Source organism: Achromobacter sp. AONIH1 (assembly GCF_002902905.1).
GTDB lineage: Bacteria > Pseudomonadota > Gammaproteobacteria > Burkholderiales > Burkholderiaceae_B > Achromobacter.
The window spans coordinates 4,402,184-4,515,214 of the sequence record NZ_CP026124.1 but is presented as its reverse complement, the minus strand read 5'-3'; the positions used below and the strand labels follow the sequence as shown (position 1 = coordinate 4,515,214).

Annotated in this window: 104 protein-coding genes (2 of these 104 only partly in view); 62 read left to right on the top strand and 42 right to left on the bottom strand. The window is 68.5% G+C overall.

The features are described from left to right. Positions 1-100, bottom strand: partial view of a sn-glycerol-3-phosphate ABC transporter substrate-binding protein UgpB gene (gene ugpB / locus C2U31_RS20670; RefSeq protein ID WP_103274493.1) — the beginning only. 1,214 nt of this gene lie to the left of the window's left edge; the window shows 100 of its 1,314 coding nt (coding positions 1-100); the start codon lies at positions 98-100; its stop codon lies beyond the left edge, outside the window. 193 nt (positions 101-293) lie between these two features. Between ugpB and proC the strand changes: the two genes are divergently transcribed. From proC to C2U31_RS20635, 7 genes are all read left to right on the top strand, one after another. After that, on the top strand, positions 294-1,127 hold the full coding sequence (proC, locus tag C2U31_RS20665; RefSeq protein ID WP_103274492.1) for a pyrroline-5-carboxylate reductase: 834 nt from the start codon (positions 294-296) through the stop codon (positions 1,125-1,127). Then, a complete protein-coding gene (locus C2U31_RS20660; protein WP_103274491.1) occupies positions 1,124-1,678 on the top strand; it encodes a queuosine precursor transporter in 555 nt (184 codons plus the stop codon). Before proC ends, C2U31_RS20660 begins: the two co-directional genes overlap by 4 nt. Positions 1,679-2,180: 502 nt before the next feature. After that, on the top strand, positions 2,181-3,296 hold the full coding sequence (locus C2U31_RS20655; RefSeq protein ID WP_103274490.1) for a branched-chain amino acid ABC transporter substrate-binding protein: 1,116 nt from the start codon (positions 2,181-2,183) through the stop codon (positions 3,294-3,296). A gap of 192 nt (positions 3,297-3,488) precedes the next feature. After that, positions 3,489-4,415: a high-affinity branched-chain amino acid ABC transporter permease LivH gene (gene livH, locus C2U31_RS20650; protein ID WP_103274489.1), complete on the top strand. Its 927-nt coding sequence runs from the start codon at positions 3,489-3,491 to the stop codon at positions 4,413-4,415. After that, a complete protein-coding gene (locus C2U31_RS20645; protein ID WP_199770862.1) occupies positions 4,415-5,650 on the top strand; it encodes a high-affinity branched-chain amino acid ABC transporter permease LivM in 1,236 nt (411 codons plus the stop codon). The genes livH and C2U31_RS20645 overlap by 1 nt, the downstream gene beginning before the upstream one ends. Continuing rightward, the gene (gene livG, locus C2U31_RS20640) at positions 5,647-6,414 is read left to right on the top strand and encodes a high-affinity branched-chain amino acid ABC transporter ATP-binding protein LivG (protein ID WP_103274487.1); all 768 of its coding nucleotides are present in this window, start codon (positions 5,647-5,649) and stop codon (positions 6,412-6,414) included. Before C2U31_RS20645 ends, livG begins: the two co-directional genes overlap by 4 nt. Next, a complete protein-coding gene (locus C2U31_RS20635; RefSeq protein WP_103274486.1) occupies positions 6,415-7,116 on the top strand; it encodes an ABC transporter ATP-binding protein in 702 nt (233 codons plus the stop codon). 80 nt (positions 7,117-7,196) lie between these two features. Here C2U31_RS20635 and C2U31_RS20630 read toward each other — a convergent pair whose 3' ends face one another. Both C2U31_RS20630 and C2U31_RS20625 read right to left on the bottom strand, forming a co-directional pair. Next, entirely contained in the window at positions 7,197-7,886 is a 690-nt protein-coding gene (locus C2U31_RS20630; RefSeq protein WP_369869792.1) for an aspartate/glutamate racemase family protein, read from the bottom strand. 273 nt (positions 7,887-8,159) lie between these two features. Further along, the gene (locus C2U31_RS20625; RefSeq protein WP_103274484.1) at positions 8,160-8,774 is read right to left on the bottom strand and encodes a glutathione S-transferase family protein; all 615 of its coding nucleotides are present in this window, start codon (positions 8,772-8,774) and stop codon (positions 8,160-8,162) included. Between the two features lie 187 nt (positions 8,775-8,961). Between C2U31_RS20625 and C2U31_RS20620 the strand changes: the two genes are divergently transcribed. Next, positions 8,962-10,131: a PQQ-dependent sugar dehydrogenase gene (locus C2U31_RS20620; protein ID WP_103274483.1), complete on the top strand. Its 1,170-nt coding sequence runs from the start codon at positions 8,962-8,964 to the stop codon at positions 10,129-10,131. 4 nt (positions 10,132-10,135) lie between these two features. Next, on the top strand, positions 10,136-10,774 hold the full coding sequence (locus C2U31_RS20615; RefSeq protein WP_103274482.1) for a glutathione S-transferase family protein: 639 nt from the start codon (positions 10,136-10,138) through the stop codon (positions 10,772-10,774). A gap of 6 nt (positions 10,775-10,780) precedes the next feature. Here C2U31_RS20615 and C2U31_RS20610 read toward each other — a convergent pair whose 3' ends face one another. From C2U31_RS20610 to rocF, 4 genes are all read right to left on the bottom strand, one after another. After that, entirely contained in the window at positions 10,781-11,683 is a 903-nt protein-coding gene (locus tag C2U31_RS20610; RefSeq protein ID WP_103274481.1) for a DMT family transporter, read from the bottom strand. A 99-nt stretch (positions 11,684-11,782) separates the two neighbouring features. Further along, complete coding sequence (locus tag C2U31_RS20605; RefSeq protein ID WP_103274480.1) at positions 11,783-12,160, bottom strand: DUF423 domain-containing protein; 378 nt, start codon at positions 12,158-12,160, stop codon at positions 11,783-11,785. Between the two features lie 148 nt (positions 12,161-12,308). Then, entirely contained in the window at positions 12,309-13,370 is a 1,062-nt protein-coding gene (locus C2U31_RS20600; RefSeq protein WP_103274479.1) for an alcohol dehydrogenase, read from the bottom strand. Between the two features lie 49 nt (positions 13,371-13,419). Continuing rightward, a complete protein-coding gene (rocF, locus tag C2U31_RS20595) occupies positions 13,420-14,373 on the bottom strand; it encodes an arginase (RefSeq protein WP_103274478.1) in 954 nt (317 codons plus the stop codon). A 221-nt stretch (positions 14,374-14,594) separates the two neighbouring features. On the opposite strand from rocF, the gene C2U31_RS20590 reads away from it, so the two are divergent. Continuing rightward, entirely contained in the window at positions 14,595-15,428 is an 834-nt protein-coding gene (locus tag C2U31_RS20590) for a MetQ/NlpA family ABC transporter substrate-binding protein (RefSeq protein WP_103276484.1), read from the top strand. Between the two features lie 88 nt (positions 15,429-15,516). Here C2U31_RS20590 and C2U31_RS20585 read toward each other — a convergent pair whose 3' ends face one another. After that, positions 15,517-16,353, bottom strand: coding sequence for a universal stress protein (locus C2U31_RS20585; RefSeq protein ID WP_103274477.1), 837 nt, complete (start codon positions 16,351-16,353; stop codon positions 15,517-15,519). A 106-nt stretch (positions 16,354-16,459) separates the two neighbouring features. Beyond that, positions 16,460-18,574, bottom strand: a complete 2,115-nt coding sequence (locus C2U31_RS20580) for an FUSC family protein (protein ID WP_103274476.1) — start codon at positions 18,572-18,574, stop codon at positions 16,460-16,462. Between the two features lie 322 nt (positions 18,575-18,896). Here C2U31_RS20580 and C2U31_RS20575 point away from each other — a divergent pair, with 322 nt between their 5' ends. After that, positions 18,897-19,817, top strand: a complete 921-nt coding sequence (locus C2U31_RS20575; RefSeq protein WP_103274475.1) for an EAL domain-containing protein — start codon at positions 18,897-18,899, stop codon at positions 19,815-19,817. A gap of 46 nt (positions 19,818-19,863) precedes the next feature. On the opposite strand, the gene C2U31_RS20570 is transcribed toward C2U31_RS20575, so the two are convergent. From C2U31_RS20570 to C2U31_RS30625, 3 genes are all read right to left on the bottom strand, one after another. Further along, positions 19,864-20,577 (bottom strand): MgtC/SapB family protein, encoded by a 714-nt coding sequence (locus C2U31_RS20570; RefSeq protein WP_103274474.1) that lies wholly within the window; start codon positions 20,575-20,577, stop codon positions 19,864-19,866. A gap of 236 nt (positions 20,578-20,813) precedes the next feature. Then, the gene (locus tag C2U31_RS20565; RefSeq protein WP_233772439.1) at positions 20,814-21,167 is read right to left on the bottom strand and encodes a hypothetical protein; all 354 of its coding nucleotides are present in this window, start codon (positions 21,165-21,167) and stop codon (positions 20,814-20,816) included. 293 nt (positions 21,168-21,460) lie between these two features. After that, positions 21,461-21,616, bottom strand: coding sequence for a hypothetical protein (locus tag C2U31_RS30625; RefSeq protein ID WP_158658431.1), 156 nt, complete (start codon positions 21,614-21,616; stop codon positions 21,461-21,463). Between the two features lie 248 nt (positions 21,617-21,864). Between C2U31_RS30625 and C2U31_RS20560 the strand changes: the two genes are divergently transcribed. Beyond that, complete coding sequence (locus C2U31_RS20560) at positions 21,865-23,427, top strand: TerC family protein (protein WP_103274473.1); 1,563 nt, start codon at positions 21,865-21,867, stop codon at positions 23,425-23,427. Between the two features lie 7 nt (positions 23,428-23,434). On the opposite strand, the gene C2U31_RS20555 is transcribed toward C2U31_RS20560, so the two are convergent. Continuing rightward, a complete protein-coding gene (locus C2U31_RS20555; RefSeq protein ID WP_103274472.1) occupies positions 23,435-24,730 on the bottom strand; it encodes an ATP-binding protein in 1,296 nt (431 codons plus the stop codon). A gap of 320 nt (positions 24,731-25,050) precedes the next feature. Here C2U31_RS20555 and chrA point away from each other — a divergent pair, with 320 nt between their 5' ends. Further along, positions 25,051-26,316, top strand: a complete 1,266-nt coding sequence (gene chrA, locus C2U31_RS20550) for a chromate efflux transporter (protein ID WP_103274471.1) — start codon at positions 25,051-25,053, stop codon at positions 26,314-26,316. 15 nt (positions 26,317-26,331) lie between these two features. Here chrA and C2U31_RS20545 read toward each other — a convergent pair whose 3' ends face one another. Together C2U31_RS20545 and C2U31_RS20540 are read right to left on the bottom strand one after the other, a co-directional pair. Beyond that, positions 26,332-27,141: an enoyl-CoA hydratase gene (locus tag C2U31_RS20545; protein ID WP_103274470.1), complete on the bottom strand. Its 810-nt coding sequence runs from the start codon at positions 27,139-27,141 to the stop codon at positions 26,332-26,334. A 44-nt stretch (positions 27,142-27,185) separates the two neighbouring features. Further along, positions 27,186-28,388 carry a multidrug effflux MFS transporter gene (locus tag C2U31_RS20540; protein WP_233772438.1) on the bottom strand — a complete coding sequence of 401 codons (1,203 nt, stop codon included), beginning with the start codon at positions 28,386-28,388 and terminating at the stop codon, positions 27,186-27,188. A 132-nt stretch (positions 28,389-28,520) separates the two neighbouring features. Between C2U31_RS20540 and C2U31_RS20535 the strand changes: the two genes are divergently transcribed. After that, positions 28,521-28,829: a SelT/SelW/SelH family protein gene (locus C2U31_RS20535; protein WP_199770861.1), complete on the top strand. Its 309-nt coding sequence runs from the start codon at positions 28,521-28,523 to the stop codon at positions 28,827-28,829. A gap of 8 nt (positions 28,830-28,837) precedes the next feature. Here the strand turns inward: C2U31_RS20535 and C2U31_RS20530 are convergent, their stop codons facing one another. Then, a complete protein-coding gene (locus C2U31_RS20530; RefSeq protein WP_103274469.1) occupies positions 28,838-29,992 on the bottom strand; it encodes an MFS transporter in 1,155 nt (384 codons plus the stop codon). A 114-nt stretch (positions 29,993-30,106) separates the two neighbouring features. Between C2U31_RS20530 and C2U31_RS20525 the strand changes: the two genes are divergently transcribed. From C2U31_RS20525 to C2U31_RS30620, 21 genes are all read left to right on the top strand, one after another. Continuing rightward, complete coding sequence (locus C2U31_RS20525) at positions 30,107-30,595, top strand: MarR family winged helix-turn-helix transcriptional regulator (protein WP_103274468.1); 489 nt, start codon at positions 30,107-30,109, stop codon at positions 30,593-30,595. Positions 30,596-30,809: 214 nt separating this feature from the next. Further along, entirely contained in the window at positions 30,810-31,271 is a 462-nt protein-coding gene (gene gspG, locus C2U31_RS20520) for a type II secretion system major pseudopilin GspG (RefSeq protein WP_103274467.1), read from the top strand. Between the two features lie 22 nt (positions 31,272-31,293). Next, positions 31,294-32,211 (top strand): type II secretion system minor pseudopilin GspK, encoded by a 918-nt coding sequence (gene gspK / locus C2U31_RS20515; protein ID WP_103274466.1) that lies wholly within the window; start codon positions 31,294-31,296, stop codon positions 32,209-32,211. Beyond that, on the top strand, positions 32,211-33,500 hold the full coding sequence (gene gspL / locus C2U31_RS20510; RefSeq protein ID WP_103274465.1) for a type II secretion system protein GspL: 1,290 nt from the start codon (positions 32,211-32,213) through the stop codon (positions 33,498-33,500). The genes gspK and gspL overlap by 1 nt, the downstream gene beginning before the upstream one ends. After that, positions 33,497-34,129, top strand: a complete 633-nt coding sequence (gspM, locus tag C2U31_RS20505) for a type II secretion system protein GspM (RefSeq protein ID WP_103274464.1) — start codon at positions 33,497-33,499, stop codon at positions 34,127-34,129. The genes gspL and gspM overlap by 4 nt, the downstream gene beginning before the upstream one ends. A 4-nt stretch (positions 34,130-34,133) precedes the next feature. Next, positions 34,134-36,968 (top strand): type II secretion system secretin GspD, encoded by a 2,835-nt coding sequence (gspD, locus tag C2U31_RS20500; protein WP_233772436.1) that lies wholly within the window; start codon positions 34,134-34,136, stop codon positions 36,966-36,968. Continuing rightward, positions 36,965-38,416 carry a type II secretion system ATPase GspE gene (gspE, locus tag C2U31_RS20495; protein ID WP_103274463.1) on the top strand — a complete coding sequence of 484 codons (1,452 nt, stop codon included), beginning with the start codon at positions 36,965-36,967 and terminating at the stop codon, positions 38,414-38,416. Before gspD ends, gspE begins: the two co-directional genes overlap by 4 nt. A gap of 10 nt (positions 38,417-38,426) precedes the next feature. After that, positions 38,427-39,632 carry a type II secretion system inner membrane protein GspF gene (gene gspF, locus C2U31_RS20490; protein ID WP_103274462.1) on the top strand — a complete coding sequence of 402 codons (1,206 nt, stop codon included), beginning with the start codon at positions 38,427-38,429 and terminating at the stop codon, positions 39,630-39,632. 189 nt (positions 39,633-39,821) lie between these two features. Then, the gene (locus C2U31_RS20485; RefSeq protein WP_103274461.1) at positions 39,822-41,036 is read left to right on the top strand and encodes a substrate-binding domain-containing protein; all 1,215 of its coding nucleotides are present in this window, start codon (positions 39,822-39,824) and stop codon (positions 41,034-41,036) included. Between the two features lie 301 nt (positions 41,037-41,337). Then, positions 41,338-53,670, top strand: a complete 12,333-nt coding sequence (locus tag C2U31_RS20480; protein WP_103274460.1) for a filamentous haemagglutinin family protein — start codon at positions 41,338-41,340, stop codon at positions 53,668-53,670. Between the two features lie 188 nt (positions 53,671-53,858). Continuing rightward, the gene (locus C2U31_RS20475; protein WP_233772435.1) at positions 53,859-54,566 is read left to right on the top strand and encodes a TonB C-terminal domain-containing protein; all 708 of its coding nucleotides are present in this window, start codon (positions 53,859-53,861) and stop codon (positions 54,564-54,566) included. Between the two features lie 17 nt (positions 54,567-54,583). Further along, positions 54,584-55,099, top strand: coding sequence for an RNA polymerase sigma factor (locus C2U31_RS20470; RefSeq protein ID WP_103274459.1), 516 nt, complete (start codon positions 54,584-54,586; stop codon positions 55,097-55,099). 111 nt (positions 55,100-55,210) lie between these two features. Further along, positions 55,211-56,197 (top strand): FecR family protein, encoded by a 987-nt coding sequence (locus tag C2U31_RS20465; RefSeq protein ID WP_103274458.1) that lies wholly within the window; start codon positions 55,211-55,213, stop codon positions 56,195-56,197. A gap of 152 nt (positions 56,198-56,349) precedes the next feature. Beyond that, on the top strand, positions 56,350-56,937 hold the full coding sequence (locus C2U31_RS20460) for a transposase (RefSeq protein ID WP_158658430.1): 588 nt from the start codon (positions 56,350-56,352) through the stop codon (positions 56,935-56,937). Between the two features lie 88 nt (positions 56,938-57,025). Further along, positions 57,026-57,652, top strand: coding sequence for a transposase (locus tag C2U31_RS20455; RefSeq protein ID WP_158658429.1), 627 nt, complete (start codon positions 57,026-57,028; stop codon positions 57,650-57,652). 40 nt (positions 57,653-57,692) lie between these two features. Beyond that, the gene (locus C2U31_RS20450; protein WP_103274455.1) at positions 57,693-58,271 is read left to right on the top strand and encodes an RNA polymerase sigma factor; all 579 of its coding nucleotides are present in this window, start codon (positions 57,693-57,695) and stop codon (positions 58,269-58,271) included. Positions 58,272-58,413: 142 nt separating this feature from the next. Continuing rightward, the gene (locus tag C2U31_RS20445) at positions 58,414-58,905 is read left to right on the top strand and encodes a GspH/FimT family pseudopilin (protein WP_103274454.1); all 492 of its coding nucleotides are present in this window, start codon (positions 58,414-58,416) and stop codon (positions 58,903-58,905) included. Beyond that, positions 58,892-59,278 carry a type II secretion system minor pseudopilin GspI gene (gspI, locus tag C2U31_RS20440; RefSeq protein ID WP_103274453.1) on the top strand — a complete coding sequence of 129 codons (387 nt, stop codon included), beginning with the start codon at positions 58,892-58,894 and terminating at the stop codon, positions 59,276-59,278. Before C2U31_RS20445 ends, gspI begins: the two co-directional genes overlap by 14 nt. 4 nt (positions 59,279-59,282) lie before the next feature. Beyond that, positions 59,283-59,870, top strand: a complete 588-nt coding sequence (locus C2U31_RS20435; RefSeq protein WP_103274452.1) for a type II secretion system protein J — start codon at positions 59,283-59,285, stop codon at positions 59,868-59,870. A 70-nt stretch (positions 59,871-59,940) separates the two neighbouring features. Continuing rightward, a complete protein-coding gene (locus C2U31_RS20430; RefSeq protein WP_158658428.1) occupies positions 59,941-60,384 on the top strand; it encodes a type II secretion system protein N in 444 nt (147 codons plus the stop codon). Between the two features lie 232 nt (positions 60,385-60,616). Continuing rightward, on the top strand, positions 60,617-60,766 hold the full coding sequence (locus C2U31_RS30620; RefSeq protein WP_158658427.1) for a hypothetical protein: 150 nt from the start codon (positions 60,617-60,619) through the stop codon (positions 60,764-60,766). A gap of 78 nt (positions 60,767-60,844) precedes the next feature. Here the strand turns inward: C2U31_RS30620 and C2U31_RS20425 are convergent, their stop codons facing one another. From C2U31_RS20425 to C2U31_RS20415, 3 genes are all read right to left on the bottom strand, one after another. Further along, the gene (locus C2U31_RS20425; protein WP_103274450.1) at positions 60,845-62,611 is read right to left on the bottom strand and encodes a diguanylate cyclase; all 1,767 of its coding nucleotides are present in this window, start codon (positions 62,609-62,611) and stop codon (positions 60,845-60,847) included. A 192-nt stretch (positions 62,612-62,803) separates the two neighbouring features. Continuing rightward, complete coding sequence (locus tag C2U31_RS20420) at positions 62,804-64,375, bottom strand: diguanylate cyclase (RefSeq protein ID WP_369869681.1); 1,572 nt, start codon at positions 64,373-64,375, stop codon at positions 62,804-62,806. A 108-nt stretch (positions 64,376-64,483) separates the two neighbouring features. Next, on the bottom strand, positions 64,484-65,602 hold the full coding sequence (locus tag C2U31_RS20415) for a site-specific integrase (protein WP_103274449.1): 1,119 nt from the start codon (positions 65,600-65,602) through the stop codon (positions 64,484-64,486). Between the two features lie 187 nt (positions 65,603-65,789). On the opposite strand from C2U31_RS20415, the gene C2U31_RS20410 reads away from it, so the two are divergent. From C2U31_RS20410 to C2U31_RS20395, 4 genes are all read left to right on the top strand, one after another. Further along, positions 65,790-66,839 carry a DNA-binding protein gene (locus tag C2U31_RS20410; protein WP_103274448.1) on the top strand — a complete coding sequence of 350 codons (1,050 nt, stop codon included), beginning with the start codon at positions 65,790-65,792 and terminating at the stop codon, positions 66,837-66,839. A gap of 246 nt (positions 66,840-67,085) precedes the next feature. Continuing rightward, entirely contained in the window at positions 67,086-68,039 is a 954-nt protein-coding gene (locus tag C2U31_RS20405) for a LysR family transcriptional regulator (RefSeq protein WP_158658426.1), read from the top strand. A 252-nt stretch (positions 68,040-68,291) separates the two neighbouring features. After that, positions 68,292-69,494, top strand: coding sequence for a M20 aminoacylase family protein (locus C2U31_RS20400; RefSeq protein WP_103274446.1), 1,203 nt, complete (start codon positions 68,292-68,294; stop codon positions 69,492-69,494). 59 nt (positions 69,495-69,553) lie between these two features. Continuing rightward, on the top strand, positions 69,554-70,882 hold the full coding sequence (locus C2U31_RS20395; protein WP_103274445.1) for an MFS transporter: 1,329 nt from the start codon (positions 69,554-69,556) through the stop codon (positions 70,880-70,882). 97 nt (positions 70,883-70,979) lie between these two features. Here the strand turns inward: C2U31_RS20395 and soxR are convergent, their stop codons facing one another. Further along, positions 70,980-71,441, bottom strand: a complete 462-nt coding sequence (soxR, locus tag C2U31_RS20390; protein WP_103274444.1) for a redox-sensitive transcriptional activator SoxR — start codon at positions 71,439-71,441, stop codon at positions 70,980-70,982. Positions 71,442-71,762: 321 nt separating this feature from the next. On the opposite strand from soxR, the gene C2U31_RS20385 reads away from it, so the two are divergent. The 3 genes from C2U31_RS20385 to C2U31_RS20375 all read left to right on the top strand — a co-directional run bounded on the left by C2U31_RS20385 (position 71,763) and on the right by C2U31_RS20375 (position 75,171). Next, positions 71,763-72,509: an RNA pseudouridine synthase gene (locus tag C2U31_RS20385; protein ID WP_369869680.1), complete on the top strand. Its 747-nt coding sequence runs from the start codon at positions 71,763-71,765 to the stop codon at positions 72,507-72,509. A 214-nt stretch (positions 72,510-72,723) separates the two neighbouring features. Then, on the top strand, positions 72,724-73,659 hold the full coding sequence (locus C2U31_RS20380) for an LD-carboxypeptidase (protein WP_103276477.1): 936 nt from the start codon (positions 72,724-72,726) through the stop codon (positions 73,657-73,659). Positions 73,660-73,719: 60 nt separating this feature from the next. Then, a complete protein-coding gene (locus C2U31_RS20375) occupies positions 73,720-75,171 on the top strand; it encodes a YdgA family protein (RefSeq protein WP_103274443.1) in 1,452 nt (483 codons plus the stop codon). A gap of 70 nt (positions 75,172-75,241) precedes the next feature. On the opposite strand, the gene C2U31_RS20370 is transcribed toward C2U31_RS20375, so the two are convergent. The 6 genes from C2U31_RS20370 to C2U31_RS20345 all read right to left on the bottom strand — a co-directional run bounded on the left by C2U31_RS20370 (position 75,242) and on the right by C2U31_RS20345 (position 80,417). Beyond that, positions 75,242-75,640: a GFA family protein gene (locus C2U31_RS20370; RefSeq protein ID WP_103274442.1), complete on the bottom strand. Its 399-nt coding sequence runs from the start codon at positions 75,638-75,640 to the stop codon at positions 75,242-75,244. Positions 75,641-75,652: 12 nt separating this feature from the next. Next, positions 75,653-76,099: a hypothetical protein gene (locus tag C2U31_RS20365; RefSeq protein ID WP_103274441.1), complete on the bottom strand. Its 447-nt coding sequence runs from the start codon at positions 76,097-76,099 to the stop codon at positions 75,653-75,655. A 118-nt stretch (positions 76,100-76,217) separates the two neighbouring features. Then, positions 76,218-77,126: a GntR family transcriptional regulator gene (locus tag C2U31_RS20360; protein ID WP_103274440.1), complete on the bottom strand. Its 909-nt coding sequence runs from the start codon at positions 77,124-77,126 to the stop codon at positions 76,218-76,220. A 5-nt stretch (positions 77,127-77,131) separates the two neighbouring features. After that, positions 77,132-78,184, bottom strand: coding sequence for a 4-hydroxythreonine-4-phosphate dehydrogenase PdxA (gene pdxA, locus C2U31_RS20355; RefSeq protein ID WP_103274439.1), 1,053 nt, complete (start codon positions 78,182-78,184; stop codon positions 77,132-77,134). After that, positions 78,181-79,383 (bottom strand): four-carbon acid sugar kinase family protein, encoded by a 1,203-nt coding sequence (locus C2U31_RS20350; RefSeq protein WP_103274438.1) that lies wholly within the window; start codon positions 79,381-79,383, stop codon positions 78,181-78,183. Before C2U31_RS20350 ends, pdxA begins: the two co-directional genes overlap by 4 nt. Next, entirely contained in the window at positions 79,380-80,417 is a 1,038-nt protein-coding gene (locus tag C2U31_RS20345; RefSeq protein ID WP_103274437.1) for a 2-keto-3-deoxygluconate permease, read from the bottom strand. The genes C2U31_RS20350 and C2U31_RS20345 overlap by 4 nt, the downstream gene beginning before the upstream one ends. A 326-nt stretch (positions 80,418-80,743) precedes the next feature. Here C2U31_RS20345 and C2U31_RS20340 point away from each other — a divergent pair, with 326 nt between their 5' ends. The 3 genes from C2U31_RS20340 (at position 80,744) to C2U31_RS20330 (ending at position 82,840) form a co-directional block, all read left to right on the top strand. Beyond that, on the top strand, positions 80,744-81,184 hold the full coding sequence (locus tag C2U31_RS20340) for a GNAT family N-acetyltransferase (protein WP_103276476.1): 441 nt from the start codon (positions 80,744-80,746) through the stop codon (positions 81,182-81,184). Next, positions 81,181-81,801, top strand: a complete 621-nt coding sequence (locus tag C2U31_RS20335; protein ID WP_103274436.1) for an FMN-dependent NADH-azoreductase — start codon at positions 81,181-81,183, stop codon at positions 81,799-81,801. Before C2U31_RS20340 ends, C2U31_RS20335 begins: the two co-directional genes overlap by 4 nt. 106 nt (positions 81,802-81,907) lie before the next feature. Continuing rightward, a complete protein-coding gene (locus tag C2U31_RS20330) occupies positions 81,908-82,840 on the top strand; it encodes a 2-hydroxyacid dehydrogenase (RefSeq protein WP_103274435.1) in 933 nt (310 codons plus the stop codon). Between the two features lie 140 nt (positions 82,841-82,980). On the opposite strand, the gene C2U31_RS20325 is transcribed toward C2U31_RS20330, so the two are convergent. The 7 genes from C2U31_RS20325 to C2U31_RS20295 all read right to left on the bottom strand — a co-directional run bounded on the left by C2U31_RS20325 (position 82,981) and on the right by C2U31_RS20295 (position 88,355). Then, positions 82,981-83,619: a bifunctional 2-polyprenyl-6-hydroxyphenol methylase/3-demethylubiquinol 3-O-methyltransferase UbiG gene (locus tag C2U31_RS20325; protein ID WP_103274434.1), complete on the bottom strand. Its 639-nt coding sequence runs from the start codon at positions 83,617-83,619 to the stop codon at positions 82,981-82,983. A 133-nt stretch (positions 83,620-83,752) separates the two neighbouring features. Further along, positions 83,753-84,598: a DMT family transporter gene (locus C2U31_RS20320; RefSeq protein ID WP_103274433.1), complete on the bottom strand. Its 846-nt coding sequence runs from the start codon at positions 84,596-84,598 to the stop codon at positions 83,753-83,755. Between the two features lie 7 nt (positions 84,599-84,605). Beyond that, positions 84,606-85,484, bottom strand: coding sequence for an alpha/beta fold hydrolase (locus tag C2U31_RS20315; protein ID WP_158658425.1), 879 nt, complete (start codon positions 85,482-85,484; stop codon positions 84,606-84,608). Then, a complete protein-coding gene (locus tag C2U31_RS20310; RefSeq protein WP_103274431.1) occupies positions 85,468-86,289 on the bottom strand; it encodes an enoyl-CoA hydratase-related protein in 822 nt (273 codons plus the stop codon). Before C2U31_RS20310 ends, C2U31_RS20315 begins: the two co-directional genes overlap by 17 nt. A gap of 21 nt (positions 86,290-86,310) precedes the next feature. Further along, positions 86,311-87,201, bottom strand: coding sequence for a hypothetical protein (locus tag C2U31_RS20305; RefSeq protein ID WP_103274430.1), 891 nt, complete (start codon positions 87,199-87,201; stop codon positions 86,311-86,313). Continuing rightward, entirely contained in the window at positions 87,194-87,472 is a 279-nt protein-coding gene (locus C2U31_RS20300) for an acyl carrier protein (protein WP_103274429.1), read from the bottom strand. The genes C2U31_RS20305 and C2U31_RS20300 overlap by 8 nt, the downstream gene beginning before the upstream one ends. Position 87,473: 1 nt before the next feature. Beyond that, entirely contained in the window at positions 87,474-88,355 is an 882-nt protein-coding gene (locus C2U31_RS20295) for a diiron oxygenase (protein ID WP_158658424.1), read from the bottom strand. Positions 88,356-88,730: 375 nt separating this feature from the next. On the opposite strand from C2U31_RS20295, the gene C2U31_RS20290 reads away from it, so the two are divergent. The 6 genes from C2U31_RS20290 to C2U31_RS20270 all read left to right on the top strand — a co-directional run bounded on the left by C2U31_RS20290 (position 88,731) and on the right by C2U31_RS20270 (position 94,066). Then, the gene (locus C2U31_RS20290; protein WP_103274427.1) at positions 88,731-89,642 is read left to right on the top strand and encodes a LysR family transcriptional regulator; all 912 of its coding nucleotides are present in this window, start codon (positions 88,731-88,733) and stop codon (positions 89,640-89,642) included. Positions 89,643-89,912: 270 nt separating this feature from the next. Then, positions 89,913-90,107, top strand: a complete 195-nt coding sequence (locus tag C2U31_RS30615) for a hypothetical protein (RefSeq protein ID WP_158658423.1) — start codon at positions 89,913-89,915, stop codon at positions 90,105-90,107. A gap of 188 nt (positions 90,108-90,295) precedes the next feature. Beyond that, positions 90,296-91,264 (top strand): TauD/TfdA family dioxygenase, encoded by a 969-nt coding sequence (locus tag C2U31_RS20285; RefSeq protein ID WP_158658422.1) that lies wholly within the window; start codon positions 90,296-90,298, stop codon positions 91,262-91,264. Between the two features lie 101 nt (positions 91,265-91,365). Further along, on the top strand, positions 91,366-92,685 hold the full coding sequence (locus C2U31_RS20280; RefSeq protein ID WP_233772434.1) for an MFS transporter: 1,320 nt from the start codon (positions 91,366-91,368) through the stop codon (positions 92,683-92,685). A gap of 159 nt (positions 92,686-92,844) precedes the next feature. Continuing rightward, positions 92,845-93,561 carry an SDR family oxidoreductase gene (locus tag C2U31_RS20275; protein WP_103276475.1) on the top strand — a complete coding sequence of 239 codons (717 nt, stop codon included), beginning with the start codon at positions 92,845-92,847 and terminating at the stop codon, positions 93,559-93,561. Positions 93,562-93,631: 70 nt separating this feature from the next. Next, positions 93,632-94,066, top strand: a complete 435-nt coding sequence (locus tag C2U31_RS20270) for a hypothetical protein (RefSeq protein WP_103274424.1) — start codon at positions 93,632-93,634, stop codon at positions 94,064-94,066. 76 nt (positions 94,067-94,142) lie between these two features. On the opposite strand, the gene C2U31_RS20265 is transcribed toward C2U31_RS20270, so the two are convergent. Continuing rightward, positions 94,143-95,471 carry a PLP-dependent aminotransferase family protein gene (locus tag C2U31_RS20265; RefSeq protein ID WP_158658421.1) on the bottom strand — a complete coding sequence of 443 codons (1,329 nt, stop codon included), beginning with the start codon at positions 95,469-95,471 and terminating at the stop codon, positions 94,143-94,145. Positions 95,472-95,524: 53 nt separating this feature from the next. Between C2U31_RS20265 and C2U31_RS20260 the strand changes: the two genes are divergently transcribed. Next, positions 95,525-96,292, top strand: a complete 768-nt coding sequence (locus tag C2U31_RS20260) for a sulfite exporter TauE/SafE family protein (RefSeq protein ID WP_103274422.1) — start codon at positions 95,525-95,527, stop codon at positions 96,290-96,292. Positions 96,293-96,331: 39 nt separating this feature from the next. Here the strand turns inward: C2U31_RS20260 and C2U31_RS20255 are convergent, their stop codons facing one another. Next, positions 96,332-97,192: a LysR substrate-binding domain-containing protein gene (locus C2U31_RS20255; RefSeq protein ID WP_103274421.1), complete on the bottom strand. Its 861-nt coding sequence runs from the start codon at positions 97,190-97,192 to the stop codon at positions 96,332-96,334. Positions 97,193-97,378: 186 nt separating this feature from the next. Between C2U31_RS20255 and eno the strand changes: the two genes are divergently transcribed. From eno to copD, 4 genes are all read left to right on the top strand, one after another. Further along, positions 97,379-98,677, top strand: coding sequence for a phosphopyruvate hydratase (gene eno, locus C2U31_RS20250; RefSeq protein ID WP_103274420.1), 1,299 nt, complete (start codon positions 97,379-97,381; stop codon positions 98,675-98,677). Between the two features lie 27 nt (positions 98,678-98,704). Beyond that, positions 98,705-99,106, top strand: a complete 402-nt coding sequence (locus C2U31_RS20245; protein WP_103274419.1) for a DUF2946 family protein — start codon at positions 98,705-98,707, stop codon at positions 99,104-99,106. Positions 99,107-99,322: 216 nt separating this feature from the next. Then, positions 99,323-99,685: a copper homeostasis periplasmic binding protein CopC gene (gene copC / locus C2U31_RS20240; RefSeq protein ID WP_103274418.1), complete on the top strand. Its 363-nt coding sequence runs from the start codon at positions 99,323-99,325 to the stop codon at positions 99,683-99,685. 41 nt (positions 99,686-99,726) lie between these two features. After that, the gene (gene copD / locus C2U31_RS20235; RefSeq protein WP_158658420.1) at positions 99,727-100,608 is read left to right on the top strand and encodes a copper homeostasis membrane protein CopD; all 882 of its coding nucleotides are present in this window, start codon (positions 99,727-99,729) and stop codon (positions 100,606-100,608) included. Between the two features lie 51 nt (positions 100,609-100,659). Here the strand turns inward: copD and C2U31_RS20230 are convergent, their stop codons facing one another. Beyond that, a complete protein-coding gene (locus C2U31_RS20230; protein WP_304558972.1) occupies positions 100,660-100,854 on the bottom strand; it encodes a hypothetical protein in 195 nt (64 codons plus the stop codon). A gap of 414 nt (positions 100,855-101,268) precedes the next feature. Here C2U31_RS20230 and C2U31_RS20225 point away from each other — a divergent pair, with 414 nt between their 5' ends. From C2U31_RS20225 to C2U31_RS20215, 3 genes are all read left to right on the top strand, one after another. After that, complete coding sequence (locus tag C2U31_RS20225) at positions 101,269-101,586, top strand: Hsp20/alpha crystallin family protein (RefSeq protein WP_233772433.1); 318 nt, start codon at positions 101,269-101,271, stop codon at positions 101,584-101,586. Between the two features lie 79 nt (positions 101,587-101,665). After that, positions 101,666-102,313 carry a BON domain-containing protein gene (locus C2U31_RS20220; RefSeq protein WP_103274416.1) on the top strand — a complete coding sequence of 216 codons (648 nt, stop codon included), beginning with the start codon at positions 101,666-101,668 and terminating at the stop codon, positions 102,311-102,313. Between the two features lie 49 nt (positions 102,314-102,362). Further along, on the top strand, positions 102,363-103,346 hold the full coding sequence (locus C2U31_RS20215) for a zinc-dependent alcohol dehydrogenase family protein (protein ID WP_103274415.1): 984 nt from the start codon (positions 102,363-102,365) through the stop codon (positions 103,344-103,346). Position 103,347: 1 nt separating this feature from the next. Here C2U31_RS20215 and C2U31_RS30610 read toward each other — a convergent pair whose 3' ends face one another. After that, positions 103,348-103,530 carry a hypothetical protein gene (locus C2U31_RS30610; protein WP_158658419.1) on the bottom strand — a complete coding sequence of 61 codons (183 nt, stop codon included), beginning with the start codon at positions 103,528-103,530 and terminating at the stop codon, positions 103,348-103,350. A 195-nt stretch (positions 103,531-103,725) separates the two neighbouring features. On the opposite strand from C2U31_RS30610, the gene C2U31_RS20210 reads away from it, so the two are divergent. Next, complete coding sequence (locus C2U31_RS20210; RefSeq protein WP_158658418.1) at positions 103,726-104,661, top strand: CHAD domain-containing protein; 936 nt, start codon at positions 103,726-103,728, stop codon at positions 104,659-104,661. A 13-nt stretch (positions 104,662-104,674) separates the two neighbouring features. On the opposite strand, the gene C2U31_RS20205 is transcribed toward C2U31_RS20210, so the two are convergent. Continuing rightward, positions 104,675-106,474 (bottom strand): adenosylcobalamin-dependent ribonucleoside-diphosphate reductase, encoded by a 1,800-nt coding sequence (locus tag C2U31_RS20205; protein WP_103274413.1) that lies wholly within the window; start codon positions 106,472-106,474, stop codon positions 104,675-104,677. 184 nt (positions 106,475-106,658) lie between these two features. Here C2U31_RS20205 and C2U31_RS20200 point away from each other — a divergent pair, with 184 nt between their 5' ends. Continuing rightward, a complete protein-coding gene (locus C2U31_RS20200; protein WP_103274412.1) occupies positions 106,659-107,294 on the top strand; it encodes a hypothetical protein in 636 nt (211 codons plus the stop codon). On the opposite strand, the gene C2U31_RS20195 is transcribed toward C2U31_RS20200, so the two are convergent. From C2U31_RS20195 to C2U31_RS20185, 3 genes are read right to left on the bottom strand one after another with little or no spacing between them, the layout of a single operon-like run. Continuing rightward, a complete protein-coding gene (locus C2U31_RS20195) occupies positions 107,291-108,595 on the bottom strand; it encodes an NRAMP family divalent metal transporter (RefSeq protein WP_233772431.1) in 1,305 nt (434 codons plus the stop codon). The genes C2U31_RS20200 and C2U31_RS20195 overlap by 4 nt on opposite strands. Next, complete coding sequence (locus C2U31_RS20190; protein ID WP_103274410.1) at positions 108,558-110,942, bottom strand: phosphoketolase; 2,385 nt, start codon at positions 110,940-110,942, stop codon at positions 108,558-108,560. The genes C2U31_RS20195 and C2U31_RS20190 overlap by 38 nt, the downstream gene beginning before the upstream one ends. A 42-nt stretch (positions 110,943-110,984) precedes the next feature. Continuing rightward, entirely contained in the window at positions 110,985-111,410 is a 426-nt protein-coding gene (locus tag C2U31_RS20185) for a universal stress protein (protein WP_103274409.1), read from the bottom strand. Between the two features lie 258 nt (positions 111,411-111,668). Between C2U31_RS20185 and C2U31_RS20180 the strand changes: the two genes are divergently transcribed. Continuing rightward, positions 111,669-112,505, top strand: a complete 837-nt coding sequence (locus tag C2U31_RS20180) for a universal stress protein (RefSeq protein WP_103274408.1) — start codon at positions 111,669-111,671, stop codon at positions 112,503-112,505. Positions 112,506-112,634: 129 nt separating this feature from the next. Here C2U31_RS20180 and C2U31_RS20175 read toward each other — a convergent pair whose 3' ends face one another. Beyond that, positions 112,635-113,031, bottom strand: the end of a protein-coding gene (locus C2U31_RS20175) for a nickel/cobalt efflux transporter (protein ID WP_103274407.1). Its footprint extends 749 nt past the window's final position; only the last 397 of its 1,146 coding nucleotides appear in the window; the start codon falls outside the window, past its right edge; the stop codon is at positions 112,635-112,637.

Below are 113,031 nucleotides of genomic sequence, written 5' to 3'. Positions count from 1 at the left end.
TCGAGTGCCAGAACTGGATCTCGGTGGCGGCATGGGCCGAGGCGCCGGCGAACGCGGCCATGACGGCGGCGAAGGTTAGGGCAATACGGTGGGATCGCATGGTGTGGTTTCCTCCAGTTGGGCGTGTCGCGGCCGATTTTCCGGCCGCGGAAAACACGTCACCTTATGAATTGTTTGTGACAAAAGCGTGACTTTCACATCACTCCAAACGGCTGTCAAATTGCGCGTTTTGGGCGCGAACGAACATTCTTCATTTTTTTCCCAGGGACATGACGGTTTACAATCCTCCCATTATGAAAAACGAACTTTCGATTGCGTTCATCGGCGGCGGCAATATGGCCGCCGCCCTGGCTTCCGGGCTGGCTGGCAAAGTATGCCCCGCCGGCAACATCCATGTCATTGACATAAACGAGGAGGCGCACGCCTCGTGGCGGGCGCGCGGCATGACCACCGCCACCGCCGCCGACGAGGCCCTGGCGCGGTGCCGCGTCTGGGTGTTCGCGGTCAAGCCACAGAACATGAAAGACGTTGTGGCGTCCACGCGTCAGTGGCTGCGTCCGGACACGCTTGTGGTAAGCGTGGCGGCCGGCATCCGCGCCGATACCCTGGCCGGCTGGCTGGGCACGCCGGAGCAGCCGTTCCGCCGCCTGGTGCGCTGCATGCCGAACACGCCGGCCCTGGTGGGCGCGGGCATGACCGGCCTGGCCGCCCTGGATGGCGTCGGTCAGGAAGACCGCGAACTCGCGGCCAGCCTGTTGGCCAGCGTGGGCGACGTCGTCTGGGTGGCCGACGACGCGGCGCTGGATGGCGTGACCGCGCTGTCGGGCAGCGGCCCGGCTTATGTGTTCCTGTTCCTGGAAGCGCTGATCGCCGGCGGCCAGAAGGTCGGCCTGACGGCCGAGCAGGCGCGCCAGCTTGCCTTGGGCACGCTGGCCGGGGCCACCAAACTCGCGGCCGAGTCGTCCGAGCCGCCGTCCGTCCTGCGCGAGCGTGTCACGTCCAAGGGCGGCACAACGGCCGCCGCGCTGGCGTCCTTCGGCGCGGCGGGCTTCGCCGGCATCGTCGAGGACGCGCTGGCGGCCGCCGCGCGCCGTTCGCGCGAGCTGGCGGAGGAATTCGGCAAATGAGCGCGCAGGCGAGCCGCTACGAAGCCATGCGCGCGCCGCAGTTCGCGGTGGCGGTACTGTGCATGCTGCTGGTGGTGGTCGGTTCCAACATCCTGGTGCAGGTGCCGCTGAACGACTGGCTGACCTGGGGCGGGCTGTCCTATCCGGTGGCGTTCCTGGTCACCGACGTGCTGAACCGCCGTTTCGGTCCATCGGCGGCGCGGCGCGTGGCCTGGTTCGGTTTCGCCGCCGCGCTGGTCGTCTCGTTCTGGGTGGCCTCGCCGCGCATCGCGCTGGCCTCGGGTCTGGCCTATATCTGCGCGCAACTGGTCGACATCCAGGTCTTCGACCGTCTGCGCGACCAGCGCTGGTGGCGCGCGCCGTTGATTTCAGGCGTGTTGGGCGCGGTGCTGGATACGGCCGTGTTCTTCAGCGTGGCCTTCGCCGCCACGGGCACGCCCTGGCTGACCTGGATGGCGGGCGATCTGGCGATCAAGCTGGCGGTCAACATCAGCATGCTGGCGCCGTTCCGCGCGCTGATGTGGAACCTGGCCAAGCCGGCCAACGCCTGAAGCCGGGCGGGGCAGGGAAGAGGCGGCCTGCGGGCCGCCTTTTGTCATTCGGGGCCGCGCGCGCCTTGGCGTATGGCATCGCGCGGACATTATTGAAACCGATCGATATATTCCGGGCGCGAACGCGCAGGATTAACACGCTAATTATTATCCGTAAGTCTTGCGTAAGGACTGTATTTAAATGCGAATACGCGGGCTCAGATAATGATTTTTCGCAAAGCGCAGATGCTGAAACGGCGCTGACGCGCAAGGGGATAAACAAGGCCGGATCGCGATTTTCCCTGCGATTTCACGGGCTTGTAGCCTCGATGCGGCACGATTAAAGATTTCTCCGCAAATATTGGGGATTACACGCAGTGACAGTGCGGCGGCTTGCTTCCAGAATACCGCCCACATCGTGTTTTCGCCCAAGAAGCCGGCAACGCGCGGCACGAATCACGGGGCACCCTCCCGCGAATTCGGACCGGTCCGAGCCGCTCAAAACCTCGCTGGAGAACTACGCATGAAGTTTCTGCATCGCCTTACCCCGGTAGCCGTCGCGCTTGGGGCGCTTGCCCTGGCAGGTTCCGTGCATGCCGCCGACACCATCAAGATCGGCATCCCCCAGCCGATGACCGGCCCCAACACCCAGTACGGCGACCAGATCCAGGCTGGCGCGCTGACCGCCATCGAAACGATCAACGCCAAGGGCGGCGTCAAGGGCAAGAAGCTCGAACCCATCCTCATCGACGACGGCTGCGAACCGAAGCAGGCCGTGCCGGCCGCCAACCGCGTGGTCAACTCCGGTGCCAAGTTCGCCGTGGCGCATGCGTGCTCGGGCGTGACCGTGGCCGCCGTGAACGTCTACGAACAGGAAGGCATCGTCGGCATCACTCCGGGCGCCACCTCGCCGCTGGTGACCGACACCATCAAGCCGCACTATTTCTTCCGCACGATCGGCCGCGACGACCAGCAAGGTCCGTATGCCGCCCGCTACATCGCCAAGACCCTCAAGCCGCAGAAGGTTGCCGTGCTGCATGACAAGCAGACCTACGGCTCGGGCGTGGCCACCCAGGTCAAGGACACGCTGACCAAGGAAGGCGTGAACGTCGCGCTGTTCGAAGGCATCAACGTCGGCGACAGCGACTATTCGGCCATCATCACCAAGCTCAAGTCGGCCGGCGTGGACCTGGTCTACTTCGGCGGCTACCACCCCGAGCTGGGCCTGCTGCTGCGCCAGTCGCGCGAACAGGGCCTGAAGGTCCAGTTCATGGGTCCGGAAGGCACCGCCAACCAGGACCTGGTGGCGATCGCCGGCCCGGCCATCGAAGGCCTGCTGGTCACGCTGCCCGCCGACTTCACCAAGCTGCCGGGCAACGAAAGCATCGTCAAGGCCTTCAAGGACGCCAAGCGCGATCCGGACGGCGCCTTCCAGATGCCGGCCTATGCCGCCGTCCAGATCCTGGCCGACAGCATCACCGCGGTGGGCGAAGATCCCGCCAAGGTGGCCGACTACATGCACAAGACCACCTTCAACACCGGCATCGGCAAGGTCGAGTACGACGCCAAGGGTGATTTGAAGAACTTCGAGTTCGCCGTCTACAAGTGGGACAAGAACGGAAAGAAGACCCAGCTGTAAACTCGCGATCCCGCCGGCGTGGTGCCGGCGTGTAGGGCCTGTCCTTGCCGTCATGCCGTAATCCGCGTAGCGAAGCGCCAAAAGCGCTGTGCGGCCGGCAGGCGCCGATGGCAGGCCCTTATAAAATACGCCCAGGTTTCCGGCTCCGGGTCTCACTACCGGAGCCGGAACTATTTGGAGCACAGAGAAATAATGTCTGACCTCATACCCCAACTTACCCAGCAATTCTTCAACGGATTGTCTCTGGGCGCGATCTACGCGTTGATCGCCATCGGCTACACAATGGTCTACGGCATCATCGGTATGATCAATTTCGCCCACGGCGAAATCTATATGATCGGCGCCTATGTCGGCCTGGTCACCTTGACCTCCATCGGCACCAACAGCGGCTTGCCCGTGCCTTTCATCATCGCCGCCATGCTGCTCGTGGCCATCGTGGTCACCGGCATCTACGGCTTTTCCGTCGAACGCGTGGCTTACCGGCCGGTGCGCAACAGCCCCAGGCTGGTCGCGCTGATCTCGGCCATCGGCATGTCGATCTTCCTGCAGAACTGGGTCGCGCTGGGCCAGGGCGCCCGCGACATGGCCGTGCCGTCGCTGGTTTCCGGCGCGGTGCAGTTCCACATGGGATCCGACTTCGATGTCACGGTGCCGTATTCGCGCATCATGATCATCGTGGTGACCGTGGTGCTGATGGTGGGCCTGACGCTGTTCATCAAGTACTCACGCATGGGCCGTGCCTCGCGCGCCTGCTCGCAGGACATGCACATGGCCAACCTGCTCGGCATCGACACCAACCGGGTGATCTCCTTCACGTTCGTGATGGGCGCGATCCTGGCGGCGGTGGGCGGCGTACTGATCGCCATCACCATCGGCAAGCTCAATCCCTTCATCGGCTTCCTCGCCGGCATCAAGGCCTTCACGGCGGCGGTGCTGGGCGGCATCGGCAGCATCCCCGGCGCCATGCTGGGCGGCGTGTTGCTGGGCCTGGCCGAGACCTTCGCGGCAGCCTACATCTCGTCGCAGTACAAGGACATCGTGGCGTTCTCGCTGCTGGTCCTGATCCTGCTGTTCCGTCCCACCGGGCTGTTGGGCAAACCTGAGGTGGAAAAAGTCTGATGTCGAACAACAATCTGAAAAACGCCACGATGGCGGCGGTGCTGACCGCCGTCATCGTCACCCCCGTCTTTGGCCTGCAGCTGATCCGCCAGGGCGCGCGCACCACGATGGAGTCCAACTGGTCGCTGGTGGCGCTTGCCGCCGCGGTCGTGTTCGTGTTCCAGCTGTTGCGCCCCTGGCTGGCCAAGCCGTTCCAGAAACTGAAGACGGGCCTGCCGACCCTGCCGTCGTCGCCGGCCAAGAGCAACAAGCTGCTGGTGCTGCTGATCCTGGCGGCCGCCGTGATCTGGCCGTTCTTTGCCGGCCGCAGCTCGGTCGACATCGCCACGCTGGTGCTGATCTACGTGATGCTGGGCCTGGGCCTGAACATCGTGGTGGGTTTCGCCGGGCTGCTGGACCTGGGTTTCGTCGGCTTCTATGCCGTCGGCGCCTATACCTACGCCTTGCTGTACCACTGGGGCGGCTGGAGCTTCTGGGAAGCGCTGCCGTTCTCGGGCGCGATGGCCGCGCTGTTCGGCTTCATCCTGGGCTTTCCGGTGCTGCGCCTGCGCGGCGACTACCTGGCCATCGTGACGCTGGGCTTCGGCGAGATGATCCGCCTGCTGCTGATCAACCTGAACACGCTGACCGGCGGTCCGGACGGCATCTCGGGCATTCCGAAGCCGTCGGTGTTCGGCCTGGAAATGACGCGTCGCGCCAGCACCGAGGGCGGCACCACGTTCCACGACTTCTTCGGCCTGACGTTCCAGAATCAGCACATGGTGATCTATCTGTACATGATGGCCCTGCTGCTGGCGCTGGTTACGCTGTTCGTGTCCACGCGCCTGATCCGCATGCCGGTCGGCCGCGCCTGGGAAGCCCTGCGCGAGGATGAGATCGCCTGCCGTTCGCTGGGCCTGAACCCCACCCGCATCAAGCTGTCCGCGTTCACGCTGGGCGCGACCTTCGCCGGCTTTGGCGGCGCGTTCTTCGCGGCCCGCCAGGGCATGGTGAATCCGGAGTCCTTCACCTTCATCGAATCGGCGCTGATCCTGGCCATCGTGGTGCTGGGCGGCATGGGTTCGCAGGTGGGCGTGATCCTGGCGGCGGTGTTGCTGACCGTGCTGCCCGAGCTGGCGCGCGAGTTCGCCGAGTACCGCATGCTGATGTTCGGCCTGGTGATGGTGTTGATGATGATGTGGCGTCCGCAGGGGTTGTTGCCCATGAAGCGTCCCCACGTGGAGCTGTCCAAATGAGCGAGGCGTTGCTTAAAGTATCCGGACTGACCATGCGGTTCGGCGGTCTGCTGGCCGTCGACAGCGTGGCCTTCGAAGTCAAATCCGACGAGGTATTCGCCATCATCGGCCCGAACGGGGCCGGCAAGACCACGGTGTTCAACTGCGTGGGCGGTTTTTACGCGCCCACCGCGGGCGAGATCCTGATGGACGGCAAGGCCATCACCGGCCTGCCCAGCCACAAGGTCGCGCGCCACGGGCTGGTGCGCACGTTCCAGAACGTGCGCCTGTTCAAGCAGCTGACCGTGTTGGAAAACCTGCTGGTCGCCCAGCACACCCAGGTCGAGGCGCGCCTGCTGCCGGGCCTGCTCAAGCTCAAGTCCTATCGCCAGTCGGAAGCCGATGCGCTGGCGCGCGCGGCGCAATGGCTGGACTTCATGGGCCTGCGCGAGTTCGCCAACCGCGAGGCCGGCAACCTGGCCTACGGCCACCAACGCCGCCTGGAGATCGCGCGCTGCATGATCACCAAGCCGCGCCTGCTCATGCTGGACGAGCCGGCCGCCGGCCTGAACCCGCAGGAAAAGCGCGATCTGCAATCGCTCATCGACCAGCTGCGCCGCGAGTTCGGCGTGGCGGTGCTGCTCATCGAGCACGACATGAGCCTGATCATGGGCATCTCCGACCGCATCCTGGTCATGGAGCACGGCAAGCCCATCACTACCGGCACCCCCGAGCAGGTGCGCAACGACGAGCGCGTCATCAAGGCGTACCTGGGGGAGGAATAAATGCTGAAGCTGGAAAACATACACACCTACTACGGCGCCATCCAGGCGCTGAATGGCGTGTCGGTGGATGTCAACAAGGGCGAGATCGTCACCCTGATCGGCGCCAACGGCGCCGGCAAGACCACGCTGCTCATGACCGTCTGCGGCAATCCCAGGGCCAAGGAAGGCAAGATCACGTTCGAGGGCGAGGACATCACCCACAAGGACACGCACCACATCATGCGCAACGGCATCGCCATTTCTCCGGAAGGGCGGCGCGTGTTCAAGGACCTGACGGTCGCCGAGAACCTGATGATGGGCGGCTTCTTCGCCAAGCGCGACGAAATCCACGAGGGCATCGACCACGTCTACGGCCTGTTCCCCCGGCTGAAGGAGCGCGCCAGCCAGCGCGCCGGCCTGATGTCCGGCGGCGAGCAGCAGATGCTGGCCATCGGCCGCGCGCTGATGACCCGTCCGCGCCTGCTGCTACTGGATGAGCCCACGCTGGGCCTGGCGCCGCTGGTGATCGCGCAGATCTTCGACATCATCCGCGAGATCCGCGAGCAGGGCGTGACGGTGTTCCTGGTCGAGCAGAACGCCAACAAGGCGCTGCAGGTGGCCGACCGTGGCTATGTGCTGGAGAACGGCCGCGTGGTGCTGCAGGACACGGGCGCCAATCTGCTGGTCAATGACGAGGTCCGCAAAGCCTACTTGGGCGGCTGACCAATTTCCCCCGCGAAGGGAGTGGGCGCACCGCGAGGTGCGCTTTTTTTTATCCGGGATGCGGGGGAAGGGAGGGCGGCTCAGGCCGCGATGCGGGCGTGCGGCGCGTCGGCCAGGTAGCGGTCGATGGCGGCGCGCGCCAGCGCATCGATCGAATCGGTGAGCGTGATGCCCAGGCCGGGACGCAGCGCGTGCGGCACGGCCAGCGGCAGCTCGGTGCAGCCCAGGACCACGGCGTCGGCGCCGCGCGCCTTCAGGCGCGCGATGCACTCGGCCGCCGGCGAGTAGGCCTGTTCGAGCTGATTGCCTTTCACGGCGCGGATCGAGCCCATGCAATAGCGCTCGACCTCGTCCTCGTCGGGCACCAGGCATTCATAGCCCTGTGCCTCGAGATGGCGCTGGTACAGGCCCAGCTTGAGCGTGGCCGCGGTGCCCATCAGCCCGATGCGGCCCTTGGGCAGGCCGAGCCGGCGCAGGTCGTCGATGACCGCCTCGATGATGTGCAGCACCGGCAGCCGGGTGGCGGCCGTGATCTGGTCATACCAGAGGTGCGCGGTATTGCACGGGATGGCGATCAACTGCGCGCCCGCGCGTTCCAGGAAGCGCACGCCTTCGACCATGTAGGGCAGGGGATTCTCGCCGCCGGCCATGTAGGCGCTGGAGCGGTCGGGGATGCGGGGATCGTTGCGCAGCAGTGTGGGAATGTGCTGCTGGTCGACATCGGCGGGCGTGAGCGCCGCCAGGCGCAAGGCGAAAGCGGCGCCGGCCATGGGGCCCATGCCGCCCAATACACCCAGGTAACAACCCTGGGAAAAGCTATTCACTTTAAGACTCCGAAGCGGTGCCGCGCCGGGCTCGGAAAGCGGCCCGGCCTCTGGCATGCCGCGATGTTCCGCGAACCGGCAGGGCAAGGGCATCGCTGCCCGCACCTGACCGCTCGCTGAACGAGGGCGCCGCATGCCGCGGCGCCCAGGCGGCGCCAAGCCGCCATCATACGCCTGCCCGGCGCGGGCCCGCTGGCGGGCCTGCGTCGCGCGGCGGGCTTACTCCAGGCCTTCGGCCTTGCGAGCGGCCTTCACGCCGCTGTTTTCCTGCATGCGCTTGAAGAACGCGGCCAGATTGTCCAGGCCGGTCAGGTCGACCTGCTTGCCATGCGCCCAGGTCAGCACCACGTAGAGATAGGCATCGGCCACGCTGGGGTCGGCGCCCACCAGGTAGGACTTGCCGGCCAGCTGGGCATCGAGCTGCGCGAACAGCTTGGAGAGCAGCTTGGACGCGTTGGCGGCCAGTTCCTTCTGCGCGCCTTCCTCGGACAGGAAGCGCATCGGCGCGAAGACCAGCGAGAAGGTCTTGTGCAGGTCGGAGTTGATGAAGCCCAGCCAGCGGCGTACTTCGGCGCGGGAGCGCGCGCTGCCGTCGCCCATCAGCTTGCTTTGCGGGGCCTGTTCGGCCAGGTATTCGAGGATGGCGACGTTCTGCGTCAGGGTCCAGTCGCCGTCGGCCAGCGCGGGGACCGCGCCCAGCGGATTGATCTTCAGGAATTCCGGACCCTTGAGCTCGTCGCGGCTGAGCTTGTGCGTTTCATAGGGCTTGCCCAGCCATTCCAGCACGATGTGGGAAGCGAGCGAGCATGCGCCAGGCATGTAGTACAGTTTCATTTGAAGGCGTCTCCTGTGGGGCAGGGCGGGAGGCGACCCGTCCTTGCCGCATATGGTACGCCACTCATGTGGCGACGATGCGTGATAGCCCCACGATATATACCGCCGCGTCCGCCGCCTCGCGCCGGGATCGTCCGACGGACGCCGCGCCATTCGCCATGCGCCCATGCCGTAGCCGGAGATGACCATGCCGCCTCGTGCCGCCGCAACGCTGTCCGTCTTCCTTTCCGGCGCCGTGCTTGCGGCCTGCGCCTGGTCCGCAACCGCGCGCGCCGAGCCGGTGTCGGCCGGCACCGGGATCCCGCCCGCCGCGCCGACCCAGGTCACGCCCGTGGCGGGCGGCCTGGAACATCCCTGGGCCATGGCCTTTCTGCCCGATGGCGGCATCCTCATCACCGAACGCCCCGGCAATCTGCGGCTGCTGCGCATTCCCGGCGGCCTGTCCGCGCCCTTAAAAGGCGTACCCAAGGTGGCCGCGCAGGGGCAGGGCGGCCTGCTCGACGTGGCCTTGTCGCCGGATTTCGCCAAGGACCGCCTGGTCTACCTGTCCTATGCCGAGGCCGGCGACGGCCGCGCCGGTACAGCCGTGGGGCGCGGCCGTCTGGCCGATGACGGGGCCCGCCTGGAGGATTTCCGCGTCCTGTTCCGGCAGGAGCCCAAGCTGTCCGAGGGGCTGCATTTCGGTTCCCGCCTGGTGCTGGACGGCAAAGGGCATCTTTACATCGCGCTGGGCGAGAACAACCAGCGCTCCACCGCGCAAGACCTGGGCAAGCTGCAGGGCAAGGTGGTGCGCATCCGGGCCGACGGCTCGGTGCCGCCGGACAATCCCTTCGTGGGCAAGGCCGGCGCGCGCCCCGAGATCTGGTCCTATGGCCACCGCAATCCGCAGGGCATGGCGTTGAACCCCTGGTCCGGCGAGCTGTGGGAAAGCGAGCATGGGCCGCGCGGCGGCGACGAGGTCAATCTGATCAAGCCGGGGCTGAACTACGGCTGGCCCCTGGCGACCTACGGCATCGACTATTCCGGCCAGCCCATCCCCGAGGCGCGCGGCCAGACGCTGCCGGGCATGGAGTCGCCGCTGTATTGGTGGCCGAAGTCGCCCGCCATCAGCGGCATGGCGTTCTACGACGCGCCCAGGTTTCCGGCCTGGCGTCATTCGCTCTTCATCGGCGCGCTGGCCGAGCGTAATCTGATCCGGCTGACGCTGGACGGCGACAAGGTGGTGGCGCAGGAACGCCTGCTGGGCGAGCGCGGCAAGCGGATCCGGGACGTGCGGGTCGGACCGGACGGCCATGTGTATGTATTGACGGACGAATCGCCGGGCGAGCTGCTGCGCATCGCGCCGGCGGGGGGATGAAGCCATGAAGACCTACGAACTGATCGGATCGGCCGGCTGCGGTTCCGCCATCGTCGAGATGGCGCTGGCGCTGGCCAATGTGCCGTACACGCTGGAAGACGTGCCTTACCTGAAGCCGGGGCCGCAGCGCGACCGCCTGCTGCGCCTGAATCCGCTAGGCCAGGTGCCGACGCTGGTGACGCCGGACGGTGAGGTCATGACAGAAAGCGCGGCCATGATCCTGCATCTGCACGACGTGGCGCCGCAGGCCGGCCTGGCGCCGTTGCCCGACCAGCCCGAGCGCGCGCGCTTCCTGAACCTGCTGATCCGGTTGGTCGCGGCCATCTATCCTACCTTCACCTATGGCGACAATCCGCCGCAATGGACCACGGAAGGCGCGCCCGCCGACCTGCTGCGCGAGCGCGTGCACACGCGCCGCGCCGAACTGTGGCAGGAGCTGGAGCGGCAGGCCGGCGCGCCGCACATGCTGGGCGAGCGGTTTTCGGCGCTGGACCTGTACGTGGCCGTGATGACGCGCTGGCGTCCGGGGCCGGCCTGGTTTGAATCGGTCTGCCCGGCCTTGACGGCGGTGGCGCGCGAGGCGGGACGCAATCCGGCCGTGGCTCGCGCGCTGCGTCGCAACTTCCCTCCGCCCACCGAATAGCGCGCCTCAGCGCTTGCCGCGGCGCGGCTTCGAGCGAGCCTCGCGCAAGGCGATGTAGATGCCGCTGCCGGCGATGAAGGCGGCGCCCAGATAGGCCAGCGCGTCGGGCGCCTCGCGCCAGAACACCCAGCCCAGCACGGTGGCCCAGATCAGGCCGGTGTAGTCGAACGGCGCCACCACGGAGGCCGGGGCGATGCGGAACGCCTGCGTGATCAGCGTCAGCCCCAGCGTGCTGAACAGCGCCACGCCCGCGAAATAGGGCAGGTCGCCGATGGCCGGCGCCTGCCAGACCCAGGGCAGGGTGAGGATGCTGCACAGGAACTGGCCGGCCACGATGTAGAAGGTGGTGGTGAGCATGCCTTCGCTGGGGCTGATGCCGCGCGCCGTGGTCATCATGACCGCGTACAGCATCGCAGTGGTCAGCGGCAGCAGCGTGGCGGCCTGGAATGCATCGGTGCCGGGCCGCACGATGATCAGCACGCCTGCGAAGCCCGCCAGCACCGCCAGCCAGCGGCGGCTGTCGACGCGCTCTTTCAGCACGAACACCGACAACGCCGTCACGAACAGCGGCGCGGCGAAGGCGATCGCCGTCGCCTCGGCCAATGGCAAGGAATTCAGGCCGAGGTAGAAACAACAGGCCGACACCACGTTGATCGCGCCGCGCGCCAGGTGCAGGCGCAGATGCCCGGTGCGCAAGACGCGGCGGCCGCCCAGCCATAGCGCCAGCGCCGTGACCACCGGCAGGGCGATCAGCGCCCGCAGGAACAGGATTTGCAGCGGGTGATAGCTGGCGCCCAGCCACTTGGCGTTGGCATCGCTGAGCGTAAGGAAGAAGATGCCGGCCATCACACAGGCGATGCCGGCGGCGGCGGAAGAGGGACGGGCGGTAGGCAGGGTGGCGGAGGACATGGGCGGGAGCAGCGGATCACGGCGATTCCTGGCGCCGTACGAAGGGAGGGCTTGGATGCAGGGCGCCAGCGCAAGGGCCGGCGCGAGCTGGCCGGGCGTTCAGCCCTGGCTGCGGTAGGCGGCCAGCGCAACCATGGCCCAGGAGGCCAGGAAGGCGACGCCGCCCAGCGGCGTGACCGCGCCCAGCCAGTGCGTGCCGGTCAGCGCGAGCAGATACAGGCTGCCGGAAAAAAGCACGATGCCGGCGAACATCACCAGACCGGCGGCCGACAACAGGGGCGAGCCATAGCGCGCGCCGAGCAGGGCGACCGCCAAAATGCCCAGCGCATGGATCAGATGGTACAGCACGCCCGTCTGCCAGACGGCGAGCAGCTCGGGGCTGACGATGCGCTTGAGCCCGTGCGCGCCGAAGGCGCCCGCGCCCACGGCCACCATGAGGTTCAATGCCGCGAGTATCGTGAGCTGCCGGTCTGTCATTGCTGGTCCTGGGTTCGAAGAGTCGTTTGGGCGGAGCCGCCGGTGCCTATGATATGGCATTCGGCGCCGGCGCTCTGCGCGCCGGCGATCGATCCGGCTTGCACCCCGCCGCCACGTCCGTTCGCCTGGCCGCGGCAGGCGCTGGCGCTCAAGCCGTCGTGAGCACCGCGCGGCCCACCACCTTGCCGGCCCGCAGCGAGGCCAGCACGCTGTCGGCCTGGTCCAACGCGTAGCGGTGCACCGGCATGGGCGGGACCTTGCCTGCGCGCACCAGTTCCATCAGCTCCTTCAATTCGGCCAGGTTGCCGACGTAGCTACCGATGATGGACAGCGCCTTCATGGGAATCAGCGCGATCGGCCACGTCGAGCCGCCGCCGAACAGGCCCACGATGATGAGCTTGCCGCCCTTGGTCAGGAAGTCGAAGGCCAGCGAAGTGGTGGCAGGCGCGCCCACCAGGTCGATGGCGGCCTGCGCCGGCTTGCCGCCGGCTGCCTTGATGATCTGCTGCGCCGCGTCCGGCGCCGCGCCGTCGACGGCCGCCAGCGCGCCTGCCTCCAGCGCCGCCTGGCGCTTGGCGGGGTCGATGTCCACCACGATGGCGCCGGCGCCGCCGAGCGCCTTGATGAGCGTCAGGCACATCAGTCCCAGGCCGCCCGCGCCGAAGATCACCACGGGATGCTGGCGGTAGGTCTGCTCGCCGATCTTCTTCAGCGCGGCATAGGTGGTCAGGCCGGAGCAGGCGTAGGGCGCGATCTGCGCCGGGTCCAGGTCGCCGATGTCGATCAGGTAGCGGGAGTGCGGCACGAGCACGTGGTCGGCGTAGCCGCCGGCGCGGTGCACGCCCAGGCAGGCCGGGGCCATGCAGTGGTTCTCCTGGCCCGCCTGGCACGACGGGCAGTTGCCGCAGCCGATCCAGGGATAGACCAGGTAGTTGCCGCCGGGCCGCAGGCCGGTCGCGTCGGGGCCGGCCGACACCATCGCGCCGACGGTTTCGTGGCCCATGGTGAGCGGCAGCGTAACGCCGCGTTCCTTGAGCGACAGCGTGCGCCCCTGACCCAGGTCGTAGCCGCCTTCCCAGAGATGGATGTCGCTGTGGCAGACGCCGGCGGCACGGACCTTGAGCAGCACCTGCGCGCCTTGCGGCACGGGCGTGGGCTGGTCCATTTCCTGCAGCGGGGCGCGGAAATCGACCACGCAATAGCACTTCATGGCATGTCTCCTTTATGGCTTGCTTGTTGTCGACCGGAAGAGGGGAGCGTCAGGCGTCGCGCCGCATCAGCGTGGACTTGCCGAACAGGCTTTCGATCAGGTCCACCGCCAGTTCGGCGGTCTTGTTGCGCACGTCGAAAGCGGGATTCAGTTCGACCACGTCGAGCGAACGCATCAGCCCGGTGTCGGCGATCATCTCCATGCAGAGCTGGGCCTCGCGGTAGGTCGGTCCGCCAGGCACGGTGGTGCCCACGCCGGGCGCGATCTCGGGGTCCAGGAAATCCACATCGAAGCTGACATGCAGGTGCGTGTCCTGGTCCAGGCCCGCGAGCGCGGCCTGCATGGTGGCGCGCATGCCCATTTCGTCCAGGTAGCGCATGTCGAACACTTCCAGCCCGGCCTCGTGCACCAGCCGCTTTTCGCCAGGATCCACGCTGCGTATGCCGATCTGGCGCACCCAGGCGGCCTCGATGTCGGGATGATGGCCGGACAGGCCGGTGATCTCCGCCGGACCGTAGCCGCACAGGCAGGCTACCGGCATGCCATGGATATTGCCGGTGGGGGTAAGCGCATGGGTGTTGAAATCAGCGTGCGCGTCCAGCCACAGCACCCGCAGTTTCTTGCCGGTGTCGCGGCAATGGCGCGCCACCGCGCTGATCGAGCCGATGCCCAGGCAGTGGTCGCCGCCCAGCAGGATGGGCAGCTTGCCCTGGCGCAATTCGGCATGCACCGCGTCGTGGACCGCGCGGTTCCAGGCGGCCACTTCCGCCAGATGGCGGTAGCCGTCGACGGGAGGCTGCCAGGGATTGGCCGGGCCATACAGATTGCCGCGGTCCTCGACCTCGAAGCCCTGGGCCTCGATGACCGGACCCAGGCCGGCGACGCGCAGGGCTTCCGGTCCCATGGAGGCGCCGCGCGCGCCGGCGCCGATGTCGGTGGGCGCGCCGATCAGCGCGATGCCGCGCGGCAGGGAAGGGGTGGTCGGCTTGGCGGTTTTCTGCACGGGGCGGACTCCGGAAAGGAAAGACAGAATCAGGCGGCGGATGGAGCCGCCGCCGGCCCAGCGCCGGCCTGGCCGGCTTGGTGGACACATCTTAGCGCCGTCGCGCCCGCGCCCGCATTGCCATGGCGTGACAGAGGGCATTGCCATGGCGCGGCGGGCGTTTGGGGCACAATGGACCGAAAGCCGGCAGCGCTGGCGTCCATTTTTTCATATTCATGCCCATGATCCGCTTGTTCCCGCCCCTTCTTTCCTTCCTGCGGCCCCGTCTTGCGGCCGCGCTGGCGCTGGCCGCCATGGCTTGCGCGCTTCCTGCCGCTGCCCAGCAGAAGCCGCTGCGCATCGGCGTGGTTCCGGCCCTGGCCAACGAGGCGACCGAGAAAGCCATCGCGCTGGCCGCCCGGCAAGGGCTGGAGGTCAAGCTGGTGGAGTTCAATGACTGGGTGCTGCCCAATATCGCGGTGGCCGATGGCTCGGTGGATGCCAATTTCTTCCAGCACGAGCCGTTCCTGCAGGTGTTCAATGCGCGCCGAGGCGTGAAGCTGGTGCCGATCGCCTATGGCTATTCGACCATCATCGGTCTGTATTCCAAGAAGCTGAAGCGGGGCGAGCCGCTGCCCGAGGGCGCCACCGTCGCGGTGCCGAACGATCCGGTCAACACCGGCCGCGCCTTGCTGCTGCTGCAGTCCATGGGATTGATCGGCCTGAAGCCCGGCGTGGGCAACATGGCGGCGGTGGAAGACGTGACGCTCAATCCCAAGCGCCTGAAATTCGTGCCTGTCGAAGGCGCGCAATCGGCCCGCACCTTCGATGACGTGACGGCTTCGGTCACGTATCCCTCCTTCGCCAGGCAGGCCGGCCTGAGCGAGCAGGACTGCCTGGGTTTCGACAATAACAGCCCCGATTCCGTTCGCCGCTACGCGATCCGCTGGGTCACCACGCCCGAGCGCGCCAACGATCCGAGGCTGCTGAAATTCATCGCCATCTATCAGGAATCTCCCGAGGTCAAGGCCACGTTGCGGCGGCTGTATGGCGACCTGATCGTCTTTCCCTGGTAGCGCGGCGCGGCGGAGCATCCGAGCCCAAACCCACTCGCCGACAGCAAGAAAGCCCCTGCCTGGGCAGGGGCTCGGGCACGGCAGGCGCTCAGTGCGAGAACATGATCGGCACGGTCATGGTCTTCAGGATCGAGGCGGTCGCGCCGCCCATGGCCCATTCCCTGAGCTTGCTGTGACCGTAGGCGCCCATGACGATCAGGTCGGCGCTGTAGTCGGCCGCCGCGTTGAGGATGGTGCTGCCGACGCCCACGCCCTTGATGTCGCGGCGCACGTGCTCGGGCCGAGGCATGCCCTGGGCCTCGCAGTAGCTGGCCAGGTCGTCGAAGCTGGCCGATCCGACGCCCCGCGTGGCCGCGCCTTCGTCCATCGTCAACACGACCAGGTGGTCCGCCATGCGCAGCACCGGCGCGGCATCCGCCAGCGCGCGGGCCGATTCACGGCTGCCGTCCCAGCAATACAGCACGCGCTCGCCGATCACCGGGAAATGGCCGCTGGAGGGCACGACCAGGACCGGCCGGCCAGCGGTCAGCAGGGTCTGCTCGACGAATTCGTTCTCGTGGGCAGCCTCGACATCGTCGCGGTTCAGCTGGCTGACGATGATCAGGTCGCTGACGCGTCCGTGCAGCGCCACGCTGGCGCTGGGCGAGGTGTCGTCGCTGCGGACCTGAGCGGGGATGTCCGCCTGCGAGGCCGCCGCCAGGAACGCATTCTGGACGCTATCGCGGCCTTGTGCCTGCAAGTCCTTCATGACATTCAGCGCCCGGGACATCAGCACGGATTCGCCGTAGTAGTACTGCGGCGGAGCGGAGGTGGCGTAGATGCCGACCAGTTCCGCCTGGTGGCGTTTGGCCAGGCCGATGGCTGCCTGGGTGCGGCGCTTGCAGTCGAAACCCTGGTCCAGATGGACGGAAATGCGGCGGTACATAGAGCCTCCTGAGTGAACTTGCGTTGGCGCTATCGTTGCGCGTTCGCGCCGACCGGCGCTTGATGCACGTCAAGCCGGCCTCAGTTTGCCCCGTCCGGCGCAAGCTCTAGGCCTGTTGGAGCTTGTCGCGCAGCTGCTGGACCTGCCGCGCCTGGCGGGCGATGCGTTCCAGAGGGGGCGGCAGACCGGGTTGCGCCAGACCCACCGCCGACGGCACCGGCATGACCCGGCCGCCGGGTTCCGGTTCGCCGTCGCGCGGGTGCAGCGCCCGCGCCAGGGTTTCGCCGTAGTCGCGCAGCGCGGATGCCGCTTCGCTGTCGGCAGGCAGCCCGGGCTGGATTTCCAGCACGGTGCCGGCGGCGGTCACCCGGCGCATGGCATTGAGCAGGGCTTCCGCCGTGTCGACCTTGCTGTCGCGGTGCAAGGGGTTCTGCTGCAGCCGTTCCAGTGACGCCTGGGCATTGTCGGCCGCCAGGCAGGCCTGCCGGCGCAGCTCGACGATGCGCCGCGGCGACTCCGCCGCCTCGCCGCTCTTTTCCCGAACGAGCGCCAGCACATAGTCGGCATGTCGCTGCAGCGCGCGCGCCAGCGCACCGGCCAGCTCGCGGGGCGCCTTCTCGGGCCACAGCAGAAAGCCGATCAGCAGCGCCAGCACGGCGCCCAGCACGCTGTTGAAGGCGCGCAGCGCGGCCAGTTCCGGTTCGTGCAGGTCCGGCTGCTGGATATGGCTGACCAGCACGAACTGCGAGGTCAGGAAGAACGTGAACAGGGCGTAGTTCACCGTGCGCGCGGCGAACGTGCCGAGCGCGATCGGCAGCACGGCCAGCGCGACGGAAAGCGGCGTGCTCAGCAGCAGGCCCAGCAAAGAGGCGCCGATCGCGCCCGCGACGCTGCCCAGCACGCGTTCCACGGTGCGCTGCCAGGTGGCGGCGAAATAGGGTTGCAGGATGAAGACCAGGGTCAGCGACATCCAGTAGCCGTGGTTGACGGCGAAGCTGCGCGACAGGGCGACGGCCAGCGTGGCGCCGATGCCCACGCGCAAGGCATGGCGCAGGGCGTCAGACTCCAGTCGCAGGTTCTGGCGCAGCGTGTTCCAGGCTTGCCGCGCCGGCGCGGCGGCCGAGCTGGATGCCGCGCCGGCCGGCAGCTCGGCGGCGTCGAACAGGGCCTGCCGGACGGACTGGGCGGACTGTTGCAGCCGGTCCAGCACCGGAATGACGCTGGCCAGCTCGGGCGCGTGCGCGAGCGCGGGGCCGCGAAGTTCGCGCAGATCGGCGCCGTAGCGTTCCAGCCGTTCGCGCAGGCGATCCGCCTGGCGCGCGTCGGCGGCATCGGAGGTGCCAGCGATGGCATTGCATACGCTGGCGTAGCGGTGCAAGGCGTGGCACAGGTGGGCGCCGGCATTGCGTCCCAGCCAGCGCGGCGCGTTCGATTCGAGCAGGTCGGCGGCGGCGACCATGGCGATGAAACTGTCCTCGGCCCGGTCGAGCAGGTAATACAGCTGCTGCGCGCGGGTGCGGCGCGAGGGACGCGCGCCTTGCACTTCGCCGATGCGGCTGCGGGCCGCCTCCAGCGCGGCCCGCAGGGCAGCCCGCTGCGAGCGGGACACGGCGCTCCATGCCGGCGCGCCAGTCTCGGGGCGCAAGCCGGAATACATGCCGGCCAGCGCGTCGGCAAAATCGGCCAGTCCCCGGTAGCAATGGGCCACGGCCAGCGTGGCGTCCTTCCAGGGGCGGCGGCGCCACACCAGCGCCGTCATCAGAATCGCCCAGGATGCGCCCGCGACGAAGAACAGCGCGTAGCGCAGGCTCTCGACGACTGTGGGCGCGGGCAGCTCGGCCGCCACCACGAAGCCGGCCGACAGCAGCGTGCCGATGATGGCGGCCGCCGGTCCCAGCACGCGCAGCAGGCCGCCCAGGGTGCAGCACAGGAAGGTCAGCGGCAGCAGCAGCCACAGATGGGGCGCGCTCACGCTGGCCAGCAGGCAATACACACCGCCGGCCAGTCCAAGCGCCAGCATGGCGCCCGCGCGTTGTCGCAACGGACCGCCGGGATCGCCGAAGCAGGCCCAGAATGCCGCGATGGCGCTCCAGCCCAGCCGGGGTTCATCGAGCAGCACGGCCAGGATCACCGGCGCCGCGCTGGTGGCGGCGGCCTGCAGGGCGTCCAGCCAGAGGATGCGGCGCACGGCGGCGCGCCAGGGAGCGGGGGAGGAAGTCAAGCTGCTGCTTCGTTCAGGAAAGGGGCCCGGCGGGCGCGAGGCGCTCACCCTACCATGCCGGGAAGGCCGCCAATGCGTCTTCTGTGGCAGGTCATCGCCAATTTCGCGGCAACCTGCAGGTATGGTTACACATCTGTGACATTCGCGCCGCGCGGGCGCAAAATAATCTGGAGAAATCGGCGGAAATCGCCTAAAAAAACGTAAGCGTTACCACGCCGAATCGCCGGCCTGCGCAGTTCTGTGTCGGCGTTCATGTCCAGTGCGTCTCGGACCGCGCCCGGACAGCGCGGCCCAGAATCCGGGACGCTTCAGGAGCGCAGACATGACGCTGAATCAACAGGCAGCCTCCGGTCAGGTTGCGGATGACGTTGAAATTGCGGCCATGGTCGCCGGCAAGGACGGGCTCAGGGTATTGTTGCAGCCTCAGGTGGACCTGCTTACTGGCCGCATCGTATCGGCCGAGGCCCTGGCGCGTTGGCAGCACCCCCGCCTGGGCACGGTCATGCCCGCTGATTTCATTCCCTCGATCAACCGGCAGGGACTGGACAGGAAACTGTTCGAGCGCGTCAGCGTGCGCGTGATCGAGATGCTGCAGACCATGCGGCGCGCGGGGGTGGCCGTTCCCATTGCGATCAACGCGCCGGCCAGCACGCTGTCCGACGCCGGGGCGGTCGAAGCGCTGCTGCTGCGCATCCGCGCCGCCGAGCTGCCCGCCTCGCTGTTGCGGGTGGAGCTGACCGAGGATCAGCCCATCCGCGAGCTGGACGTGTTGCGGGCTTCGTTGCTGAAACTGGAAGAAGCCGGCTGCGAGGTCAGCCTGGATGATTTCGGCACCGGCCATGCCTCGCTCAAGCTGCTGTCGGCCATTCCGCTGTCCGAAGTGAAGATAGACCAGTATTTCGTCACCCGCATGCGGCGCAGCGCCGTGGCGTTCGAAGTGTTGCGCACGGCGGCCGAGCTGGCCACGCGGATGGGCTGGCGCGTCGTGGCCGAAGGCGTGGAGAACGTCGAGGATATCCCCGCGCTGCGCGCGGCGGGCTGCCGCTACGGGCAGGGCTACGCGCTGGGCCGGCCCATGTTGCTGGACGAGCTGATGATCCGGCTGCGCACGCAGTACGACGGAGGCGAACCGCTGGCCGCGTCGGCCGCCTATGCCTCGTCGTGGATCCAGGCCTATGGTGGCGGGGCGGCGAAGTCCGAGGCGGACCGCGTGCAGGCGAGCCAGCCTGTCGCCACGCAATAGCGGGCGCCGTCCTGCGCTCCCGGTCAGGAGCGGAACGGCTTCGGCGTCAAACCGTCCGCGCCGCCCAGAACGCCGTGCGCACCGCCGGCGCGCTCGCGATCCGCGCGGCGACACGGTCCAGGTCTTCCTCGTCGACCGCAGCTTCGCTCAGGGCGGCCTCGATCTCGACCTCGTTCTCGCCAAACTGGTCGATCTTCAGTTCCGACAGCGGCAGCTGCTCGGCCTCCAGCACGTCTTCCAGGACGGTCATGGCTGCCTGGCGCTCGTCCACGTGCGCGATCACGTGGATGACGGTGGTGACTTCAGTGGTCTGCGCGTCGACCGGCTGGCGGTTGATATGGCTGACCAGGGGCCGCAGCAAGGTGTTCGCGGCCAGCACGAAGGCCGTGGCGGCCACCGCTTCGAGCAGCAGCGACGCGCCCGCGCAGGCGCCGATGGCGGCCGAGCCCCACAGCGTGGCTGCAGTGTTCAGCCCGCGGATGCTGCCGCCTTCGCGCATGATGGCGCCCGCGCCCAGGAAGCCCACGCCCGACACCACGTAGGAAATCACGCGCGCGCCGCCGTCGGCGCCGCCGACGCGAAAGGCCATGTCGACGAAGATGGCCGCGCCCACCGCCACCAGCGCGTTGGTGCGCAGGCCCGCGGTACGCTGGCGGAACTGGCGCTCGAAGCCGACGATGGAGCCCAGCACGAAGGCGCTGAGCAGGCTGACCAGCGTATTGGCCAGCGTCAGCAATTGGATGTTCTCGAAGTTTTTCATCTTGTTCTCTTGCAGCGTATTGTGAACAGGGCGCGACCCGCCCCTTGCGATGGCCGCGCCCAGACTTGCCGAGCCCTTCAGACGGGCTGCCAGCTCGATACCAGGGCCAGTACCAGCGCCACCAGCCAGATCAGCGCCAGGGCCAGCACCCGGGCGAGCAGCAGGTACTTGTACGGGTCTTTCATGACAGTCTCCTTTCCGTGTCCGCGATTCAGAAAACTACGGAATGGCGTTGCTCAGGCGGGCAGTACCGCGATGGCGGCGCCGGCGTCGTTTTCCCAATGCACGCGGCGCACGTCCGGGCTCTGGCCCAGCCGCAGCGCGACGGCGTTGAGCACGCCACGCAACTGCGGCGGGCAGAGCAGGGTGACGGTGGTGCTGGCGAGCTGATCCGATTCTTCGCGCGAGATGCGCACGTTCAGCACGCGCAGGTCCAGCGCCTGCAGCTCGTAGTACAGCTGCTTGCGCAGCGCGTTCAGCGTGGCGCTGACGCTGACGATGGTGAAGCGATAGGTGGGCGCTGCCGGGCGCACGGCGGCGGGAGCCGCGTCGGCGCGGACGGGGAGCGTGAAAAAGGGCTTGAAGCGCATGGTCGTCTCCTTGCGAGGGGAGGACGATGAGGAAGGTCCACATGCGCGCGCCAATCCGCCAGCGTGGCAAGGCGCATGGCGCCCGGCCGTGAAAAGGCTGGCGGATAGGGGGGAGGCGGTAAGGCCGGGTCCTGGCTGGACGCAGGACCCGTCAGAAGATTCTGCGGATCGGTTGCGTCAAGCGGCGCGAGCAGTCGTGCTATGACTACATCCGTCGTTGTCCACAGTGATCTCAATGGGGTTTGAAGAGCGCCCAGTATAGCCAGGGCCTAGGGTAAACACCAAGACATTATTCATGCCGCCTGCAAAATCATGCCGCACGTCAATCGCGGCGAATGACGGTTCTTGGATTTCAGGTAGTATTCAGTTTCCAGTAAGAATGAGAGCCCGGCGTGACGGGCGGACGCGAGGCCTTTGCAGGACGCCGCGCCGCCTTTTTCGCCAAGCATGAACGACGACCCTCCTCCTAGCAGGGCGCCTCGCTGTCCGGGGCGCCCGAGACCTTCCTCCGACACGGCCCGGCCGGCGCGCCTCGCGCGTCCTGTCAGAACGGCCACGCAGCAGCCTTCCTTCCTCGTCCATCCGGTCCGGGCCGGGCCCCGCGCCCGTCTTGTGCGCGCCCCCGCGTCCGCGCTACGGTTTTCGCCATGCCTTTTCCGGGCCCCTCGCGCCCGCCTGAACCCTATCTGGACCACTGATGATCTTTGACTGGATGTCCGACCCGACCGCCTGGCTTGGCCTGGCGACGCTGGTCATTCTTGAAATCGTGCTGGGCATCGACAACCTGGTGTTCATCGCCATCCTGGCCGACAAGCTGCCGCCGCATCAGCGCAACCGCGCGCGCATGATCGGCCTGACGCTGGCCATGGTCATGCGCCTGGGCCTGCTCGCCAGCATCGCCTGGGTGGTGACGCTGACCCAGCCTCTGTTCACCGTGCTGGGCGCCGAGATCTCAGGTCGCGATCTGATCCTGATACTGGGCGGCCTGTTCCTGCTGTTCAAGGGCACCATGGAACTGCACGAGCGCGTGGAAGGCGGCGTCGGCCACGACGCCGGGCAGAAGACGCAGCATGCCGTGTTCTGGCAGGTGATCCTGCAGATCGTGGTGCTGGACGCCGTATTCTCGCTGGACTCGGTGATCACGGCCGTGGGCATGGTGCAGGACTTGAGCATCATGATGATCGCCGTGGTCGTCGCCATGGCGGTGATGATGCTGGCCAGCCGCCCGCTGATGGGTTTCGTGGCGCGCCATCCCACCGTGGTGATCCTGTGCCTGGGCCTGCTGCTGATGATCGGCTTCAGCCTCGTGGCCGAAGGCCTGGGCTTCCATGTGCCCAAGGGCTATCTGTATGCCGCCATCGGCTTCTCGATCCTGATCGAGCTGTTCAACCAGTTGGCGCGCCGCAATCGCGCCCGAGGGGCGCATGCGCTGAGCCGTCGCCAGCGCACCGCGCAGGCGGTGCTGCGCCTGCTGCGCGCGGGCCGCGCCGGCCAGCCGACGCAGCAGGCCGACGAAGTGGCCGCGCTGGTCGATGGCGCCGGCGACGAGCCGGCCTTCGCGCCCGAGGAAAGCTCGATGATCGAACGCGTGCTGGCGGCCGGCGCGCGCGACGTGCGCTCGATCATGGTGCCGCGTGGCCGCATGGTGTGGCTGGATGTGGCCGACTCGCCGCAGACGGTGGTGCGCAAGTTCGCGTCGGGCCATTCGCGCCTGCCGCTGTGCGCTGGCGACGCGGCCAACGTGCTGGGCGTGCTGCACTTCAAGGACGTGCTGCCGCTGTTGTCCAATCCCGGCCCCATCGATCTGGTGGAACTGGCGCGCGAGCCGCTGTACGTACTGGAGACCACGCCGGTGCTGAAGGTGCTGGACGAGCTGCGCGCCTCGCGCGACCACATGCTGATCGTGGTGGACGAGCATGGCGACTGCGAAGGGCTGGTCACGCCGATGGATGTGTTGACGGCGGTGGGCGGCGAATTGCCCGAGCACCGCGAAGACCCGCGCGAGGCGGTGCCGCTGTCCGACGGCTCCTGGCTGCTCGAGGGCGGCCTGGCGGCCGACGAGGCGGCCCGGCTGCTGGATATGGATGCAGCCTTGGAGAATGCGCCGGACGCAACGCTGGCGGGTTGCCTGCTGCGCGTCGTCGGCCGCATCCCGGACGCCGGTGAAACGATCGCATGGGGCGGATGGACCTTCGAGGTGACGCGCCGCGACGGGCTGCGCATCGATCAGTTGCTGGCGCGCCGCGACACCCCGCAGTAAGGCGTCTTCAGGCCGGCCAGCGCAGCACGAAGCGGGCGCCGCCCAGGGGACTGTCCCGCACCTCGATGGTGCCGCCGTGATTGGCGGCCACCCGTTGCACGATGGCCAGCCCCAGGCCGGCGCCGCCGGTGCCTCGGTCGCGGCTTTCGTCCAGGCGGATGAACGGTTCGAACACCCGCTCGCGGTCGGCTTGCGGGATGCCGCCGCCGTCGTCGTCGACGGTCAGCTCGAATTCCTCGGCGGCGTTGCGCGTCAGCCCGATTTCCACCCGGGAGTTGGCGTAGCGCACGGCGTTCTGCACCAGGTTCAGCAACGCGCGGCTCATGTAGCGCGGGTGCAGCCGTACATGCGCCGGACAGCCGGGCCGCATGGCGCACTGCACGGAGCGGGCCCTGGCCTGATGGGCGACCTGGGCCAGGGCTTCGCCCATCCAGTCGGCGGTGTCCACGGTTTCCAGCTTCACGGTGTCTTCAGCGGGACGCTCCAGCCGGGCGTAAACCAGCAGTTCGGCCACCATCGCCTCCAGTTCGGCGATATCCGCGCGCATGTCGTGCAGGACGGCGCTGCGCTTGGGATCGATGCCGCCCTCGCTCAGCATGTCGACCTCGAACGAGAGCCGCGCCAGCGGCGTGCGCAGCTCGTGCGAGACGGCGTTGGTCAGGCTGCGCTGGTTGTCGACCAGCGCGGCGATGCGCTCGGCCATATGGTTGAAGCTCTCGCCGATGTGGCGGATGCCGGAGATGCGCGACAGGCGCACCCGGACATCCAGGTCGCCTTGCGCCATGCGCAGCGTGGCGTTGCGCACCACGTCCAGGTCGCGATGGATGGGCATGGCCCAGAACAGCAGCAGCACGCCGGCCAGGATCAGCACCAGCACGGTCCAGGCCGTCCAGGTCACCATCTTCTCGAGCGAGCGCTGTGAGGGCAAGGTCACTTCCAGCCACTGCGCCGGCTCGCCGGGCATGCGCGAAAGAAAGGTGTTGTAGTCGTCCCGCATGACGATGCCGTACTTGTCCACCATGTCCCGCTCGGCGCGGGTCAGGGCGGCCTGCGCCGGCGTCTTGATCTGCAGGCCCAGGCCATAGTGGGGCTTGATGTGGTCGCGCAGGTAGGCCTCGCGTTCGGCCGGCGGTTGCGGATCCAGTTCGGTGCGCAGGGCGTGCATCTGGCCGCGCAGCGTCTCGTAGACGAGATCGGCGGTGATCGGTTCCAGCAGGTAGCTGAAGCTGCGGCTGACGAACTGCGTCGCCAGGATATAGCCGATGGTTGCGACGATGAGGATGCGCAGCGCCAGCTTGAGCATGGATGCCCTGGCGGCCGCCTGCCTCGGGGCTTGGGCGGTGGTCTGTCGGGCGAGCCGGGATGCGCCGTGGGTGCTCATGATGCTGTTGTCTTGTGCCGGGGCGGGCATGGCGGACATGCCGCCACGGGCCAACGGGCGATCCTAGCCGCCGGCTTGATCACAGATCTGCGGTTTTTGTTCGTAATTTGTGAAGATTCATGCACCTGGACTAGGGCGGGATGGCGGAACTCTCGATTGAATCGGAGCCTCGCCCCGGGCTATAAGCTAAATACCGGGGCGGACAGCTGTGGTTCCGCCCGGTCAGATGAAACACACCCACCATGCCGCAACCGCCGTCGCACGACGAACACGTCGCCAGCCAGTCCGCCGTCCATGAACAGACGGCGGTGGGGCGAGGTTCCTGTATCGAGGTATTCCTGGTGTTCCTGCGGCTGGGCCTGACTTCCTTCGGCGGCCCGGTGGCGCATCTGGGCTACTTCCGCACCGAATTCGTCGACCGCCGCCGCTGGCTGGACGACTACACCTATTCGGATCTGGTCGCGCTGTGCCAGTTCCTGCCGGGACCGGCCAGCAGCCAGGTGGGCATGGCGATCGGCCTGAAGCGCGCGGGCTGGGCGGGCATGCTGGCCGCCTGGCTGGCGTTCACGCTGCCCTCGGCCATGGCGCTGATGCTGTTCGCCCTGGGGCTGGCGCATTTCGGCTGGTTGTCGGGTTCCGCCGCGATCCATGGCCTGAAGGTGGCGGCGGTGGCGGTCATCGCGCAAGCGGTGTGGGGCATGGGCCGCACGCTCTGTCCGGACCGGATCCGGGCCGGCATGGCCTGCGTGGCCGCGCTGATCACCCTGGCCTTGCCCTCGGCGCCGGGGCAGCTGGCCGCCATCGCCCTGGGCGCGGTGGTGGGCGCGGCCGTGCTGCAACTGCCGCCTCGCCCCTTGCTCGGACAGCCGTCGCAAAGCGTGCGGCGCGGCGCGGGATGGGTGCTGCTGGGACTGTTCGCGGCCCTGTTGATCGGCTTGCCGGTCCTGGCCGAGTACGCCGCCACGCCCCTGGCCGCGCAACTCGCAGGCTTCTACCGGGCCGGCGCGCTGGTTTTCGGTGGCGGGCATGTGGTGTTGCCCATGCTGGAATCCACGGCGGTGGCCGGCGGCATGGTGTCGCAACCGGATTTCCTGGCGGGCTATGGCGCGGCGCAGGCCATGCCGGGGCCCTTGTTCTCCTTTGCCGCGTTTTTGGGCGTGGCTGCGCAACACCCCGCCGGCGGCTGGATGGGCTGGATCAGCGGTTTCAGCATGCTGGCGATGATCTTCCTGCCGGGCGCCTTGCTGCTGGCCGGCGCGATGCCGTTCTGGGACGGGCTGCGCCGGCGGCCGGGCGTGCGCAACATGCTGGCCGGCGTGAACGCCGCCGTGGTCGGCGTGCTGCTGTCGGCCCTGTACGACCCGGTATGGACGTCCGCCATCCGTGGACCGGCGGACTTCGGGCTGGCCCTGTTGCTGTTCGGCCTGCTGGTGTATGCGCGCTGGTCGCCGGTATGGGTGGTGATGACGGCGGCGGCGGGCGGCTGGGCGCTGGGCTGGCTGGCCTGATCCGCCCGGGGCCGTTCAGGCCAGGCCGCGCCAGCGCGGCGCGCGCTTTTGCAGGAAGGCGTCGATGCCTTCGGCGGCGTCCTCTTCCATCATGTTGCGGGCCATGACGTCGCCAGCGTAGTCGTAGGCGTCGGCCAGCGCCATCTGCCGCTGCTTGTAGAACATGCGCTTGCCATGGCGGATGGCGGCCGGACTCTTGGACAGGATCTCGGCGGCGAGTTCAGCCACGCGCGCATCCAGTTGGTCTGCGGGCACCGCGTCGTTGACCAGTCCCCAGTCAGCGGCCGTGGCCGCGTCGATGAATCGTCCGGTGACCAGCATGTCGAAGGCGCGCTTGGCCGATACGTTGCGGCTGAGGGCCACCGCCGGCGTGGCGCAGAACAGACCGACGTTGATGCCCGACACGGCGAAACGGGCGTCATCGGCGCAGATCGCCAGGTCGCAGCTGGCCACCAGCTGGCAGCCGGCGGCGGTGGCGATGCCGCGCACCTTGGCGATGACCGGCACGGGCAGGGCTTGCAGGCCCTGCATCACCGCGCCGCACTTGCGGAACAACTCACGGTAGTAGTCCAGTGACGGCTGGCTCCGCATTTCACGCAGGTCATGCCCGGCGCTGAAGGCGCGGCCGCTGGCTTCCAGCACCACGCAGCGCAGGCTCGCGTCGCCGGCCAGCGCATCGATCTGCGCCTGCAACGCGGCCAGCAGCGCTTCGGACAGCGCGTTGAACTGTCCCGGCCGGTTCAGGCGCAGCGTGACGATGCCCTGGCTGTCGGTGCGCAGCAGCAACGGTTCGAGGGCCGGGCTGGCGGAAGATTGCGTGCTCATGTCATCTCCTGTCGTTGTGGCCTCAGGATACCAGCGCGGCAGTCTCAGCCGTGGCGGGACACGGACCGCGCGATCCAGCCGGAAGCGCAGAGCAGCGGTCCGGCCAGCAGCGCGCCGATCAGCGCCATGGCCAGCTGCGGGCTCATGCCCTGGCCCAGCAGCAGCGTCGCGATCAGGGCGGAGCCGCTCATCTGGAACTGGCCGAACACCGCGGCGGCGGTGCCCGCGCGGTCGGGATAGGGTTCCAGCGCCAGGCTCAGGGCGGAGCCCAGCGCCAGCGAGAACCCGACCGTCAGCACCGCCACCGGCAACATGAAGGCCCAGGCGGACAAAGGCAGCCAAAGCCAGGCCGCCAGATGCATGGCCGCCGCCAGCAGCAGTGCAATCAGGCCGGCGCGCAGCATGACCATACGGCCAAAGCGCGCGATGAATCGGGGTGCGAGGAAGAATGCGACGATGTTGAGCACGGCATTGCCGCCGAACCAGGCGCCGAAACCCAGCTCGGAATAGCCCAGGCGCTGGACCAGCACCACGGGCGCGGCTGACACGAAGACCAGGATCATGGCCATGCCGGCCATGCCGAACACAGCGAAATACACGAAGCGGCCGCTCGTCGCGATGGGCAGATACTGGCGCCAGGCCGCCGCGCTGGCGGCGGGTCCGGCGGCTGGCGGCCGGGTCTCGCCGAAGCGCCGCGCCAGCAGCAGCGAGAGCGTCAGCGCGAACAGCACCATGAAAACGAAGGTGCTGCGCCAGCCGGCCAGCACCGCCAGCGCGCCGCCCAGCATGGGCGCCAGCGCCGGGACCGAACACAGCGCGCCGTTCAGGTAGCTGTAGATGCGCGCGCCTTCGGCCGGGGCGTAGCGATCGCGCACGGCGGCGAAAGCCACCAGCGAAGCGGCGCAGGCGCCGATGCCCTGGATCACGCGCGCGGCATAGAACCACTCCACCGTGCCCGCGCAGGCGCCCAGCGCCGAGCCGGCGACGTAGGCCGCGACCCCGGCCAGCGCCACCGGCCGGCGACCGTGGCGGTCGGCCAGCGGTCCGATCAGCAATTGGCTCAGGCCGACCGCGAAGATGAACAGCGTGACGCTGGTCTGCATGGCGGCCATCGTGACGCCGAAATCCTGCGCCATGCCGGGCAGGGAAGGCAGGTAGATGTCGATGCCCATCGGCGTGAGCGTGACCAGGGCCATCAGCAGGCCGATCAGCCAAGCCTGGCCGCGGGTAGTGGATACAGGGGTCATTGCAGGGTCCAGGCCGCAAAGGGGCTAGGGAAAAACCCTCGATTATCCCTCAAGCCCGGATCGGGCGCTGGCGACATGCCGGGCGGGTTGCGATGCCATCGCCGGCCAGGCGCTCAAGTTAGAATCGCCGGCATGAGCGACATCAACGGCCCCCGCATCGTCATCGTCTATTGCACCCAGTGCCAATGGCTGCTGCGCGCCGCCTGGATGGCTCAGGAGTTGCTGTCCACGTTCTCCACCGATCTGGGCGAGGTTGCGCTACAGCCGGGCACGGGCGGCGTGTTCCAGGTCAGCTGCGACGGAGAACTGCTCTGGGATCGCAAGCGCGACGGCGGCTTTCCGGACGCCAAGACGCTCAAGCAGCGCGTGCGCGACCTGATCGATCCCTCGCGCTCGCTGGGCCACGTGGACGGTCATCGCAAGGGCCCGGCCGAAGACTGAGGGCCGCGTCAGCGCCGGCCCGCCTGCGGCCGGAACCGCAGGGCCATCCCGAACAGGATCGCGCAGATCGCCATCATCACTCCCCATGCCGGCCGCAGGTCCGACACATGCTGCCGGATCAGCCCCGCCGCATAGGGAAACGTCGCCGCGATCAAATACCCCACGCCCTGCACGAAGGCCGCCAGCCGGCCGGCCTGCGCGGGCGTGGCCGCGTGGTCCATGGTCACGATCAGCGACAACGGAAAGAGGGCGCCGATGCCCAGGCCCGCCAGCACGGAGGCCGGCCAGGCAAAGGCCAGCGGCGCGATGGCCAGGCCCGCCAGACCGACCAGCAGCGAACCGATCGCCAGATACAGCGCCGGGCGGCGGTCGGGCAGGCGGCCGATCAGCGCGGACACCAGCAGGCCGGCCGCGATTTCCGCGACCGTGACGGCGCCCAGCAGGCTGCCGGCCGCGACCGGCGTCCAGCCCAGCGCGGTGTAGTAGGGCGGCAGCCAGGCCAGCACCAGCGTGTAGGCGCCCGTGCCCAGGCCGAAGAAAATGGCCAGCAGCCAGGCGCGGCGCCCGTGCGCGCCGTCGGCGCCTGCGGCATGCGCGACGGCCTCGGCGCGGCCGGCGGCGCGCGCCCAGCAGGCCAGCGCGACCAGGGCGGGCACGGCCCAGGCCGCCAGCGACAGGGACAGCGACTGTTGGCGCGCCATCAGCGGCGTGGCGACGCTGGCGATGGCCGCGCCGCCCATGATGGCGGTCGAATAGAGCCCCATCACGCCGCTGCTGGCAGCCGTGAGGCGTGCCTTGATGTAGCCCGGCAACAGGGCCTGCGCGATGGCGATGCCCAGGCCGGCCGCGACGCCGGTGGCCAACAGCGCGCCGGTATGATCCGCCGCCAGCCGGGCGCCGGCGGCGATGGCGATCACGGCCAGCCCCCGCAGCACGCCCAGGCGCTCGCCCAGCAGGCGGCGCAGCGGGGCCGCGCTCAGCGCGCCTATGCCCATGACGAAGACGGGCAGGGCGGTCATCAGGCCCGCCGCGCCGTCGGACATGCCGGTCGCCGCCTGCAAGGCATCCAGCAGGGGCGGCACCGAGGCCAGCACGGGGCGCAGATTCAGGCCCACCAGGATGATGGCGGCCACCTGCCACCGTTGCGCTACGGAAAGATTCACTGCTGCTCCCTGTGATCGGCCCACGTTTGAACGGCCGCGTTGCTAAAATATCTCGACGTCAAGATATTTGGAATTTATCTTGACGTCAAGATAACTGGAGATGCCGTCATGGTTATGGATAGGGCGGGCCGCGCGGTGGCCCAATGGAATCGCGAGCTGCCGGGCCTGGACGTGTCCAGCATGCTGGTGCTGGGCCGCCTCGCCGAATGCGCGCTGGTCATCACTCGCGACCGGATCAACCCCTTGTTCGCGGAATTCGGCCTGCAACCGGGTGAATTCGATGTGCTGGCCACGCTCAGGCGCAGCGGCGCGGCGCAGGGCCTGACCCCGACCGCGCTGTACGAGGACATGATGATCTCGTCGGGCAGCATGACCAACCGCATCGACCGCCTGGAAAGCGCGGGCCTGGTGGAGCGCGTGCCCAATCCCGGCGATGGTCGCGCGACGCTGGTGCGGTTGACCCGCGCCGGCTTGAAACTGATCGATCGGGCGGTGGTCGCGCACGTGCGCAACCAGGCCGAGGTCCTGTCGCCGCTGGACGCGACCGAGCAGCGCCAGCTCGCGGACCTGCTGGGCAAGCTGCTGGGCGCCTACGCCGGCTAGTGACGGATCGCGCGCGGGCGTATGCGCGGGACAGCACGCCAGGATCCACCTCGCTGGCGCTTGCGGCGTTCCGGCCGTAGCTTTCAATCCTCCGCACAATGCGTCAAATGCGTGAAATCCGGGCTTGCCAATATCTCCGGACCTGAACGGCGCCCGACTGACCCGGACGCGCGCCGGTTCTCGGGCCCAACGGCAGCCTCGGAGTCCCCGCGCGATGAAAGCAAGCCGGCACCAGACGGATACGCATTGCCCGCCCGGCCATCGGCAGCGTGGTTTCACGCTGATCGAGATCATGGTGGTGATCGTGATCATGGGCATCCTGGCGGCGCTGGTGGTGCCGCGTCTGCTGGACCGCCCTGATCAGGCGCGCGCGGTCGCCGCGCGCCAGGACATCAGCGCGCTGATGCAGGCGCTCAAGCTCTATCGGCTGGACACCGGCAGCTATCCCAGCACCGAGCAAGGATTGCGCGCGCTGGTGGAGCGGCCCGCTACGGGGCCGGGCGCCAACAGCGCCTGGCGCGCCTATCTGGACCGCCTGCCCAACGATCCCTGGGGCCATCCCTATCAGTACCTGAATCCCGGCGCGCACGGCGAAATCGATGTGTTTTCCTACGGCGCCGACGGCAAGCCGGACGGGGAAGCAGGCAATGCCGACATCGGTTCCTGGCAGCTCTGAGCGCCGCGTCCGGCAGCAAGGCATGGCCGTCATCAGCGCCTTGCTGGTGGTGGCGGCGGTGACCATGATCACCGCCTCGCTGCTGCAACGCCAGGACGCCTTCCTGCGCGGGGTGCAGGCCGCGCAGAACCGCGCCCAGGCCCAGGCGCTGCTGCGCGGCGGCCTGAACCTGGCCCTGCGTCTGATCAAGGAGGATGGCGAGCGCAACGCCACCACGCGCGGCGACGCGCCCTGGGCCGCGCCCATCACCGATGCGCGGCTCGCGGCCACGGCCGGCGGCCAGCCGGTGTTCCTGGGCCGCCTGGAAGACGAGCAGGGCAAGCTCAACCTGCGCAATCTGGTCTTCGAGGGCAAGCTGTATCAGGACGGCGTCGAGGAGCTGGCCCGCCTGTGCCAATCGCTGGGGCTGCGGCCGGAGGTCGCGGACGCCCTGGCGCAGCGCATGCTGGCGTCATTGCCGCCGCCGCATAAAGCTGGCGACGGCGCGGCTTCGGCCCGGCCGGGTGAAGCCGGGCGGCCCAACCTGGCGCCATTTCCGCGCAGCCTGGATGAGCTTGCCGGCGCGCCGGGCGTGGACGCCGGTGTCGTCGCGCGCCTGCGGCCCTATGTCACGGTATTGCCGCGTGTCACCCTGGTCAACGTGAACACCGCCCGGGCCGAAGTGATCGCCGCCCGCGTGCCCGACCTGTCGCTGGAGCAGGCGAAGGCGCTGGTCGCCCAGCGCGATGCCGGCATGTGGTTCGCCACGGAGGGCGATTTCGCCAACAGGTTGAACCTGCCCGGGCAACAGGGCAATCCGGCGCGCGTGGCCGTGCAGAGCAACTGGTTCCGGCTCGCTGGCGCCGCGCGGCTGGGGTCGGCGCTGGTGCCGTTCCAGGCGCTGCTGGCGCGCGGCGCGAAGCCGTGGCCCGAGGTGCTCTGGTCGAGAGAAGGCGCCTGATGCCGGAGATCCGCGTCCTGTTGCCGGCCTTGCGCCTGCTCTCTGCCGACACGCCGCTGCCCTATGCGCTGCGCGAGGGCAAGACCTGGCTGCGATCGGCCACGCCGCGCAGCCTTGCCGAGCTGGCGGGCTTGCACCGGGGCGCGCGCGTGACCGCCTTCGTGCAGCCGGAGGACATGGCGCTGGCCGCCGCGCTCTTGCCGCCGCTGACGCCCGCGCGCTTGAAAGTGGCGGCGGCGGGCGCGGTGGAACTGCTGGCCCTGGGCGACGCCGACGCGCTGCTGGTGGCCCATGGCGCGCGCGCCGCGGACGGGAATGTCTGCCTGGCCTGGATCGCCCGCGAACAGGCGGAACGGGCGCAGGCGCTGATGGAAGGTTGCGGCCTGACGGCAGCGGCTCTTGCGCCGCTGCCGCTATGGCTGCCGCGCACACCCGACGGCTGGACCTTGATGCAGGGAGACGATTGGGTAGCGCTGCGCGCCGGCTCCGATCACGTGGAGATCCATGCGATCGCGCGCGCGGACGTGCCTTCCGGGGATGTTTCCCGCGCGGATACAGGCGCCATGGACTCCGTGGGCGGGCATGCCGCCGGCGCTGACAAGCCGGGCGTGGGCGCGTCGGGAGCCGACATCCCCGGTGTGCAGGCCCTTTTGCGCGCGCTGGAGACCGCCAGACCGGCGCGGATCGTCTGGATCGGCGGGATTCCGCCCTGGTGGCCCCATGACATGCCCGCTGAACAGGGCCGCGAGATCGAGGCTGGCGCCGATGTCGCACCAGGCTGGAATGTAGCGCTGGCCCGCCGCGCGAGCGCCGTGGCCGGATCGTGGCGCGGCGCCATCAAATGGGCCGCCATCGCCGCCACGGTGTGGATCGGCGGCCTGCAGTTGCAGGCCTGGCGCCTTGAACACGGCGTCGCCGAACTGCGCGCGCACGTGCATGGCCGTGTGCAACAGGCGTTCCCCGCCCTGGCCCGCGTGACCGATCCCTTGCGCCAGGTCCGCCAGCAGTTGCAAGGCGGTCCCGGGCAATCGGAGTTCGCGTTCCTGTTGGGCGCAGCCACGCAGCATCTGGCCTTCGCCACCGGCGAAGTGGCCGGCTTGCGCTATGCGGACGGCGCGTTGGATGTGGAGATGGCGCCCGGCGCGCGCCGTGACCCGGCGCCGGAAGGGGGCACGCCGGACTGGATCAAGGCGGCGGCCAAGGACGGCGTATCCGTCGAGCCGCAAGCCGGCGGCTGGCGCCTGCGCCGCGCGCCGCCACAGGGCGCGGCACCCGCGAGCCGCTCATGAGCTTCGCGTTCCGGCCCCTGGCGGCGGCGCCGTTCGCGGCAGGGCGCAAGCGCATCGCGGACTGGCGCGCGCGCGCCGGGAATTATTGGCTCGGACTGGCGCCGCGCGAGCGCCGCATGCTGGCCGGCTGCGCCCTGCTGGCGCTGGCCGCGCTGTGCTGGCTGGCGCTGATCGAGCCTGCGCTGGCCAGGGCCGAGCGCGCGCGCGCCGAACTGACGCGCCTGCGCGGCTTGAGCATCGAGCTGGAAACATTGCTGGCCAGCGCGCCTCGTGAGCAAACCGCGCGCGGCCCGGCGACGGAAGCGTCGCTGCGCCTCGGCCTGGAGCAGGCCGGTTTGCAGGCCGACGTGACGGCGCCCGGCCAGGATGGCCGCTGGCGCCTGAGCCTGGATGACGCGCGGGCCGAACCCTTGTTGCGCTGGCTGCTGACGCAGCCTGGGCGTCTGTCGCTGCGGCCGGACCGGATCGACTTGCGCCGCATCGATGCGCCCGCCGCCGCCGGGTCCAGGCCGGCCGTTACGGTGCTCGAAGTGCCGGGCAAGGGCGCCGTGTCGCCAACCGGGATGTCGCTTCTGGATCAGTACCGCGCATCCATCGAGTTGTCCCCCGCCACCCGGAACGAGAGGTAACACAGTGACGCAGTATCGCTTGCCGCAAGCCGCCCGCACGACGGCCCGGCGCAAGGTCGTGAGCATGGCCGTACTGGCTGCGCTTGCCGGTTGCTCGACGCCGGACGGCGGCCGACGCGCCGACGCGCCGCAGACGGGGCTGGATGGCTTGCCACCGCTGGCCATGACGCTGGCGCCCACCGCGCAGGCCAGGGCGACGCCGGCGCCCGAGGCCGCGCGGGCGCAGCCCTTGCGCACCGCGCAGGCATCGCGCGCCGTGGGCGGCGACAAGCGCGCCGCGCCGCTGTCGGCGCAGGCCGACGCCGGGCAGAAGACCAGCGATACTCCGGCGGCCAACGTCCCGCCGGGCAAACCCGCCGCCGCCGCGCAGGAGGGCGTGCTGCTGAACTTCGTCGACGCCGACATTCCCGCCGTGCTGCGCGTGCTGGCCAAATTCACCGGCAAGCAGTTCCTGGTCGACCCGCGCGTCAAGGGCACGCTGACGCTGGTGTCGCAGGGGCCGGTCGCGCCCGACGCCGCCTACGGCATGCTGCTGGGCGCGCTGCGCATGCAGGGCTACGCGGCGGTCGACGTGGCCGGCGGCACCCGGGTGATGCCGGAAGCCGACGCCAAGCTGCAGGGCGGGCCGGTGCAAAGCGCCGACGCGCCGGCGGGCGGCGGCGTGGTCACGCGGACCTTCCGCCTGAGCTATGAGAACGCGACCGCGCTGGTGCCGGTGCTGCGCCCCATGATCGCGCCCAGCAACAGCATCACGGCCTATCCGGCCAACAACACGCTGGTCATCACCGACTACGCCGACAACCTGGACCGCATCGGCCGCATCATCGCCAGCATCGACAATCCCTCGTCGCTGGTCACCGAAGTCGTCAAGGTGCGGCAGGGCATCGCCGTGGACATCGCAGGCATGGCCTCGGAATTGCTGGACGCTCAGCGCAACGAGGATCCGAGCCAGCGCGTCGTCGTGGTGGCCGACCCGCGCGCCAACAGCGTCATCGTGCGCTCTGGCAGCCCCGGTCGCGCCAAGCTGGCGCGCGACCTGATCCGCCAGCTGGACAGCTCGCAGACGGACCCGGACAACCTGCATGTGGTCTACCTGCGCAACGCCCAGGCCACGCATCTGGCCCGCGTGCTGCGCGGTGTCCTGACCGGAGAGAGCGACGGCGGCGGCGCTGGCGGCGATGCCGCCGCGCGCGCCGCGCTGGGGCCGGGCGGGGCCTTCGGCGGCGGCCTGGGCAACAGCTCGGGCAATGCCAACGGCCAGCAGGCGAATACGTCTGGCGCCAGCGCTTCCGGCGCCGGGCAGAACAACGGCACGGGTGCCGGCGCCCGTAGCGGCTACAACGGCCGGGGCACGGACGCGCTCGGACCCGGCACCACCGGCCGCAAGGGGCAGGACGGCTCCGCATTCTCGGCCAATGGCGTCACGGTGAACGCCGACGCCACCACCAACACGCTGATCATTTCGGCGCCCGAGCCCATGTACCGCAGCCTGCGCAAGGTGATCGACCTGCTGGATCAGCGCCGCGCCCAGGTGCTGGTGGAAAGCCTGATCGTGGAGATCACGGAAAACGACGGCGCGGAGCTGGGCATTCAGTGGCTGGCCGGCGGCGGCCGCGTGTTCGGCGGCGCGAACTTCGGCAAGGACACCTTCACGCCTGGCGGGAAGAATTCCATCCAGGCCTTGCCCAAGGGCGGCCTGAGCATCGGCGTGATCTCGGGCACCATCAACATTCCCGGCGTTGGCGAGGTCGCCAACCTGGGCGTGCTGGCGCGCGCGATGCAGACCAAGGGAGGCAGCAACGTGCTGTCCACGCCGAACCTGCTGACCCTGGACAACGAGCCGGCCTCCATCATGGTGGGCAAGACCGTGCCCTTCGTCAGCGGCCAGTACATCACGCCCGGCAGCACCAACAGCAATCCCTTCCAGACCATCCAGCGCGAGGACATCGGCCTGAAGCTCAACATCCGGCCGCAGATATCCGAGGGCGGCACGGTCAAGCTGGACATCTACCAGGAAGTCAGCAGCATCGACAGGACGGCCGATGTCGCGGCCGGGCTGGTCACCAACAAGCGCGCCATGGACACCAGCGTGCTGTTGGACGACGGCCAGATCATGGTGCTGGGCGGCCTGCTGGAAGACAGCGTCACGAACAGCCGGGACCAGGTGCCGGTGCTGGGCTCCATCCCGGTACTGGGCAGTCTGTTCCGCTATGACACGCGCGGGCGCAGCAAGACCAACCTGATGGTGTTCCTGCGCCCCTACGTGGTGCGCGACTCGGCTGGCGGCATGGGGCTGACCCAGAGCCGCTACAACTACATGCGGCGCGTGCAGAGCCAGGTGCAGCCGGCGGACCATCCGCTGCTGCCCGACATGCGGGCGCCGGTGCTGCCGCCGGCCGGCGTGCCGGTGGCGGGGCAGCCCTATGACTTCCGCGCCGGTTCGCTGGAGCAGACCCTGCGCCGGGAGCCGCCCGCCACGCAGGGCACGACCGAGCCGAGGCAGCTGGCCGCCGTCAAGAGCCCGGCCGATGAGCGCACCGAGGTGCGCACGCGCCTGCCGGCCGGCCTGACCGTCGCCAGCGATCCCGCCGCGCTTTACGGTCAGCCGGATGCCAGGAACACCGTGCTGCAGTTCGCCGACGTGGCCACGGAAGCCGAGGCGACGGCGGTCTCCCGGCGCGTGCAGGTCAGCGGCCTGAAGGCCTACACCCTGTCCGGACCGGGCGGGCAGAGTTACGTGGTGCGCGCCAGCGTGCCGCGCGACCAGCGCTCGGTGGACACCGCGTTGCAGCTGCTGCGCGAGCTGGGCTACCAGCCCGAGATGGTGCTGGGCCTATGAGCGCGCCCGCCGGCGAAGCCGCGCCAGGCGCCGGGACGCGCCTGCCCTATGCCTGGGCGCGCGCGCAGCGGGCCTTGCTGCGCCGCGCGGGTGATGGCGACGAACTGGTCGTCAGCCCGCTGACGCCTTCCTGGGCCATCACCGAAGTGCGCCGCCGCCATGGCCCGGTGCCGCTGCGCCAGGCCGCCGACGCCGAACTGGAGTCCCTGCTGACGGCGGCCTACGCCGACGCCGGCGATGCCGCCGCCGTGGTCGGCGCGGCCGAGAACGAGGTTGACCTGGACCGGTTGATGCACGAGATGCCGGAAGTCACGGACCTGCTCGACGCCCAGGACGACGCGCCCGTCATCCGCATGATCAACGCCTTGTTCACCCAGGCCGCGCGCGACGGCGCCAGCGACATCCACATCGAGCCATTCGAGACGCATTCGGTGGTGCGCTACCGCGTCGACGGCGGCCTGCGCGACGTGGTCAGCCCGCGCAAGGCGCTGCACTCGGCGCTGATCTCGCGCATCAAGATCATGGCCCACCTGGACATCGCCGAGAAACGCCTGCCGCAGGACGGCCGCATCGCGCTGCGCGTGGGCGGCCGGCCCATCGACATTCGCGTGTCCACGGTGCCGACCGGGCATGGTGAGCGCGCCGTGCTGCGACTGCTGGACAAGGAAGCCGGGCGCCTCAAGCTCGAACGCCTGGGCATGGCGCCCGGCGTGCTGGCGGAACTGGACCGCCTGGTGCACCAGCCGCACGGCATCGTGCTCGTGACCGGCCCGACCGGCAGCGGCAAGACCACCACGCTGTACGCCGCGCTGGGCCAGATCGACGCCGCCACCAGCAACGTGCTGACCGTCGAGGATCCGGTGGAATACGACCTGCCAGGCATCAGCCAGATCCAGGTCAACGCCAAGATCGACATGAGCTTCGCCGTGGCGCTGCGCGCCATCCTGCGGCAAGACCCCGACGTCATCATGATCGGCGAGATCCGCGACCTGGAGACCGCCCAGATCGCGGTGCAGGCTTCGCTCACCGGCCACCTGGTGCTGGCCACGCTGCATACCAACGACTCGGTCTCGGCGCTGACCCGCCTGACCGACATGGGCGTCGAGCCCTTCCTGCTGGCCTCGTCGCTGCTGGGCGTGCTGGCCCAGCGCCTGGTGCGCCGACTGTGCCCGGATTGCAAGCGGCCCGCGCCCGAGGGTGGCCATTTCCTGCCGGTGGGCTGTCCGGCCTGCAACCACACCGGCTATCGCGGCCGCACCGGCATCCACGAGCTGTACGTCATCGACGATGAGCAGCGCCGCCTGATCCACGAAGGCGCGGGTGAACAGCAGCTGCGCGTGGCCGCGCAACGCTCCGGCATGAAGGTGATGCGCGAGGATGGCGAGCGCTGGGTCCGCGACGGCCAGACCGCGCCCGAAGAAATCATCCGCGTGACGCGGGACGGGTAGGGGAGAGACCATGGCGAATTTCCGTTTCGAGGCCGCCGACGCACAGGGCGCCATCCAGCGCGGCACGCTGGTGGCCGACTCGGCGCGCTCGGCGCGCGCCCAGCTGCGCGCGCAGGGCCTGACCGCGCTGGAACTGCGCGAGGCCGCCGCCAGGCGCGGCCAGATCGAGCTGTTCGGCCCCAGGCTGTCCGACAGCGACCTGGCCTGGGCCACCCGCCAGCTCGCCAGCCTGCTGGCCGCCGGCCTGCCGCTGGAAGCCGCGCTGACCGCCACCGTCGAACAGGCCGAGAAAAAACACATCACCGATACCTTCACCGCCGTGCGCGCCGATGTACGCGGCGGCCAGCGCTTTTCCGATACGCTGTCCGCGCGCCCGCGCGACTTTCCGCCCATCTATCGCGCGCTGATCAAGGCCGGCGAGGACTCCGGCGACCTGGCGCGCATCATGGAACGGCTGGCCGACTACATCGAGGAACGCAACGCGCTGCGCTCCAAGGTGCTGACCGCCTTCATCTATCCGGCCATCGTCGGCTGCGTCTCGATCTGCATCGTCATCTTCCTGCTGGCCTACGTGGTGCCGCAGGTGGTCAGCGCCTTCTCGCAGGCGCGGCAGGAGCTGCCCTTCATCACCCAGGCGATGCTGGCCGCCAGCGAATACGTGCGCCAATGGGGCGCGCTGAACGCGCTGGTCCTGGTCCTGCTGTTCGGCCTCTGGCGCTGGACACAGCGCGCCGAGGCCGCCCGGCTGGCCTGGCATGCGCGCGTGCTGCGCCTGCCGATGATCGGGCGCTTCGCGCTGGGCGTGAACACCGCGCGCTTCGCGTCCACGCTGGCCATCCTGTCAGACGCCGGCGTGCCGCTGCTGCGCGGCCTGGAAGCGGCGCGCCAGACGCTGGGCAACGAATGCCTGCGCCGCGCCGTGCTCGACGCCACTGCGCGCATCGAAGGCGGTTCGGGCCTGGGCGCGGCGCTGCGGCAGCAGAAAGTGTTCCCGCCGCTGCTGTGCCATCTGGTGTCCAGCGGCGAGAAGACCGGCACGCTGTCGCGCATGCTGGACCGGGCGGCGCAGACGCTGTCGTCGGATATCGAGCGGCGGGCGATGGCGATGACGGCCTTGCTGGAGCCGATCATGATCCTGACCATGGGCGCGGTGGTGCTGGTGATCGTGCTGGCGGTGATGCTGCCGATCATGGAGATCAATCAGATGGTTGGGTGAGGGCGGGCTTATCCCCACATTCTTACCCGACTCCACACCTTTTTTCCCGGCCCTGTCACCTCGCTTGCGCATCATGACTTCAACGCGTCAGGCAGGCTTTTCTCTCCGTAGCCGCAGGGTGCGTTCTTGGATTCATCCGTTCTTTTCTCCACTGGCAGTTCTCTCCGAAACGAGTGCAAGGAGCAAGACATGTTCAACCGCAATTCCCTGGTCGCCGTTCTGTCGGCGGTCGGCCTGATGGCCCTGTCGGGCGCCGCGCTGGCGCAGCAGGTCGTGGTTTCCGGCGGCGCCACGCTGCCCGAGAAGCTGTACAACGACGAAATCACCAACTTCCCCGAAGCGAGCTTCAAGCCTTACAAGGGCGTGGGCAGCGGCGCGGGCAAGACCGCTTTCCTGACGAACAACGCCACCGGCTTCGGCAGCTCGGGTGTGGTGCACTGGATCGGCAGCGATTCCATCCTGACGCAAACGCAGATCAACGACTACCTGACGACCGGCCTGGGCAAGATCGGCAACCCGGTGGGCCACGGTCCGCTGATCCAGATTCCCTCGGTCGCCACCCCGGTGACGGTTTCCTACAAGGGTCCGACGGGCGTCATCACGCTGAACAAGGCCCAGGTCTGCGGCATCTTCTCGGGCAAGTTCACCAAGTGGAGCCAGGTCGGCGTGACCGTCCCCGCCAATCTGAACGACTTCAAGGTCGTGTACCGCAGCGACAGCAGCGGCACCACCGAACTGCTGACCCGCCATCTGCAAGCCGTGTGCGGCGCCGATTCGAACGTGGCCTTCTCGGGCAAGAGCACCTTCGCCCAGGAATTCCCGTCGAACACCCCGCCCGCCACCTTCCTGCCGGCCAACGGCAGCGGCGGCGTGGCGACCGTGATCGGCGGCCAGACTTCCGCCATCACCTACCTCAGCCCCGATCCGGCCTACACCGGCACGCTGAAGCAGGCCAATCTGCGCAACTCGAATGACAATGTCGTCTACAGCCCGACCGCCGACGACGTCAACCTGGCGCTGCAGAACTCGGGTTCCGGCGGCCTGCCGGGCTCGGCTCCCACCGTCACGAATCCGGCCGCGACTGGCTGGAACGACGTGAACAACGCCGGCAACCCGTTCAACTGGATCCGTGCGTCGGTCAACCCGACCAAGGGTTATCCGATCGCCGGCCCCACCAACCTGGTGCTGAGCCAGTGCTACACCAGCGCTGCTGTCGCCAACGACGTCAAGGACTTCCTGACGAAGCACTACGACGCCGGCAACCTGCTGCCGGGCGACCACCTGCTGGTCGCGCTGAGCCAGGATACGCGCGACGCGATCCTCAACACCTTCGTGACGGGCGATGCCAAGAACCTGAACATCGGCAACACGACGGTTTGCGGCAGCTACGCTGGCCGCGGCTAATGGGGCGAGGGCTCCAGCAGCTGTAGGCAAGTCGCGATAGCAGCAGTGTGGACGGCGCATTCCGCGAGTATCGCGGGGTGCGCCGTCTTTTTTCATCGACCTTGCAAGGGCGTTCCGGGCGAACGCCACTCCGCAACTTGTTACGGCACTCCACACCTTTTTTCCCGGCGCTGTCATCTGAATTACACATCATGCGAGTAGCTGTAGCGGTCAGCGCGGCGTCAGCATGCGCGCGGCCGTTATGAATGGGACTAGGCAAGGCCGCCCGACGGGCGGCGGCATTTCACACTAGAGATACGGCATGAATCGACGCGTGGGCTTGACGGCAGGGCGAAAGGGAAAAAACCAGGGGCAGGGCGTGGCGAAGTTCCGGCTTGCGCCGGTCGTGCACGCGATGGCGCTGGCCATGACGGCCGGATCGGCGGCGGCGGCGGGACCGGCCTTCAGCCCCGGCTGGTTCGCCGACAAGCGCGCCACCCAGGCGCAGGCGGCGGCCACGGGCCGGCTGCCGGGCGGCGGCATTGCCGGAATACCGAACGCGCAACGAGAGCAACAGCGCTCGCAGGATCAGCTGCAACGGTCGCTGGTCAACCTGAACCGCACAGCCGCCATGATCGCGGCCCAGCAATCGGCCCAGGCCGCCGCGCGCCAGGCCGCGCTCAACGGTGCGTCGGCGGTGCCTGACGGAATGGCGGAAGGCGGACTGAAGGTGGACCGCAATCCGCTGACGGCGGGTTGGGAGAACGCCAAGGCGCTGACCGACAAGTCGCAGGCTCAGGTGAATGGCCGTACCGTCGTCACGGTGGAACAGACCGGCGAGCGCGCCATCCTGAACTGGGAGACCTTCAACGTTGGCCGCCAGACGACGGTGGCCTTCAAACAGGAAGCGTCCTGGGCGGTGTTGAATCGGGTGAACGATCCCAAGGCCCGCCCCAGCCAGATCCAGGGGCAGATCGACGCGGCTGGCACGGTCATGGTCGTGAATCGGAACGGCATCGTGTTCAGCGGCACCAGCCAGGTCAATACCCGCAACCTGGTCGCCGCCGCGGTGGGCATGAGCGATGCGCAGTTCAGGCAGGGCATCTACAGCGCGAAGGTGGACAGCGGGGTCCAGGAGCGGATGACGCCGGCCTTCGGCAACGATCTGGCCGGCGCCGGCGACGCCGCGACGTTCAGCAAGGCGACGGGCGACGTGCGCGTGGAAGCAGGCGCGCGCATACAGACGGGCAAGCCCGAGTCGGTCACCCAGGGCGGCGGTTACGTGCTGCTCCTGGGGCGGGAGACGCACAATGCCGGTCAGATCACGACGCCGGGCGGCCAGACGCTGCTGGCCGCCGGAGACAGCTTCATCATCCGCAAGGGCCTGGCGTCCGACGCCAACAGCATATCGACGACCCGTGGCAACGAGGTGTCCGCGCGCCGCAGGGCCGACAGTGAAGCAGGGCTGGTGGCGAATACGGGATTGATCCAGGCTCCGACCGGAGACGTGACGCTGACGGGCCATGACGTGCGCCAGCTGGGCGTCGCGGTATCCAGCACCACGGTAACGACGCGCGGCACGGTGCATCTGCTCAACTCGGCCAGCGATACCGGCGGCAAGATCGTGCTGGGCCGCGATTCGGCCACGGCAATTCTACTTGAGGCCGACGGCGGGCGCGCGCTGGATGCCCAGCGCGATGCCTTGCTGCTTCCGGCAAGCGCGGCAGACGGCTATCGCGCGGCGGGACAGGCGTTCGATCATCTTAGCTCCGTGCCGGACCGGCGCGACCAGTCGCGCATCGAGATGACCAGCGGCGGAACGGTGCAGGTGGAAGGCGGCGCGATGGCCCTGGCGACCGGCGGCCAGATCGCGGTGTCCGCCGCGCGGCGCACCCTGCTGGAAAACGGCGCGGTCCTGGACGTGGCCGGCGCTGTCGGCGTCAAGCTCGCCATGGAGTCGAACAACGTCAAAGTCAATATCCAGGGCAACGAACAGCGCGATGCGCCGGTCAGCCGGGACGGCAAGACACTGAACAACACCGATGTCTGGGTGGACAGGCGCACGCTGATCCAGATCGCCAAGGGCGTCAACGGCTACGAGCGGGAGCGCTGGTATACGCCGGGTGGCCTGCTGGAAGTGGGCGGCTATCTGGGCACCACCGAGCATGGCGTCGGCGAATGGGCGGCGGTGGGCGGCATCGTCACCGTGGCGGGCGGCGAGCTGGTGAGTCGCGCCGGCTCCCAGATCAACATCTCCGGCGGCACGCTGGACGTGCAGAGCGGCTATCTCAGGCAAAGCTGGCTGCGCGGCGAGGACGGCCGGCTGTACGAAATATCGCGTGCGCCGGGAGATCTGCTGTACAAGGGCTTGTACAAGGGCTTCGAGGATGTCCATGCGCGTTGGGGCGACAAGGGCACGCGCTATTTCCACAACCCGCTGATCGGGCCGCGCCAGCGCTACGAAGAAGGCTATACCGCCGGCCGCGACGCCGGTCAGCTGGTCGTATCGACGAAAACCGCCGTTCTCGATGGCGACATCATCGGCGAGGCGTTTCAAGGCGTCTATCAAACGCAGGCCAGACAGAACATCGACGCCGGCGTGCGCCAGCAAACGGGCTACCGGCAATCGCAGTTGGCCCGGTCACTGGCAGGCCAGCTGGTCATCGGCGGATACCAGGCCAAGAGCTTCGAACAGAACGGCAAGGTGCGCTGGGGCTACGATCTGTATGCCACGACGGGAAATATCTCTATCCAGGACGGACAGCCATCCGGCGCGCTGGCAGTCAACCTGGACGATCCCTTGCCAGCGCTTGGAAACGGCCGCATTTCCCTGGACGCCGGCAGGCTGAACGGTATCGGTCTGGGGCAGATCACCGCCGTCGCGTCGGAGTCCGTGTCGGTGAAAAGCCGCCTGCGCGTGGCGAATGGCGGCCAGATAGAGCTGTATGCGCCTGACGTGGCGATTGCGTCGGACCTGAGCGCGCGTAGCGGTCGCATCGCGGCGGGCAATGTGTACGAAGGCATCGATCGGGATGCCATGATTCCAGCGGTCGCCAACGCGTCGGCCCGCCTGATCGTTGCGCCGGGCGTACTGCTCGACGTCAGCGGCGCGTGGGTCAACGCAAGGCGCGATCCCGCGACAGCCGGCGACCTGGCATATCGCAACGGCGGACAGATCGTATTGCGTGGCACCGAGGACGTGCGGGTCGGGAAAGGCAGCGTGCTGAATGCGGATTCCGGCGCCGCAATCGCCGCATCCGGCAAATTGATCGGCGGCCGGGGCGGCGACGTCAGAGTGGAGTTGGCTCTTTCCCCGGATGGCAGCGCGCCCGCGCCCGGTCGCGTCGGCGTCACGTTCGATGGCACGGCCCATGCCTATGGCGTGACGGGTGGCGGCACCTTCAGGCTGTCCAGCGACAAGGTGCGGATCGGCGGTGCGGGCGCGGCGCAGCCTGGCGTCATCGTATTGTCCGAAAGTCTGTTCGCGCAGGGATTCTCGCGCTATGAGATCAACGGCAATGCCGGCCTGGAGATCGCCGATGGCGCCATGGTCCGCCCCGTCATGCCGGTTTATCGTCCGCGTTCAGTCAACCCTGACGCCGGTGCTTCCAGCGTGGCCGACGCGCTGGAACTGTGGACGCCTCCCGTGTTCCAGGAGGACCCGCTCGCGGGACGCATGTCCCAGCGCCTGGGCGCCAGCGTGTCCCTGAGCGCCTTCGCGCCGTACCAGCCCAAGTCCGAAGGCGGCCTGCGCATCGGCGCGGGCGCGCTGGTCGAGGTGGACCCCGGCCAGGTGATCCAGCTGCAGTCGCGCGGCATGTTGCGCATCAGCGGAACCCTGCGCGCGCCGGGCGGCCGTATCGAGGCGGCGCGAGGGGCGGACCCGGTTGTCGGCATCCAGCTGCAGAAGGGCGGACTGTCAAATTCGATCTGGCTGGACGGGCAGGCGCGGCTGGATGTCGCGGGCATCTCGGCGACCGGGATAGACACGGCGGGACGCCAATACGGTTTGCAGCGGGACGGCGGACGCATCGCGCTGGACGGCGAATTCGTCGTGATCCGCCCCGGGGCGGTGCTGGACGCGTCGGGAACGCGCATGGATGTCGATGTCCCGATGCCGGGCGCGGCGGCCGTTCACACGCGCATCGGAGGCAAGGGCGGAGAAATCGCGCTGTCCGCGACGGCAGGGCTCTATCTCGACGGCGACATGCGGGCCGCGGGCGGCACGCCGGATGCGCCGGGCGGCAAGCTCTCGCTTCGCTTGGAAACGCCACTCTATGACGCAGGTACGCCAGATGAAATGATCCGCCCCAGGGAGCTGGTGGTCGCCCAAGCCGGCGGGGCCAGCCTGCTGCCCGTCGGCGCGCGGCCGGATTCGGTCACGCTGAGCTATGGCCAGGGCCGCATCGGCGTCGATCAGATCCTGGCCGGCGGCTTCGACGAAGTGTCGCTGATGGCGCGGGACCTCGTCACTTTCGATGGCAATGTGGATCTGGGCTTGCGCCGGGCCATCAACCTGTATGAAGGCGCGCTCGGCAATACGCGGGCCGGCGCCACGGTTCGCCTCGCCGCGCCCTACGTGCTGCTGAGCGGACGCACCAGTCTGCTTCCCCCGTCGACTCCGCCTCTGCCGGTATTCGCCTCGTTGGAAGAATGGCGGGCGTCAGGGCAAGGAGACGCCGCGCGGCTCGGCGTTGAAGCAGACCATATCGACATCCGCGATTTCGTCCGCACGGGCATCCAGGGCGCGGTCACGCTCAATGGCGGCATGACACAAACCGTGGACCGCCGTGGCTACGGCCTGGTCGAACTACGCAGCCGGGGCGATCTGCGTTTTCTGTCCTCGACGGCGGCCACCCCGGCTTCGCTGCCATTCGGCGGCTTTCCCTCGGCCGGCGCCATGCTCGCCAGCGGCGACCTGTTGTTGGCGGCGCAGCGCATCTATCCCGCGACGGGTTCCGCCGGCCTCGCGGTGGCCGGCGTCAGGGATGCGAATACCTTTGACCCGGAGCGCGCATTGCGGGTGCAACGCGTGGACGGGTCCCTGTCCGCCGTCACGCCGCTGTCGGCGTTCGGCAGGCTGGCGCTCATGGCGCCGACGGTGGAGCAGGGCGGCGTCCTGTATGCGCCGCTGGGCGCGATACAACTGGGCTCGACCGGCGCCAACATCAATCGCAGCGTGCGGCTGCTGCCGGGCAGCCTGACGTCCGTCAGCGCCAGGGGCGCGACGATACCCTATGGCGGCACGGTCGACGGATTGAGCTACCTGTACAACGGCGCGACCGTCGAGCTTGGCTCGGTAGGGGGCAAGAACGGCATCGGCAACATGGAACACGGCGTGGTGCTTACGGGCCGCTCGTTCAGCGTGGATCCGGGCGCGGTGATCGATGTTTCCGGCGGCGGCACGCTGGCCGGCGCGGCATTCGTCAGCGGACGAGGCGGCTCCACGGATCCCATGTACCACCCGCTGCCCCGGTTCGACCCGCCATCAGGCCAATTCGAACTGCCGACGCTGGACGCCCGCCCGGTCTATGCCATCTTGCCAGGGTTGCCCGACCGGTATGCGCCGCTGGCGCCGAGGGATGCCTCCGCCGGCTACGCGGGATCCCGGCCATTGCCCGGAGAAACCATCACCATCGGCGCGGGCGTGCCCGGTCTGGCGGCGGGCACCTATACGCTGCTCCCCGCGTACTACGCGCTCCTGCCCGGCGCTTTCCGCGTCGAGGTTGGGGCGAATGCGCAGCCGTTCGCGCCTGTCGGCCTGCGCGGCGGATCCTGGACGGTGACGGCGACGCGCGGGCTGGCCGGCACGGGCACCGGCGACGGCTGGCCCCGTCAGGCGCTGATCACGCCGGGCGACGTGTTGCGCCGGCACGCGCAATACAACGAGATGGACTACCAGGCCTACGTCTTGGCGGACGCGACGCGCAAGGGGCTGCCGCGTGCGTGGTCGCCTCAGGATGTCTCTGCGCTCGAACTGCGATTCCTCTCGGACGCGGACAGCGCAGGCGCGACGGCGTTCCGATTCGAAGGCGTGATGCGCGCCAACCGAGGCGCGCAGGGCTATGGCGGCCAGGTAATCGTGCGTGCGGACCAGCCGCTGGAAATCGTGAAGGACGGCGCCACGCCCGGATTCCTGGGCGCCTCGGTCCGGGCGGCCGATATCAACGCCTTGGGCGCCGATCGCATTTCCATCGGAGGCTCGACCGCTCAATCCTCGATCAGCCCGGACCGGTTGAGATTCGACGTGCGCGGCGACGATATCTACCTGCGCAGCGGAGCGCTGCTGCGAGCTCCCGAAGTCCTGCTGATGACATCGGACACCAAATCGATCGTGGTGGAGCGCGGAGCCATCATCAATACGCTGGGCATGGGCGCCGCGCCCTACGACTCGCGCAACGGCTATCGCTACGGCCAATCCGACAGCAGCGTGAATGTGCTGGCGGTGTCCAACGGCTGGCTGGATTTCGCCAATGGCGTCAGCAGTCAGGAGGCGGGGATCGAACTGGGCGCGGACTGCGCCGTCGCGGCTTGCGCGGCGCCCGCACGTCTCTATTCGGACGGCACGATCGCCATCGGCACCAGCAACCTGATTGTCCACGATGCGCTGCGCTACGGCACGCGCAATCTGGTGCTGGCGGCGAACAGCCTGAACGTGGGCAACGAGGCGGCGCTGGCCGACGCTGCCGCGCGCGGCGTGCTGCCGCCGGGGTTGCGACTGTCGCAGACCCTGTTGAGCCGCCTGTTGATCGGCGATCGGGAAATGGGCGCGCCGGCGTTGGAGCGCGTCATTTTCTCAATGAAGAACTCGGTCAATTTCTTCGGTTCGGTGAATCTGAGCACGCTGGATCCCACCACCGGAAAATCCAGCCTGCAGCAACTGGTGTTCAATACGCCTGCCATGTATGGACTGGGCGCGGCCGGCGATGTCGCGAGCGTGAGCACCGACACGCTGGTTTGGAACGGCGTGGCGGATGCGCCCGCGGGGGACATCGTTGCCGGCGGGGCCGGAACCGGACTCGGTCGTCTGGATCTGCGCGCCCGCCGCATCATGCTGGGCGATGCCAACGGAACGCCGTTGACGCCGCATCTGAACATGAAACGCCTCGCGCTGGGTTTCTCCCAGGTGACCCTGGACGCGACGGAACGCATTTCCGCGAACGGTGAAGGCAGTGTGGGCGTCTATCAGTCTCGCGGGAGTTACTCGAACGGCGCGTTTTCCTATTCGGGCGGCGACCTGGTGCTGCGCACGCCGCTGCTGACAGGCGAAGCCGCGTCCGTGTCCCGCATCACGGCCGGCGGCGCGCTGCGCCTGTCGGGTGCGGGACAGGCGGTCGGCGCCGCGGCCATCGGCGGATCGTTGTATCTGGTCGCGGACAGCGTCACGCTGGACAGCGCCATCGCCTTGCCCAGCGGCAAATTGAGCGTGCGGGCCGAACGGGACATCACGCTGGGCGACGGCGCGCGCATCGACATGGCCGGGCGCGGCACGACGCTGTTCGACCAGACCCGTTACAGCTGGGGCGGCGATGTCGAGCTGGAAAGCAAGTCGGGCAACATAATTCAGTCGGCCGGATCGGTCGTGGACGTTTCCGCCGCCTATAACCACGCAGGCAGCCTGCGCGCGTCGGCCACGGGCGCGACGGCCGGCCTGATCGCGCTGCGAGGCCAACTGCTGGGCAGCGCCAGCGGCGAATACGATGCCGGCGGCACCTATGTGCCCTTCGAAAACGGCGGCATCCAGCTGAAAGGGCAATCCATCGAGGATTTCGGCGGTCTGAATCGCCGCCTCACCCAGACCGGCGTCACCGGATCCCGCAGTTTCCAGACCAGGATCGGGGACCTGACGGTCGGCGACGAAGTCCGCGCCCGGCACGTCGTCATCGCCGCCGACGGCGGCAGCCTGCGCATCAATGGCAAGATCGACGCCAGCGGCGCACAGGTGGGCAGCATCCGGCTCGCGGCCATGAACGATCTGGTTCTCAACGGGCTGCTTGATGCGCACGGAACGCTGCTGCGCGTCGACAGCGCCGGCGCCATCATCGACAGCCCGAACCGCGCCGTGATCGATCTGACGTCGCGCAAGGGACGGCTGATCCTGGCGGCGGGCGCGGAAATGGACCTTCGCGCCGGCACCGCGGCACCCGCGGGGACGGGCCCTGGCAGGAACGACGGCCGCGCCCGCGGCACCGTCGATTTGAACGCCTCCCGCATCGGCGCCAACGACGTCGCCTTGGACGTGCTGGGCGCGCCCCGCATCGCGGGCGCGATGCGCGTGGCGGTCAATGCGTTCGACTACGCCACCTACATCGATGCGCCGGCCGCCGGCGTGCCCGATGTCAACGGCAGGCGACCCCAGCAGATCACCCAGGCCTATCTCGATCGTGTCCACCGGGACAATACGACATACATGAACGGGGCGTTGAACAACGCCGCGCTGTCCGGCCGGCTTGCCGCCCTGGGACCGTACCGTCTGCGTCCCGGCGTGGAAATCAGCAGCGCGACGGCCGACGGCGACCTGACGATCAGCGGGGACCTGGACCTGTCCGGCTATCGCTATGGTCCGGGCGCGGATCCGTCCAACCCGGCCCGGCGCGGCATGGGCGAGCCCGGCGTTCTGTTGATACGGGCCAAGGGCAATCTCAATGTCTACGGCAGCATCAACGACGGTTTCGCACCGCCCCTGAGCACGGATGAAGACAGCCGCGCATGGAGGCTGGTGGGCCGGCTGGCGACGAACAATCCGAACGGCGTGGATCTGTGGCAGCAGAGCATCATCGTGCCCAAGAGCATCACCCTGCGAGGCGCCGCGGCTGGCGTCACCACGACGTTTCCCAATGTCGAGGGAGAATCGCTGAACTTCGACGCGCCGCTGCGCTCCAGCGTCATCAAGGCCCGCGTGCGCATGCCGACCGAGGTCCAACTCGAGAGTTATTTCAACCTGCGCGCTGGCACGGTGCTGGGCGGCGCGGTCACCACGCCCGACGGCACGGTCTACGCCGCGGGTACCATCGTCGCCGCCAACCTGCTGCTGGAGCCGGGAACCACGCTGGCCGCCGGCTTCATGGCTGACCAGAGCATTACGGTGGCGCCTTTCACCCTGCCCAAGGGCACGTCGCTGGGCATCTTCGACATGCAGCCTGCGCTGTCGAGCAACCTGACCCTGGCGCCGGGTTCCTATCTGCCATCGGGTTCGACGTTGCGCTTTGCCGGCAGCAGCGTGCCCCTGCGCGATCTGGACGCCAATGGCAAGCAGGGCCGCATCTGGGCCGTCGCGCCCATGTTGCCCGCCGGTACCGAGTCGTGGAGCCTTCGGCTGGCCGGCGGCGCGGATCTGGCGTCGGCCGACACGCGCGCCTTGCTGCCGTCCATGCAGCTGGCCGGTGGCGGTCAGGTCCGGTTGGCGGATCTGCATTATCAGCAGGACCTGTCGGGAGGACGGCTGGGCGAATCGCCCATTTTCAGCGTCATCCGAACCGGGAAGGGCGACCTGGACATCCTGTCCGGCGGCGACTTCCGCCAGACCTCGTTCTACGGCATCTACACGGCAGGCACGCAGTCCGGCCCCGTGCGGGATCACGATGGCAACCCCGTCCTCAATGCCCTGGGGCAGGACGCCTACAACCTGAAGCGGGCCAGCGATCCGGACCAGTCCCTGGCGAATGGCCGCGAGTCCGTCCTGGGCGCGGGGTCGGCCCGCTACGAACCGCTGGTGACGGGCGGTCAGTACGCCGCCTGGTACCCGGAGCAGGGCGGCAACGTCTATATCGGCGTGCAGGGCAATATGCGTGCCGCCACCCGGGGCATCGCCAGCGGGCCGGAGCTGTCCGACAAGCGCGGATCGGGCTGGATGAGCGGAGGCTACACGGGTACCTGGCTGTGGCGGCAGGGCGGCGAGGACCTGGGGCAGCGCACCGCGTGGTGGATCAATTTCGGCACGTATGTGCCGACCGCGTTCTATTCTTCCATTCGCCAGCCGGGCGTCACGATAGAAGGCTTCACCGGCATTGGCGCGCTGGGCGGCGGCAATGTGGATGTCGCGGTGGGCGGCGATGCGGGGATCCAGAGAAAGCCCGGCAGCACATCCTCCTTCCGTTTCCCTTATAGCGACGGCCTGGTGCTGGCGGTGGGAAGCACGGGACGGATCACGCCGGACGGCGCCCGCGTCACGACGGGCGGGGGAGACCTCAGCCTGAAGGTGAACGGCGCGTTGAATCCCGTGGCGACGTCCAGCTACGATGCCGCCGGCGCCGTCAATGGCGGGGTCACGAGCGACATGAACGGCGTGCTGACGAACCTGCGCGGCGCTCTGGACGTGTCTGCACGTAGCATCGGGCGTGTGGATCCCATGCGGATGGTGCCCGATCCGTCGGATTCGCGGCCCATGAATACGGATTCACCGACGCTGGGCCTGCCCTCGGGGGGCATAGTCATTGTGCCGGGGGACGCCACGGCGCGCCTGTCAACGAACAGCGATCTGGTGCTGGGTGGCGTCGGCGACGCCGGCCGCAACCGGCCTCTTGGCGGTACGCGCCTCATCAGCGGCGGCACGGAAATCGGCGGCGGCGCGCAGAGCTGGTTCAGCTTGTGGACCGATCGCACGAGCATCGACCTTCATGCCGCCGGCGGATCGCTGACGCCGATCTCGACTCAGCATGTCGACGGCACCAACGCATTTCCATTGATGTTCAACAGCGGGTTGATGGGCGAGAGTTTTCTCTATCCGTCCCGCTTCAGTGCGGTCGCATCGGCCGGCAGCATCTACTACGCTCCCCGGAAGGATACGGCCGGCGCGGCGTGGACCTTCGCGCCGGGCCCCAACGGCCGGGTGGAACTGTTCGCCGCCCGTTCGCTCAACGCTGGCGGCATGCCGACTGAAATGTCGGGCGCGGCCCCCGCCGTCATGCCGACGCCGGAGCGGCCCGCCTATCTCGTCGAATGGAATGTCGGCGGGTCGGCCATCCGGAAGACCAACGCCATCGCGCCTCCCGGCGCCTTGTTCGCTTTCGGGCTCGACACGGCGGCAGGACGGGCGCCGCAGTCCGACGCCGGCATCGCCCGCTACTACGCGGGCATGGACATCGTTGGCCTGCAGACAGGCAGCCTGGTGACGTCCATCGATGGCAATCAGTATCGCGCCGCCCGTCCGGCTTGGATCCAGGCTGGCCGCGACATCGTCAACCTCAAGGGCCTGATCCTCAACCAGCGACCCAACGACGTTTCCCGGATCGCCGCCGGCCGCGACATTCTCTACGCCAATGTCGATATTGCCGGGCCGGGCTGGCTGGAGATCATCGCCGGCCGCAACCTGACACAGGAAGACAGGGGCCGCCTGGGCAGCGTCGGCCTGATCGACGGCAAGCCCGCCACCGGCAAGGGCGGCGCCGGCATCGTCGTCAGCGTCGGCGGCGAGGGCGACTACACCGCCTTCGCCCGGCGCTACCTCGACCCCGCCAATCGCGCCGACCCCGGCCAGACCCTGGCCAGCCAGCCAGGCAAGGCCATCAAGACCTACGAGCGCGAACTGGCCGACTGGCTGCGCGCGTTCCAAGGCTACGACGGCCCGGCCGACCAGGCGCGCGCCTACTTCGACGCGCTGCCGCCGGAGCAGCAGCGCATCTTCCTGCGCCAGGTCTACTACGCCGAGCTGACCCAGGGCGGGCGCGAGTACAACGACGCGGCGGGGCCGCGCCCCGGCAGCTACGTGCGCGGCCGGCAGGCCATCGCCTCGCTGTTCCCCGAAGCCGACGCGCAGGGCCGCCCGATCCGCTACCAGGGCGACATCACCCTGTTCGGCGGCTCCGGCATCCAGACGCTGTTCGGCGGTCCGATCCACCTGCTGGCGCCGGGCGGCAAGATGATCTTCGGCGTGGAAGGGATGGCGCCGCCGTCGACCGCCGGCGTGGTGACGCAGGGCGCGGGCGACATCCAGATGTACGCCAAGGGCAGCATCCTGCTGGGGCAGAGCCGGGTCATGACCACGTTCGGCGGCCACATCATGGGCTGGTCGGCGGAAGGCGACATCAACAGCGGCCGAGGCGCCAAGAGCACGGTGGTCTACACGCCGCAGCGCCGGCTGTACGACGCCGTGGGCAACGTCAGCCTGTCGCCGACGGTGCCCAGCACCGGCGCCGGCATCAGCACGCTGAATCCGATCCCGGAAGTGCCCAAGGGCGACGTCGACCTGGTCGCGCCGCTGGGCACGGTGGATCCGGGCGAGGCCGGCATCCGCGTGTCGGGCAACATCAACATCGCCGCGCTGCACGTGGTCAATGCCGCCAACATCCAGGTCCAGGGCGAATCCAAGGGCATCCCGGCGACGGCGACGGTGAACACCGGCGCGCTGACCTCGGCCAGCTCGGCCGCGTCGTCGGCCACGCAAAGCGCACAGGATATGACGCGGCAACAGCAGGCATCCGCGCGCCAGAACCTGCCGTCCATCATCTCGGTGCAGATCCTGGGCTACGGCAACGAGCCGGCGTCCGGAGCGACCGGGGAGGGCGCGGCGCCCGCCGGACAGCCGCCACGGCGCGACGGCAGCGCCAGCGGCTACGACCCGCGCAGCGTCTTCCAGATGCTGGGCAACGGCGACATCCCGGAAGCGCAGCGGGCAAGGCTCACGGACGCCGAACGGCGCAGGCTGTCGGGAGGCTGAAGCGGGCGCCGTTCCTGTCACGCGGCAGTCATACGCCATTACTACATTGCCTGTTCACCGATCGCCACCGCGTCCGGCCGGCTCCCGGCCCGCCGGACGCGGCATGGGCGGGGCGCTTGCGCGGCAGGCGCGTGGCGCTCCGTCCTTGGGGGCAGCAAGCGCACCGCGTGCGTGCGGCGTGGGGGGGTATGTTTTTTTGGCGTTCGAAGGCGGCCCGCTGCACGCGCACACTATGGCGCGCGCGCCGCTGGCCGGCGCTGCTGTTGCTGGCGGCCTGTTGCTGGCGCGCGCTGGCCGCGGAGGCGCCGCCCGAGCCTCGGCCCATTTTCGCCTTCGACATTCCCGCCCAGCCGCTGCAGGCCGCGCTGGAACAGTACAGCAATGTGACGGGCGGATCGGTGGTGTATCGCGCAGCGTTGACCGTGGGGCGGCGTTCGGCCGCCGTGAAGGGAATCCATACGCCGGAGGCTGCCTTGCGCATGCTGATCGAAGGTTCTGGCCTGGTCGCCGAGTACACCGCGACGAACGCCGTGGTGCTGCAGCCCGAGCCGGCCGCGCCGGCCGTCGCGCGGCGGCCGGCAAATCCCACCGGGTCGTTCTATCGCAGTTACTACGGCCTGATCCAGGCCGGAGTGCGCGATGCGCTCTGCGGCCTGCCGGCGCTGGCCGTGGGCAGTTTCCGGGCGGCGGTGAGCTTTGGCGTGTCGGAGCAGGGACGGGTGCGGGACGCCCATCTGCTGGATTCCAGCGGCGACGCGGACCGCGACGAGGCGATCACGCAGGCGCTGAACGGCATCGCCCTGGGCAAGGCGCCGCCCGAGGGCCTGGCGCAGCCTTTCGTGATGCTGATCGTGCCGCAGTCGGCCGACCACGACCGCGCCTGCGTCATTCGCTAAGCGCCTGACCCGGATCCATGATGCCTTCCAGCCTGGCCGTACTGCGCGATTTCATGCTGCAGCGCTACGACGATCTCAAGGCGCGCCTGACGCGGCGCCTGGGCTGCGCCGACATGGCCAGCGACGCCTTGCAGGACACCTGGCTGCGGCTGGAGGGCAAGGACGAACTGGGGCCGGTCGACAGCCCGGGCGCGTACCTGCTGCGGATGGCGGTCAATGTGGCGGTGGACCAGCAGCGCGCCGAAAACCGCCGGCTCACCTCCAGCGAGGCCGAGGCCTTGCTCGCCTTGCCCGACCCCGCGCCCGGTCCGGCGCAGACGGCGCAAGGCCGCGAGGAACTGGACACGCTGGTGCGGGTCATGGGCGAGCTGTCCGAGCGTCAGCGCGGGGTGCTGTTGGCCGTGCGGCTGGAAGGACTGCCGCAGGCCGAGGTGGCGACGCGCATGGGCGTGTCGTTGCGCACCGTGGAGCGCGAATTGCGCAGCGCGCACGAGCACTGTGCGACGCGCGTCCGTAATTTATTGTCACCATAAAAAACGCATCCCCAAGGCGGATTCCGGCTGCGAGAACCGTCATAGGGGTAGCAAGGGGAATAACGGCGCGCCGCCGCTCCATGCCGGCATCGCCGTACAGAGAGAATCGTCATGAAGAGTGCATCCCGCGACGCCCGACGCAGACAGGCGGACATCGAGCGCCAGGCCCGTGCCTGGATAAGGCTGCTGGCCTCCGGCCAGGCCACGCTGCATGACGCCGAGGCCTTGAAGCTGTGGTGCGCGGCCAGCGAGGCGCATGCCGCCGCCTTCGCGCTGGAACTGCGGTTCTGGAACCAGGTGGGACCCGCCGCGCAACAGTTGCAGCGGCAGACGGCGCGGGCGTCCCACGAGCGCCCGGTTGCCCGCGCCTGGGGCCGCCGCGCGTTCCTGGGCACGGCGCTGGGCGGCACGGCCGCCGCCGCCATCGCCGCGGTGGTGGCGCCGCCGTTCGGCCTGTGGCGCTCGTTCGATGAGTGGGACGCAGACTACCGCACCGACACCGGCGGGCGCCGCCAGTTCGGCCTGGACCGGCAGGTGCAGGTCGACATGAACACGCAGACCAGCATCGCCCTGCGGCCGGATGTGGCGGGCGCGCTGGGCATGGAGCTGATCACGGGCGAAGCGGCCTTCGAGGCGCTGGCGCCCGACCGCAAGGTCACGGTGCTGGCCGGCGCCGGCAAGGCCAGCGCCAGCCAGGCGAAGTTCGAGCTGCGTCGCACCGGCAGCAGCGTCTGCCTGACCTGCGTCGGCGGCGAGGTCGCGCTGTCGCACGCGGGCGGCGAGCTGGTCCTGGCGCCGCGCCAGCAGGTCAGCTACGACCGCGAGCAGGTGGGCGCGATCCAGACGATAGACCCCGATGAGACCTCGGCCTGGCGGCAGGGCGCGCTGGTGTTCCGCCAGACGCCGCTGCCGGCCGTGGTGGCCGAGATCAACCGCTACCGGCGCGGCCACGTGGTGCTGCTGGACGGCAAGCGCGGCGCCAGCGCCATGAGCGGCCGCTTCGAGATCCGCGACATGGAGAAGGTGCTGGTGCAGATCGAGCGCGCCTTTGGCCTGAACGCCACGCGGCTGCCCGGCAACGTCGTCCTGCTCAGCTGAGCGGGCGCCCCGCGCGCCGGCTCATGGGCCAGCCGCGCGGACCTGCCTGCGCCATGTCGGTTTTGCGCCGCGAAACTCGTCCTACCCATGCAGACCCGGTAGCAGAGCGCCAGGCAGGCGCGGGCCGCGGCTGCGCGATGGAGAGAGCAGCAGTGTCGCGCAAACCGAACATAGGCATACGAGAGCTGAAGGAAAACCTGTCGGCCGTGGTGGATTCCGCCTGGGAGCATCCCGTGTCGGTGCACCGCTATGGCTCGCCCTGGGTCTGGATCGTCTCGCACGAAGTCTGGACCCGCAATACGCGCCGCATCGACTTCAATCCGGCCGGCCATCCGCTGGCCGCCGTGCGCCAGCATCTGGACATGGCGATGCGCGAGCGCCAGCCGCGCCTGCATGCGGCGGCGCTGCGGGCCATGCTGCGCATCGAGGCGCAGCCGCTGCTGCGGGCGCTGGCGGTGCAGCTGCTGTACGGACTGGAAACCGAGGCCGCGCTGCATGAGCAGATCTCCTGCAACCTGCTATTCCGCTGGTTCGTCGGCCTGTCCCTGGACCAGCAGATCTGGACGCCGCAGGAATTTGGATATTCGCTGGAGCGCGTGCTGGCCAGCGCCGAGCTGGTGGCCATCCTGGAGGAACTGCTGCTCGGCGCGCCGGTGGCGCCGATCGCGCAGGCTACCGGCATACCGCTGAACCAGGCTTTGTTGAGGGAGTGGCGGGCCCGCAGCGTGCGGGGCGGTTGAGACGGATTTGGCGGATTTTTCTTCTAGGAATCGTCTTAGAGAAAGACCGCAATGCCGGCCCCTGCCGGACCCCTGCAAGGAGATCGCCGTGTCAGCCATCGTCACCGTGAGTATGTTGGAACTGGACCGCAAGCTGTCCAAAGTGCTGGATAGCGCCCGCCGCGTTCCGGTGTCGGTGTCGCGCTATGGCTCGCCCTGGGTGTGGGTGGTGTCGCACGAGGCCTGGATGGGGCAGGTTCAGCTCACCCGCTTCGTGCCGCCCAGGCATCCCCTGGTGGGCCTGCGCGAACACGTGGACGACGTGCTGCGCGGCCATGCCGCCATGCTGGAGCGGGCCGTCGCGCAGCTGGCGCTGCGCACCGACGCGGCGGTGCTGTGCCGCGCCTTCATCCTGCAGCTGCTGTATCCGGTGGGCAGCCGCCGCTACTTCCTGGAGCAGATCGCCTACAACCTGCTGTTCCGTTGGTTCGCCGGCCTGACGCAGGGGCTGGGCGCCGACGAGGAGGCCGACCTGGACCGGGAGCTGGACCTGATCGGCCGGCGCCCGGAGATCGTGCAGGTGCTGCACCAGGCGCTGGACGACGGCTTGCTGACGCCGCCGAGCTGGGCAGTGCGCAAGCGGGCAGCCAGGAGTCCGGCCGGCACCGGACAGCGCCCGCTTGCGCGAGGCGTTGCGGGCTACGCGGTGAACGCGGGCCTGGCCGGCGCGCGTTGACGCCGTGGCATCGCGCTCCCGTCCGACGGACAGCATCGGCATGACGGTCACGCCCGCCCGCCGCCCCTCCGCGTCCGGCGATGTCCGGGCCTGTCTGAGCGATTTCCTGGTCGCCAATTACGCGCGGCTGATCGGCCGCCTGCGCGCCCGCCTGGGCTGCGAAGACCTGGCTTCCGACAGCCTGCACGACGCCTGGCTGCGCCTGGCGGATGGGCCGGCGCCGGAGCCGGGTGGCGCGGCGGGCGTCGTCAACCCCGGCGCCTACCTGTTCCGCATGGCCTGCAACATCGCCATCGACCGCCTGCGCGCCGAGCAGTTGCGGCGCGCGGGCGGTCCCGAGCTCGAACCGGACGAGGTCGAGGACGGCGCGCCCGGCCCGCAGCAGATCGCGCAGGCGCGTTCCTCATTGCGCGACTTCCTTCGGGAAGTGGACACGCTGCCCAGGCAGCAGCGCGCCGTGTACATCGACGTGCGCATCGAAGGGCTGCCGCAAAGCGCGGCGGCCTCGCGCTACGGCCTGTCGTCGCGCATCGTGCAGCGGCACCTGCGCGATGCAGGCCGGCACATGGCGGGGTATGCGCACAGGCTGGCCTGTCCGACGCCGCCACGCGCGCAGTGAAACGGCCGCGCGCGCAGGCGAATCTGTCGCCGCGGACGCAAATCCTTCATATGGGGTCGCTACGATTTTCGTCACCTGCCCGCCGCGCGCAGCCGGCGTGGCCGCCCCGTCACCGTCCAGCCCCCGTTCGAGCCCATCCGCCATGCCCAGGAATCCTCCGCGCGACACAGCAGGCCAGCAGGGATTCACGCTGGTCGAGGTCATGGTGGTGCTGGTCATCGTCGGCATCGCCACGGCCGCACTGGGCCTGTCCATCCGTTCCGATCCGGCCCGCAGGCTGCGCGACGACGCTCAGCAGCTGGCGCTGCGCATGCAGACCGCGCAGCAGGAAGCGCGCGCCGACGGCCGGCCCATCGCCTGGCAGGCGGATCTGTCCGGCTACCGTTACACGCGCGGCACCTGGGCGCTGGACGACGCCGCGCCGACGCTGGACATGACGCGGCTGGACGCCTTCGAACGCGACGCCACGCTGCGCCCGCAGCGCTGGCAATCGGGCGAGGTGCGCGTGACGCCCGCCAGGCCGGTGACGCTGGATGGCGAATGGTTCGGCGAGCCCTGGCAGCTGAAACTCTCCAACGGCGCGGCCGAAGTGGTCTTGCGGCGCACCGGCGGCGGACGCTATGTGGTCCAGTAGCGCGGGGGCCGGCGGGCAGCGGGGATTCACGCTGCTGGAAATCCTGATCGCGCTGGCCATCGTCAGCGTGGCGCTGGCCGCCGTGATGCGCACGACCGGCATGCTCACCACCAACAATGGCGTGCTGCGCGACCGCGCGCTGGCGCTCATGTCGGCGCAGAACCGGCTGGTTGAGCTGCAGCTGGCGCCGCCCGTGGCCACGGTAAGCCGGGATCGCGCGCCCTGTCCGCAGGGCGGATTGGCGCTGGTATGCGAAACGCGCCTGACCGACGTGGTGCGAGGATCCCGCCTGGCGACCGTGGAAGTGTTCCGCGACCGGCAGGCGGGCCCCCGGCTGGCCACGCTCAGCGCGGCGCTGGACAATCAGAGATAGGCCCATGGACCGGCGCCGGCAGAGCGGTTTCTCGCTGATCGAGGTGATCGTGGCCATCATGATCATGGCCATCATCAGCCTGCTGTCATGGCGGGCGATCGACAGCGTCTCGCTGACCAGCCGCAAGCTGGACGCGCGCAGCGACGAGATCACGGCGTTGCAGCGCGTGTTCGACCAGTTCGAGCGCGACGTCGCGTTGCGGGCCAGCCCCATGCAGGCCGCCGGCCAGGACTTCGGCGGCGTAGCGATCCGGCTGCGCGCCGCGCAGTCCGACCTGCGCAGCGTGGAGTTGATGCGCAGCATGGCCGGGCCGGCGGCGGGCTGGCAGCGCGTGCTGTGGGAGCGCGATGGCCGCAAGCTGTTGCGCGCGGCCGGTCCCTCTGGAGATCGCTATCCGCTGGCGCCGCCAGGTCCGGGCGAAACCGTGCTGGACGAGGTGCAGGAGTTCAACGTCCGCGTCTGGGTGCCAGGCAGGGGGTGGGGCGCGTTTCCAACCGGCGACGCGCCCGCCGCGACCGGGCTGGAATTGATCATCGCGCGCGGCCCGCCGGGCGAGCTGCAACGCTATCGCCGCGTGTACGCGCTGCACTAATGCGGCAGATCAATGCAACCGCAATTTTCGCGCGCGCCACCTGGCCACGCGGCCCAGGAGTCATATGCCCATGCGTGAAATCAGAATGCCTTCCTTGTCCGCCGCCCGCGCCGCCAGTCTGTGCCTGATGGCCGCCGCGCTCGCGGGCCTGGCGTGGTGGGGGTGGGCGCTGATGGAGCCCTTGCCCCAGGCCGCCACGCCCGCCGCCCGCGCCGGGGTGCCGCCAAGCGGCGCGGAACAGGCCGCCGCGTGGCTGGCGCCCGGCGCCGCGCGGCTGGATGTGAGGGTTGCGGGCGCGCTGTCCGGCGCCGGCCGTGGCGCGGCGGTGCTCTCGGTCAACGGCGGCCCGCCGCAGGCCTATGCGATCGGCGATGCGCTGACCGGCACGGCGCGCCTGGCGGACATCGAGGCGCAGGCGCTGATCGTGGAGCAATCGGGCGAGCGCATCCGCCTGCCCATGCCCGCACTGCAGGACAGCGCCAGCGGCGGACTGACGGCGGCGGCGCGCCAATAAAGCCATTCAGTCGTCAAAATGCTTGCTTTTTGTGGTAATAATGCTTTAAAATCCACTATGTTGCATTCATTTGACGTTGCGCGCTGTTCGTGCGCAAGTCATGTTGATCGCAGCTCATCTCCATGGCGCGGCCGTCCGATGCTCCCCCCGCAGCAGCACGCATCCGGCCCGCCCGACACCCTGCGCATTGTGTCTTGGCGGGAAGGCCACTGCCTTGAATAGGAGAGCATTCATGTTTCGCAAGCTCGGCGACAAATGGCAATTCGAAGTCGCACCGCTCAACTGGAAGGCGCCCGACACGGGCCAGCACACAGAGGCCGCTCCGGCTTCGGCTGAAACCCAGGGCTCGGAACGTTCCGACGGCCAGCGCGACGCCAACTAAACCCGCCTCCTGGCCCATCACGGCCGCCGCCGGTTCTCACCGGCGGCGGCCGTCGTCTTTTCCGGCCCGCCGCGCCTTTCAATCCGCCCGGTCCAGCAGCACGCGGTTGCGTCCGCTCATCTTGGCCTGGTAGAGCAGTTCGTCGGCGCGGCGGAACAGCGTTTCGGCGTGTTCCGCGCCGCTTCCCCATTCCACATACGACACGCCGAAACTGGCGGTCATGCCGAAGCGGCGGCCGTCGCAGCTGGTCACGCTAGCCTGGGCAATGCCCTGCCGCATCCGCTCGGCCATTTCCAGCGCCTGCCCCGGTTGGCTGGTGTGGCACAGGACCGCGAATTCCTCGCCACCGACCCGCGCCACCACATCGGCGTGGCGGAAGTTGCGGGCGCACAGCGCGGCGACGACCTTGAGCGCCTCGTCGCCAGCGGCATGACCGTAGGTGTCGTTGATGGACTTGAAATGATCGATGTCGAACAGGATGAAGGCCAGCACCGGGTCGGCGCCGCGCCAGCGCTCGCGCGTCTCTTCGAAGCGTCGTTCAAATGCGCGGCGATTGAGCAGGCCGGTCAGGAAATCCGTCTCGGCCATGGTCGCCAGATCCAGTATCAGGCGGTCACGCTCCGACTCCAGCCGCGACTTGCTGGCGGCGGTGTCCTTCAGGACGCTCAGGGCGCTGAACATCCCGTTGATCTCGCCCCGGTAGCGGTCCAGTGGAATGGCGGGGACGGGACCGCCGTCCGCGATAGCGCCGATGATGCGCGTCGCCTGCACGAACGGTCGGATGACGCGCTTGCGGAACTGGCTCAGCGACAGCAGCAGAGCAGCGGCCAGCATCGCGGCGGCGGCCAGCGTGGCCAGCAGCACGCGGACCGAGGAGGCGCGCTGAGCGGCGATGCGCTGCTCCACCCGGTCCAGCATGAAGTCGCGGAATTGCGTGATCGAGCGCATCAGGGGCACGTAGGCGTCGGCCACTTCGCGCGTCGTCAACCCGGCGCCCGCCGGACCGCGCGAGGCGAGTTCGCGCAGCCGCTCGATATAGGCGATGCCATCGCCCATGTACAGGTGCTTCATGTCCATGTAGGCAATGGTGCCGCGCAATTCCGGAATGCTGGAAATGCGCGCGTCGATCAGGGTTTGCAACTCCTCGATGCGGCCGAGCACGCGTTCGATCTTCAGCTGGTCCGCATCGTTCAATGCCCGGTGCCGGCTCAGAGCGGGAGTGAATGTCGAACCGAGCAGGCCGGCCTGTTCGCGCAGCTCGCCGGCCAGGATGGCCAGCGCCATCATGTCCGAGGCGTCGGATTGGTTGCGCATCACGATGCCGATGCTTTCGACCATGCCGGTGCGCAATTCAGGCACCACATCCACCATGCCGTCGACCACGGACCGCACGTTCTGGCCAGACCTGGCGCCTCGCGGCGCGTCGATGGCGAGGTCGGCGTTCGCGCGCGCGATCGCCAGGGCCTGGCGGATGCGTTGAATGTTGGAGAATTCCTTGGCGCCGTGCGGGCTCAGCGGCGCGCGGTACAGGGCCAGCAACTCGGCCAGCTTGGCATCGCTGCGTTCGCGGGCATCCCGCAGCGAGGCGAGGAGGGCGGGCGGCACCGGCAGGTTCTCGCCCAGCGCGGCGTTCATCGGGCCGCGCTCGGCCGAGACCAGCTCCATGGTCTGCAACGTGCAACGCACGGCGGTGAAGGCGGTGGAGGCGGCGGCGGTCGAGGCGTAGGCGCGCCAGTTCTGCTGGACCACGATGCCGGTGAGCACGGATACCGGCAAGACCACGCCCGTGGCCAGTATCAGGAAATACCGCTCCAAGGATTTGAGGGCGTAGGCACTGCGCAACATACGGAAAAACCGGCCCTAAAACAATGTCTGTGCCGCGCAGAATACTTGAATTGCTGCAGCAGGAGCGCCAAGCGCGCGCAAGCCGTCGCAATTTTGAAACGCTATATCAGAATAAATCTTTAAGTTTCAACAGAACTCGGATTTTCATCAGATTGTTGCGCCTTCGCGCATCGATGCGCGCCCATGCGGCGCTCAGGCCTGGCCTTGCAGCACGACCCGGTTGCGGCCGCCTTGCTTGGCGGCGTAGAGGGCTGCGTCGGCCTCGGCGAAGGCCTGCGCCGGCTCCGCGCCGAAATCCTGCCAACAGGCCACGCCAGCCGACACGGTGATACCGCCGATGCCGGGCATTGGACAGGCTTCGACCCGCTTGCGCAGCCGCTCGGCCACCAGGCCGGCTTCCTTCAGGCCCGCGCCGGGCAGCAGCATCAGGAATTCCTCGCCGCCGTTGCGGCACAGCACGTCGGCGGGGCGCGAGCATTCGCGCATGATCTGCGCCATGTGCCGGATCACCTCGTCGCCGGTCGAATGGCCATGCGTATCGTTGACGTTCTTGAAGTGGTCGATGTCCAGCGCGATCACGCCATAGCGGATGGCCGAGGCGCGCATTTGCTCGACGGCGTCCTGCATGCCGCGCCGGTTGCGCAGGCCGGTGAGGGGATCGGTGATGCTGGCCAGGTTGAGCTTGCCGATCTTCTCCTGCAGGCTGGTGAAGCTCCAGATGACGGCATGCTTCAGGCGCTCGGCCTCGAAGTACCAGGCTTTCACCGACCGGACGCGTTGCATGGCGACGGCCACATCGTGATGTTCCACATTGGTCGCCAGCTGCGCGAGCGGCAGCGAGATCATGCGAGCGCACCACCAGATCGCCAGCAGGAAAGCGATCGCCAGGGGCGCGGCATAGCCGAGCAGGGCCCAGATCAGCTCCTGGATCGGTTCCAGCGTGACGGCCGTGGGGCGCTGGGCGATGATGCCCCAGCCGCTGCTCGTCACCACCGCGTAGCCCGCCAGCATGTCGACGTCCTTGGTGTTCAGCAGGCGGCGTGCGCCTGACTCGCCTTGCTTGACGGCGGCGACCACGGGATTGTGCGAGACATCCTCGCCCAAGCGGCTGGGATCGACGTGGTAGATCAGCTTGCCGTCCCGGTCCACCACGTACAGATAGGAGCCATCCTGGTAATGGTGGCGGCCCAGCAGTTCCTGCAGGGCGCTCTCGTTGCGCAGGTGGATCGAACCCGCGATATAGCCACGATAGCGGCCATCGCGGGAGTAGATCGGGTGCGACAGCGTGATCAGCAGATTGCCGGCGATCGACACATAGGGCGGGCTGATCAGCGCCTGGCGCGCCTGGAGCGCGGCCCGGCTGCCCGGGCTGTCGACGCGCGCGCCGAGAAAGCCGCGAAAGTTTCGCGAGGCCGCCAGGATGACGCCGTCCGCGCCGACGATGCCCACGGAATTGAAGCTGTCGCTCTGTTCCTGCACCCGGCTCGCCTCGGCCTCGAGCGCGGCGGGCGAGTCCAACGCGTCGGCCACGTGCTGGGCGCTGTAGCGCAGTTGCTGCTGCGCGCCCTTCAGGAAGTTGGCCGCGCTCTCGGCCAGCTTGGCGGCATAGACGCGGTTGGACTCAAGCGTGTTGGCGATGAGCTGGTCGCGTTGCACGCAGTAGCTCGCGTACAGGGCGTTGGCGGTCGCGGCAATGGCGCTGAAGACGGTAAGGGCGAGCACCAGCCCGCGCAGATGGATACGCATCGAGAACGTGGCGGACATGGCTTGGTGCGGGCGCGGCGGCCACGTGACGGGTCAGCTTGTAGAGAGAGGGGGGATTACGAGCGAGATTGTAATCAGGAGCGGGCCGGCGCCCTCCAGGTCGTTGCGCTATCGGGCGGCGCCGGCATCGCCGGCGTCTCGCGGGGCGGCCGGCTGCTCCGTTGCCGCCAGATCGAACAGGCGGGCGGCCTTCAGCGTGGCCGCCGCGCCGGCGCGGTAGTAGCCCATGGCCGTGGCCACGCTGGCGTGGCCCGTCATGGCCATGGCATCGCCCAATGGCACTTGCTGGCGACCGGCCTCGGTGATGAAGCCCGAGCGCAGGCTGTGCGCGGAATAGCTTTCGTCCAGGCCCGCCAGCTCGCAGCGCTGGCGCACGATATCGCGCACGGCGGCGGCGGCCAGTGGCTCGCCCAGCACATCGCCGCGCCGGATCCGGCGGAACAGCGGGCCTTGCGTGATGCCGCTGGCATCCAGCCAGGCCTGCAGGGCCCGCGCCGCCGCTCCCACGATCGGCTTGGCGTCCTCGGCCCGGGCGGCGCCCGCCTGGTTGGTCTTGGAGTGGCGCAGCAGATAAAGAAAACCGTCCTCGCCGCGCGGCGTGTTCTCGACGGTGGCGCGCACGACTTCGGAGCGGCGCCGACCGCCGCTGGCCCAGGCGAACAGCAGTAGCGCCCGGTCGCGCAGTCCGCGCAGCGAATCGTCGCAGGTATCCAACAGCGCCTGCAGCGGCTCGCGCGTCAGGGCCGGCTTGCGCGCGGGCGCCGCGCCGCGCCGGGCATGCGCGCGGCGGGTGCGGGCGAGCAGATCGCGCAGCCCCTGCGCGCGGCACGGGTTCGGCAGCCCCAGCGTGTCATGCGCCTTGGACAGGACCGATACGCGTTGCAGCACCGTGTTCAGGCCCGGCGGCCCCAGGCGTCCCTTGACCTTCAGGCGGACGAGTTCCTGGTCCAGCGCGGCCGGCATTTCGTTGGTCAGACCTTGTTCGGTCTGGCGGCGGGCGTGGTCCACGACGAATTGCACGACAGCGGTCTCGGGCAAGGGCAGGGCGAAGCGCCGGCCGTAGCGCAGTTCGAACCAGGCCGCCCAGTAACGCATCGCGGCGCGGTAGCTGGCCGCCGTATTGGCCGAACTGCCTTCCCGCATCAGGGCGCGCGCGGCCTCGTCCGCGCTGCGGTCCAGAACGGCGGGGTCGAGCAGGGGCAGGGCGGGCAAGGGCTTCAGTTTCATGGAACGAGGTGATTTCGTGTGTGCAAGGCGATTTCCGGCCGGGAATCGGCCCAAAATCTTGCTTATGTATTATTTAATATGTATTGTGTTTGATATCTAACACAACTGCCAGATTACTCACGATAAGCTTCCATTATCGTGAGTAATTCCAGCCCTGCGCAAGGCAAAAACACCGAACGAGATCACTATGGCCACCGGAATCACGGAATCAGACGTCTGGACGGCGGCGGACGCGCTGCTGCTGGAAGGCGCGCGCCCCACCATCGAAAGAGTGCGGCAGAAGATCGGCCGGGGCTCGCCCAACACCGTCAGCCCCTATCTGGAGACCTGGTTCAAGGCGCTGGGCGCGCGCATCCGCGATCCGCGCGCCTTCGCCAGCCAGGAGGCCGTGCCCGATCCGGTCGCGCAGGCGGTGGCGCGTCTATGGGACGCCGCGCTGGAGCTGGCGCGCGCGGAACAGACCGCCGCCCAGCGCGACGCGCAAGCCGAACTGGCGGCGCAGCGGCAGGCCAATGCCGACGAAGCCGAACGCCTGCGCCAGCATGCCCTGGCGCTGGCGGCGCGGGAAGACGACATGCGGCTGAGCCTGGCCGTGGCCGGCACACAGCTCGAAGCGGCCGAGTCGCGCCTGCGCGCGGCCGAGGCGCAGTTGCGCCAGCGTGATGCCCAGTGGGATGCCGCGCAGGCCCAGCTGGCCGAATCCCGCGCGGCGGAACAGGCGCTGCAGGCGCAGGCGGAACAAGCCCGCGACGCGCATGCGCAGGCCCAATCCGCGCTCGAATCCCGCCACGCCGCGCATGAACGCCGCTGGCTCAACGAACTGGACGCGGAACGCAGCGCCGCCAAGCGCCTGCAGTCCAAGCTGGACGAGGCCGTCGCGGCGAGCCAACGCAAGACGGCCGCGCTGGAGGCAGAGCTGCTACGCGCCGGGGAACGCCAGCAGACCGGGGAACGCGAGGCCCAGGCCCGGTTTGCCGAACAGGCGGCGCGGCTGACAAGGCTGGAGGCGGAACTGGCCGCGGCGCACTCGGCGGCGGAACTGGCGGCCGGGAGCGCGAGGGCGCGGGAAGAGAGCCTGGAACAGCTACGCAGCGCGGCGCAGACTCAGACGGCCGAGCTGCAGGCCCGGATCCGGGAGCAGGATGGGCAACTGGCCGCGCTGACCCGGCATCTGATGATGCTGACCACGCCGGCGCCGGCCGCTCCGGAAATGGCGACCGGGCAGGGGAGCGACTGAGCCGGAGAGGCGGGCAAGCCGCGAATTACTTTCAGATTTGTCTGATTTCTATGGGCAGGCATGCCGCGGAAGATGAGCGCTCGACGCAGCCAGCCAAGGCGGGCGCGCCATCCTCATACTTCTCCGACGCCGCCCGGACGAACAGACGACCGGGCGTCGCCGGCAACAGCGACCGGGAGATCGACAGCCTCCTCCCGGACTGACAGGCACGGTCATGTCGCGCAGGCACGCGGCCAGAAAGAATCCATGACGATCAAGCTGCATCATCTGCAGTACCTTGCGGCGGTGGCCGGACGAGGCAGCGTGCGTTCCGCGGCGCTGACTTTGCGAGTGAGTTCTACGGCCGTCAGCCGCGGCCTGATCGATCTGGAAAATCTGGCCGGCCTGCCGCTATTCCAGCGCGGCGCCGCCGGCATGCTGCTGACCGATGCCGGCAAGGCCCTGCTGACCCATGCGCGCCAGGTGCTGGGACAGCTGGACGCCGTGGATCAAACCCTGGCGACGCTGCGCGGCGGAACGACGACGCGCATCACGATCGGCGTCACGCCATGGGTCGCGCGCGTTCTGCTCGGGCCGACCCTCCATTTGCTCATCCGGCGCCGCCCCGATGTGCGCTTCGATATCCACGAGCTCATCGGAGCCGAATACAGCGCGCTGCGCGATGGCACCCTCGACATGGCGATCGGCGTTGCGCCGCCGTCGGACGTGGCGGAATTCACGGTACGCCCCTTGCTCGACTACAGCATCACGGTGTCCTGTCGGCCAGGACACCCCTTGTCGAATGCGCGGGAGCTGGAGGAGCTGGCCGGCCAGGACTGGGTGCTGATCGGCGAAATAGAACACCATACCCCGGGCGTCCAGCGCTTGTGGCGCCGCGTCCTGGCGGCCTCCCAGCCTGTCCGGCTGCATTACGCGCGGTCTGCCCAGGTGGTCGGCGCCATCGTCAGAACCACGGACATGCTGACGATCAGTCCATGGCCGTTGATCGAGGCAGAGAAGGCGCGGATATTGCATCCGCTGACCCTGCGCGAAGAAATTCCGGAACAGACGATCGCGCTGCTGACCAAGCACAACTTCGCCCTGAGCGGCGCGGCGCGGGACTTCATCGATTGCCTCATGAGCGTGATCGAGCAAGGCCATAACTCGGAGGATCCGGCAATACGCCGTTCCTTCATGGCCGTGACGCGCTCCGATCACTGACGCGTTCCCCCATACATCCGCCTACATCCGCAGACCGCGCCGCGCAAGCGTCGACGATGCAAACCGTCGGTTGGCATGCCAACCCCGGCATCCTATTTTTCCCTAGGGACTGGCGTCGGCCGCGCTTCTAACATCCCGGCTTCGCATCGCTCGTGGCGGGTTGCATGGGCCGAGGCGCCGCATTTTCAACAGCATCACTGTTCCCTTCAACGTCCCGATCTCAGGACGACCTTCAACCACGGCGAGCGATAAATGGACGCATTCCTAAAGTCCCTGGGCACCGATGTGCAGGACTTCATCGATCTTAGAAGAGATCTGCATCAGCATCCCGAACTGAGTTTTGCCGAGCATCGAACCAGCGACATCGTGGCGAAACGCCTTGCCCGCATGGGCTACACGGTGGAGCTGGGCATCGGCGGCACCGGTGTGGTGGGGCAGCTCAGGCGCGGCAATGGCTCGCGGCATATCGGCATACGCGCCGACATGGATGCCTTGCCCATCGAAGAAAAAAACGCCTATTCATGGGTCAGCCAGTCCAGGGGCGTGATGCATGCCTGCGGCCACGACGGCCACACGGCGATGCTCCTGGCGGCGGCACAGGCGCTTGCCAGCGATACCGCCTGGAGCGGAACCCTGACCTTGATTTTCCAGCCGGCGGAAGAAGCCGGGGGGCCGCGCAGCGGCGCCGCGCGGATGATCGAGGACGGTCTCTTTGACAAGTACCCCGTCGACGCGGTCTATGCCATGCACAACGCGCCGGGCGTCGCCCAAGGCCGGCTGCAGTTTCGCGAAGGGCCGGCCATGGCATCCAGCGACAGGGCCACCATCCGCCTGGAGGGCGTGGGCGGGCACGCGGCCAAACCCGAGCGAACGATAGATCCGACCGTGGCGATGGCCAGCCTGGTGATGGCATTGCAGACCATCGTTTCCCGCAATGTCGGACCCGTCGGCAACGCAGTGATCAGCGTCGGCATGATGCATGCCGGCGAGTCGCGGACCGACGGCGCATACAACGTCATCCCCCAGGATGCCGTTCTGGGCCTGAGCATACGCGCATTGGATCCGGCCGTGCGTTCGCTGCTGGAGGAGCGCATTCGCGAAATCGCCCACGGCCAGGCCAACAGCTATGGCTGTGTGGCGCACGTCGACTACTTCCGAGGCTACCCCTCCGTGGTCAATACGGGCAGGGAAACGGATTTCGCCAAGTCTGTCGCGCTGGAGCTTATCGGCGCGGAGCAGGTGGATCTGGAGCGTCCCGTGGCCATGGGCAGCGAAGACTTCGCCTACATGCTGGAAAAGAAGCCCGGTTGCTATCTCTTCATCGGCAACGGCTCCATTGGATCCAAGGGCGGCAACACGATCCACAACCCGAATTACGACTTCAACGACGACAACGTCGCCATCGGCTGCGCGTATTGGTACCTGTTGGCCAAGCGCTATCTCGTTCCCCTTTGACGCAGACCATTGAACCCAGCCGCCTGTTGTTCCCCAGATAGCCATACATAGGTCCCGCCATGTCCAAAATTACTGATCCTTCCGCTTGCGACGATGCGCTCTATCGCAAGGTCACCCTACGAATCGTGCCGCTCCTGTTCCTGGGTTACATGGCGGCCTGCATGGACCGCATGAATGTCGGCTTCGCGAAGCTGCAAATGATGGATACCCTGGGATTCAGCGATACGGCGTTCGGTATCGGAGCAGGCATCATGTTCGTGGGGTATTGCCTGCTGGAAGTCCCGAGCAATCTGCTGATGGCGCGGATCGGCGCGCGCAAGACCTTCGTACGCATCATGGTGCTGTGGGGACTGACCGCCGCGGCGACGGCCTTCGTCCGGACGCCCGTGCAGTTCTATGTGGTGAGATTCTTCCTGGGAGTCTTCGAGGCCGGCTTCTTTCCCGGCGTCGTGCTCTATCTCAGTTACTGGTTCCCGGCGTCCCGGCGCGGCGGCGCGATTACCCTGTTCTCGTCGGCAGCGGCGGTGACCGGCGTCATCTCCGGCCCCCTCAGCGGCGCCACCATGAAGTATCTGCACCAGCTTGGCGGCCTGGAAGGCTGGCAGTGGGTCTATCTGACGCAAGGCCTCCCGGCCATCATATTGGGCATGGTGGTCTGGGCGGTGCTCAAGAACGGCCCGACGCCGGGGGGCTGGTTGAACGAACAGGAATGCCTACGACTCGCCGAGAACCTGCGGCAGTGCCGGTCGACCGAGCACAAGCTCACGGTGCGCGAAGAGCTGATGCAGGTCGTCCGAATGCCCGCGATATGGCTGCTGGCCATGGCGACGTTCCTGGAGCTTGGCGCCGTCTACGCCTGGGGTTTCTGGTTGCCGACCCTCATCAGGAACCTGGGCGTCACGAACCTGGTATCGATTGGCGCCATCGCTTCGGTGGCGAGCGTGGTCGGCGCCGTGGGGGCCATCGTGGCGGGGCGACGCTCGGACCGCTGCATGAACCGGCACTGGTATTTCTTGGCGCTCACCTTCATCGGCGCCGCGGGCCAGATGAGCTTCGTGCTTGCTGGCGGACGCTTCGTGCCTTCGATGATGGCCATCGTGGCCACAGGCCTGAGCCTGAGCGCCGGCTGGCCGCTGCTGGCGGTCGTGGCGACGGATTATCTCCCCCGGCAGATCGCGCCGGCGGGCATCGCGTTCATCTCTTCCATCGGCATTCTTGGCGGCGCCGTGTTCCCGGCCGTGTTTGGCTATTTGAAGTCCCGCACGGGGGACACAATATCGGGAAACTACCTGATCGCGGGCATGCTGCTGCTTTCAAGCCTGATCCTGCTCCTGTCGCGCCTGGCCATCCGGCGCCCGGATGGGTCGACCGCCTTGGCCCAGGGCTGAGGACCTGGCCTGGCCGTGCCTGTCGGCGGCGCGAGCGCGGCGTCTCCGCGAAAGGGGACGGCCGCCAAGCGCGCCGGAACATGGCGGCGCCCGCCGATCACGGACGCTCAAGAATGCGCGGCCCCGGCCCTTCGGCGGCCAGCGCGTCGTTCGGATTGCGCAGCGGACAGTCCTGCAGCGACAGGCAGCCGCAGCCGATGCAGTTGTCCAGTTCATCGCGCAGGCGGGTCAGCCGCTTGATGCGTTCGTCCAGCGTCTGGCGCCAGCGCGCCGACAGGCTTTTCCACTGCGCCGCCGTCAGTTTGCTGTCTGGCGGCAGCTCGCCCAGCGCGGCGCGGATCTCGTCCAGGGGTATGCCAGTGCGCTGCGCGACCTTGATGATGGCGATGTAGCGCAGCACGATGCCGGAAAAGCGCCGTTGGTTGCCTTCGCTGCGGGTCGCCTTGATCAGGCCCTTGGACTCGTAGAAGTGGATCGTCGACACGGCCACGCCGCTGCGCTTGGCCACTTCGCCGACGGACAACGAGCGCGTGTAGTCGATCGCCACGACCTTTGCCATATGAATTGACCTGAAGTTAAGCTGAGGTCTTATAGCCCGTCGGACGGGCTTTGGCAAACCTCCCCCCGGCAGCCATCCGGCGACGAGAAAAGGCGTAACATCCGGCACTTGCAGCCGCGCAAGCCGCAAGCGCACCTGGCCGCCGCGCCAGCCCTTGCCGTGATCCGCGCGCCGGTCTTTCAGCAGTCAGCCTTAATCCATGATGCCTTCGCCCGCCGACCTCCGGCCCACCTGTGCCTCGTTCACCGCGCACGGCTTCGCGCCGGCCGCCACGCGCTTGAGCGCCCATTCCATTGATTTCCTGACGGCGAGGCCGCAGCGATGAGCGCCGACGACAAGATGGCGGATGGCACTGAACGCCTGGCCAAGCGCGTCGCGGTCCAGCAATCATGCTCGCGCGCCGACGCCGAACGCTATATCGAAGGCGGCTGGATCGCGGTGGACGGGCAGGTGGTCGAGGAGCCCGGTTTCCGGGTCGGCGCGAGCCAGACCGTCAGCCTGTTGCCCGGCGCGCGCCTGGAGACGCTGCGGCCGGTGACCATCCTGGTCCACAAACCCGTGGGCGTGTATGCCAACGACGAACCGGGCTCGGCCCGCGACCTGATCGTGCCCGCCAACCGCATGGAGGGCGACCGCTCGCCGCAGCGCTACCTCAAGCGCCTGCTGGCCGGATTGCGATTGGTGACGCCGCTGGAGCGCGCCGCCAGTGGCCTGGTGGTCTACACGCAGGAATATCCGGTGGCGCGCAAGCTGCAGGAAGAAGCCCGCCTGGTCGAACAGGAATACATTGCCGAGGTCAGCGGCAGCCTGGACGCGGAAGGACTCGCCTGGCTGCGCCGGGGCCTGCCTTACGACGGCCGGCCGGCCTCGCCGATGCAGGTCAGCTGGCAGAACGAAACCCGGCTGCGTTTCGCGCTCAAGACGCCCGCGCCGGGCTTCATCGAGTACGCCTGCGACGCCGCCGGGCTGGAACTGCGGGCCTTGCGCCGCATCCGCATCGGCCGCCTGCCGCTCGCCGGGCTGCCCGCCGGCCAATGGCGCGCGCGCCTGGACTACGAGCGCTTCTGAGGCCGACGCGATCCGCCGAGCAGCCGACATACTCAAGGAGCACGCCCGACCGATGCCGCACGATTCCATCCCGCCAGCGCGCCGAGGTTTTCTCAAACAGGCCGGCATGCTCGGACTGGCCGCGCTGACCCTGGGCGGCTGCGCGACCCGGCGCACCGTCGCGCCGCGCTCGTCCGGCGGCGCGCAAGCGGCCATGCCCGCGCAGGGCGCGCCCGTGCCGCCGCTGCGGCCCGGCGGCCGCGTGGCCATCGTCGCGCCCGCGTCGGCCGCGCCGAACGCCGCGGACGATGCCGCCGACTGGCTGCTGTCGCGCGGCTATCAACCGCGCATCATGCCGGCCGCCCGCAGCCGCCTGGACACGCCTTTCGACTATCTGGCCGGCACGGACGCGGAGCGCGCGGCCGACCTGCACGCGGCCTTCACTTCCGCCGATATCGATGCCGTCTGGTGCCTGCAGGGCGGTTTCGGCTCCTGGCGCCTGCTGGACCTGCTGGACTACGAACTGCTGCGCCGCCACGCCAAGCCCTTCATTGGCTACAGCGACATCACGGCGCTGCATCTGGCCATCCAGCGCCATGCGGGCTTCGTGACCTTCCATGGCCCGATGCTGGCGCAGGATCTGCTGAACGGGCGCGAGGAACCCACCGAGTCCGCCCTCTACGCCATGGTCGGCGGCCGGATGGGGCAGGGCGCCTGGATCGGCGCGCCGGACTATGCCTTGCCGACGACGCTGATGCCCGGCACAGCCACCGGCCGGCTGGCGGGCGGCAACCTGGCGCTGATCTGCGCCATGCAGGGCTCGCGCCACGAGATCGACACGCGCGACGCCATCCTGTTCATCGAGGACGTCAACGAAGCCGTGCCGCGCGTCGACCGCATGCTGTCGCAGCTGGCGGCGGCGGGCAAGTTCGAATCGATCAAGGGCGTGCTGGCGGGCAGTTTCACGCGCTCAGGCGCGCGCGACGATGCGCAGTTCCAGTACGCGTTCCATCCCCTGCTGCGCGAGCGCTTCGGCCCGCTGGGCATACCCGTGCTGGCCGGCTGGCCCAGCGGCCACGGCGATCCGAACCTGACGCTGCCGCTGGGCGCGCGGGTCACGTTGAACGCGACGCGGCAGGGCTTGCGGCTGGAGCAGGCGGTCACGCGTTGAGCCATGGGCGCCTTTGCCCATGCACGATCATTTCATTGATATTTGAACCATAAGGGTGTCATGAAGAAGGCGGTGATTGCGGGGGGTGTCCTGGCGCTGGGCGCGGCATGGACGGGCGCGGCCTGGTACTCGGGGAAGATGGCCGAAGCCTTTCTCCGGGAATCGCTGGAACAGGACAATGCGCAAGCGAAGGCGCTCGGCGAAAGCACGGGCTACTCGATCGTCACCGAGTTGATTTCATTCGAACGCGGCGTGTTTACATCCACGGCGCGCTCTCGCCTGAAGCTTTCGATACCCGGCGCTGAAACCCGCGAGATCGACATCGTGGAACATGCCGACCACGGTCCCTTTCCGTTCCGAAGGCTGGCCGCCGGCGACTTCAGGCCGGCCATGCTGGCGACCCGGCTCGAGCTTCAAGCAACGTCGCATGTCAACGCATGGTTCGCCGCGACCCAGGGCGTAACGCCTTTGACGGGCACGTCCCGCGTCAGCTATGGAAAGCAGCTCGAAGGCACGTATGAACTGGCCCCGATGGCGTTTGTCAGGGATGGCGCCAAGCTGTCGTTCTCTGGAATGAACCTGCTCTGGAGGTTGGACCGCGAGGCCGGAGCCAGCGAGTTCTCGGGTCGGTTTGACAGTTTGACGCTGGACCATGCGCCGACAACGACTGGCTTGACTGGCATGGCGTTGCAGGGAGGCGCCTTCGCCTTTCGCGGCAAGCCCGGCAAGAACGATGTCCCCCTGTCCGACCGGAAGCTGTCGTTCCAGACGCTGACGATACGGCACGCCTCCTTGCCGCCGATCATCGTCCAGCCAACCTCGTTGGCGCTCGATCTCATCGAGGCCGACTCTGGCCTGGCGCTCAAGACCGCGTTGGACGTCGGCATGATCAACGGCTGGGAAAAGGACGTCGCCACGGCAAGGCTCGCCCTGGACCTGAAGCATCTGGATTCCGACGCGCTGTCCGCGCTCGATTTCATCAATTTCCTGGTAATCATTCGTACATGGCAAGGTGTCGTGCAGGGGAACATTCCGCCATTCTCGTCAGATGATCTCGAGGAACTGATCACCAGCATCGATCAGATCCTGATGGGCAGCGCCCAGGTCTCCCTGGCGCCGTTGCAGCTGGGTGCTGTAGCCGGGGCCTTGAACGTCAACCTGGATATGGAGCTGCGCAAGCAGGCGGCGGCTTCCCGTGGTTCCGCGGGCTTGGCGCGGATACGCAAGCTGAACGCCGAAATCGAGCTGTCCCAGGCCGGCACGGTGGATCTGCTGGTCTTCTGGGCAAGACTCATGGGCGTGCCTGCCGAGCAGGCGCTTGCACGGGTGCGGCCCGTGGTCGCGGAGGCTGCCGGGAAATGGGCTGCCATGGGCCTGCTGAAGATCGAGAACGATACGGTCCGATCGACCTTGTCCATCACGATGGACGAAGTCGACGTCAACGGGACAAGGATGCCTCTTGACCAATTCCTGCGATGGTTCACGGCTGGCAATGGAGCCGCCAGGGACTAGGCGCTTGCGCCGTTGGCTGAATAAGACCAGGTGCTTGGCTGACTCATACGGGAACCGGACACGGCCGGACTCAGTCCGCCGGTCCCGCGACATCCGGCCACCAGGACGGCCGCCCATCCTCGAAGGAATGGCCGTCGGGCCGCAATGCGGGATCCCGGTGCTCGTCGAAAGCACCAATCAACAAGGCCACCGTCGGCGCATCGTCGATCGCGCCCAGCGAACTGCCGCAATGCGGGCAGAAGGCGCGGCTGGAATAGTCCGATGAACGATAGACGGCCGGCGCGCCGCCCGGGCCGGTCCAGCGCAGCATCGAGCTGGGATACTCCACCCAGCCGACGCTGGGCGCGCCGGTGTGGCGGCGGCAGGACTCGCAGGAACAGGCATGGGGATTGCCCGGCTGCCCAACGGCCTCGAAGCGGATCGCGCCGCACAGGCAGCCGCCATGGCGGATATCCGAATGACCATCCATGTCCCGACCCCCTTACAGGCTATAGCGGTAGTCGCAGCTCATGTTCGCCTTCAACGGCAAGTCGCCCTCGGCGCGCGCGCCGGGACGCGGCCCCAGCAGCTTGGCCTGGAACTTGCCCGCCATGTCGCCGTTGGGCTGCATCTTGACCGTGATGGACGCGGGCAGCGCATACAGCGTCAGCGCCACGGGCTCACTGGGAATCACCAGCGTGAACACGCCCACCGGGAAATTCTCGACGACATGGCCGGACGTCTTGTTGGAATTGAACGTCAGCCGGGTCTTCATGTAGTCCAGCGTCAGCGCCATTTCCTCGGACGAAGGCGATGGGATCTGGCCTTTGATCGTGACCTTGCCGCTCTCGGAAACACAGGACAGCTCGGCGGGCGCCGAGCCGGCCAGCGCGGACGAGGACAGGACCAGCAGGCACAGGGCGGACATCGCGGCGGAACGGCGCATCATCGGAAGGTTCTCCAGGCGAGGGCAGGGCGCGACTGGCGGTGGGCCGGACATGGCGACACCGCGCCGCGCTGGATGGATTATCCACGACTTGGCGCGGGACGCGCCGGGGATTTCCCCCTCAGCGGGCAGCTCGCAGGCGTTCCAGTTCGGCGGACAACGCCTGCACCAGCGCCTGCGCCCGCGCCAGCGGATCTTCCGCGTCGCCGGACGCGGCGGCGGACTGTCCGGACTCCGGCACGACCGGCTCGTCGCGCAGGCGCGGCTGCACGCTTTCGTGGGTGTCGTTGACGTCCACGTCGAACACCAGCTGGTCGCCGCGATGCCAGGTGGTGAACCATTCCATGGGGCGGCCGTGCTGGTCCAGGCCCTGGCCTTCCAGCATCAGCAACGGGCTGCCAGGCTTGGCGTCGAGCAAACCGGCCTGGACCCGGTCGGCCGCCACGGCGCGGATGCGGTTGCGGCCGCTGTGCGGCTGCAGGCCGTAGCGCTGTTGCAGCACGGCGTGCAGCGACGCGTTCTCCAACTGCGCCGCGCTCAGCCCGGGCAGCCGGGCGGCGGGCAGCCAGGTGCGCACATAGGCCAGCGGCGTGCCGCCGACGTGGCGCAGGCGCTCCAGGCGCAGCAGCTGGCCGGTGCCGAAGAACGCGGCGACCTCGGCCGGCGCGTCGGCCGGCTCCAGGCCCAGCACGCGGGTCTCCAGCGCCACGCCGCTCTGCGCCAGCTGCTGATGAAAGCCGGTGGAGCGCTGCACCAGCCGGCGATGCTGCTGCGGCACCGCGACCACGGCCGGGCGTCCCGTCTCGCGCCGGATCAGGCCCTCGGCCGCCAGCGAGGCCAGCGCCTGCCGCACCACGCTGCGAGCCACGCCGTAGCGCTCACATAGCGCCGCCTCGCTGGGCAGGGCGGTGCCGGCCGGCGCGCGGCCGTCGAGGATCGCGCCGCGCAGCTGCGCGGCCATCTGGGCGTGCAGCGGCAAGTCGCCTGAGCGGTCTAGTACGGGGCCGGCATCGGCCTGGGCGGGCGCCATGGGAATCAACCTCCTGTTTGTGCCCGCGCAGTTTCCCATACATGCGACCAGCCGGGGGCCAGGTTGGCGGCGCGCTCGGCGGCCAGCACCAGGCTGTCCTCGCGCGCGATGCCCTTGCCGGCGATGTCGAAGGCGGTGCCATGGTCCACCGACACCCGCACCACCGGCAGGCCGACCGTGATGTTCACGCCGTCGTCGCCATAGACCGACTTGAAGGGCGCGTGGCCCTGGTCGTGATAGCAGGCGATCACGAATTCCCACTTGCCGCGCACGGCCTGCGGGAACAGCGCGTCGGCCGGAATCGGGCCGGCCGCCAGGATGCCGGCGGCATTGGCCTCGGCCACCGCCGGCGCCAGGATGTCGGCATCCTCGCTGCCGAAAATGCCGTTCTCGCCCGCGTGCGGGTTCAGGCCGGCCACGGCCACCGGCTTGTCGCCACGGCCCAGCGCCTTGGCGAAGGCGCCGGCAAGGCGCAGCACGGCGCGCATGCGCGCCGGATTCACGTCCTCGATGGCCTGGCGCAGCGATACGTGGGTGGTCGCATGGAATACGTACAGGTCGCCGGCGGACAGCACCAGCGAGAAGGTCTTGACGCCGAACTCATGCGCCAGCAGTTCGGTGTGGCCGGGCCACTTGTGGCCGGCGGCGTGCATCGCGGCCTTGTTCAGCGGCGCGGTGACGATGGCGTCGACCTCGCCGGCGCGCGCCAGCGCGCACGCGGTGGTGACGAAGCGCACCGAGCCGTCGCCGGCCTCGGCGCTGATCTCGCCCAGCTTGACGTGCGCCAGCGACGGGCCGGCCTGCACCACCTCGATAGTGCCGGGCGCGTTGGTCGCGTCGGCCGGACGAGCCACCGTGCGCACGATGGACGGATCGCCGCCCAGGCCGCGCACCGCGTTGGCCATCACGGCCGCGTCGCCGACCACCACCAGCCGCGCCTTGGCGCGCAGGGCCTCGTGGCCCATCAGCATCTTGGCGGTGATCTCCGGGCCGATGCCGGCGACGTCGCCCAGCGTGACGGCCAGCAGCGGCAGGTTGCGGGACTTGCTCTGAGTCATTGCTTGAATCTCCGTTCGCGGATCGCGCGCACGGCGCGAACCAATACATCTTCCGTGCCAAAGCCGCCGGCCTTGGTCACGATGGGCAGGCCGGCGGCCTGGCCCCCGGTCAGCGTGCCCAGGGGCACGCCGCCCATCACTTCATCGGCCAGCGCGATGCCGCCCGCGTCCAGCGCGCGCAGCACCTCGCGGGCGCCATCGCCGCCGGTGGCCACCACGCCGGCCGCGCCGCGATGCCGGATCCAGGCGGCCGCCAGGCCGCCCAGCCGTCGCGCCACCATGTCGGCGTCGAGTCCGTCGGCATGGCCTTCGGGCGCCAGCAGCAGCGCCACGCCGCCCTTGTCGGCGGGCGCGTCGAGCAGGGCGGCGCTCCAGGCGCGCCACCCGTCGGCGTCGGCCAACTGCGCGGGCGCCGGCATCCAGCAGCGGGCGCCGGCGGCGATCAGCGCCGCCGCCTGGGCGCGCGCGGCGCTATGTTGGGAGGTCACGACCACCAGCACCGTGCCAGCCTGTTCCGCGCCAGCCCAGACACGGGCCAGCGGCGCGGCCAGGCCGCCCGCGCCGACCGGCAGCGCGCGCTCGCCCAACAGGCCGATGGCCTGCGCCAGCCGCTCCAGCCCGGCCTCGTCGGCCGCGTCGACCACGACGATCCGGCCGGCGCGCTCGATGCGGGCCGCCAGCTCATCGGCCGAGGCCAGGCCGTCCTGGCCGACATGGGCGCATCGGAGCAGGCTGGGGATATGGCTTTCGGTGACCGGCGTGACCGGGTCGGTCGCGGCCGAGGTCTCGGTGACCGGTTTGCCGTTCACCAGCAGCACGCCGCCGGACACGGTCCGGCCGGTGGCGGGAAAAGCAGGGCAGATGACCGCGATCGCGTCCGGCGCCCAGGCGGCGCAGGCCGCTTCGATTTCGGCCAGGAACGGGCCCCGCAGCGTGGAATCGACCTTCTTGTACAGGCGCTTGACGCCGGCCTGTCGCAAGCGCTCGACGTTGGCGCGCACGATCCCGGCGGCCTGATCGGCGGGCAGGGCGCGACTGTGCGTCGTGACCGCCAGCACCTCGGCCTGCCCGTCGCCGGCCAGCGCCTCGTCGGCGCCGCCGATGGACAGGTGCGTGCTCCAGCCGGCGCGCACGAATTGCACCGCGGTGTCGCCAGAACCGGTCAGGTCGTCCGACACGATGGCGATCACGGGATTCACAGCGCTTCTCCGCGCGCCGCGCTCAGCGGCGCGGCCGGGGCCACGCCTTCCTCGCCGTCTACGGCAACCGGCTTCAGTTCACCGGCGCGCTTCAGGAAGTATGACGCCAGCACCGGCGCCAGGATCGAGCTGATCAGCACGCAGGCCGCGACCTGGGCGGTGGCGGTGCCCACGTACTGCTGGAACGAGGGATCGGCCGCGGCCACCACGGCCGGGGTGGCGATGGCGTTGCCGGCGGTGGTGCCTGCCGCGAAGCCCAGGCCGCTCTTGCCGCCGCGGCGCAGGATGTAGCGGTAGCCCAGGTAGACCAGGCCGCCCGTGATGGGGCTGATGATCAGGCCCAGGATCAGGCCGCTGACGCCGCCGCTGACGACCGCGCCCAGGTTGATGCCGGTGCCCAGCGCGAAGGCGAAGAAGGGAATGACGATGTTCGGCACGGGCTTGAGCACGTCGCGCCACTTGGCATCCAGATTGCCGACCACCACGCCCAGCAGGAATGGCACCAGCGCCGCCACCAGCGCGACCAGCGGAATGTCGGCCAGGCCCGAGGCGCCCAGGAACAGCAGGCTGAAGAAGGGACCGTCATTGACCGCGCTGGCGACGTAGGCGCCGCGATCGCGCGCGTCGCCATACTGGCCGGTGTAGGCCAGCCACAGGCCGCCGTTGCTGTTGTCGAAAGCCGCCAGCATGGCCAGGATGGACACGCCCAGCACGCCGTTCAGGCCCACGTAGCTGCCCAGGATGATGATCAGCGTGGCCGGGACCAGCGTCTTCATCAGCAGGATGGTGCCGGCGGTGGCCAGGATCGGGCCGCCGGTGCGGGTGTTGACCTGGGTGCCCGTTGCGAAGATCAGCAGGGCGATCAGGGGCAGGGCGCTGTTCTTGAACAGCGCGGTGGTGAAGCCGCCGATCGTCAGCGCGTCCGGCGCGAATGTGCCGATGATGGATCCCAGCACCAGCGGCACCAGCATCAGGCCGCCTGGGATTTTCTGCATCGTGCCAAAGAATGGGGAACGGGTGGATTCGGTTGCCAAGGTAGGAGTCTCCATGAGGAATTTTCGATCAGGCAGACGTTCATGCGCGCGTCTGTCGGCGGGAAAGACGCGCTAGTGTACATCTTGTACGTACTACCTGTACGTACAGAATCGGGCGCTTCATGGCGCCCGGAAATGCGGCGGATCTGCCGCGCTCAGCCCTCGTCAAACTCCCGAATCCAAGGGGGAAAGTCATCATGGCCCAGTACAAAACATCATTCTTGGATATATGTGATAAGCCATGCCGACCGTAGCATGGAGACCTGTTCCCACCCGCGCCGGCCACCGCGCCAGCGCCCGCACCAGGATCCACGCAATTGGACGACATGCAACTCCGCCACGCGGACACCGAAGACGAACTGCGCGCCTGCTTCCCCCTCATGCGCCAGCTGCGGCCGCATCTGGCCGACCCGGCCGATTTCACCGCGCGCGTGCGCCGCATGGCGGCCCAGCGCTATCGCCTGCTCGGCGCCTGGCGCGGCGACGAGCCGCTGGCGCTGGCCGGCTACCGGCTGGACGAGAACCTCATCTACGGCAGCTTCCTGTATGTGGACGACCTGGTGACCCACGAGTCCAGCCGTGGCCGCAACCTGGGCGCCCGGCTGCTCGACGCGCTGACGGAATCGGCGCGACGCGCCGGCTGCGCCAAACTGGTGCTGGATACCGGCCTGTCGAACGCGCTGGCCCAGCGCTTCTATTTCCGCCAGGGCCTGCTGACCAGCGCCATGCGCTTCTCCAAGCCCCTGGAACAGGAGACGCCGCGATGAACCGCATCCTGCATCTGGATTGCAGCCCGAGGCTCGAGGGATCGGAAAGCGCGCGCCTGTCCCGCGCCATCGTCGACCGGCTTGTGCGCAAGCATCCTGGCGCGCGGGTCATCGGCCGGCCCCTGCGGCAGGGCACGATCGCCCATGTGGATGGCGACTATGCCCGCGCGCTGGGCACCCCAGGGGCGGCCGCCGACCTGGCGCGCGGCTCGCTGGCCGATTCCGAGATCTTGATACGCGAGCTGGAATCCGCCGACTGCCTGGTCATCGGCACGCCCATGCACAACTACACGGTGCCCTCGGCGCTCAAGGCCTGGATCGACCATGTGGTGCGCGCGAACCGGACCTTCACGCACATCCCCACCGGCAAGCTGGGCGTGCTGGCGGACCGCCCGGTATATGTCGCGGTGTCGTCCGGCGGATCCTTCGCGTCCGAGCCCGCGCGCCAGCCCGACTTCCTCACGCCGTACCTGACCGCCATCCTGAACACCATCGGTCTGCGCACGATCCATTTCTTTTCGGTCCAGCGCGCGGCGGCGGGCGGCGACACGCTGGCGCACGCCAGGAGCCGGGCCCAGGCCGAGCTGGAGCGCCATTTCGCCGCTGTCCACGCTTGAGGCCGGGTCAGTTGCACATTTGCGGCAGAGGCATATAGTCTGATGCCGGCCCGCGCGCCGCCTGTCGCGCGGGCCGGCATCATTCCTCCCTTTGCCGCCAGCCGAAATGACCATCCCTCTGCTCATTCTTTGTCCCATTGCCGAACACCAGCTCGGCATCCTGTCGCAGCGATTCGACGTCACCTACGCCATCACCGACGTGGCGCGCGAGCAGGCGATCCGGGAGCGGGGCCAGGCGTTCCGCGCGGTGCTGACCATCGGCACCATCGGCCTGAGCGGCGAGGAGATCGCGGCCATGCCCAAGCTGGAGCTGGTGTCCTGCATGGGCGCCGGCTACGAGACCGTGGACGCGGCCGCCGCCAGGGCGCGCGGCATCGTCATGACCAACGGGCGTGGCGCCAATGACGACTGCGTCGCTGACCACGCCATGGGCATGCTGATTGCCGTCGTGCGCAATTTCCGCAAGCTGGACCAGCAGTGCCGCGCCGGCGTCTGGCGCACGCAGATCCCGGTGCCGCCCGGCATCTCCGGCAAGCGCCTGGGCATCCTGGGCATGGGCGCCATCGGCGAGAAGATCGCCACGCGCGCTCAGGGTTTCGGCCTGCGCATCGGCTATCACAACCGCAATCCCAAGCCCGGCTCGGCGCACCCGTATTTCGACAGCCTGACCGCCATGGCCGAATGGTGCGACGTGCTGCTGTGCGTGGCGCCCGGCGGCGCCTCGACCCGCCACCTGGTCAATGCCGAATTGCTGCGGGCGCTGGGGCCAAGGGGATACCTGCTGAACCTGGGACGCGGCAGCATCGTCGACACGGCGGCGCTGGCGGCCGCTCTGAGCGACGGCGTCATCGCCGGCGCGGGCCTGGACGTCTATGAAAGCGAACCCGAGCCACCCGCCGAGCTGCTGGCGCTGGACAACCTGCTGCTGACGCCGCACGTGGGCGGCTGGTCGCCGGAGAGCGAGGAAGCGCAATTCACGATCTACCTGCAAAACCTGGAGGGGCATTTTTCCGGGCGCGGCGTGGTCACGCCGGTCTAACGCCGGTCTAACGCCGGTCTAACGCCGGTCTAACGCCGGTCTAACGCCGGTCTAACGCCGGTCTAACGCCGGTCTAACGCGGCACGAGGCGGCAGCGCCGTGCCGGCTGCGCGCGGACGCGCGCCGGACCGATGGTGTGCTCAGCGCTTGCGCGCGACCATGTACGGCCGCCGGTCGCTGCCGCCGTCGGCGTGGCGTTCCGTCGCCAGGATCTCGAACCCGGCGGCGGCCACTTGCCGCTCCAGCGCCGAGGCGCTGAACGCGCCGGTATAGGGCGCCTTGCCGATGGCGCGCATGGCCGGCAGCAAGGCCAGCCGGATCAACGGATTCATGTCGCCCAGGCACCCCGTCTTGGAGATGAACAGGCCGCCGTCGGCCAGCAGTGCGTGGATGCGCCGCAGCGTGCCGGGCAGATCGCGCACCAGGTGCAGATAGTTGAACGCCAGCACCGCGTCGTACTGGCCGGCCCGCAATGCCGGATCCTCGGCCGTCGCGGCGAGGAAGGACAGGGCGGCAACCGGGGCGGCGGCCAGCTTTTCTTGCGCGATCGCGATCATGGCCGGTGAAAAATCCGTGCCCAGGTAGCTGGCCACGCCGTCCGCCAATCGCAGCGCGGTGCTGCCGGTGCCGCAGCCCAGTTCCAGCACATGGTCGTTCTCTTCCAGCAGTTCGCGGGTGCGCCGCAGCGTGCGTTCATAGCCTCGCGGATCCGAGACGGCGGCGGCCGCGTATCGGCGCGCGCTGCGGTCCCAGAAGCGGGCATCGTTGCTCAATGTCATGGGGCGGTCGGTCCTTGGGCAGGCGGGGCGGGGCCTGGCGCAAGGCAGCATACACCGGCGGCCCTGGCGCCAGGCGGACGGATGCCCGCCGGCGCGCCGGCCCGGGCGTGGACCGGACCCGGCCCGATCGGATTCAGGCCCGGCGCTTGACCAGCACCACCAGCGACACGCCCAGGATGATGAGCGCCGAAGCGGCCACCAGGATCTGCGTCACGGCCTCGCCCAGGAACAGCGCGCCGCCGAACGCCGTCAGCACCGGCACGCTCAGTTGCACCGTGGCGGCGTGGGTCACCTTCAGCTCCTTGAGCGCCGCGTACCAGAGGATGTAGCCCAGGCCCGAGGTCACCGCGCCGGACGCCACCGCATAGATCACGCCGGTGGGGTCCAGGTCCACGTGCGATGCCTGGAACTGCAGGAAGAACAGCACCAGGGCGATCGGCGTGGCGCGGATGAAGTTGCCGGCGGTGGCCGAGGCCGGATTGCGAGAGCCCCGGCCCGCCACCGAGTAGGCGCTCCAGGCGATGCCCGAGACGATCATCAGGAAGCCATAGAACAGGGGCGGGGCGCCGACGCTGGGCAGCATCAGCATGACCAACCCGCTGACCGCGAAGGCCACGCCGATGCTCTGCAAGAAGGACAGCCGTTCGCCAATGATCAACCCGTACAGGATCATGCTGATCTGGATCGAGGCGAACAGCAGCAGCGCGCCCGTGCCGGCCGGGATCTGGGAATAGGCATAGGCGAAGGTCATGGCATAGGCCAGCAGCGCCAGCGCGCCGAACCAACTGCCTTCCAGGTTGCGGGACTGTCGCTGCAGATACAGCACCAGCCAGAGAATCAGCGCGCCGGAGAGCAGCCGGATGGCGACGAAGCTGGTCGGATCGATCGGCGTCTGCTTGAGCGCGATGCGGCACAGCAAGGAATTGCCGGCGAAGGCCAGCAGGGACAGCAGGGTCAGCGCGAACAGGCGGGGAGTCATGGAGGATTCAGCCCAGGAAGTGTTTGACGGCGTTGATTTCGTCTTGCTTGACCAGCATGGGGAAATGCCCCGTGCCCGCCACGGTGTAACGCTCGGCGCGCGGGCCGCGTGCGGCCATGGCGCAGGCGTTTTCCTCCGTCAGCACGTCGGAATTGGCGCCGCGCACCAGCAGCACGCGGGCCCGGATCCGCTCATACCAGTGCCACAGGTCCAGGTCCGCGCCTGCGTCGCGCAACAGCTGCTCCGCGATGCGGGTGTCGTAGCGCAGCGTGTAGCCGCCCGCGCCGTCCGGCTCGATCATGTGGTCGGAGACGGCGCGCCACTGCGCGTCCGACAGCGGTCCGCAGGACGCCGTCATGATCTTGAAGGTGAGCACCGCCTGCTCCAGGCTGCGAAAGCGCACCTCGCGCTGGATCGAGCGCGCCGCCTTCAGGAAGACCTCGCCGGCGGTGACGGTGCCCACGTCGTTGAGCACCAGGCCGCGCACCGCGTCGGGATGCATCGCGGCATACATCATGCCCAGTATCCCGCCCAGCGACGTGCCGATGATGTCCACGGGCCGGTCGCGCAGGCCGGCCGAGTCCGCCAGCGCGTGCAGCACGCGCAGATAGGTCTGGTGGTTGTAGTCGGCCGGGTCCGCCAGGCGGTCACTGTCGCCCCGGCCGGGCAGGTCGGGACAGAGCACGCGCCGGTCCGCCGCCAGCGCCCGCGCCAGGAAATCGAAATCGCGGCCGTTGCGGTTCAGGGCATGCAGGCACAGCACCACGCGTTCGGCGTCGGGCCGGCCCCATTCGTGGACGGCGACGCGGCAGGCAGCGCCGCCGATCTCGCAGCCGATGCTCAACTGACGGGGCGCGTTCTCGGCGCGCCTAACGGGATGATTCATGGTCTTCCATCCAAGGTGGGAGCACGCCATCGATGGCGCAGGCGATACCGGCCTGCGCCTGGCCGCGCGCCCGGAAGTCGGCGATGCAGGCGGTGGTCTCCGCCACGACCTGATCGGTCACGGCGCGATGGGCGACGGTCTGCACCAGCGCCTTGGTCGCCGGCAGCGAGGCCGGGCTGCCCTGGACGATGTCGTCCACGCAGCTGGCCACCAGGCCGTCCAGCTCGCCGCTCGGGCAGATCTGGTGCAGCAGGCCCACCTGCAACGCTTCCTGGGCCGACAGGGGCCTGGCCGTCAGGAACAGGTATTTCGCCAGCCTGGGTCCGAGCGCCTGCACCACATAGGGGCTCATCAGCGCCGGCAGAATTCCGACGCGGACTTCGCGCGTCCGGAAGCGGGCGTGATCGTTGGCGATGGCGATGTCGCAGGCCGCCACCAGCCCCAGCCCGGCGCTCAGCGCATCGCCCTGGATCTTGGCGATGGTGGGGACCGGCGAGTCGTGGATCGCCTTGAACAGGCGAGCCAGCGTCGCCGCTGAGCGCAGATTATCGGCCGGCGAGGCGTGCGCGCCGGCCTGCATCCAGCGCAGGTCGATGCCGGCGCAGAAGGTGTCGCCCTCGGCCGACAGGACGATGGCGCGCAGGCCAGCCTGTCCGGCCAGCTCGCGCAATGCGTTGGTCAGGGCGGCGATGACGCCCTGGTCCAGCAGATTGGCCGTTTCGGGGCGGCAGAGGCGCAGTTCGGCGCAGCGGCGCTTGGGATCGAACTGGACGAGGACGGGCGGGCGGGGGGAGGGGTGGGACATGGCGGTCCTGGCGATCGCGGTTCAGGCCAGGGCCGCGTCGGCTTCGGACGCCGAGGCAAGCTCGTCTTCCAGCGCCTCGAGACGGGCAATGGCCCGCTCGATATCGTTGCCGTAGACCTCCAGCATCGCGTGTATCCAGCGCTCCAGGCCCATGCCGATGCAGGCCGTGTAGGCGGTCTGGCCGTCCACGCTGCTGATGTTGAAGCGCTGGCCGAAGAAATTGCGGTGGAAGTTGGACGAGGAAATCGCCAGATCGTCGCCGTACACCATCTCCTGCTTGGTCGGGAACATCTTCTGCGTGACCGCGCGGGTGGAGTTGGGATCGAAGAACGGGTCCATCGCGTTCTCCAGCCGGGTCTCGACGCCCAGGGCGCCCGCCAGGTCATGGACGCGGCCGCGCGCCAGGCCCAGCGCCCGGGTCACCGGCTCCATCTCGCCGATGAACACGATCTCGCGCATGCTGAAGGATTTCAGCCGCCGCAGCCCCAGGTAATGGCTTTCGTTGCGATAGCAGTTGGCCGCCGTGGTGATGGTCTTCAGGCGGCCAACCGGCGCGTCCCGGTGATGGCTGTACACCGGATAGCAGGCCGCCGGCGGCAGGATGTGGGTCGCGTGGGCCAGGCAGTCGTGGCTGATTTCGGTCCAGGCATCCCGACTGCTCTCGCGTCTGTCGTTCATGGCCTGCGCATCGGTCGCGGACACCAGCAGCGGCAGCTGCGGGAAGTTCTTGAAGTAGTCCAGCGCGTCCACGTCGGCCACCTTCAGCAGCGGCGGGAATTGCATGCGCTCGGCCTGCAGCGAGGCCGCGATGTTCAGGAAGCTGGCGTCCAGCAGATCCTTCAACCGGACCGCCAGCGGATCGAGCGTGGCCAGCCCTTCATGGGTGGCCCAGTGTTTGCCGGAATCACACATTCACCACCCCCGCTTTCTGGTTGAAGTTGTCGTAGATGCCGCGAACCGTGCGGAAGGCGCCGACATCGCCGGAGTCGAGCAGAATCTCGCAGCCGAAGTGATCCTCCAGGAACAGCAGGAATTCCACGAACATCAGGGAATCGACGATACGGCTTTCGATCAGGTCCACCGTGTCGTCGATATGAACGTCTCCCAGTTCCGGATTGCGCTCCGCGACGAAGCGCTTGATTTTCTGTGTCAGTGCGGCCACGGCCGGATTTTGATTATTCATTTCAGGCTGCCCCTATCTTTGCGAAGAATTTCCTTACCTTGGCCGTCATGGCGTCGTGATGGGATTGCCGGCCCGGATCGGCCATGACGGCATTGCGGAATTGATAAGCGTCGGCGATGCCGGCGTCCCGGTACATGGCCGGGTAATACAGCGAGTCCAGGCACCAGCCGATATAGCGATCCAGGTAGGCGCGGCACTCATCGATATCCTCGTCCGTGCAATTCTTGCGCGCCTTGTCGAACAGATCCGCCACGATGGCGCGGCCGAAGGCCATATGGCGCGCCTCTTCATAATGGTGCAGGGCATTGAGTTCGCGTATTACCGCGGGCACGGCCTCGTCGGCCGCGATAATGACGTTGTAGTAATCGAGCATTTCCTCCAGGATCAGTATCCTGGCGAAGATGAGGAAGGCATTGGCGGCGGGCTTTAATGGCTGCGCCTGGAATTGCGAGCGCTTGTCGACATAGACCTTGCCGCCGTAACGGGTGCAGAAATTGGAAAAGAACCAGCTATGGTTGTTTTCCTCGCACACGAAATGGTGCATGTAGTCCGATACGTCCTCATAGCCGGGGCTGTGCATGCAGTTCAGCACGTCGCGCAGCAGGTGCTGTTCTCCGTGGACGTTGAAGCTATAGAACCAGATGCTTTCCCACTTGCTGAGCCTGAGCAGCTGCTCGGGCGTCAGCGTTGCGCCCGCCTGGGTGCCATGCACCGTCATCAGCTTGTGGGGCATCCACATGACATCCTCTGGCAGCGACTCGGGCCAGGCGATGTCCAGGAACGGATTGGTCTTGTTCCGGATGGACAGGGCCGTGAGGCGGTCGACGGTCGCCTTGCGTTGCGCGTGCGTGTCGGTCCTGACCGGATTTGCGGTATCCAGCATTTTGTCTCCTTCGCATGACATGGTTTTCTTTCTAACGAAGCCGGCCCGTCGCGGGCGCGCCGGAAAAACTTGCGCCCTGGGCCGTAAAACAGCAAAACGCCTGCCGGCATGCGGGTATTGCGCGTGCGCGGCATATTAGGCGCGCTTCCGCGGGGAAAGCGCGCCTGCAACGGGAAGAGGGGATATTCAGACGGCCGGAGAATGCCGGCCATGCCCGGTCCAAAAAACCTGCGAATAATCAGACGCCCGAACCGGAGAAATCATCGATAATCCCTTTCATGACAAAAAATAACTAAACGGAGTATGCAGCCATGATCACCTGGAATAAATGGTGCGTCACGAATTTCACTCTTGCGGAACTTGGAGTAATTTTTGATGGACAAGCTGAAAAGCATGGCGGCATTCGTATGTATCGCGGAACAGGGCAGCCTGACCGCCGCCTCGCAGGTATTGGGCGCGTCCTTGCCGACAGTGGTGCGCACGCTGGCGGCGCTGGAAGCCGACCTGGGCGTGCGGCTGTTCAACCGCAGCACGCGGCGCATCGCGCTCACCAATGAGGGCCTGTGCTACCTGGATAGCTGCCGCCATGTGCTGGCGACCCTGGAAGAGGCCGAATCGGCGCTGCGCGAAGACACCGGGGAACTCGCCGGCCAACTGACGATCACGGCGCCGGTGCTGTTCGGCCAGATGCACGTGGCGCCGTCGCTGAATCGCTTTGTCCGGCAGCACCACAAGGTGCGCTGCAGCCTGGTGCTGGCGGACCGCCAGGTGAATCTGCTGGAAGAGGGCATAGATCTGGGCGTGCGCATCGGCCGGCTCAACGATTCCTCGCTCGTCGCGCATCAGGTCGGGCAGGTGCGGCGCATGGTGGTGGCCGCGCCCGCCTACCTGTCGGCCCAGGGCGAGCCGGCGCATCCCAAGGACCTGCTGCAGGCCAACTGCATCGACTTCTCCGGCGCCGGCCATTCCTGGTGGGCCTTCCAGAACAATGGCCGCATGTTCACCTTGCCGGTGGCCGGCAACCTGGAGTTCAACCACGTCGCCCCGGCGCTCGGCGCCTGCCTGGACGGCCTGGGCTTCGGCATGTTCCTGTCCTACCAGGTGGCGCCGCACGTGGCGCAAGGCCGCCTGACCACGGTGCTGGCCGACTATGAACTGCCGCCCCGGCCAGTCAGCGTCATCTATCCGCACGCCAAGCTGCTGCCGGCCCGCACGCGCGCGTTCATCGAATGGATCAAGACGGACCTGGCCAGCGAGGGCTGCTTCACCAGCGCCGCCGCTGTCTGAACGACGCACATCCAACGACGCCTGCGCGCCATGCAGGTCAATCATTTGCGGAGATCGCCGATGCTCCGCACTTCGCCGACGCGCGCTATCCGGACAGGCACTTCAAACGTCATGCCGGCGCGGGCCCGTGCGAAGGGCGGAAACGTCATGCGGCTGCCTTGAGCAATGCAAAAAGCAGAAGCGCGATGTGAAATCGTCTTTTGCTTTGCGGCATTTTAAACAACGAATTAAACAGAAGAAAATTACCAAAACACCATTTGATTAACTCAAGTGATTGATATTTATGAAATTTTCTTTTCCGGAAAATATCGTAAATATGTTTACTGCATCGCAGCATTCAATCTAGAATCATTGCAGGCCGGCACGCTTGACATGGATCACATGACGCCCCAGCGTACCGACGCGACCCGCATCAGGGATGAGCCCGCCGCACAGGATTCACTTCGGACCGGCGCATTGCGTTGATTCCCCCCAAATCAAAGGAGAAGCACCCGTCCACACCATGATTGGATGACCCGGGCAGTTGCATTCGCACGAAAGCGTTATTGATGTTGCGTGAAATCCGACAAGGGCGCCGCGAGCGTCCGGCTTGGAGGAGACCTTTACTCATCCTGCGGGATGGGCACTCAACCAGCACTTTCGAGGGATTAACCATGCTTGCTTTTGTCAAAGACGCGGGGTATCGAATTGGTGAGTTTGAGTTCAATGCGGGTTGGCTGACGAACGCCGAGAAATCCACGCGGGATGTTCTGGCCACCCATTACGGCGACGTCGCGCACACGCCGGAAAAACTGTCGGACGAGATCGATCTTTCCCACCTCCGGGCGGACGTGCTGCGCACATTCCCCGGCATCGCCAGCGCCTCGGAAACGATCAAGGACCTGCTTGAAACACGCTATTCGGCGCTGATCCTGAAAAAAAGCGGCCTGGCCGGCCTGGACCTGGACCAGCAGCGCCGCATCCTGTTCCTGCTGTGCCTGGCGCTGGGCTGGCCCACGCCGACCGACAGGGTCAATCGCCAGATCATCTGGGATATCAAGAAGCGGGACCTGCCCGCCGGCCAGGTCTCCACCTTCTCGGAAAACGCCGACGAGGCCAAGCTGCATACCGACACCCAGTACTTTCCGAATCCCGAAAGGTACACGCTGCTCTACGTGGTGCGGCCCGCCGAGGACGGCGGGGTCTCGTTGATCCGTGACGGGCATCACATCGTGAATTCGCTCAAGAGCGGCAGCCAGGGCGATTGGGCATTCCGACACCTGTCCAGGACCAAGCTGCCTTTCCGCATCCCCACCTCGTACACCAAGGAACGCCGGCAGGACGTGGCCGAAGCCACCTTCGCGCCCATCTTTGCCGACAAGCCGCTGATCCGCTACCGCAAGGACACGCTCGAAGCCGGCCTGAAGGCGCATCCCGAGTACGACACCGCCGAGAACCGGCTGGCGCTTTACATCCTGGAGAACGTCATCGGCAACCAGGAATTCACCACCACCTGCCGGCTGGACGCGGACGACATCCTGCTCACCAACAACCATGAAGGCTTGCACGGCAGGACGGAATTCAGCGATCACGCGCGCCACCTGATCCGGATCCGCATCAGCGACCAGCGCTACGCATCCTAGAACCCAACCCTTATCTGAACAGGAGAGCAGGCATGTCGGACACATTGGCTATCAACGCGGAGCCATCGGGCATCCCGATTCCGGCAAGATACTTTGCCGCAATGGCGATTTTGATCGGCATCTTCATGGGGGCCCTGGACACGTCGATAGTCAATGTGGCCCTGCCCACCATCGCCAAGGAACTGGACGCCACGCCGGCGGCCATCATCTGGGTGGTGAACGCCTATCACGTGGCCAGCGCGGCCACCATGATCACCTTCGCGGCGGTCGGGGCGGTCTTCAGCTACCGCCGGGTGTATTGCATCGGGCTGGCCATCTTCACCCTGACTTCGATCGGCTGCGCCGTGGCCAACGACCTCTGGACCCTGGTCGCGTTCCGCAGCCTGCAGGGCTTCAGCTATGCCGCCATGGTCAGCATCGGCATCGGCATGTACCGCAAGATCTATCCGCCCGAACTGCTGGGCTCGATCCTGGGCATCAACGCGCTGATCGTGGCGCTGGGCACGGTCGCCGGGCCCACGCTGGGCGGCATCATCGTATCGACGCTGGGTTGGCCCTGGTTGTTCCTGATCAACGTGCCGTTCGGCGTCGCGGCGCTGTACCTGGGCCTGCGCAACCTGCCGGCGGACGAGGGCAGCGGCGCGCGGCTCGACCTGTCCAGCATCGGCTACTCCGTGCTGGCCATCGGATTCGTGGTGATCGCCATCGACCAGGCCGGACGCTGGGACAATGGCATCGTCTGGACCTTGCTGGCCTGCGGCGCCGTGCTGGCCACCGTGTTCCTGCGCCGGCAGCGCCGCCTGGACGCGCCCTTGCTGCCGCTGGATATCTTCGCGTCCAAGCGCTTTTCCTTCGCCGCCGCGGCCTCGCTGGCCGCGTTCTCGGCGCAGGGCATTTCCTTCGTGGCCTTGCCGTTCCTGTTCCAGTCCGTCTATGGATACAGCGCCATCCAGTCGGCCCTGCTGTTCACGCCCTGGCCGGTGGTGGTCACCGTGGCCGCGCCGCTGTCGGGGCGGCTGTCCGACAAGATCAACGCGACCCTGCTGTCTACCATCGGCGTCGGCATCTTCGCGCTGGGGCTGTTCCTGATCGCGTCCATGGACCATGCGCACGACGTCACCGACATCCTGTGGCGCCTGGGCCTGTGCGGACTGGGCTTCGGCTTTTTCCAGGCGCCCAACAACAAGGAGATGCTCAGCAACGTGGCGCGCGCGCGCAGCGGCGCCGCCTCGGGCGTGCTGGCCACGGCCCGCACCCTGGGCCAGTCGCTGGGCGCGGCGGTGGTGGCCGTGGTGCTGTCCGGCGTGGCCAGCCAGCTGTTCGCCAGCGGCAAGGTCGGACAGATGCAGACCGCGCTGTGGATCGCCGGCGCGATCGCGATGGCGTCCTGCTGTCTCAGCCTGGTGCGCATCCATCGCTGAGGCGACGGGGCAGGGCCGCCGTGGACGAAGCCCGCGCGCGGCCATGGCACAATGGCCCCGTCATCCGAATGCAGACAGGCACGAGGCGGCAAGGACCACGCAAGCGGCCCTTGCCGCCTCGCCGCGTTTCTCTCATCGCTTTCAACTTCCATGGAAATCATGATGTCGGACAGCAAGACACTCGTCGTCATCGGCGGCAGCTCGGGCATCGGCCTGCGCACCGCGCAAGTGGCCGCCGCGCAGGGCGCCCGGGTCATCATCGGCGGCCGCGACCGCCGGCGCCTGGACGAGGCCCTGAAGACCCTGCCGCAGAATGCCATCGCCAGGCAGGTCGACGCGTTCTCCAGCACGTCGCTGACGGCCTTCTTCGACGACCTGCCCGTGGTCGACATGCTGTTCACGCCCGGCACCAACTACACCGTCACCCCCTTCGCCCAGGCGACGGAGGAACAGGCGCGCAGCCCGTTCGAGGGCAAGTTCTGGCCGCAATACTGGGCCGTGCACGCGGCCCTGCCCAAACTGGCGCAGGACGCCTCGGTGCTGCTGATGTCGGGCGCGGCCAGCGCGCGTCCCGTCAAGGGCGGCGCCGCCTACGCCGCCGCCAACGCCGCCATCGAGGGACTGGCCAGGGGGCTGGCCACCGAGCTGGCGCCGCGCCGCGTCAACGCGATCGCGCCCGGCACCATAGACAGCGACCTGTGGCAGGCGCGCCCCGCCGAGCTGCGCGAGGCCGCCTTCGCCCAGTACCGCGCCAGCACGCTGCTGCAGGCCGTGGGCCAGGTGGACGACGTGGCCAACGCCGCCTGGATGCTGCTCTCGAACCGCTACACGACCGGCACGACGTTCTTCGTCGACGGCGGCTACGTGCTGCGCTGAACCGGGCGGCCATCGGCGCGCCCGGCTTGACCGCACGCGCCGAGTTTCTCTAACGCGTACAGGAGCACGGATGGACGCGCGCAAGACCCTGCTGGACAAACTCGAAGCGCTGGACGCGCTGGACGAAGACCATTTGCCGGTCGTCACGCTGGACGAGTATTTCGACGGCAACGCACAGGAGGACTCCATCGCGCCCAACCAATGGGGCTACGGCCGTCCGACCCTGCGCGAGATCCACGCCCATTTCCAGGCCATCGCCCGGCGCCCCGACGTGCAAGGCGTCTACGTGGGCCTGCACCAGGATTGGGGCATGGCGCTGGAATGCGATGACTGGCCCACCGCCGAGAACATCCACGTGATCTCGTCCGCGACGCAGGCGGACGCCGAGCGGTGGCTGGAAGGCCTGGAGGCCGACGGCCTCATCACCGGTTGGCCCTACGGCAAGCATGCCGCCGGGCCGGAAGCGGGGGAGGGGTTCCAGGTCTATACGGTGTGCTGGGACTGATTCTTCCTGCGCGCGGCCCGGCCGCCACGCCTGTCTGGCGACCCGGCCCGGGCGTGTACCTGCCTGTCCGCTGAATTCAGGCCCAGGCATCCAGGATCGTCCGCGCCAGTGGCGCGACGTCTTCCCCGGCCAGCAGCCGCAGCCGGACCAGCAAGGCGTTGGGATGAGCGGCCGCGACGCTGAACGGCTCGCTGCCGATGGCGTCCACGCCCGCCCGTCGCAGGCGCGACACCAGATCCTCCGCGCGCCGCCCCCGGCCGGCCGGCAGCCACAAGCCCCAGCCCGCCGTCGACGGCGACCCCAACGCCTTCAGCTCCGTGCGGGCGACGGCCTGCCACAATGCGCGCGCATGCTCCGCCTGCCGCGCCTGGATCGCGACGACGGTGCCGTCCTCCAGCCAATGCCGCGCCAGCTCGATGAGCAGCGGCGCGCAAGCCAGCCCCCACGACATGGCCAGGCTTTCCAGGACCCGCCGGTTCGGGTCGGGCGCGACCAGATAGCCGAAGCGCAGCCCGTCGCCCAGCAGGCCGGACATGCTGCCGACCAGCCAGGTCCGTTCGGGCGCCAGCCGGTACAGGCCGGTCGATGCCTTGGGCCTCAGATGGCGGTAGGTCAGGTCTTCGATCAGCGCGAAATCATGCTTGCGGGCCAGCTCGGCGATGGCGCGGCAGCGCTGCGGCGGCATCACCCAGCCCATGGGCAGATGCGCCACGGGCATGCAATAGAGCGCCTTGATCCGCCTGCGGCGCAGTGTCCGCTCCAGCTCATCGGGCAAGGGGCCGTCGCGATCGAAGGCGATCGGTTCCAGATCCAGGCCGAGCTGGCCGGCGACGAGCTTCCAGCCTGGGTAGGTGATGGCGTCGGCCGCCACCCGCTGACCGCGCTGCGCGATCGCCAGCGCCGCCAGCCGCAATGCGGCCTGTCCGCCGTGCGCGACGCAGATCCGCTCCGGCGGCGCATTCAGTCCCATTCCGGCGAAATGCGCGGCCAGGGCCTGCTGGATCGACGTCCGGCCCAGCGGGCTGGTCTGTCCGGTCAGCTGCGCCAGGTCAGGCTGGGCGGCGACCGCCTTGAGCGCGGCGCGCAGGTCCTGCGCCTCCAGCGCCACGGCGCTGCGGCCCAATGACGCGTACCTGGCGGCCGCCGACAGCGGACCCGCGTCCATCGGCCGCTCGCGCACGAAGGTGCCGCGTCCCACTTCGCCAATGGCCAGCCCCTGTTGCCGCAGGCTGGCGTAGACCCGCGCGGCGGTGCTGGGTCCGATGCCGCGCAGTCTGGCGAACTCCCGTACCGGCGGCAGCGCGCTGCCGCCGGCGAGTTCACCGCCTCGGATGGCCGCCGCCAGTTCCGCCGTCAGTCGTTCATACAGGTTCATGTCGCCCGCCGCCGAGTCCGATGTGCTCAATACAATGATTGGATTGTATTGCCATGCGACGCCATACTGCCAGGGCACAATAAATGGAGACGATGGTGGACATGTCGATGCAGGCCATGTTGTTGATGTTCGCGCTGGGCTTGCCCTGCGGCGTGGTGGCGGTGACGGCGGGAGGCGGGGTGACGCTGGGCGTGCCGTTGCTGATGCTGGCCGGCATCGCCGCCGACGACAGCGTCATCGCGGTGAAGGTGGCGCTGTGGGCCGCCTTCCTGACGGGCTCGCTGGCCCATGCGAAGAAGCTGCCCGAGACCGCCGTGCCGGTGCCCGGATGGCTGTGGCCCATGTGCCTGCTCGGTTCCGTGCTGGGCGCGCAGCTCCTGACCATCATCGACCCGATGCGGCTGCGCAGCGTGGTGCTGTTCCTGCTGGTTGCCTCCATCGTCGGCACCTTCTGGGCCGGACGCCGCCCGAAGACGGTCAACGTTTCGCCCAGCGCCATGCAGCGGTTCACCGGTTTCGTGCTGGTGCTGGTGCTGGCGGTGTATTCCGGATTTTTCGGCGCCGGCTATGGCGTCTTCCTGATCCTGACGCTGGTGGCGCTGCACGGCCACACGCCGTCCACCGCCGCCGCGCTCGGCACGCGGCTGAGCCTGGTCATCTCGACCGCGTCCGTGGCCGTGTTCATCTGGCGCGGCGTGGTGCCGTGGCCGATGACGCTGCCGCTGGCGCTGGGTTGCGCGCTGGGCGGCACGCTGGGCGCCAAGGCGGTCAGCCGGCTGGGCGACGGCGTCGTGCGCATGACGACCTGGGCGGTCAGCATCCTGGCGGCGATCAAGCTGCTGGCGACGTGATGCAGGAGGCGGCGGGATAGGTCTGGCCGCGCGTCGCGCCTACACGGTCAGCGCGTCCCGCAGCCAAGCCACGAAGGCCTGTGCCTGCGCATTCATGCGCCGCCCGGCGGCGGGCAGGGCGCGCAGTCCGCCGTCGAACTGAACAGTGCCGAATGGCGCCACCAAGGTGCCTTCGGCCAGCTCGCGCGCGATCAATCGCGTTTCCACCAGGGCGACTCCCAGGCCGGACAACGCCGCCTCAATGCATAGATGGGTGTGCGGAAACTCCAGCACATCGCCACGCGCAACCGATTTCCCGGTCTTGGCCTCCCATTGATCCCAGGCGCTGGACGTGTAGCCATGCGCGATCCGCGTCCGCTTCGCGGCCGCCAGCCTGGCGCAGGCCGGCACGCAGACCGCCGCGAAATTCACCGGTGCCAAGGGCAGGGCGCGCCGCTGGTCGGCGTCCGAGTAGCTGGACATGTCCCACGCCACCAGCACATCCGCGCCTTCGTTGCGGATCTCGCGCGCCGAGGTCATCGAAAGCCGGATGCGGATATCCGGGTGCTTGCGATAGAACACCGCCAGCTGCGGCACCAGCCAGCGCATGGCGAAGGTCGCGCTGCAGGCCACGTGCACGCCCGGACCGGCGGCGCGGCTGCCCAGGTTGTCGTAGGCGCGCTCCAGCTGGTCGAACACGGAACGGGTCACGGCATAGAAGTCGGCCGCCGCCGGCGTCATTCGCAGGCCGGTGCCGTCGCGCTCGAAGAGTTCGGCGCCCACGTCGTCGGCCAGCAGCTTGAGATGCCGGCTGATCGCGCCGTGCGTGCGCGCCAGTTCCTCGGCGGCGCGCGTCACCGAGCCGGTGCGCGCGACCGCCTCGAATGCGCGCAGGGAGGCCAGGGGAGGGAGCTTGCGCATGGGCGTTCTTGAGCGTCCTTGAGCGTTCTTATGTCAGGAAAACTGACGGAATCGTAAAACAAATCGATATTCGGATGCTAGCAGGCTGGCTAGCATTTAACCCATATTCGCCGCCTTGCTCATGCGATCGGTGTCAGGGCCGGCAGCCTCGATTTGTTCAATTGACTGACATATAGGAGTCTCCCCATGCATATCGTCGATATCCGCGCCTTCGAGGCGCTGGACAGCCGAGGCAATCCCACGCTGGAGGTCGAGGTGGCGCTTTCGGACGGCGCCTGCGGCGTGGCGCTGGTGCCGTCGGGCGCGTCCACTGGCATCCGTGAAGCCTGCGAGCGGCGCGATGGCGATCCGCGTCGCTTCCATGGCCGAGGCGTCCTGGACGCGGCCCGTAGCGTCAACACGGAAGTGCGCGATGTGCTGCGGGACATGCGCGCCGACCGCCAGGCGGACCTGGACCAGGCCATGATCGCGCTGGACGGCACGCCCGACAAAAGCCGCCTCGGCGCCAACGCGATCCTGGGCGTGTCGCTGGCCGCGGCGCGCGCGGCGGCGGCCAGCCTGAAACTGCCGCTGTGGCGCTACCTGGGCGGCAGCCAGGCCTGCGTCATGCCTGTGCCCATGATCAACGTGCTCAACGGCGGCGCCCATGCCGACAATCCGCTGGATTTCCAGGAATTCATGGTGCTGCCGGTGGGCGCGACCAGCTTCGCCGAGGCGGTGCGCATGGGCGCCGAAGTGTTCCATGCGCTCAAGGACGCCCTGAAACGCGCCGGCCATTCGGTCAACGTGGGCGACGAGGGCGGCTTCGCGCCCGATCTGCGCGCGGCCGAGGAAGCGCTGGACTTCCTGATGGCGGCGATCGGACAGGCCGGACTCCGGCCCGGCCAGGACGTCGCGCTGGGCCTGGATCCGGCCGCCAGCGAATTTCATCGGCCCGCCGGCTACGTCTATGCCGGACAGGACCGGCGCCTGAGCGCCGAGGAGCAGGTCGACTACCTGGCGGCGCTGACGCGGGCCTATCCGATCCTCTCCATCGAGGACGGCATGGCCGAGGACGACCCTGCCGGCTGGAAAATGCTCACCGAACGGTTGGGCGCCAGTTGCCAGCTGGTCGGCGACGATGTGTTCTGCACCAATCCGCGCCTGTTCGAGCAGGGCATCGGGCAGGGCCTGGCCAATGCCATCCTGGTCAAGCCCAACCAGATCGGCACGCTGACGGAGATGCAGCAGGTGCTGCGCCTGGCCGCCCGCAACGGCTATCGGGTGGTCATGTCGCACCGTTCCGGCGAGACCGAGGACACCAGCATCGCGGACCTGGCGGTGGCTGGCCATTGCGGCGGGATCAAGACCGGTTCGATGTCGCGCTCGGATCGCACGGCCAAATACAATCGCCTGCTCAGAATCGAGCGCGAACTCGGGGCCGCGGCGGTATACGCAAGCGCCTTGCCGCCGGGGAGGGGATTGCCGCCGCCACCTGCGTGCTAAGATTTTTTTCCGTAACAGGGGACGCCGATGCGCGCACATGCCAATGCCGGAAGACGATGGGTCGCGCTGGCCGCGATGGCCCTGTTCGTCTTCCAGGCATTGATCGCGTCCTCCGCCCTGGCATCCTCTGGCCAGGGATCTGGCCAGGCCGGCGCCACCACGATCATCTGCACGGCCAGCGGTCCGCGCGTGGTTGCCCTGGATTCGGAAGACGCCGCGCGGCACGCCAGCCAGCAGGGCGGCGCGTTGCCGCAATGCTGCACCGCCGGTTGCGCGCTGCCGGGCGGGATCACTCCGCCGGCGCTGTTCCTGTACAGCTGGCTGGCGCCCGTCATCCACCTTGCCGCGCCGGCGCCTGCCGCGGCTCCCTATCTCTCCAGCGCCCTGGCGCGATTGCCGCAGCGGTCGCGCGCGCCTCCTGCCGCCTGACGCCCGTTACCCGAACGAGACGGATTCCCGCCCTGACAGGGGCGGGCATGTTTGCCGCTTATGCGGCGAGCATATTGCCCGGCCGCCGGCGTGCTTTGTCGCCGCTCGCATTCCGACTCGTGCCTGGGTACGGGCCCAGACGTGTGCTCGATTTCCGGGCGAACGCCAAGCCATGTCTGGCGGAACGCCGTTCATTCAAGGTCCAGGAGAATTCCCATGTTCAGAAAATCATTGATTGCCGCCCTGGTGCTCGCCGCCGCCCCGCAACTCCTCTGGGCGCACGCCCATGTCGGAACCGCCACGCCCGCCAAGGACGCGGTCCTGGCCAAGACGCCGGCCACCGTCACGCTGACGCTGACCGAAGGGCTTGAGGCCGCGTTTTCCTCGCTGACGCTGCAGGATGCCGCCGGCAAGACCGTCCCGACCGAAAAATCGGCCCTGGCGCCCGGTGACAACAAGACGCTGGTCCTGCCGATCGGCAAGGATCTGCCGGCAGGCGTCTACACGGTGAAGTGGCAGGCCCTGTCCAAGGACGGCCACAAGACCAATGGCGCCTGGTCGTTCACGATCAAGCCCTGAGGCCGCATGCAAGCTCCCGCCGCCGACGGCGCGCCCAGGCCATGATCATCGCCACGTTCGCGCTATTGCGCTTTGTCGCCTACATGGCGTCGACGCTGCTGTTCGGCGCCAGCGCCATGCTGGCGCTGAGCGGGTCGCGCGGCTTGAGGCTGTCCGTCGAGGCGGACTTGCGCAAGGTGTTGCGCGGCGCCTCGGTGGCCGGAATGCTGTCCGTGCTGTGTCTCCTGCCATTGCAAACCGCCAGCATCGCCGGCGAATGGCAGGCCATGGCGCAGACCGACATGCTGGCCACCGTGGCGTTGCAGACCCGCTATGGACAGGCCTGGATCCTGCGGGCGGCGGCGATGCTGCTGGTGCTGTGCCTGTTTCTGCGGCCCCGGCCGGACTGGACATGGCCGCGCGCGCTCGCCTCGGGCCTGGCCCTGCTGCCGCTGGCGCTGAGCGGGCACGCCGCGATGGAGGAGGGCAGGACCGGCCTGCTCCACGCGCTGAACGACATGCTGCATTGCCTGGCGGCCGGTTTCTGGCTGGGGTCGCTGCCGGTCTTCCTGCTGATCCTGCGGCGATGGACGGAGCCCGCCTGTCGCGCCGATGCCACCCGGGCCTTGATGCGCTTCTCGACCGCCGGGCATGTCGCCGTCGCGGTCCTGCTGCTTAGCGGCGTCGTCAACGCCGTGCTGATTCTGTCCCCAGAGGGGCTGGATATCGCGTCCGCCTATCAGCAATGGCTGGGGCTGAAGATCCTGCTGGCATTGGCCATGACCGTGCTGGCCATCATGAACCGGTATTGGTGGGTGCCGAGGATCCGGCGACAGCCGGAAATCGCGCTTGGGCCGTTGCGCCGGAACACTGTGCTGGAAGTCTGCGTGGGCGTGGCGATCTTGCTGATCGTGAGCGCGCTTGGGCTGTCAGCGCCGCAATGAATGCGCGGCTGCCCGCGCGACGGCAGGGTGTTGTCGATTTTCTGGACGGCGCTAGCGCAGCCCAAGCCATCCATGCAGGCCCACATAGATGCCAACCGCGATGATCAGCAGGCTGGAGAGGTAGGGCGCCCGCTGCGCCACCGCGCTGAACCAGGGCGCGCGCCGGGTAACATGCCGCACGCTGAGCGCCGCGACGACACCGACCGTGACCAGGGTGATGGCCAGCCCGATCGAGAAGCACAGCACCAGCCAGCGTGTGAGAGATGCTCGCGGTGACTCCCAACAGGATGGCGCCGGGCATAAACAGCCGGGCGGGCGACGCGCTCTGGGCAAGCAGCCCGGAAAACGACAGCATGGAATATGTCAAAGAACCCTGAGCACGGCAGGGATTCATTATCGGCGGGCCGGACGGCGGGATCGCCACCGCGCCAACCGGCTCCCGCGTTCGCTCCCGATTTTTTCCCTGACAAAAGTCAACGAGGCCCGGACGCGAACGCTCAAGATGAACTGGACGGTTGCGGTTGAACGCAAGCGGTCTTCCAAGGAGCCACCATGTCCCGACTTACTCAATACAGCCCCCTGTCCCTCGATACGTTCCCCGATGTCTTCCAGGCGCTGCTGAGGCCGATCCGGTCTCGCACGGACGAGGACTTTCCGCGCATGGACATCGACGTCACCGAAGCCGGCGACAAATATGTCCTGAAAGCGGAATTGCCCGGCGTCGAGAAAAAGGACATCTCGGTCGAAATAGACGGCGCCACGGTCATGATTCTCGCCAACAAGGAGCAGAGTAGCGAGGTCAAGGATGAAGGCAAGGTTCTGCGCAAGGAACGTTACTGGGGGCAGATCCAACGCTCGGTGACGCTGGCCAGTCCGATCGATTCGGCCGCTGCCAGGGCCGTATGCGAGAACGGCGTGCTGGTGCTGACCTTGCCGAAAAAAGCGGGCAGCAACGGCCGGCTGCTGCAGATCGAGTAGGTCATGCAAAGGCTGGACGCGACCAGCGCCGCCGGCGCTGGCGCATGGCGGGGCGCCGCCCCGGAACCAGGAGAGCATCATGAGTGACGAAGCATTGCGGGACCGGGTCCGGCAGGCCCTGGCGTTCGAGCCCAGTATCGACGATCTGCACATCGACGTGACGGTCGAGAACGGCGTGGTCATGCTCAACGGCTATGTCGAAACCTATGCGCAGAAGCTGGCCGCCGAGCATACCGTGCAGCGCGTCAAGGGCGTGCGCGGCATCGCCCAGGAAATCCAGGTGCGGACGGCTGCGGCCAAGCAGCTGGCCGACGACCAGGTCGCCGCGCGCGCGCTGAACATCATCGCGTGGGATTCCACTGTGCCCGATGGCAAGGTGCAGGTAACGGTACAGAAGGGCTGGGTGACGCTGAACGGCACGGTGGACTGGTTCTATCAGCGCGACGCCGCCGAGCGCGCGGTGCGCAAGCTGTCGGGCGTGATCGGCATCTCGAACCAGATCGAAGTCGCGCCGTCGGCGCGCGCCAGCGACATCAAGCGCCGGATCGAGGATGCCTTGCTGCGCAGCGCGCAGCTGGAGGCCACGCGCGTCGAGGTCAACGTGCAGGACAACAAGGTCACGCTCAATGGCTGCGTGAATAGCTGGATCGAGCGCGGCGCGGCCGAGCGCGCGGCCTGGTCTGCCCCCGGCGTCGCCGAGGTCAACGACAGGCTGGTCGTGGGCTAGGGCGCGATGGGCCCGGCGCCGGCACGCCGGGCCCTTGTGGATACTTCCCATGAGAGCCATGTCGCAACGGGCGCCTGGCGCGCCCCTCAGCCTGGAACGGTTGCCCACGCCCCGGCCCGGCCCCGGCCAGGTGCTGCTGAAGGTCGAGGCATGCGCCGTCTGCCGCACGGATCTGCACGTGGTGGACGGCGAGCTGCCGGGCCTGCGGTATCCGGTCACGCCCGGACACGAGGTGATCGGCATCGTCGAGGAGACAGGCGAGGGCGTCGACCCGCGCCTGGCCGGCCGCCGCGCCGGCGCCGCCTGGCTGGCCTGGACTTGCGGCCGCTGCGCGTTCTGCCTGACCGGACGCGAGAACCTCTGCGATGCGGCGGCGTTCACCGGTTATACGCGCGACGGCGGCTTTGCGTCGCACATGCTGGCCGAAACCGCATATGTGTATCCGCTGCCGCAGGCCGGTCCGGCCGAATCCATGGCGCCGTGGATGTGCGCCGGCCTGATCGGCTGGCGCGCGCTGCGAGCGGCTGGCGACGCCCGCCGCCTGGGCGTGTACGGGTTCGGCTCGGCCGGGCAGGCGCTGGCGCAAATCTGCGCCTGGCAACATCGCCGTCTGCATGCCTACACCCGACCCGGCGACGCCGTCGCCCAGTTGCACGCGCGCACGCTGGGCGCGGCCTGGGCCGGCGACAGCGGCGTCGACCCGCCGGAACCCCTGGACGCGGCCATCATCTTCGCGCCCGTCGGCGAGCTTGTACCCATGGCCTTGCGGGCCGTCCGCAAGGGCGGATGCGTCGTGTGCGGCGGCATACACATGACGGACATTCCCGCATTTCCGTACCGCCTGCTGTGGGGCGAGCGCAAGCTGGTGTCCGTGGCCAACCTGACGCGGGCCGACGCCCGCGAATTCCTGGCGCTGGCCCCGGCGGCGGGCATACATTGCGACGTCCGGACCTATCCGCTCGAACAGGCCAACGACGCCCTGGATGACCTGCGGCAGGGGCGCCTGCAGGCCACCGCTGTGCTGATTCCCTGATTCAGCGGATTTCCAGCCGGTCGTCGACGCCCGCCACGGCGGCCCCCCATCCCGTCTCCCGCCTCGCCAGAGCGGCATATTGAGCATGGTCAACCAAAAAAATCGGGCCGTTCGGTTTCGGCCCGACCGTCGCGAGCTTGACTCGCGTCAACAAGCCTGTTGCGCCAGCGAGTACCGTGGTCATGATCACCACCCACACAGGAGCGCGGTCATGGCGCAATCAACGCGGCCGGCATCGGCCAACGGCAGTGCCCGGCAGGATACCCGCGCCGCCGGGCGACCGGCCAGGAGTTCGGCCGACGGCGCGGTCCGAAGCCTTGCCGGAGCCAAGGCCTCGAGCCCAGGCAATGGCGCTGCCCGGGCGGAGCCGGCGCCAGCCTTGCACACGGGGCTGGAAGCCGTCGCCGCCACCTGGTTCGGCGAAATCTGGAGCCGCGCGCATCGGTTGGGCGAGGGCCGGGCCGCCGTGGCGGACGCCGGCCCGGATCTCATCCATGATCTGCGGATCTACGTGCGCCGGCTGTGCGCGCTGTCCGACCTGCTGCCACGGCCGCCAGGCGCGCGCCCCATGCGTCGCGCGCTGCGCAAGGAAGTGGCCTGGGCCATGCAGCCGCTGTCGCGGGCGCGCGATTGGGACGTCTTCACGATGGAAGTGCTGCCGCAGCTCTGCGATGCCGATCCGGATATCGATCCGCAAGCCTCGGCCGCGCGGGCCCGCGCCCGCTCCGAGATCGCGCACGACGAGATGTACGCCAACCTGCAGACCGAACGCTTCCAGGCCATGCTGCGCCTGCTCCGGGAACGCAGCGCGGAGATCCCCGCCGCCATGGCCGAGCGCGCGCCCCGGTCGCTGTATCGCGCGCTCGGCCGCCGCCTCGAGGGTTGGGACGCGGCGCTGCGCGCGCGCCTGGATAACGCCGCCGACCAGGGGCCGCGGCGCCAGCATGCGGCGCGGATCCGCGTCAAACGCCTGCGCTATGCCAGCGAGGCGCTGTTGCTGCTCAGTCCATCCCGCAAGCTCGAGCGCTACGTCAAGGCCCTGGCCGACGTGCAAGGCGCGCTGGGCAGCGCGCAGGACTTCCGTACAGCCGCCGCGCTGGGGCGCGATGTGTGTGTCAGCCTGTCGACCGGCAGGCTGGCGGGTCGACAAGGCGACAAAGCGGCCCTGCGATTGCTGCGCAGGGCCGGCGATGGCCTGCGCTCAGCCAGCCGGCGCCTGCTGCGGCGGCCGTCTTTCTGGGCGCAGGCCAGCCGCGGACGGGTGGCCCGACGCCTCGGGCCCGCTGGCGCCGAAGCGCCGCGCGCCACCGCGTGACGCGGCATCCCCCTCAGGCGGCCGCGGGAGCCGCCGGGCCTGTCTGCCCTTCGTGCCGGGCCGGCTCCAGCACCGCCGGCATCCGGGGATCCGGCCGGAACACCGTCAGACCTTTCACTCCCAGGCGCCAGGCTTGCAGGAACAGCGCGCCGACCTCTGCCGCCGTGCACTCGGGCGGCAGCGGCACCGTCTTCGAAATCGCGGCATCCACCCAGGGCTGCAGCGCCGCCAGCATGGCGATATGCGCGGATGGGGCGATATCGGCCGCGCGGCGGAAGTAGGGCGGCAGTTCGTCGCCATCGCCATGCAACCGGCGCCAGAGCCGCCATGCGGGATTCTGCGCCACCACGTTGCGCGCCGGGGCCTCGCCGATGCGCAGCCGGCGGCGATACTGCCACGCGTGGGCCGGCTCGATGCCGGTCGAGCAATTGTCGAAGAAGGCAATGCTGACGCTGCCCGTGGGCGCGAACGAAACCAGATGGCTGTTCCTGAGGCCGTGCCGCCGGATGGCGGCCTGCACGGCGGGCGGCAGGGGTGGCCATCCGGCCCTGGGCTCCAGATACGGTCTTGGCGCATAGGCGGGAAACACGCCGCGTTCAGCCGCCAGCCCGGCCGACGCCAGATAGGCCTGGTCGCGGATGCAGCGAGCGATCCGCGCGGCGAACACGCGCGCGGCCGGCGAGCCATAGTCCAACCGCAGCATCAGCAGCGCATCCCCAAGCCCGGACAGTCCCACGCCGATACGGCGCTTGGCCTGGGCCTCGGCCGCCTGTTCCGGCAAAGGCCAGCGGGTCAGGTCCAGCACGTTGTCCAACAGGCGCACCTGTATCCGCACGCGTCGTCCCAGCTCGCTGAAATCGAAGCCGGGCGGTCCGTTCACGCCGAACGGATTGCGCACGAAGCGCGACGCATTGATCGGCCCGAGCACGCAGCTCCCATGGGGCGGCAGGGGTTGCTCGCCGCAAGGGTTGGTGGCCGACAGGCGTTCGCTGTCGCGCAGCGGATTCAGCGCATTGATCGTGTCCACGAACAGCACCCCCGGTTCAGCGTCCCGGCAGGCCGCGGCGGTCAGCGCCTCCCACAGCCGCCGCGCCGGCAGGCGGGCATAGGGCCATGTTCCATGGTCGCCACGCACGCCTCGCTGTGATGCCTGTCCGCCCGCCGGCGGGCAGGCATGGCGCAGGGTCCACGCCTCGTCGTTCTCCACGGCCCGCAGGAAGCGGTCGCTCAGCGCGACCGACAGGTTCAGGGTCGGCCAGCGGCGCCGTCCGGCCTTGGCGTGCAGGAAGGCGGGCAGGTCGGGATGATCGCAGGCCAGCACGCCCATCTGCGCGCCCCGCCGGCGCCTGGCCGGCGTGGCCAGGGCCTGGCAGGCCTGGTCGTAGCGGTCGATGACGGCGCATGCGCCGCCCCGACCCGCGCCGGAGTCCGCGGGCGGCACAGGGCTGAAGTCATAGCCGACACCACCGCCCATGGACATCGTGCGCACGGCGCGGGCCAGCGCCGCATCCAGGCCTTGCGGCCAGCCCAGGCCGGGATCGATGGCAGGCTGGACGAAGCAGTTCACCATAGTGGCCCCGCCGTCACCGTCGCCGTCTGCGGCGCCGGCATTGGCCATGATGCGCCCCGCGCCGATCGCGCCGGCGAGGAAATTTTCCAGGAAGAGGGCGGCGTGGCGCTCCCGCTCCGGTCCGGCCTCCCGCGCCGCCAGCGCGATTGCCACCCGGCGGTACGTATCGATCCGCAACGACTCGCCTGGCCACGCGTAGCGGTCCGCATAGACCAGATCCGAAATATCCCCAGGCTCGGTCATGGCGCGTCCTCGTGATGCTGGCGCATCGGCCCGCATGGCCGCGCCGATGCCTTGGTGTAGCACCGCCCCGAGGCGCCGTGCTTGACTGTTGTCAACAGCGGGCGGGCGCGGCCATGCGTCAATGGACTTGTCCGTCCGGACGGCAAGGGGCCGCCGGACACTTGCCCAAGATCAGGGAGCCGGTATGAAAACGCGCCTCGCCCTCGTGCTGTTCCATGTCCTGCTCATGCTGTTGCCGATGGCCGGCGCCCGGGCGCAACCGGCCAGGAGCCCGATGACCGTCTCGCCTGCCATGCTCGCGCGCGTCGATCAGGAGTCCGAGGCCGTGCTGTTGCGCCTGTACCGGCTGTCTCCCCGGGCGCGCGCCGTGCTGGCCCGCGCCTTCGGGACGCTGATCGTGCCCGGCCTGCGGGCGGATGGCGGCATCCTGGGAGTGGCCTATGGGCGCGGCGTGCTGATCGAGGCGGGCGGCGAACGCACCTATTACAACGTTATCGCCGGTCCGCCCGGGGCCATACTCGGCCTGGACGACAAGTCCCTCGTCCTGTTCTTTTCGACACAGGACGCGCTGCAGACGTTCCTGGCCGCGCCGGGCTGGGTGGAGGGCGAGAACGGCGCCATCCAGATCCTGGACGAGCAGGCCCTGACGGGGCCACGCGGTCCGGCGCCAGGACCGATCGCCGGTTTCATCCTGGCCGACGACCATCTGGCGCGCGGACTGTCCCTGTCGGGCAGCCTGTTCATCAAGGTGCCGATGTTCCTGTGCAGCGACGCGTCGGCCGCCTGCGCCGCCGACGGCGCGATGCCCCAGGGGCGCTAGAGCGTGGCCAGCATGGCGACGACGACGAGCGCCATGACGCCCGTGGCGCTCCAGCCCGCCAGGCGCAGGCAGGGACCGATGACATGCGCGCCCATGACCTTGGGCCGCGACGCCAGCAGCATCATCACGCTCATGATGGGCAGCGCGATCACGCCATTGCACACCGCCGCCCAGAACAGTTCCGCCACCGGATCGAGCGGGGTGAAGCACAGCGCCACTCCGCCCATGGTGGCCGCGCCGATGATCGCGTAGAAGGCCGCGCCCTCGCCCTTGTCCAGACGGGCGTCCAGGCTGCCCGGCCAGCCGGCGGCCTCGGCCACGGCATAGGCGGCCGACCCCGCCAGCACCGGCACGGCCAGCAGGCCGGTGCCCACGATGCCCAGGCAGAACAGCGCGAAGCAGAAGTCCCCGGCCAGCGGCCGCAGCGCCTCGGCGGCTTGCGCGGACGTCTGGATAGCCGCGCCGCCGTCCGCGTGCAGCGTGGCGGCGGTGGCGAGAATGATGAAAAAGCCAATCAGGTTCGAGAAAGTCATGCCAACCAGGGTATCCGCGCGGATGCGCCGCAACTGTGCCCGCAGGCCGGCCCCGGAGCGCGGCCGCCCATCATGGCCGGACTCCATCTCCAGGGCGGCCTGCCAGAAGAACAGATAGGGACTGATGGTGGTGCCGAACACCGCGACGATCATCAGCAGCGCATCGTGGCCGAGCGCCAGGCCGGGCAGGGCGGTCTCGCGGATCAGGGCTGGCCAGTCCACCTCGACGGTGAAGGCGACCGCGACATAGGCCAGCAATGCCAGCGTCAGCCATTTGAGCCAGCGCACGTAGGCCTGATAACGCATGTACACCTGCAGCGTCAGGCTGAGCGCGCCGAAACCCGCCGCATACAGCCCTACCGGCCCTCCCGCGACCAGATGCACCGCCTGCGCCATCGCGGCGATATCCGCGGCCAGGTTGAGCGTGTTGGCCGTCAGCAGCAGTCCGACCACGGCCCACAGCACTATTGGCGGAAAATCGCGCTTGATGTTGGCGGCCAGGCCGCGCCGCGTAACGCAGCCGATGCGCGCGCTGACGAGCTGGATCGCGACCATCAGCGGCAGCGTCAGCGGCATGGTCCACAGCATCGCGTAGCCGAACTGCGCGCCGGCCTGGGAATAGGTGGCGATGCCGCTGGGATCGTCGTCCGCCGCGCCGGTGATCAGGCCGGCGCCCAGCGCGGGCGGGCCGATGGGCGCGGGCTTGCGCCGGCGCGCGCGAGCCCGCCCGTCACGCATTCTCCAGCCCTTGGTCGGGCCACCGGCCATTGCGAATCTCTTCCGGATCCAGGCCTTCGGCGCGCGCCTGGGCCAGCTGCCGGTCGCGCTGCGCAAGCAGGCGCTCGCGGGCGGCCGGGGCGCAGCCACGCAGGCGCGGCACGCGCTCGAGCACATCCATCGCCAGGCTGTAGCGGTCGATGCCGTTGAGCACCGCGAGTTCGAACGGCGTATTCAGGTCTCCCTCTTCACGATAGCCATGCACGTGAAAGCCGGCATGGTTGCGCCGGCGGTAGCACAGCCGGTGGATCAGCGCGGGATAGCCATGGAAATTGAAGATCACCGGCTTGTCCGCCGTGAACAGCGCGTCGAACGCCTCGTCCGGCAGGCCATGCGGATGCACGGCCGGCGGCACCAGCGTGAAAAGATCGACCACGTTGACGAAGCGGATCTTCAGGCCGTGAAACAGGGACTTGAGCAATGCGACCGCGGCCAGCGCTTCCTGCGTGGGAATGTCGCCGGCGCAGGCCAGCACCACATCGGGCTCGTGCTGCACGAACGTGCCCGCCCAATCCCAGGCGCCGATGCCGGCCCGGCAATGGCGCGCCGCCCCGGCCGCGTCGAGGTAGACGGGGTGCGCCTGCTTGTCGGCCACGATTACGTTGACATGGCCGACCGACTGCAGGCAATGCCGGGCCACGCTCAGCAGGCAATTGGCGTCCGGCGGCAGATAGATGCGCACCACGTCGGGCCGCTTGTTGGCCGCCACGTCCAGGAAGCCTGGATCCTGATGGCTGAAGCCGTTATGGTCCTGGCGCCAGACGACCGAGGTGAGCAGCAGGTTCAGCGCCGGAACCGGGGCGCGCCACGGCGCCAGCCGCCGGGCCTTGTCCAGCCACTTCGCGTGCTGGTTGAACATCGAATCGATGACGTGCGCGAAGGCCTCGTAGGTGGCGAACAGGCCGTGCCTGCCGGTCAGCGTGTAGCCTTCGAGCCAGCCTTGCAGCGTCTGCTCGCTGAGGATTTCCATGACGCGCCCGTCCGGGGCGAGGTGGCCGCCGTCGGCATCGCCCTCCAGCCGCTGGACCATCCAGGCCTTGCCGCTGGCTTCATAGACCGCCTCCAGGCGGTTGCTGGCGGTCTCGTCGGGGCCGAACAGCCGGAAGCGGTCCGGATTTGCGCGCATCACGTCCCGCAGATAGGCGCCCAGCGCCTGCGTGGGCGACGCGTCGGCGGCGCCGGGCGCGGCGACCGGCAGGCTGTATGCGTCCGGCCCGGGCAGCGCGAGCGGACGCCGCAATGCCCCGCCATCGGCATGCGGGTTGGCGCTGACGCGGCGCGCGCCGGTCGGGGCCAGCGTCCGCAGCCCGGCCGCCAGCCGGCCCTCCTGGTCGAACAGGGTCTCGGGCTGGTAGGCGCGCAGCCAGGCTTCCAGCGCCTGCAATTCCTGCGGCCGCCCGGCAGGGTCGGCCAGCGGAACCTGGTGCGAGCGCCAGGAATTCTCCACGGCATGGCCGTCGACCCGCCGAGGCCCGGTCCAGCCTTTCGGCGTGCGCAGCACGATCATGGGCCAGCGAATCCTCGCCGGTCCGCCGCCGCCGCGCGCGCGGGCCTGGATCGCCCGGATTTCCGCCACGCACTGGCCCAGCGCGCGTGCCATCTTCCGGTGCATGGCGGGCGGATCGTCGCCAGCCACGAAACAGGGGCGATAGCCATGCCCCTCGAAGAAGGCCTGCAGTTCCGCGGGAGGGATGCGCGCCAGCAGGGCAGGGTTGGCGATCTTGTAGCCGTTCAGGTGCAGGATGGGCAGCACGGCGCCGTCGCGCGCCGGGTTCAGGAACCTGGCCGATTGCCAGGAGGCGGCCAGCGCGCCGGTTTCGGCCTCGCCGTCCCCGACCATCGCGGCGACGATCAGGTCGGGATTGTCGAAGGCCGCCCCAAACGCGTGCGACAGGCTGTAGCCCAGCTCACCGCCCTCGTGGATCGAGCCGGGCAGTTGTGGCGTGCAGTGCGAACCGATGCCGTGCGGCGCCGAAAAGTGCCGGAACAGGTGCGTCATGCCGGCCTCGTCCTGCGAGCATTCGGGATAGCGCTCCGAGTAGTGCCCGTCGAGATAGGCATGGGCCAGCACCGCCGCGGCGCCGTGTCCTGGGCCGCACACGAACATCAGGTCCAGGTCGTGCTCGCGGATGAGGCGGTTCAGATGCGTCAGCGTGAAGCTCAGGCCGGGGCACGTGCCCCAGTGCCCCAGGATCCGCGGTTTGATGTGCGCCGGCTCCAGCGGCCGGCGCAGCAGGACGTTGTCGCGCAGGTACAGCATGCCGGCGCACAGGTAATTGCTGGCCCGCCAATAGGCGTGCAGACGGTCCACTTCATTGTTGGACGGCACGGAAATCATGGCTTCCCCTGGTCTGGCCGGGCCAGCTTCCCCGCGCCGGTCCTAGTTGACCAGCACGACGGGGAGATGGACGATATGCAGCAGCTTGAGCGCCACCGACCCGAGCATGAGGCTGCCCGCCGCGCCCAGGCCGCGCGATCCCATCACGATATGGTCGCACTGTTGCTCGGCCGCGTAGGCCTTGATGGCTTCGGCGATCTTGCCGACCCGCAATCCCGACTGATACATGACGCCTGCCTTGTCCAGCGCGATCCGGGCATCGGCCAGCGCCGTCCTGGCTTCGTCCTCGTAGTACTCCTGGATCATATCGCTCGACACAAAGGCAAGCACCGTGCCCGAGACGATCGGCGGCTGCACGTTCAGCAGATGCAAGTTGCAGGCGCCATGCTCGCGGACATGGTCGATCATGTAGTGCACGGCGCGCAGCGAATTGGCGGATCCGTCGACCGGGATGAGTACATTCTTCATGGCGCCTCCAGGCGGAGCAGGATGTAGCGGGGAAGGGCAGGCATGCGCCCATCATCGCGCCGCCACGGCGCGCGCCCTTGACGGCGGTCAAGCTGGCGCGCTCTTTTGCGCCCGGCCTCGACGTTCGTCCCTGTTTTTCGCTTGACTATCGTCAACCCGGAGCCGGACCGCCGGCGCAAGATGGCAGGACAGACCAGGCCGGGCAGGGCGCGCAAGCCGGCCGCCGGCAACCCATGCAAACACGGGGAGATATTCGCCATGTTCCGCCGCATCGCCGTACATCTCGACAACGGCATCGACTGCCGCCGCCGCGTTGAATTCGCCCTGCAGATGGCTAGGCCGCACGATGCCCATCTCACCGGCATATTCGCCAGCTACATGCTGCCGCGCTACTTTTACGACGAAGGCGGCATGTGGGTCCGCGCGCTCGACCTCGTCAAGGAACTCAACACCAAGGGACGCATGGCAGTGCAGGCGGCGTTCAGCGAAGCCACGGCGCAGGCCGGCGTGGCCGCGTCCTGGCGCCAGGGCGAGGACATGCCCGCCGAGTGCGTCGTCCGGCACGCGCGTCATTCGGATGTGCTGATCCTGGGCCAGGAGAATGCCGGCGACGTGGAAGCCGCCACCGGCAACGACTTCGTTGAGCAGGTGCTGCTATCCGCCGGGCGTCCCGTCATCGTGCTGCCGACGGCGGGGTCCTTCCGCAACGCAGGCGCGCGGGTGCTGTACTGCTGGAACCAGAGCCGCGAGTCGGCCCGCGCGATCGCCGACGCGGCGCCCTTGCTGCGCGGCGCCAGCGCGCTGCGCGCCCTGACGCTGGGCCACGGGGCCCCGGCCGATCCGGATCTGCGGGCTTCCTTCGAAGACCTGGCCGCCTACTGCGCCAGCCACGGCTTTCCCCAGCTGGAGTCGGAGTTCCGCGACGCACGAGAGGCCGGCATCGGAGACGCCATCCTGAGCGCGGCCGCCGATTTCGGCGCGGACCTGATCGTCATGGGGGCATACGGACACAGCCGCACGCGCCAATGGATCATGGGAGGCGCCACGCGCTCGCTGTTGGAGGCGATGACCTTGCCGGTGTTTTTTTCTCACTAGGCGACGCCGGGCGGATGCCGGGAAAAGAGGCGGCCGTCGTTGGTTTGCATAATGCAGAGCGATGAAAGAGCATGCGCAATAGTCGTCAAGCAGCAACAAGCGGAGCGGTGCTGGCCCTCCCTTCCGACGCTAGGCGGAAGGCAGTCCAAGCCATCCATGGGCGCCAACGTAAATGCCGACTGCGATGATCAGCACACTGGACAGGTAGGGAGCCCGCCGAGCTATTGCACTGAACCAGGGAGCACGCTGGGTAACGTGCCGCACGCTAAGCGCCGCAACTGCCCCAACAGTAACCAGGGTGATGGCGAGCCCGATCGAGAAGCACAACACCAGCACAGCCCCTAAGGTGAACTCCTTTAACTGCAAACACAGGAGCAACACGGTGATGGCCGCAGGGCAGGGAATAAGACCTCCCGTCAGTCCGAACAAAGCGATCTGCCAGTTGGTCACATTCCGGTTCGCGAATCGCCGACGGATGTCGTTGGCATGCGCCAGCTGGTGGGCGTCCTGGTATTGCTCAGCCGCG

What these genes read in the sequence shown, in the direction of transcription:
- C2U31_RS20400 (WP_103274446.1), top strand. Translation starts at nt 68,292, where the DNA reads ATGGACGCATTCCTAAAGTCCCTGGGCACCGATGTGCAGGACTTCATC.
- gspF (WP_103274462.1), top strand. Translation starts at nt 38,427, where the DNA reads ATGGCGAATTTCCGTTTCGAGGCCGCCGACGCACAGGGCGCCATCCAG.
- C2U31_RS20480 (WP_103274460.1), top strand. Translation starts at nt 41,338, where the DNA reads ATGAATCGACGCGTGGGCTTGACGGCAGGGCGAAAGGGAAAAAACCAG.
- C2U31_RS30625 (WP_158658431.1), bottom strand. Translation starts at nt 21,616, where the DNA reads ATGCTTGGCGAAAAAGGCGGCGCGGCGTCCTGCAAAGGCCTCGCGTCC.
- C2U31_RS20405 (WP_158658426.1), top strand. Translation starts at nt 67,086, where the DNA reads ATGACGATCAAGCTGCATCATCTGCAGTACCTTGCGGCGGTGGCCGGA.
- C2U31_RS20340 (WP_103276476.1), top strand. Translation starts at nt 80,744, where the DNA reads ATGCAACTCCGCCACGCGGACACCGAAGACGAACTGCGCGCCTGCTTC.
- C2U31_RS20420 (WP_369869681.1), bottom strand. Translation starts at nt 64,375, where the DNA reads ATGTCCGCCACGTTCTCGATGCGTATCCATCTGCGCGGGCTGGTGCTC.
- C2U31_RS20465 (WP_103274458.1), top strand. Translation starts at nt 55,211, where the DNA reads ATGAAGAGTGCATCCCGCGACGCCCGACGCAGACAGGCGGACATCGAG.
- C2U31_RS20200 (WP_103274412.1), top strand. Translation starts at nt 106,659, where the DNA reads ATGAAAACGCGCCTCGCCCTCGTGCTGTTCCATGTCCTGCTCATGCTG.
- gspG (WP_103274467.1), top strand. Translation starts at nt 30,810, where the DNA reads ATGAAAGCAAGCCGGCACCAGACGGATACGCATTGCCCGCCCGGCCAT.
- C2U31_RS20225 (WP_233772433.1), top strand. Translation starts at nt 101,269, where the DNA reads ATGGACATCGACGTCACCGAAGCCGGCGACAAATATGTCCTGAAAGCG.
- C2U31_RS20545 (WP_103274470.1), bottom strand. Translation starts at nt 27,141, where the DNA reads ATGAGCACGCAATCTTCCGCCAGCCCGGCCCTCGAACCGTTGCTGCTG.
- C2U31_RS20295 (WP_158658424.1), bottom strand. Translation starts at nt 88,355, where the DNA reads ATGCTGGATACCGCAAATCCGGTCAGGACCGACACGCACGCGCAACGC.
- C2U31_RS20590 (WP_103276484.1), top strand. Translation starts at nt 14,595, where the DNA reads ATGATCCGCTTGTTCCCGCCCCTTCTTTCCTTCCTGCGGCCCCGTCTT.
- chrA (WP_103274471.1), top strand. Translation starts at nt 25,051, where the DNA reads ATGCCGCAACCGCCGTCGCACGACGAACACGTCGCCAGCCAGTCCGCC.
- C2U31_RS20260 (WP_103274422.1), top strand. Translation starts at nt 95,525, where the DNA reads ATGGAGACGATGGTGGACATGTCGATGCAGGCCATGTTGTTGATGTTC.
- C2U31_RS20320 (WP_103274433.1), bottom strand. Translation starts at nt 84,598, where the DNA reads ATGACTCCCCGCCTGTTCGCGCTGACCCTGCTGTCCCTGCTGGCCTTC.
- C2U31_RS20470 (WP_103274459.1), top strand. Translation starts at nt 54,584, where the DNA reads ATGATGCCTTCCAGCCTGGCCGTACTGCGCGATTTCATGCTGCAGCGC.
- C2U31_RS20410 (WP_103274448.1), top strand. Translation starts at nt 65,790, where the DNA reads ATGGCCACCGGAATCACGGAATCAGACGTCTGGACGGCGGCGGACGCG.
- C2U31_RS20280 (WP_233772434.1), top strand. Translation starts at nt 91,366, where the DNA reads ATGGCGATTTTGATCGGCATCTTCATGGGGGCCCTGGACACGTCGATA.
- C2U31_RS20585 (WP_103274477.1), bottom strand. Translation starts at nt 16,353, where the DNA reads ATGTACCGCCGCATTTCCGTCCATCTGGACCAGGGTTTCGACTGCAAG.
- C2U31_RS20540 (WP_233772438.1), bottom strand. Translation starts at nt 28,388, where the DNA reads ATGACCCCTGTATCCACTACCCGCGGCCAGGCTTGGCTGATCGGCCTG.
- C2U31_RS20435 (WP_103274452.1), top strand. Translation starts at nt 59,283, where the DNA reads ATGGACCGGCGCCGGCAGAGCGGTTTCTCGCTGATCGAGGTGATCGTG.
- C2U31_RS20450 (WP_103274455.1), top strand. Translation starts at nt 57,693, where the DNA reads ATGACGGTCACGCCCGCCCGCCGCCCCTCCGCGTCCGGCGATGTCCGG.
- gspK (WP_103274466.1), top strand. Translation starts at nt 31,294, where the DNA reads ATGGCCGTCATCAGCGCCTTGCTGGTGGTGGCGGCGGTGACCATGATC.
- C2U31_RS20425 (WP_103274450.1), bottom strand. Translation starts at nt 62,611, where the DNA reads ATGTTGCGCAGTGCCTACGCCCTCAAATCCTTGGAGCGGTATTTCCTG.
- C2U31_RS20190 (WP_103274410.1), bottom strand. Translation starts at nt 110,942, where the DNA reads ATGATTTCCGTGCCGTCCAACAATGAAGTGGACCGTCTGCACGCCTAT.
- C2U31_RS30620 (WP_158658427.1), top strand. Translation starts at nt 60,617, where the DNA reads ATGTTTCGCAAGCTCGGCGACAAATGGCAATTCGAAGTCGCACCGCTC.
- C2U31_RS20645 (WP_199770862.1), top strand. Translation starts at nt 4,415, where the DNA reads ATGTCGAACAACAATCTGAAAAACGCCACGATGGCGGCGGTGCTGACC.
- C2U31_RS20185 (WP_103274409.1), bottom strand. Translation starts at nt 111,410, where the DNA reads ATGAAGAATGTACTCATCCCGGTCGACGGATCCGCCAATTCGCTGCGC.
- livG (WP_103274487.1), top strand. Translation starts at nt 5,647, where the DNA reads ATGAGCGAGGCGTTGCTTAAAGTATCCGGACTGACCATGCGGTTCGGC.
- pdxA (WP_103274439.1), bottom strand. Translation starts at nt 78,184, where the DNA reads ATGACTCAGAGCAAGTCCCGCAACCTGCCGCTGCTGGCCGTCACGCTG.
- C2U31_RS20620 (WP_103274483.1), top strand. Translation starts at nt 8,962, where the DNA reads ATGCCGCCTCGTGCCGCCGCAACGCTGTCCGTCTTCCTTTCCGGCGCC.
- C2U31_RS20205 (WP_103274413.1), bottom strand. Translation starts at nt 106,474, where the DNA reads ATGACCGAGCCTGGGGATATTTCGGATCTGGTCTATGCGGACCGCTAC.
- C2U31_RS20430 (WP_158658428.1), top strand. Translation starts at nt 59,941, where the DNA reads ATGCGTGAAATCAGAATGCCTTCCTTGTCCGCCGCCCGCGCCGCCAGT.
- copC (WP_103274418.1), top strand. Translation starts at nt 99,323, where the DNA reads ATGTTCAGAAAATCATTGATTGCCGCCCTGGTGCTCGCCGCCGCCCCG.
- C2U31_RS20485 (WP_103274461.1), top strand. Translation starts at nt 39,822, where the DNA reads ATGTTCAACCGCAATTCCCTGGTCGCCGTTCTGTCGGCGGTCGGCCTG.
- C2U31_RS20660 (WP_103274491.1), top strand. Translation starts at nt 1,124, where the DNA reads ATGAGCGCGCAGGCGAGCCGCTACGAAGCCATGCGCGCGCCGCAGTTC.
- C2U31_RS20370 (WP_103274442.1), bottom strand. Translation starts at nt 75,640, where the DNA reads ATGGATGGTCATTCGGATATCCGCCATGGCGGCTGCCTGTGCGGCGCG.
- C2U31_RS20565 (WP_233772439.1), bottom strand. Translation starts at nt 21,167, where the DNA reads ATGCGCTTCAAGCCCTTTTTCACGCTCCCCGTCCGCGCCGACGCGGCT.
- C2U31_RS20305 (WP_103274430.1), bottom strand. Translation starts at nt 87,201, where the DNA reads ATGTGTGATTCCGGCAAACACTGGGCCACCCATGAAGGGCTGGCCACG.
- C2U31_RS20325 (WP_103274434.1), bottom strand. Translation starts at nt 83,619, where the DNA reads ATGACATTGAGCAACGATGCCCGCTTCTGGGACCGCAGCGCGCGCCGA.
- C2U31_RS20385 (WP_369869680.1), top strand. Translation starts at nt 71,763, where the DNA reads ATGAGCGCCGACGACAAGATGGCGGATGGCACTGAACGCCTGGCCAAG.
- C2U31_RS20195 (WP_233772431.1), bottom strand. Translation starts at nt 108,595, where the DNA reads ATGGCCGGTGGCCCGACCAAGGGCTGGAGAATGCGTGACGGGCGGGCT.
- C2U31_RS20630 (WP_369869792.1), bottom strand. Translation starts at nt 7,886, where the DNA reads ATGGCCGGCGCCGCTTTCGCCTTGCGCCTGGCGGCGCTCACGCCCGCC.
- C2U31_RS20245 (WP_103274419.1), top strand. Translation starts at nt 98,705, where the DNA reads ATGCGCGCACATGCCAATGCCGGAAGACGATGGGTCGCGCTGGCCGCG.
- C2U31_RS20220 (WP_103274416.1), top strand. Translation starts at nt 101,666, where the DNA reads ATGAGTGACGAAGCATTGCGGGACCGGGTCCGGCAGGCCCTGGCGTTC.
- C2U31_RS20365 (WP_103274441.1), bottom strand. Translation starts at nt 76,099, where the DNA reads ATGATGCGCCGTTCCGCCGCGATGTCCGCCCTGTGCCTGCTGGTCCTG.
- copD (WP_158658420.1), top strand. Translation starts at nt 99,727, where the DNA reads ATGATCATCGCCACGTTCGCGCTATTGCGCTTTGTCGCCTACATGGCG.
- C2U31_RS20570 (WP_103274474.1), bottom strand. Translation starts at nt 20,577, where the DNA reads ATGAAAAACTTCGAGAACATCCAATTGCTGACGCTGGCCAATACGCTG.
- C2U31_RS20310 (WP_103274431.1), bottom strand. Translation starts at nt 86,289, where the DNA reads ATGTCCCACCCCTCCCCCCGCCCGCCCGTCCTCGTCCAGTTCGATCCC.
- C2U31_RS30610 (WP_158658419.1), bottom strand. Translation starts at nt 103,530, where the DNA reads ATGACCACGGTACTCGCTGGCGCAACAGGCTTGTTGACGCGAGTCAAG.
- C2U31_RS20285 (WP_158658422.1), top strand. Translation starts at nt 90,296, where the DNA reads ATGCTTGCTTTTGTCAAAGACGCGGGGTATCGAATTGGTGAGTTTGAG.
- C2U31_RS20605 (WP_103274480.1), bottom strand. Translation starts at nt 12,160, where the DNA reads ATGACAGACCGGCAGCTCACGATACTCGCGGCATTGAACCTCATGGTG.
- C2U31_RS20215 (WP_103274415.1), top strand. Translation starts at nt 102,363, where the DNA reads ATGAGAGCCATGTCGCAACGGGCGCCTGGCGCGCCCCTCAGCCTGGAA.
- eno (WP_103274420.1), top strand. Translation starts at nt 97,379, where the DNA reads ATGCATATCGTCGATATCCGCGCCTTCGAGGCGCTGGACAGCCGAGGC.
- C2U31_RS20360 (WP_103274440.1), bottom strand. Translation starts at nt 77,126, where the DNA reads ATGGCGCCCGCCCAGGCCGATGCCGGCCCCGTACTAGACCGCTCAGGC.
- C2U31_RS20315 (WP_158658425.1), bottom strand. Translation starts at nt 85,484, where the DNA reads ATGAATCATCCCGTTAGGCGCGCCGAGAACGCGCCCCGTCAGTTGAGC.
- gspL (WP_103274465.1), top strand. Translation starts at nt 32,211, where the DNA reads ATGCCGGAGATCCGCGTCCTGTTGCCGGCCTTGCGCCTGCTCTCTGCC.
- C2U31_RS20475 (WP_233772435.1), top strand. Translation starts at nt 53,859, where the DNA reads ATGTTTTTTTGGCGTTCGAAGGCGGCCCGCTGCACGCGCACACTATGG.
- gspM (WP_103274464.1), top strand. Translation starts at nt 33,497, where the DNA reads ATGAGCTTCGCGTTCCGGCCCCTGGCGGCGGCGCCGTTCGCGGCAGGG.
- C2U31_RS20535 (WP_199770861.1), top strand. Translation starts at nt 28,521, where the DNA reads ATGAGCGACATCAACGGCCCCCGCATCGTCATCGTCTATTGCACCCAG.
- C2U31_RS20335 (WP_103274436.1), top strand. Translation starts at nt 81,181, where the DNA reads ATGAACCGCATCCTGCATCTGGATTGCAGCCCGAGGCTCGAGGGATCG.
- C2U31_RS20610 (WP_103274481.1), bottom strand. Translation starts at nt 11,683, where the DNA reads ATGTCCTCCGCCACCCTGCCTACCGCCCGTCCCTCTTCCGCCGCCGCC.
- C2U31_RS20600 (WP_103274479.1), bottom strand. Translation starts at nt 13,370, where the DNA reads ATGAAGTGCTATTGCGTGGTCGATTTCCGCGCCCCGCTGCAGGAAATG.
- C2U31_RS20300 (WP_103274429.1), bottom strand. Translation starts at nt 87,472, where the DNA reads ATGAATAATCAAAATCCGGCCGTGGCCGCACTGACACAGAAAATCAAG.
- C2U31_RS20290 (WP_103274427.1), top strand. Translation starts at nt 88,731, where the DNA reads ATGGACAAGCTGAAAAGCATGGCGGCATTCGTATGTATCGCGGAACAG.
- C2U31_RS20375 (WP_103274443.1), top strand. Translation starts at nt 73,720, where the DNA reads ATGAAGAAGGCGGTGATTGCGGGGGGTGTCCTGGCGCTGGGCGCGGCA.
- C2U31_RS20575 (WP_103274475.1), top strand. Translation starts at nt 18,897, where the DNA reads ATGACGCTGAATCAACAGGCAGCCTCCGGTCAGGTTGCGGATGACGTT.
- C2U31_RS20275 (WP_103276475.1), top strand. Translation starts at nt 92,845, where the DNA reads ATGATGTCGGACAGCAAGACACTCGTCGTCATCGGCGGCAGCTCGGGC.
- livH (WP_103274489.1), top strand. Translation starts at nt 3,489, where the DNA reads ATGTCTGACCTCATACCCCAACTTACCCAGCAATTCTTCAACGGATTG.
- C2U31_RS20555 (WP_103274472.1), bottom strand. Translation starts at nt 24,730, where the DNA reads ATGCTCAAGCTGGCGCTGCGCATCCTCATCGTCGCAACCATCGGCTAT.
- C2U31_RS20635 (WP_103274486.1), top strand. Translation starts at nt 6,415, where the DNA reads ATGCTGAAGCTGGAAAACATACACACCTACTACGGCGCCATCCAGGCG.
- gspI (WP_103274453.1), top strand. Translation starts at nt 58,892, where the DNA reads ATGTGGTCCAGTAGCGCGGGGGCCGGCGGGCAGCGGGGATTCACGCTG.
- C2U31_RS20655 (WP_103274490.1), top strand. Translation starts at nt 2,181, where the DNA reads ATGAAGTTTCTGCATCGCCTTACCCCGGTAGCCGTCGCGCTTGGGGCG.
- C2U31_RS20270 (WP_103274424.1), top strand. Translation starts at nt 93,632, where the DNA reads ATGGACGCGCGCAAGACCCTGCTGGACAAACTCGAAGCGCTGGACGCG.
- C2U31_RS20625 (WP_103274484.1), bottom strand. Translation starts at nt 8,774, where the DNA reads ATGAAACTGTACTACATGCCTGGCGCATGCTCGCTCGCTTCCCACATC.
- gspE (WP_103274463.1), top strand. Translation starts at nt 36,965, where the DNA reads ATGAGCGCGCCCGCCGGCGAAGCCGCGCCAGGCGCCGGGACGCGCCTG.
- proC (WP_103274492.1), top strand. Translation starts at nt 294, where the DNA reads ATGAAAAACGAACTTTCGATTGCGTTCATCGGCGGCGGCAATATGGCC.
- C2U31_RS20330 (WP_103274435.1), top strand. Translation starts at nt 81,908, where the DNA reads ATGACCATCCCTCTGCTCATTCTTTGTCCCATTGCCGAACACCAGCTC.
- C2U31_RS20415 (WP_103274449.1), bottom strand. Translation starts at nt 65,602, where the DNA reads ATGAAACTGAAGCCCTTGCCCGCCCTGCCCCTGCTCGACCCCGCCGTT.
- C2U31_RS20180 (WP_103274408.1), top strand. Translation starts at nt 111,669, where the DNA reads ATGTTCCGCCGCATCGCCGTACATCTCGACAACGGCATCGACTGCCGC.
- C2U31_RS20615 (WP_103274482.1), top strand. Translation starts at nt 10,136, where the DNA reads ATGAAGACCTACGAACTGATCGGATCGGCCGGCTGCGGTTCCGCCATC.
- soxR (WP_103274444.1), bottom strand. Translation starts at nt 71,441, where the DNA reads ATGGCAAAGGTCGTGGCGATCGACTACACGCGCTCGTTGTCCGTCGGC.
- C2U31_RS20445 (WP_103274454.1), top strand. Translation starts at nt 58,414, where the DNA reads ATGCCCAGGAATCCTCCGCGCGACACAGCAGGCCAGCAGGGATTCACG.
- C2U31_RS20255 (WP_103274421.1), bottom strand. Translation starts at nt 97,192, where the DNA reads ATGCGCAAGCTCCCTCCCCTGGCCTCCCTGCGCGCATTCGAGGCGGTC.
- C2U31_RS20560 (WP_103274473.1), top strand. Translation starts at nt 21,865, where the DNA reads ATGATCTTTGACTGGATGTCCGACCCGACCGCCTGGCTTGGCCTGGCG.
- C2U31_RS20395 (WP_103274445.1), top strand. Translation starts at nt 69,554, where the DNA reads ATGTCCAAAATTACTGATCCTTCCGCTTGCGACGATGCGCTCTATCGC.
- C2U31_RS20525 (WP_103274468.1), top strand. Translation starts at nt 30,107, where the DNA reads ATGGATAGGGCGGGCCGCGCGGTGGCCCAATGGAATCGCGAGCTGCCG.